The sequence below is a fragment of the Solwaraspora sp. WMMA2065 genome (assembly GCF_030345075.1).
Taxonomy (GTDB): domain Bacteria; phylum Actinomycetota; class Actinomycetes; order Mycobacteriales; family Micromonosporaceae; genus Micromonospora_E.
Window position 1 is genome coordinate 3,562,076 of sequence record NZ_CP128361.1, and the last position, 115,343, is coordinate 3,677,418.

General features: G+C 70.0%; 102 protein-coding genes and 5 pseudogenes (2 of these 107 running past the window's edge). 53 read left to right on the top strand and 54 right to left on the bottom strand.

The annotated features are described in order from the left end of the window. From O7610_RS16110 to O7610_RS16125, 4 genes are all read right to left on the bottom strand, one after another. Positions 1-666: the 5' portion of an SAM-dependent methyltransferase gene (locus tag O7610_RS16110; protein WP_281551557.1), read on the bottom strand. The gene continues 144 nt to the left of window position 1, outside the view; 666 of the gene's 810 nt are visible here — the first part of the coding sequence; the start codon lies at positions 664-666; the stop codon falls past the left edge of the window. Positions 667-759: 93 nt separating this feature from the next. After that, positions 760-2,985 carry a putative bifunctional diguanylate cyclase/phosphodiesterase gene (locus O7610_RS16115; protein ID WP_281551558.1) on the bottom strand — a complete coding sequence of 742 codons (2,226 nt, stop codon included), beginning with the start codon at positions 2,983-2,985 and terminating at the stop codon, positions 760-762. A 156-nt stretch (positions 2,986-3,141) separates the two neighbouring features. Beyond that, on the bottom strand, positions 3,142-3,429 hold the full coding sequence (locus O7610_RS16120; RefSeq protein WP_123603598.1) for a HesB/IscA family protein: 288 nt from the start codon (positions 3,427-3,429) through the stop codon (positions 3,142-3,144). 200 nt (positions 3,430-3,629) lie between these two features. After that, positions 3,630-4,115: a winged helix-turn-helix domain-containing protein gene (locus tag O7610_RS16125; protein ID WP_289211285.1), complete on the bottom strand. Its 486-nt coding sequence runs from the start codon at positions 4,113-4,115 to the stop codon at positions 3,630-3,632. A 45-nt stretch (positions 4,116-4,160) separates the two neighbouring features. Between O7610_RS16125 and O7610_RS16130 the strand changes: the two genes are divergently transcribed. After that, complete coding sequence (locus O7610_RS16130) at positions 4,161-5,417, top strand: CobW family GTP-binding protein (protein ID WP_289211286.1); 1,257 nt, start codon at positions 4,161-4,163, stop codon at positions 5,415-5,417. 80 nt (positions 5,418-5,497) lie between these two features. On the opposite strand, the gene O7610_RS16135 is transcribed toward O7610_RS16130, so the two are convergent. Beyond that, a complete protein-coding gene (locus tag O7610_RS16135) occupies positions 5,498-6,082 on the bottom strand; it encodes a hypothetical protein (RefSeq protein ID WP_289213633.1) in 585 nt (194 codons plus the stop codon). 384 nt (positions 6,083-6,466) lie between these two features. On the opposite strand from O7610_RS16135, the gene O7610_RS16140 reads away from it, so the two are divergent. Together O7610_RS16140 and O7610_RS16145 are read left to right on the top strand one after the other, a co-directional pair. After that, positions 6,467-7,378: a ParA family protein gene (locus tag O7610_RS16140; RefSeq protein WP_289211287.1), complete on the top strand. Its 912-nt coding sequence runs from the start codon at positions 6,467-6,469 to the stop codon at positions 7,376-7,378. A 9-nt stretch (positions 7,379-7,387) separates the two neighbouring features. Beyond that, the gene (locus O7610_RS16145) at positions 7,388-7,843 is read left to right on the top strand and encodes a hypothetical protein (protein ID WP_281551562.1); all 456 of its coding nucleotides are present in this window, start codon (positions 7,388-7,390) and stop codon (positions 7,841-7,843) included. A 59-nt stretch (positions 7,844-7,902) separates the two neighbouring features. Here O7610_RS16145 and O7610_RS16150 read toward each other — a convergent pair whose 3' ends face one another. From O7610_RS16150 to O7610_RS16170, 5 genes are all read right to left on the bottom strand, one after another. Further along, positions 7,903-10,089 (bottom strand): HelD family protein, encoded by a 2,187-nt coding sequence (locus O7610_RS16150; RefSeq protein ID WP_289211288.1) that lies wholly within the window; start codon positions 10,087-10,089, stop codon positions 7,903-7,905. Between the two features lie 149 nt (positions 10,090-10,238). Further along, positions 10,239-10,919, bottom strand: coding sequence for a lytic polysaccharide monooxygenase auxiliary activity family 9 protein (locus O7610_RS16155; RefSeq protein WP_281551564.1), 681 nt, complete (start codon positions 10,917-10,919; stop codon positions 10,239-10,241). Between the two features lie 199 nt (positions 10,920-11,118). Further along, a complete protein-coding gene (locus O7610_RS16160) occupies positions 11,119-12,003 on the bottom strand; it encodes an ABC transporter permease (protein ID WP_289211289.1) in 885 nt (294 codons plus the stop codon). Positions 12,004-12,191: 188 nt separating this feature from the next. Next, a complete protein-coding gene (locus O7610_RS16165) occupies positions 12,192-13,373 on the bottom strand; it encodes an FAD-dependent oxidoreductase (protein WP_289211290.1) in 1,182 nt (393 codons plus the stop codon). 37 nt (positions 13,374-13,410) lie between these two features. Beyond that, positions 13,411-13,995, bottom strand: a complete 585-nt coding sequence (locus O7610_RS16170; protein ID WP_289211291.1) for a TetR/AcrR family transcriptional regulator — start codon at positions 13,993-13,995, stop codon at positions 13,411-13,413. 189 nt (positions 13,996-14,184) lie between these two features. Here O7610_RS16170 and O7610_RS16175 point away from each other — a divergent pair, with 189 nt between their 5' ends. Beyond that, positions 14,185-15,015 (top strand): DUF8757 domain-containing protein, encoded by an 831-nt coding sequence (locus O7610_RS16175; protein WP_281551568.1) that lies wholly within the window; start codon positions 14,185-14,187, stop codon positions 15,013-15,015. Between the two features lie 20 nt (positions 15,016-15,035). Here the strand turns inward: O7610_RS16175 and O7610_RS16180 are convergent, their stop codons facing one another. Continuing rightward, entirely contained in the window at positions 15,036-15,545 is a 510-nt protein-coding gene (locus O7610_RS16180; RefSeq protein ID WP_281567273.1) for a tetratricopeptide repeat protein, read from the bottom strand. A gap of 194 nt (positions 15,546-15,739) precedes the next feature. Between O7610_RS16180 and O7610_RS16185 the strand changes: the two genes are divergently transcribed. Together O7610_RS16185 and O7610_RS16190 are read left to right on the top strand one after the other, a co-directional pair. Continuing rightward, the gene (locus tag O7610_RS16185; RefSeq protein WP_289211292.1) at positions 15,740-16,429 is read left to right on the top strand and encodes a YcaO-like family protein; all 690 of its coding nucleotides are present in this window, start codon (positions 15,740-15,742) and stop codon (positions 16,427-16,429) included. A gap of 153 nt (positions 16,430-16,582) precedes the next feature. Next, positions 16,583-17,218, top strand: a complete 636-nt coding sequence (locus tag O7610_RS16190; RefSeq protein ID WP_289211293.1) for a hypothetical protein — start codon at positions 16,583-16,585, stop codon at positions 17,216-17,218. A gap of 14 nt (positions 17,219-17,232) precedes the next feature. On the opposite strand, the pseudogene O7610_RS16195 reads toward O7610_RS16190, so the two are convergent. The 3 genes and pseudogenes from O7610_RS16195 to O7610_RS16205 form a co-directional block, all read right to left on the bottom strand. Next, positions 17,233-18,852, bottom strand: a pseudogene (locus tag O7610_RS16195) (serine/threonine-protein kinase). A gap of 6 nt (positions 18,853-18,858) precedes the next feature. Then, positions 18,859-19,266, bottom strand: coding sequence for a restriction endonuclease subunit S domain-containing protein (locus tag O7610_RS16200; protein WP_281551572.1), 408 nt, complete (start codon positions 19,264-19,266; stop codon positions 18,859-18,861). Between the two features lie 76 nt (positions 19,267-19,342). Beyond that, a complete protein-coding gene (locus O7610_RS16205) occupies positions 19,343-19,921 on the bottom strand; it encodes a hypothetical protein (protein WP_281551573.1) in 579 nt (192 codons plus the stop codon). A gap of 103 nt (positions 19,922-20,024) precedes the next feature. Between O7610_RS16205 and O7610_RS16210 the strand changes: the two genes are divergently transcribed. The 4 genes from O7610_RS16210 to O7610_RS16225 all read left to right on the top strand — a co-directional run bounded on the left by O7610_RS16210 (position 20,025) and on the right by O7610_RS16225 (position 23,265). Next, positions 20,025-21,212 (top strand): NHL domain-containing protein, encoded by a 1,188-nt coding sequence (locus tag O7610_RS16210; RefSeq protein ID WP_289211294.1) that lies wholly within the window; start codon positions 20,025-20,027, stop codon positions 21,210-21,212. A gap of 63 nt (positions 21,213-21,275) precedes the next feature. Next, a complete protein-coding gene (locus O7610_RS16215) occupies positions 21,276-21,680 on the top strand; it encodes a hypothetical protein (protein ID WP_289211295.1) in 405 nt (134 codons plus the stop codon). An 11-nt stretch (positions 21,681-21,691) separates the two neighbouring features. Continuing rightward, positions 21,692-22,768 carry a hypothetical protein gene (locus O7610_RS16220; RefSeq protein ID WP_289211296.1) on the top strand — a complete coding sequence of 359 codons (1,077 nt, stop codon included), beginning with the start codon at positions 21,692-21,694 and terminating at the stop codon, positions 22,766-22,768. 80 nt (positions 22,769-22,848) lie between these two features. Beyond that, a complete protein-coding gene (locus tag O7610_RS16225) occupies positions 22,849-23,265 on the top strand; it encodes a helix-turn-helix transcriptional regulator (protein WP_281551577.1) in 417 nt (138 codons plus the stop codon). A gap of 21 nt (positions 23,266-23,286) precedes the next feature. Here O7610_RS16225 and O7610_RS16230 read toward each other — a convergent pair whose 3' ends face one another. Both O7610_RS16230 and O7610_RS16235 read right to left on the bottom strand, forming a co-directional pair. Then, complete coding sequence (locus O7610_RS16230; protein ID WP_289211297.1) at positions 23,287-23,814, bottom strand: DUF6036 family nucleotidyltransferase; 528 nt, start codon at positions 23,812-23,814, stop codon at positions 23,287-23,289. Further along, positions 23,811-24,176, bottom strand: coding sequence for a hypothetical protein (locus O7610_RS16235; protein WP_148083555.1), 366 nt, complete (start codon positions 24,174-24,176; stop codon positions 23,811-23,813). The genes O7610_RS16230 and O7610_RS16235 overlap by 4 nt, the downstream gene beginning before the upstream one ends. A gap of 165 nt (positions 24,177-24,341) precedes the next feature. Between O7610_RS16235 and O7610_RS16240 the strand changes: the two genes are divergently transcribed. Continuing rightward, positions 24,342-24,749, top strand: coding sequence for a VOC family protein (locus tag O7610_RS16240; protein WP_123603619.1), 408 nt, complete (start codon positions 24,342-24,344; stop codon positions 24,747-24,749). 94 nt (positions 24,750-24,843) lie between these two features. On the opposite strand, the gene O7610_RS16245 is transcribed toward O7610_RS16240, so the two are convergent. Both O7610_RS16245 and O7610_RS16250 read right to left on the bottom strand, forming a co-directional pair. Beyond that, a complete protein-coding gene (locus O7610_RS16245) occupies positions 24,844-25,101 on the bottom strand; it encodes a hypothetical protein (protein ID WP_148083556.1) in 258 nt (85 codons plus the stop codon). Then, on the bottom strand, positions 25,091-25,366 hold the full coding sequence (locus O7610_RS16250) for a hypothetical protein (RefSeq protein ID WP_289211298.1): 276 nt from the start codon (positions 25,364-25,366) through the stop codon (positions 25,091-25,093). Before O7610_RS16250 ends, O7610_RS16245 begins: the two co-directional genes overlap by 11 nt. Before the next feature lie 125 nt (positions 25,367-25,491). Here O7610_RS16250 and O7610_RS16255 point away from each other — a divergent pair, with 125 nt between their 5' ends. The 9 genes from O7610_RS16255 to O7610_RS16295 all read left to right on the top strand — a co-directional run bounded on the left by O7610_RS16255 (position 25,492) and on the right by O7610_RS16295 (position 32,523). Continuing rightward, positions 25,492-26,271, top strand: coding sequence for a helix-turn-helix domain-containing protein (locus O7610_RS16255; protein ID WP_289213634.1), 780 nt, complete (start codon positions 25,492-25,494; stop codon positions 26,269-26,271). After that, positions 26,268-26,519, top strand: a complete 252-nt coding sequence (locus O7610_RS16260) for a DUF397 domain-containing protein (protein WP_289211299.1) — start codon at positions 26,268-26,270, stop codon at positions 26,517-26,519. Before O7610_RS16255 ends, O7610_RS16260 begins: the two co-directional genes overlap by 4 nt. Positions 26,520-27,132: 613 nt before the next feature. Continuing rightward, complete coding sequence (locus O7610_RS16265; protein ID WP_289211300.1) at positions 27,133-28,017, top strand: hypothetical protein; 885 nt, start codon at positions 27,133-27,135, stop codon at positions 28,015-28,017. Further along, complete coding sequence (locus O7610_RS16270) at positions 28,014-29,042, top strand: hypothetical protein (protein WP_289211301.1); 1,029 nt, start codon at positions 28,014-28,016, stop codon at positions 29,040-29,042. The genes O7610_RS16265 and O7610_RS16270 overlap by 4 nt, the downstream gene beginning before the upstream one ends. Positions 29,043-29,204: 162 nt before the next feature. Then, a complete protein-coding gene (locus O7610_RS16275; RefSeq protein WP_289211302.1) occupies positions 29,205-30,071 on the top strand; it encodes a hypothetical protein in 867 nt (288 codons plus the stop codon). 55 nt (positions 30,072-30,126) lie between these two features. Further along, positions 30,127-30,513 carry a hypothetical protein gene (locus O7610_RS16280; protein WP_289211303.1) on the top strand — a complete coding sequence of 129 codons (387 nt, stop codon included), beginning with the start codon at positions 30,127-30,129 and terminating at the stop codon, positions 30,511-30,513. Further along, complete coding sequence (locus tag O7610_RS16285; RefSeq protein ID WP_289211304.1) at positions 30,510-31,463, top strand: hypothetical protein; 954 nt, start codon at positions 30,510-30,512, stop codon at positions 31,461-31,463. The genes O7610_RS16280 and O7610_RS16285 overlap by 4 nt, the downstream gene beginning before the upstream one ends. Positions 31,464-31,569: 106 nt before the next feature. Further along, entirely contained in the window at positions 31,570-32,082 is a 513-nt protein-coding gene (locus O7610_RS16290; protein ID WP_289211305.1) for a hypothetical protein, read from the top strand. 102 nt (positions 32,083-32,184) lie between these two features. Further along, positions 32,185-32,523 (top strand): hypothetical protein, encoded by a 339-nt coding sequence (locus O7610_RS16295; RefSeq protein WP_281551597.1) that lies wholly within the window; start codon positions 32,185-32,187, stop codon positions 32,521-32,523. A gap of 62 nt (positions 32,524-32,585) precedes the next feature. On the opposite strand, the gene O7610_RS16300 is transcribed toward O7610_RS16295, so the two are convergent. Then, positions 32,586-33,287 (bottom strand): helix-turn-helix transcriptional regulator, encoded by a 702-nt coding sequence (locus O7610_RS16300; protein ID WP_123603638.1) that lies wholly within the window; start codon positions 33,285-33,287, stop codon positions 32,586-32,588. 345 nt (positions 33,288-33,632) lie between these two features. Here O7610_RS16300 and O7610_RS16305 point away from each other — a divergent pair, with 345 nt between their 5' ends. Continuing rightward, entirely contained in the window at positions 33,633-34,316 is a 684-nt protein-coding gene (locus O7610_RS16305; protein WP_289211306.1) for a DsbA family oxidoreductase, read from the top strand. 12 nt (positions 34,317-34,328) lie between these two features. Here O7610_RS16305 and O7610_RS16310 read toward each other — a convergent pair whose 3' ends face one another. From O7610_RS16310 to O7610_RS16320, 3 genes are all read right to left on the bottom strand, one after another. Continuing rightward, the gene (locus tag O7610_RS16310) at positions 34,329-34,697 is read right to left on the bottom strand and encodes a hypothetical protein (RefSeq protein WP_289211307.1); all 369 of its coding nucleotides are present in this window, start codon (positions 34,695-34,697) and stop codon (positions 34,329-34,331) included. 36 nt (positions 34,698-34,733) lie between these two features. After that, positions 34,734-35,993: an extracellular solute-binding protein gene (locus O7610_RS16315; RefSeq protein ID WP_281551600.1), complete on the bottom strand. Its 1,260-nt coding sequence runs from the start codon at positions 35,991-35,993 to the stop codon at positions 34,734-34,736. Between the two features lie 154 nt (positions 35,994-36,147). Beyond that, entirely contained in the window at positions 36,148-36,993 is an 846-nt protein-coding gene (locus tag O7610_RS16320; RefSeq protein WP_281551601.1) for a maleylpyruvate isomerase mycothiol-dependent enzyme family protein, read from the bottom strand. 181 nt (positions 36,994-37,174) lie between these two features. On the opposite strand from O7610_RS16320, the gene O7610_RS16325 reads away from it, so the two are divergent. Further along, complete coding sequence (locus O7610_RS16325) at positions 37,175-38,080, top strand: hypothetical protein (protein WP_281551602.1); 906 nt, start codon at positions 37,175-37,177, stop codon at positions 38,078-38,080. Positions 38,081-38,121: 41 nt separating this feature from the next. Here the strand turns inward: O7610_RS16325 and O7610_RS16330 are convergent, their stop codons facing one another. Then, positions 38,122-38,667, bottom strand: a complete 546-nt coding sequence (locus O7610_RS16330) for a carboxymuconolactone decarboxylase family protein (RefSeq protein ID WP_281551603.1) — start codon at positions 38,665-38,667, stop codon at positions 38,122-38,124. Between the two features lie 193 nt (positions 38,668-38,860). Here O7610_RS16330 and O7610_RS16335 point away from each other — a divergent pair, with 193 nt between their 5' ends. The 3 genes and pseudogenes from O7610_RS16335 (at position 38,861) to O7610_RS16350 (ending at position 41,858) form a co-directional block, all read left to right on the top strand. Then, on the top strand, positions 38,861-40,027 hold the full coding sequence (locus O7610_RS16335) for a M20/M25/M40 family metallo-hydrolase (protein WP_281551604.1): 1,167 nt from the start codon (positions 38,861-38,863) through the stop codon (positions 40,025-40,027). Positions 40,028-40,084: 57 nt separating this feature from the next. Continuing rightward, positions 40,085-41,109 (top strand): annotated as a pseudogene (locus tag O7610_RS16340) (carboxylate-amine ligase). 149 nt (positions 41,110-41,258) lie between these two features. After that, positions 41,259-41,858, top strand: coding sequence for a nitroreductase family protein (locus O7610_RS16350; protein WP_281555703.1), 600 nt, complete (start codon positions 41,259-41,261; stop codon positions 41,856-41,858). Between the two features lie 29 nt (positions 41,859-41,887). Here O7610_RS16350 and O7610_RS16355 read toward each other — a convergent pair whose 3' ends face one another. Together O7610_RS16355 and O7610_RS16360 are read right to left on the bottom strand one after the other, a co-directional pair. Beyond that, positions 41,888-43,441: an NAD(P)-binding domain-containing protein gene (locus tag O7610_RS16355; RefSeq protein WP_281551607.1), complete on the bottom strand. Its 1,554-nt coding sequence runs from the start codon at positions 43,439-43,441 to the stop codon at positions 41,888-41,890. Between the two features lie 209 nt (positions 43,442-43,650). Beyond that, positions 43,651-43,965, bottom strand: coding sequence for a hypothetical protein (locus tag O7610_RS16360; RefSeq protein WP_281551608.1), 315 nt, complete (start codon positions 43,963-43,965; stop codon positions 43,651-43,653). A gap of 520 nt (positions 43,966-44,485) precedes the next feature. On the opposite strand from O7610_RS16360, the gene O7610_RS16365 reads away from it, so the two are divergent. From O7610_RS16365 to O7610_RS16385, 5 genes are all read left to right on the top strand, one after another. Beyond that, positions 44,486-46,393, top strand: coding sequence for a CRTAC1 family protein (locus tag O7610_RS16365; RefSeq protein WP_475050155.1), 1,908 nt, complete (start codon positions 44,486-44,488; stop codon positions 46,391-46,393). Then, positions 46,390-47,385, top strand: a complete 996-nt coding sequence (locus O7610_RS16370) for an enediyne biosynthesis protein (protein WP_281551610.1) — start codon at positions 46,390-46,392, stop codon at positions 47,383-47,385. Before O7610_RS16365 ends, O7610_RS16370 begins: the two co-directional genes overlap by 4 nt. A 13-nt stretch (positions 47,386-47,398) precedes the next feature. After that, positions 47,399-53,245 (top strand): type I polyketide synthase, encoded by a 5,847-nt coding sequence (locus O7610_RS16375; RefSeq protein ID WP_289211308.1) that lies wholly within the window; start codon positions 47,399-47,401, stop codon positions 53,243-53,245. Between the two features lie 3 nt (positions 53,246-53,248). After that, positions 53,249-53,734, top strand: coding sequence for an acyl-CoA thioesterase (locus tag O7610_RS16380; RefSeq protein WP_281551612.1), 486 nt, complete (start codon positions 53,249-53,251; stop codon positions 53,732-53,734). Between the two features lie 128 nt (positions 53,735-53,862). Continuing rightward, positions 53,863-54,324, top strand: a complete 462-nt coding sequence (locus O7610_RS16385; protein WP_475050152.1) for a flavin reductase family protein — start codon at positions 53,863-53,865, stop codon at positions 54,322-54,324. A 186-nt stretch (positions 54,325-54,510) separates the two neighbouring features. Here O7610_RS16385 and O7610_RS16390 read toward each other — a convergent pair whose 3' ends face one another. Further along, complete coding sequence (locus tag O7610_RS16390; protein ID WP_289211309.1) at positions 54,511-55,881, bottom strand: cytochrome P450; 1,371 nt, start codon at positions 55,879-55,881, stop codon at positions 54,511-54,513. Next, on the bottom strand, positions 55,878-56,864 hold the full coding sequence (locus O7610_RS16395) for a DUF1702 family protein (RefSeq protein ID WP_281551615.1): 987 nt from the start codon (positions 56,862-56,864) through the stop codon (positions 55,878-55,880). The genes O7610_RS16390 and O7610_RS16395 overlap by 4 nt, the downstream gene beginning before the upstream one ends. A 328-nt stretch (positions 56,865-57,192) precedes the next feature. On the opposite strand from O7610_RS16395, the gene O7610_RS16400 reads away from it, so the two are divergent. After that, entirely contained in the window at positions 57,193-58,281 is a 1,089-nt protein-coding gene (locus tag O7610_RS16400) for an NAD-dependent epimerase/dehydratase family protein (protein WP_281551616.1), read from the top strand. 37 nt (positions 58,282-58,318) lie between these two features. Beyond that, positions 58,319-59,113 (top strand): maleylpyruvate isomerase family mycothiol-dependent enzyme, encoded by a 795-nt coding sequence (locus tag O7610_RS16405; protein WP_281551617.1) that lies wholly within the window; start codon positions 58,319-58,321, stop codon positions 59,111-59,113. Between the two features lie 279 nt (positions 59,114-59,392). Here the strand turns inward: O7610_RS16405 and O7610_RS16410 are convergent, their stop codons facing one another. Next, the gene (locus O7610_RS16410) at positions 59,393-60,205 is read right to left on the bottom strand and encodes a helix-turn-helix transcriptional regulator (RefSeq protein ID WP_289211310.1); all 813 of its coding nucleotides are present in this window, start codon (positions 60,203-60,205) and stop codon (positions 59,393-59,395) included. A 418-nt stretch (positions 60,206-60,623) separates the two neighbouring features. Further along, positions 60,624-61,550 (bottom strand): carboxymuconolactone decarboxylase family protein, encoded by a 927-nt coding sequence (locus tag O7610_RS16415; RefSeq protein WP_281551618.1) that lies wholly within the window; start codon positions 61,548-61,550, stop codon positions 60,624-60,626. 443 nt (positions 61,551-61,993) lie between these two features. Between O7610_RS16415 and O7610_RS16420 the strand changes: the two genes are divergently transcribed. Both O7610_RS16420 and O7610_RS16425 read left to right on the top strand, forming a co-directional pair. After that, the gene (locus O7610_RS16420; RefSeq protein ID WP_281551619.1) at positions 61,994-62,593 is read left to right on the top strand and encodes a carboxymuconolactone decarboxylase family protein; all 600 of its coding nucleotides are present in this window, start codon (positions 61,994-61,996) and stop codon (positions 62,591-62,593) included. A gap of 25 nt (positions 62,594-62,618) precedes the next feature. Next, positions 62,619-63,494: an SDR family NAD(P)-dependent oxidoreductase gene (locus O7610_RS16425; RefSeq protein WP_281551620.1), complete on the top strand. Its 876-nt coding sequence runs from the start codon at positions 62,619-62,621 to the stop codon at positions 63,492-63,494. A 123-nt stretch (positions 63,495-63,617) separates the two neighbouring features. Here the strand turns inward: O7610_RS16425 and O7610_RS16430 are convergent, their stop codons facing one another. The 3 genes from O7610_RS16430 to O7610_RS16440 all read right to left on the bottom strand — a co-directional run bounded on the left by O7610_RS16430 (position 63,618) and on the right by O7610_RS16440 (position 66,297). Then, complete coding sequence (locus tag O7610_RS16430; RefSeq protein WP_281551621.1) at positions 63,618-64,247, bottom strand: copper resistance CopC family protein; 630 nt, start codon at positions 64,245-64,247, stop codon at positions 63,618-63,620. Beyond that, a complete protein-coding gene (locus O7610_RS16435) occupies positions 64,237-64,848 on the bottom strand; it encodes a hypothetical protein (protein ID WP_281551622.1) in 612 nt (203 codons plus the stop codon). Before O7610_RS16435 ends, O7610_RS16430 begins: the two co-directional genes overlap by 11 nt. A gap of 96 nt (positions 64,849-64,944) precedes the next feature. Continuing rightward, on the bottom strand, positions 64,945-66,297 hold the full coding sequence (locus O7610_RS16440) for a carotenoid oxygenase family protein (protein WP_281551623.1): 1,353 nt from the start codon (positions 66,295-66,297) through the stop codon (positions 64,945-64,947). A 119-nt stretch (positions 66,298-66,416) separates the two neighbouring features. Here O7610_RS16440 and O7610_RS16445 point away from each other — a divergent pair, with 119 nt between their 5' ends. Continuing rightward, complete coding sequence (locus O7610_RS16445; protein WP_281551624.1) at positions 66,417-67,151, top strand: TetR-like C-terminal domain-containing protein; 735 nt, start codon at positions 66,417-66,419, stop codon at positions 67,149-67,151. A gap of 136 nt (positions 67,152-67,287) precedes the next feature. Next, positions 67,288-68,829: a GMC family oxidoreductase gene (locus O7610_RS16450; protein ID WP_281551625.1), complete on the top strand. Its 1,542-nt coding sequence runs from the start codon at positions 67,288-67,290 to the stop codon at positions 68,827-68,829. Positions 68,830-68,907: 78 nt separating this feature from the next. Here the strand turns inward: O7610_RS16450 and O7610_RS16455 are convergent, their stop codons facing one another. The 12 genes from O7610_RS16455 to O7610_RS16510 form a co-directional block, all read right to left on the bottom strand. After that, entirely contained in the window at positions 68,908-69,654 is a 747-nt protein-coding gene (locus tag O7610_RS16455) for an SDR family NAD(P)-dependent oxidoreductase (protein ID WP_281551626.1), read from the bottom strand. 176 nt (positions 69,655-69,830) lie between these two features. Beyond that, positions 69,831-70,529: a DUF899 domain-containing protein gene (locus O7610_RS16460; protein ID WP_281551627.1), complete on the bottom strand. Its 699-nt coding sequence runs from the start codon at positions 70,527-70,529 to the stop codon at positions 69,831-69,833. 91 nt (positions 70,530-70,620) lie between these two features. After that, positions 70,621-72,171 (bottom strand): AMP-binding protein, encoded by a 1,551-nt coding sequence (locus O7610_RS16465; RefSeq protein WP_281551628.1) that lies wholly within the window; start codon positions 72,169-72,171, stop codon positions 70,621-70,623. After that, positions 72,168-72,992, bottom strand: a complete 825-nt coding sequence (locus O7610_RS16470; RefSeq protein WP_281551629.1) for a p-hydroxycinnamoyl CoA hydratase/lyase — start codon at positions 72,990-72,992, stop codon at positions 72,168-72,170. Before O7610_RS16470 ends, O7610_RS16465 begins: the two co-directional genes overlap by 4 nt. A 407-nt stretch (positions 72,993-73,399) precedes the next feature. Beyond that, positions 73,400-73,852, bottom strand: coding sequence for a ChaB family protein (locus tag O7610_RS16475; RefSeq protein WP_281551630.1), 453 nt, complete (start codon positions 73,850-73,852; stop codon positions 73,400-73,402). A gap of 82 nt (positions 73,853-73,934) precedes the next feature. Next, positions 73,935-74,318: a DUF1622 domain-containing protein gene (locus tag O7610_RS16480; protein WP_289211311.1), complete on the bottom strand. Its 384-nt coding sequence runs from the start codon at positions 74,316-74,318 to the stop codon at positions 73,935-73,937. Between the two features lie 94 nt (positions 74,319-74,412). Continuing rightward, positions 74,413-76,140 (bottom strand): peptidase M16 family protein, encoded by a 1,728-nt coding sequence (locus O7610_RS16485; RefSeq protein WP_289211312.1) that lies wholly within the window; start codon positions 76,138-76,140, stop codon positions 74,413-74,415. Beyond that, positions 76,137-77,111 (bottom strand): hypothetical protein, encoded by a 975-nt coding sequence (locus tag O7610_RS16490; RefSeq protein ID WP_281551633.1) that lies wholly within the window; start codon positions 77,109-77,111, stop codon positions 76,137-76,139. Before O7610_RS16490 ends, O7610_RS16485 begins: the two co-directional genes overlap by 4 nt. Positions 77,112-77,294: 183 nt before the next feature. After that, on the bottom strand, positions 77,295-78,794 hold the full coding sequence (locus tag O7610_RS16495) for a hypothetical protein (RefSeq protein ID WP_281551634.1): 1,500 nt from the start codon (positions 78,792-78,794) through the stop codon (positions 77,295-77,297). 153 nt (positions 78,795-78,947) lie between these two features. After that, on the bottom strand, positions 78,948-79,388 hold the full coding sequence (locus O7610_RS16500) for a hypothetical protein (protein WP_289211313.1): 441 nt from the start codon (positions 79,386-79,388) through the stop codon (positions 78,948-78,950). 211 nt (positions 79,389-79,599) lie between these two features. Beyond that, the gene (locus O7610_RS16505; RefSeq protein WP_289211314.1) at positions 79,600-80,115 is read right to left on the bottom strand and encodes an SRPBCC family protein; all 516 of its coding nucleotides are present in this window, start codon (positions 80,113-80,115) and stop codon (positions 79,600-79,602) included. 3 nt (positions 80,116-80,118) lie between these two features. Then, entirely contained in the window at positions 80,119-80,460 is a 342-nt protein-coding gene (locus O7610_RS16510; RefSeq protein WP_289211315.1) for an ArsR/SmtB family transcription factor, read from the bottom strand. Positions 80,461-80,562: 102 nt separating this feature from the next. Between O7610_RS16510 and O7610_RS16515 the strand changes: the two genes are divergently transcribed. From O7610_RS16515 to O7610_RS16525, 3 genes are all read left to right on the top strand, one after another. Continuing rightward, positions 80,563-80,916, top strand: a complete 354-nt coding sequence (locus O7610_RS16515) for a type II toxin-antitoxin system RelE/ParE family toxin (protein ID WP_289211316.1) — start codon at positions 80,563-80,565, stop codon at positions 80,914-80,916. A gap of 2 nt (positions 80,917-80,918) precedes the next feature. Further along, positions 80,919-81,218, top strand: coding sequence for a helix-turn-helix domain-containing protein (locus O7610_RS16520; RefSeq protein WP_289211317.1), 300 nt, complete (start codon positions 80,919-80,921; stop codon positions 81,216-81,218). A gap of 82 nt (positions 81,219-81,300) precedes the next feature. Further along, positions 81,301-81,618, top strand: coding sequence for a helix-turn-helix domain-containing protein (locus tag O7610_RS16525; RefSeq protein WP_281551638.1), 318 nt, complete (start codon positions 81,301-81,303; stop codon positions 81,616-81,618). Between the two features lie 11 nt (positions 81,619-81,629). Here O7610_RS16525 and O7610_RS16530 read toward each other — a convergent pair whose 3' ends face one another. From O7610_RS16530 to O7610_RS16540, 3 genes are all read right to left on the bottom strand, one after another. After that, positions 81,630-82,928 carry an ATP-binding protein gene (locus O7610_RS16530; protein ID WP_289211318.1) on the bottom strand — a complete coding sequence of 433 codons (1,299 nt, stop codon included), beginning with the start codon at positions 82,926-82,928 and terminating at the stop codon, positions 81,630-81,632. A 144-nt stretch (positions 82,929-83,072) separates the two neighbouring features. Further along, positions 83,073-84,302 (bottom strand): helix-turn-helix domain-containing protein, encoded by a 1,230-nt coding sequence (locus O7610_RS16535; protein ID WP_289211319.1) that lies wholly within the window; start codon positions 84,300-84,302, stop codon positions 83,073-83,075. Then, positions 84,299-84,442, bottom strand: coding sequence for a hypothetical protein (locus O7610_RS16540; RefSeq protein ID WP_289211320.1), 144 nt, complete (start codon positions 84,440-84,442; stop codon positions 84,299-84,301). The genes O7610_RS16535 and O7610_RS16540 overlap by 4 nt, the downstream gene beginning before the upstream one ends. A 230-nt stretch (positions 84,443-84,672) precedes the next feature. Between O7610_RS16540 and O7610_RS16545 the strand changes: the two genes are divergently transcribed. The 3 genes from O7610_RS16545 to O7610_RS16555 all read left to right on the top strand — a co-directional run bounded on the left by O7610_RS16545 (position 84,673) and on the right by O7610_RS16555 (position 86,312). Beyond that, the gene (locus O7610_RS16545; RefSeq protein WP_282233727.1) at positions 84,673-85,521 is read left to right on the top strand and encodes a helix-turn-helix domain-containing protein; all 849 of its coding nucleotides are present in this window, start codon (positions 84,673-84,675) and stop codon (positions 85,519-85,521) included. Next, positions 85,511-85,690: a DUF397 domain-containing protein gene (locus O7610_RS16550; RefSeq protein ID WP_282233726.1), complete on the top strand. Its 180-nt coding sequence runs from the start codon at positions 85,511-85,513 to the stop codon at positions 85,688-85,690. Before O7610_RS16545 ends, O7610_RS16550 begins: the two co-directional genes overlap by 11 nt. 250 nt (positions 85,691-85,940) lie before the next feature. Continuing rightward, positions 85,941-86,312 (top strand): helix-turn-helix domain-containing protein, encoded by a 372-nt coding sequence (locus O7610_RS16555; RefSeq protein WP_282233725.1) that lies wholly within the window; start codon positions 85,941-85,943, stop codon positions 86,310-86,312. Between the two features lie 69 nt (positions 86,313-86,381). Here O7610_RS16555 and O7610_RS16560 read toward each other — a convergent pair whose 3' ends face one another. After that, positions 86,382-94,211 carry a ricin-type beta-trefoil lectin domain protein gene (locus O7610_RS16560; protein ID WP_289211321.1) on the bottom strand — a complete coding sequence of 2,610 codons (7,830 nt, stop codon included), beginning with the start codon at positions 94,209-94,211 and terminating at the stop codon, positions 86,382-86,384. 436 nt (positions 94,212-94,647) lie between these two features. Here O7610_RS16560 and O7610_RS16565 point away from each other — a divergent pair, with 436 nt between their 5' ends. The 3 genes and pseudogenes from O7610_RS16565 to O7610_RS30685 all read left to right on the top strand — a co-directional run bounded on the left by O7610_RS16565 (position 94,648) and on the right by O7610_RS30685 (position 100,700). Beyond that, on the top strand, positions 94,648-97,833 hold the full coding sequence (locus O7610_RS16565) for an FG-GAP-like repeat-containing protein (RefSeq protein ID WP_289211322.1): 3,186 nt from the start codon (positions 94,648-94,650) through the stop codon (positions 97,831-97,833). Between the two features lie 99 nt (positions 97,834-97,932). After that, positions 97,933-100,250, top strand: a pseudogene (locus O7610_RS16570) (RHS repeat-associated core domain-containing protein); the annotation flags it as partial. Positions 100,251-100,253: 3 nt separating this feature from the next. Beyond that, complete coding sequence (locus tag O7610_RS30685) at positions 100,254-100,700, top strand: SMI1/KNR4 family protein (protein WP_282233722.1); 447 nt, start codon at positions 100,254-100,256, stop codon at positions 100,698-100,700. A 183-nt stretch (positions 100,701-100,883) separates the two neighbouring features. Here O7610_RS30685 and O7610_RS30895 read toward each other — a convergent pair. The 3 genes and pseudogenes from O7610_RS30895 to O7610_RS30900 all read right to left on the bottom strand — a co-directional run. Next, positions 100,884-101,420: pseudogene (locus tag O7610_RS30895) on the bottom strand (NsdA family TPR-like regulatory protein); the annotation flags it as partial. 104 nt (positions 101,421-101,524) lie between these two features. Then, positions 101,525-101,713: a DUF397 domain-containing protein gene (locus tag O7610_RS16580; protein WP_289211324.1), complete on the bottom strand. Its 189-nt coding sequence runs from the start codon at positions 101,711-101,713 to the stop codon at positions 101,525-101,527. 33 nt (positions 101,714-101,746) lie between these two features. Then, positions 101,747-102,235: an NsdA family TPR-like regulatory protein gene (locus O7610_RS30900; RefSeq protein WP_502959110.1), complete on the bottom strand. Its 489-nt coding sequence runs from the start codon at positions 102,233-102,235 to the stop codon at positions 101,747-101,749. A 319-nt stretch (positions 102,236-102,554) separates the two neighbouring features. On the opposite strand from O7610_RS30900, the gene O7610_RS16590 reads away from it, so the two are divergent. Together O7610_RS16590 and O7610_RS30905 are read left to right on the top strand one after the other, a co-directional pair. Then, the gene (locus O7610_RS16590) at positions 102,555-102,698 is read left to right on the top strand and encodes a hypothetical protein (protein WP_289211326.1); all 144 of its coding nucleotides are present in this window, start codon (positions 102,555-102,557) and stop codon (positions 102,696-102,698) included. 20 nt (positions 102,699-102,718) lie between these two features. After that, a pseudogene (locus O7610_RS30905) lies at positions 102,719-102,847 on the top strand (helix-turn-helix domain-containing protein); the annotation flags it as partial. A gap of 134 nt (positions 102,848-102,981) precedes the next feature. Here O7610_RS30905 and O7610_RS16600 read toward each other — a convergent pair. Then, positions 102,982-103,683 (bottom strand): class I SAM-dependent methyltransferase, encoded by a 702-nt coding sequence (locus O7610_RS16600; protein WP_281551655.1) that lies wholly within the window; start codon positions 103,681-103,683, stop codon positions 102,982-102,984. Between the two features lie 1,034 nt (positions 103,684-104,717). Here O7610_RS16600 and O7610_RS16605 point away from each other — a divergent pair. The 6 genes from O7610_RS16605 (at position 104,718) to O7610_RS16630 (ending at position 112,546) form a co-directional block, all read left to right on the top strand. Continuing rightward, on the top strand, positions 104,718-106,052 hold the full coding sequence (locus O7610_RS16605; RefSeq protein WP_281551656.1) for a quaternary amine ABC transporter ATP-binding protein: 1,335 nt from the start codon (positions 104,718-104,720) through the stop codon (positions 106,050-106,052). Continuing rightward, positions 106,049-106,936, top strand: coding sequence for an ABC transporter permease (locus tag O7610_RS16610; RefSeq protein WP_281551657.1), 888 nt, complete (start codon positions 106,049-106,051; stop codon positions 106,934-106,936). The genes O7610_RS16605 and O7610_RS16610 overlap by 4 nt, the downstream gene beginning before the upstream one ends. A gap of 157 nt (positions 106,937-107,093) precedes the next feature. Continuing rightward, positions 107,094-108,005, top strand: a complete 912-nt coding sequence (locus O7610_RS16615) for a glycine betaine ABC transporter substrate-binding protein (protein WP_289211328.1) — start codon at positions 107,094-107,096, stop codon at positions 108,003-108,005. A 250-nt stretch (positions 108,006-108,255) separates the two neighbouring features. Continuing rightward, complete coding sequence (locus O7610_RS16620; protein WP_289211329.1) at positions 108,256-109,821, top strand: aldehyde dehydrogenase family protein; 1,566 nt, start codon at positions 108,256-108,258, stop codon at positions 109,819-109,821. Further along, a complete protein-coding gene (locus O7610_RS16625) occupies positions 109,821-111,215 on the top strand; it encodes an aminotransferase class III-fold pyridoxal phosphate-dependent enzyme (protein WP_289211330.1) in 1,395 nt (464 codons plus the stop codon). Before O7610_RS16620 ends, O7610_RS16625 begins: the two co-directional genes overlap by 1 nt. Then, entirely contained in the window at positions 111,212-112,546 is a 1,335-nt protein-coding gene (locus O7610_RS16630) for an aminotransferase family protein (RefSeq protein WP_289211331.1), read from the top strand. The genes O7610_RS16625 and O7610_RS16630 overlap by 4 nt, the downstream gene beginning before the upstream one ends. Before the next feature lie 31 nt (positions 112,547-112,577). Here O7610_RS16630 and O7610_RS16635 read toward each other — a convergent pair whose 3' ends face one another. Continuing rightward, positions 112,578-113,660: a ribonucleotide-diphosphate reductase subunit beta gene (locus O7610_RS16635; protein WP_289211332.1), complete on the bottom strand. Its 1,083-nt coding sequence runs from the start codon at positions 113,658-113,660 to the stop codon at positions 112,578-112,580. Next, positions 113,657-115,343 carry the 3' portion of a ribonucleoside-diphosphate reductase subunit alpha gene (locus O7610_RS16640; RefSeq protein WP_289211333.1) on the bottom strand. 689 nt of this gene lie beyond the right edge of the window, so 1,687 of the gene's 2,376 nt are visible here — the last part of the coding sequence; its start codon lies beyond the right edge, outside the window — the gene reads right to left on this strand; its stop codon occupies positions 113,657-113,659. Before O7610_RS16640 ends, O7610_RS16635 begins: the two co-directional genes overlap by 4 nt.

A 115,343-nucleotide genomic window follows, 5' to 3' on the forward strand; every position in this document is an offset into this window, starting at 1 on the left:
GCGCAGATGGTACTGCGGGTTCGCGGACTGGTTCCAGATCCGGGCGGCCTCGACCACCCCGGGGCTGGTGTCGCCACCGTCGTAGAGCGCGAGGTGGCTGCCGGACGGCAGGACATCGAGCAGGCTGCGCACGATGTCGCGGGCCTCGTCGTCGGAGGCGATGTGCCCGAGGATGCCCATCAGCATCAGACCGATCGGCTGGCTGAAATCGAGGGTACGGCCGGCTTCGCGCAGGATCGACGCGGGGTCGCGCAGGTCGGCGTCGACGTAGTCGGTCACGCCTTGCGGCGTGCTGGTCAGCAACGCCCGGGCGTGCGCCAGGACCAGCGGGTCGTTGTCGACGTAGACGATCCGGGTCTCCGGAGCCACCGCCTGGGCCACCTCGTGGGTGTTGTCGGCGGTCGGCAGGCCGGTGCCGATGTCCAGGAACTGCCGGATCCCGACCTGCCCGGTCAGGTAGCGCACCGACCGGACCAAGAAGCCCCGGGAGAGCCGGGCATTTTCCACGATCTGCGGGAACGCCGCCCTGATCTGGTCAGCGACCTCGCGGTCGACGGCGTAGTTGTCCTTGCCGCCCAGCCAGTGATTCCAGATCCGGGCCGTCTGCGGCACCGAGGTGTCCAACTTGGGCACCGGGCGCGAGCCGCCATTGGATTCATCGACCATCTGTAGTATCCCTCACGGATCGGGCGTATTCGACGGCTTGCCAGCATAACCACGGCAGATCAACATGACCATGCTCGCATGTGGAAGTTCCAGTCACCGTGCGATGATCAGCTCACGGAGCTGGGCCACCGGCTGCGGCCGGCCATACCGGTAGCCCTGCGCCCGCTGGCAGCCGATCGCCGCGACCGCACCGTGCTGCATCTCGGTCTCCACCCCTTCGGCGACCACCACCAGCCCGAACGCGTCGGCCAGCCGGGTGACCATCTCGACCGTGGCGTAGGCCTTCGGGTCGGGCGAGTCGAGCCGGTCCACGAAAGACCGGTCGATCTTCAGGTCGGTGGCCGGCAGGCGGTGCAGGTAACTCAGCGACGAATAGCCGGTGCCGAAGTCGTCGATCGAGATCCGTACGTCGAGTTCACGCAGCTGGGCGAGTCGGGACAGCACCTCGTCGGTGCTGTCGATCAGTGCCGTCTCGGTCAGCTCCAGGGTCAGCCGGGGGGCGGCCAGCCCGGCCACCGACACTGCCCCGGCCACCATGGCGATCAGATCCGGGCGGCGCAGCTGGGCCGGCGCCAGGTTGACCGCCACCGTGGTGCCGGGCGCCAGCTGCTGCCAGGCGGCCGCGTCGTGGCAGGCAGTGGCGAGCACCCACCGGTCCAGCGGCAGCACCAGACCGGTCTCCTCGGCCAGCGGCAGGAACCGGGCGGGGCTGAGCAGCCCGAGCCGGGGGTGCCGCCACCGCACCAGCGCTTCCGCGCCGCCGATCCGACCGGTGCCGACATCGACGATCGGCTGGTACGCCAGCTCGAACTGGCCGCCGTCGTCGACCGCCCGACGCAGGTCGGCGATCAGTTCGGCCCGGTCGACCGCCGCCCTGCGCAGCTGCGGCGTACAGAACCGGTACGCGGACTTGCCGGCTGCCTTCGCCGCGTACATTGCGATGTCGGCGTCGCGCAGCAGATCGGCATCGCCGTTGTGGTGCGGCCCGTACTCGGCGATGCCGATGCTCGCCGAGGTGACTGTGCCGTCGGCGAGCACCGCGAGCAGCCGGTCGGCCAGCCCGGCCGGGTCCCGGGCCGGGTCGAGCAGGACGGCGAACTCGTCGCCGCCGAGCCGGGCGAGCAGCCCCGCGTCGCCAACGGCGGACCGCATCCGGGCCGCCACCTCGCTGAGCATCGCGTCCCCGGTGGCGTGACCGAACCGGTCGTTGACCTGTTTGAACCCGTCGAGGTCGAGCAGCAGGACGGCGACGCGGCCCGGCTCGGTCAGTGCCGCGATCGACTGCCGCAGCTGGCGGGTGAACAGCAGCCGGTTCGGCAGCCTGGTCAACTGGTCGGTATAGGCGAGCCGGCGCAGCCGGGCGGCGAGCCGGCGGTTCTCGTTCGCGGCCAGGGCCTGCCGGACGGCCAGCGCGGCGAGCAGCGCGACACCGCTGGCATAGATCACCGACGACGGTTCGCCGGCGGTGAGGACCGCTGCGATCGCCGCGCCGACAGTCAGGTACGGCAGCGCGACCCGCCACCACGGCAGCGGCGGCGGCTCGGCGGTCTCGTCGGTTTGATCGAGGTCGGCTGGGGGCGGGTGCCGGCTGGCCAGCGCGACCAGCAGGTAGCTGAGCGGCCAGCAGACGTCCACCGGGTGACCGGGCTGGTAGGTGCCCTGGGCGATCATCGAAACGTAGACGGCGTCCGCCCCGGCCCGCACCGCGAGGCTGACTCCGAGCAGGGTCAGCGCCGGCCACAGCGGTCGAGCCGGTCCGGCGACCGAGATCAGGACGACAAGCTGGATCAGGTCCAGCATCGGGTAGAACATGCCGAGCGCCGTCGCCGTACCGTCCAGTTCTGCGCTGGCCATGTCCCGGTACACGACCACCCAGGCGACCGGGAGCAGCGCCAGCCCGACGATCACCCCGTCCAGCAGCACCCGGGCCCGGCCGACCGCGCTACGCGGTGCGGAGACCGCGCTGAGCAGCGCGGCGGTTCCGGTGACGAGGCCGGCGAAGAAGATCAGGCCGATCAGTGGGGTGTGTGGCAGTGCGTTGGCGGTGAGCCGGCCGACGGTCCAGACGACCCGGCCGATGGCAGCAAGGGTCATGGTCGTCGCCAGCAGCACCCAGAATCGGCGAAGCTGCGGTGGGTGGCGGCGGGCAGCGATCCCACAGGCGGTGGCGGCGCAACTGGCGACGGTGATTGCGCCGAGGTCGCTGACCAGTGCAGCGGCTGGGCCGCCGGCCAGCAGCCACCCCGCCTCGACGGTGATTGTCAGGACCCCGGCGACGACGGCCCAACGACGCGCCCCGCCAGGTCTGTCTGCTGCCACCGGCGGAATCTATCGTCCGTGACGGATACCGCAAGGCAGGCTGTCGGCGAGTTTACAAGGGACCTGACCGGGTGGACCTTCCATCGCGGCCGGTCAGCCGCTGGCGGACACCCGTCGGTACGGTGCCCGCCAACGGCTCTGCGACGTCCTGTTCGCTCAGCCGGCTGGCTGCTCGGCGATCCCGAAGCGCACGCCGCCGTCGTCGTCCACTGCGGCGTCGAGTGACTTGTCCTGCAGCAGGTTGGCCGCCTCGGCGTCGAGGAAGACACGGGCACCGGACGAATCCACCACCTGGTCGCCCGCGATCGGCTGCTCGGCGACGGTCAGGGTGAGCGACCCGGCGGTCGGGTCGGCCGAGATCCGCAGGCCGGCGCTCTCCGGTGCCTGCTGCTGAGTGGTGATCTCGCGAATCACGAAGACCGCGTTGTCGGTCATGGTCAGCATGACAACTCCTTGATCGGATTTCGGAACTACCGGAAACAGGTGATGGCTCACGCGGCGAGGCGGCTCAGCGGCAATGTCGGGTTTGGGGCTGACGGCGCGGCGGACAGTGCGCGGCGGGCGGTCAGGGCGGGCGGCGGAAGCTCCAGGGACTGGGTCGGTCAGCGGCCGTCTACCCGCCCACCGTGCCGGACATCCACCAATCAGTCAAATCTCCACGTTACCCGACTGTCGCCGATGTGGCCGCCGATTGCGTCGTCGGCGCCGGCCAGCCGGGCGACGGTGACCGGTAAAGCGCCGTCCAGGCGGTATCCCACTCCGTGGACGGTTCGCACCACCGGGAGGTCGTCGCCGAGCTTGGCTCGCAACCGGCGGATGTGCACATCGATACTGCGCGGCCCGGACCGGCGGTGCCCGCAGACCCGGTCGAGCAGCTGGGCCCGGGTGAACACCTGCCGAGGGTGGCTGGCGAAGCAGTGCAGCAGGTCGAACTCGCGACGGGTCAGTTGGATCTCGTCGGCTCCGAGCAGCACCATCCTGGCCTCCGGGTAGATCCGTAATGCGGGGTGCCCGACGGGATGGCCGGCCGGCGGTCCCGCGACCGGGCGGCGGTCGGCACCGGTCAGCACCTGCTCGCCGGCCAGGTGCTCCAGCAGATCCATGAGGTGGGCTCGAAGGGTGGCGTCCATTCGGTTATAATGACAACGGTTTTCATTTCAGTCGAGGGGGCGTGCATGCCGCCACCGTCAGCTCCGGTCGGCCGTACCACCCACCGGTCCGCCACCACCCGCCCGGCGGTCACCGTACTGTCCGGTTTCTGGCCCGCCGCCACGATGGCCGTCGCCCGGACCCTGCTCGCCGCCGACCCGGCCCTGCTCGTCGTCCGCTACGACGTCGGCCCGGCACACGACGGTGCCCCGCACCGGGTGCTCCGCGACGGCACCGGCCCGGTCGAAGACGTCCGCCTCGACCTCGTCGACGGCTGCGTCTGCTGCACCCTGCGGGCGGACGCGCCGACCACGTTGGCCCGGCTCGCCGCCGCCCGACCCGGCCGGGACATCGTGCTGGTCCTGCCCGAAGTGGTCGAACCGGAGACGCTCGCCGCCGCCTGCGCGCACGGCCGGGTGGCCGGGCGAACGGTCTGCGACCTGGTCCGGTTCGACTCGTACGTCACGGTCGTCGCCGCCGACCACCTGCTCGACGGCCTGGCCAGCACCGACGACCTCGGTCAACTCGGCATCGCCGCCGCCCCCGGCGACCGCCGTCGGCTTGCCGACGTGATCGCCCGGCAGATTGAGTACGCCGACACGGTCGTGCTGTGGGGCGGGTCGATTGACCAGGCCTTCGAGACGCACCGGCTTGGTGTGCTGCTGTCCCGGATGGCCCCGTGGGCGGTGCACCTACGGGCCGGCGACCAGCCGACGATCGACGCCACCCGGCTCGCCGGCCAACTGCGGCACACCGACCGGCACCGGCCGGAAACGCCGGCGGTCCTGGACCGTGGCGTCGAGGGTCACCTGATCGGGGTGCACGAGCCGGTCGCCGACTGCGGCGTCGTCTCCGCGGTGTTCCGGGCCCGCCGCCCGCTGCACCCCGCCCGGCTGTACGCCGCGTTGGCCGACGTCACGGCGGGTCCGCTGCGGTCCCGTGGGCACCTCTGGCTGGCCAACCGGCCGGAGGCGGTGATCGGCTGGGAGTGCGCCGGCGGCGGACTCACCCTGCGCACCCTCGGCCGGTGGCTGGTCGACCTGCCGGACGAGCAGTGGGAGCAGGCCAGCCCGCAGCGCCGGCTGGCCGCCGCGCTGGACTGGGACCCGTACTACGGCGACCGGCACAGCAACCTGGTCTTCGTAGGCGTCGACTTCGATCCGGTCGACCTGCACCGCCGGCTGGCGGCCTGCCTGCTCACCGACGCCGAACTCGCTGACGGCGAGGCCGGCTGGCGGAACCTGCCGGACCCGTTCACCGGTGGTGGGGTCGGCCCCGGCTGACCCGGCCGGGGCATACGTCAAAGGGCCGGACCCCGGGGTACGGGGTCCGGCCCTTCGCGCTGAGCTTGGGGTGTTTCGGGTCAGCTGTTCCAGTGCTGGGCGACGAGTTCGGCGGCCTGGGTCTCCCACTGGGCGTAGTGGTCCGGGTACGCTGACACCTGCACGGTCTGCGCGGCCTGGGTCAGCGGCATGTCCTGCCAGCCGTCGACGGCCCTGAGCCCGTTCAGGAACGCGGTGGTGGAGTACTCCACGTCGGTGATCTGCTCGACGGTGCCCCAGCCCGACGACGGGCGCTGCTGGAACAGGCCCTGCGAGTCGTGGTCGTTGCGGTCACCGAGGTGGCCCAGGTTCTCCAGCTTTGACTCCTGCAGGGCGGTGGCGATGGCGACCACGGCGGCCCGCTCGTGCATGCCGGCCTTCTTCGTGGCGGCGATGATGCCCTTGACGTTGTCGGTCTGCTCGCCGGACAGGGTGATGCGGGACTGTTCGCCCTGCACGCCGTGCGGGGTGAGCTTGCCGGCGTCCACGCCGCTGGCGGCGGCGGCCACGGGTGCGGCCAGGGCGGTGGGGGCGTGCTCGGCGGCCAGGGCGGGGGCGGCGACCGCGCCGCCGGCCAGGGTCAGCCCGGCGATGCCGAGGGCGGTGGTGCGCAGGCTGGTACGCAGGGTACGGGTGATGATCGTGGTCATGGGGGTCCACCTTCCGTTTGCCGAGGGGGCACACCCGTCACAGCGGGCGGGTGCGCGGTAAACGGTCATCCGGGTGGTACGGGGGTCAGACGCGGTGGCGCGGGTGCGCTGCTGCGCGCCGTGACCATGTACAACCACGCCGGCCCGTCGACGATTCCCGACCGGGCCCACCCGCCGGGCCGCCCGGCCGGGGCCTGACGGCTACGGGCCTGTGCCTGGTGACCGGCGGCCTGAGCCGCGGGCCGGATTGCGTGGCGCGACCATGCACAACGACGCCGCCCGCCGGATCATTCCGGCCGGCGGGGTCGGGCGATGGCGTCCGCGTGGCATGCTGCTGACCATGCGTGTGCGGAGCGGCCGATGACCGTGGTGTCCGTCATCAACTACAAAGGTGGCGTCGGGAAGACCACCCTCACTGCCAACATCGGGGCTGAACTCGCGTACCGCGGGCACCGGGTGCTGCTGATCGACCTGGACCCGCAGGCCAGCCTGACCTTCTCCTTCGTCGAACCGACAATGTGGGAACGGGAGCTGGCCGACGAACGGACCATCCTGCAGTGGTTCGGTGACGTGCTGGACCGGGGCGGGGCCGCACCACTGGACCCCTACGTGCTCACCCCGCCCACCGTCAACGAGGTGATCGGTCAGCACAGCGAAGGTCGGCTCGACCTGGTGCCGTCCCATCTGATGCTCACCGACGCCGACCTCGACTTCGCCGCCAGCCTGGGCGGATCTCGCTTCCAGCACGGCAGCCCGCGCTTCCTGTCCCTGCACCGGGCGCTCGCCGATGCGCTCGCCGCACCAGCGTTCACCGACTACCACGTCGTCCTGGTCGACTGCCCGCCGAACTTCACCATGGTCACCCGCACCGGGGTGGTCGCCAGCGACCACATCCTGATACCAGCCCGGCCGGACTACCTGTCCACGCTCGGCATCGACTACCTGCGCAAGAAGGTCTCCGAGCTGGTGACCGACTACAACCGGGTCGCGGCGGGCCGGGCCGACCAGATCAGCCCGGAGATCCTCGGCATCGTCTTCACGATGGTCCAGTACACCGGGCACGGGCCGCTGCTGGCGCTGCGCAACTTCATCGGCCATCCTGCGACCATCGAGATCCCGCGCTTCCAGCAGATGATCCGCGACAACAAGACGGTGTTCGCCTCCGCCGGTGAGCACGGCCTGCCCGCGGTCCTGATGCCGGACGCGAACGTCAACGTCCAGTACGAGTTGCAACAGCTCGCCAGCGAGTTCCTCGCCAAGATCCGCCCGTAGGAGAGTCACGTGACCAGCGCCGCCGACCTGTCCCACGCCGTCCTGATCCGGGTCGCGGACTTCCTCCGTACCCTGCCGCCGGAGCAACTGGCCGCACTCGCCGACGGCACCGCGCAGCTGACGGTCGCCACCGCCACCGCCACCGCCGGGCCACAGCAGCCTGCGGCACCGGCACCGGCACCGACCCGCCGGAGCCGGGCCGTCAAGGCGGCGAAGCCGGCGGTCGTCGTCGACAGCGACCGGATCCGCGCCGACCTGGCGGCGATCGACGACCGGGTGGCCGCCGGACGCTACCTCGACGATCTCGGGCTGAAGGTCGCCGAGCTACGGGCCCTGGCCACCGAACTCGGGGTGGCGTTGCCGAGCCGGGCCGCCAAGTCCGTCATCCAGCAGAACATCGTCCAGGCGACCGTCGGCCGGCGGCTCACCTCGGCGGTGCTCAGCCGCCCCGCCAGCAGCTCCTGACGACAGCGCAGCACCGCCCGGTCACTAGCTCCGCACTGTGGCAAGTCGGTTGCGGATGGTCAGTCGCCGAGCTGGCGGCGTACCTCGTCGATGACTTCCGCCCAGTGTGCGGCCGGCGCGCCGGCGCGCAACTGACCGGCCAGGTGCTCGGCGAGCAGCCGGGTGGACCGTTCGGTGAATTCGGACTGGTCGTCGGCCGAACCCGGATCCGGGCGGTACGGCGTGTTCAGCGGCAGGGGGTCGCCGACGCAGACCACGTCCAGGTGGCCGGTGGTGCGGGTCAACGCGACGTACAGCATCCGGTGGCCGCGTTCGTCGTCGGCGACAATCTGCTCCGGCTCGACGACCACCACGGCGTCGAACTCCAGGCCTTTCGCCTCGGCCGGGCTGACCAGGTTGATCGCCGCGCCGAGGTCGCCCTGCTGGGCGCTGCTCCAGGCGATCTCGTTGTCGGCGAGCGCCGCCTCGACCTCGCGGCGGCAGCGCGGCGGGCAGACGACGCCGACGAACGCGCCCCGCGCGGCGTGCTCGCCGGCCACCGCGACGACCCGACCGGCCCGATCGGTGAGCCCGACCCGATGCACGCCGGGTTCAGCCGGACCGTCCCGGACCACCTCCGGTGGTGTCACGCCGGGCGCGGCGACCGGCAGCAGCCGGGCGGCGAACTGGTACGCCTGGCGGGGCACCCGGTAGCCGTACCGCAGCGGCGCGACCCGCACCGGGCAGGTCGACGGCAGATGCCGGGTCACCTCGTCCCAACTGTCCCGGGCCCAACCGCCGGTCGACTGGGCCAGGTCGCCGACGACCGTGCACGAGCCGGTGCGGCTGCGCCGGGCCACCGCCCGCAACTGCATCGGTGACAGGTCCTGCGCCTCGTCGACCACCACGTGCCCGTACCGGCGCGACGGCCCGCCGTCGATCAGCTGGTCCAGCTCGTCGAGCAGCGGCAGGTCGGCGGCGGACCAGATCTCCTCGGAGATCCGGTCGGCGCCGCGCCGGTGCAGCAGCGCCAACTCGTCGGCGGTCAGCCCGTCGGCGGCCGAGCCAGTGGCGGCAGCCGCCGGGCCGGCGGCGGCGCGCAGCCGGGGCCGGGACGCCAGCAGGCCGCGCAGGAACGCCGCCGGGCTCTGCTGCGGCCAGAGCCGCTCGACCAGGTTGGCCAGCGCCGGTTCGCCGCGCGGGTCGACGCCTGACCGGTCCTGGACCAGGTCGGCGAGCCGGTCACGGAACAGCTGACGGCGACCGTTGTACGGCAGGTCGGCCGCGGCGGCGGCGTCGAGTGCCTGCTGCACCTGCTCGCCGGGCAGGGTGACGAACCGGCTGCCGAGCAGCAGTCGCTCCGCCGGGTCCGGGGTGCCGATCCGGTTGCGGAGCGCCCGGTCGAGCAGGCCGGCCATCCGGGCGTCGCCCTTGATCCGGGCCACCGCCGCCGGCTCGGCCCGGCCACGCCGTACCGTCGGGGCGAGCCGGCTGATGTCGCGCAGCTCGACCTCGGCGTCGCCGAGCCCGGGCAGCACCTGGCCGATGTAGCGCATGAACGTCGGGTGCGGGCCGACCACGAGTACGTCGTCGGCGGTCAGCTCGGAGTGCTGGAACAACAGCCAGGAGACCCGGTGCAGGGCGATGGCGGTCTTGCCGGTGCCCGGGCCGCCCTCGATCACCAGGACCTGCTGCAGCGGGGCACGGATCAGTTCGTACTGGGCGGCCTGGATGGTGGCGACGATGTCGCGCAGGGTGCCGGTGCGGCCCCGGGCCAGCTCGGTGAGCAGCTGCGCGTCGACGCCGGCCCGACCCGACCCACCGGTCGACCCGCCCGCGATCCCGGCGGCGATCTCGGCGAACAGGACGTCGTCGAGGTGGTCGATGACGTTGCCGGTGCACTGGAATCCGCGTTTGCGCGCCAGGCCCTGGGGCTCGTCGGGGCTGGCGGTGAAGTAGCGCGCCGCGGCCGGCGACTGCCAGTTGATCACCAGCGGGTCGCCGCCGTCGGGCGAGCCGATCAGGTGCCGCCCGAGGTAGTACGCCTCGCCGGACTCGTCGTCGATGCGGCCGAACGCGACCGCGTCGGCGGCGCCGCCGAGAGCCCGGGTGACGGCTTCGGCGTGGTGGCGCAGTCGGGCGGCGGTGGCCCGGTCGGCCCCGCTGCGGGCCAGCGAGCCGAGTGCGGCCACCCGCCGGTCGCGTTCCCGGGCGGCGGCGTCGAAGTACGCCTGTTCGGCGGCGATCTCCGCTGACATGTCGGCCATGTGCACGCTCCCCGGGTCGGCAGACCCGGCACACCGTACCGGTGCGGGCGGGAGCCGGACAGCCCCCGAGTGTGCAGGACCGCCGACCCGGGGACGCGGAGGTCCCGGGTCGGTGGGCGAGCCGTGCCGTCGTTCGTCGGCTCTGCCGATCAGACGAAGTTCACGTCACTGCACCACATGTAGGCCTGGTCGAGGTGGGACGCCTGCCAGATCACGAAGACAATGTGGTGTCCGGTGTAACCGGAGGTCGAAACGTTGAAGCTGATGTTCTGTGCCGGCGCGTACCGGCCGGTCTGGGTGATGAAGTCGAGGTTTCCCCACCCGAGCCGCTGGGTAGCGGGGTTGAACCCGTTCTTGCTCACGTAGACCCGGAAGAAGTCGGCGCCATGGCTGGCCTGGTCGTACAACTGGATCGTGAAGTTGCGACCGACGTTGGTCTTCTTCCACTGTCCGGGCTGGTTCAGGCTGTTGTTCCGGGAGAGGGCGTTGCTGCACAGCTGACCATCGGGGGTGCGGCCCTGGAAGCTGCCGCCGAGCCCGTCGCGCAGCGCGCTCATCCAGTTCCACATGGTGTCCGGGTTGGCCTGGAAGGCCTGCCAGCACATCGGGTCCTGCTGCTGCATGGCCGGGTTCATGTGCTGGTGTCCCCAGTCCTGCCAGCACTGGTAGGCGCGGCTCGCCGGGTTGACGATGGTGCCGTGAGCCTGCGCCGCGCCGGTGAACGGCAGCATGCCGGCCATCAGGGCGAGCAGCAGAAAAAGCGCTCGAACAGGCTGGCGGGCGGCCGGTCGGGATCGCCGACCGCGTTGATCGAGGTTGCGTGAACGCACGGTACATCCTCCGTTCCTGGGCGCTCATACGGGTGCGGGCGCTTCCACCCGACTATCGCACCCATTGGTCTAGATATCAATGATTGTCTATAGATATCTGTTATTGTCGGACTGCCCGGAGGCGCCCCCGCAACGACTCCGGGCAGTTCCCGATCCAGGAAAGCGTTGATCTGGCAATCAGCGATCAACAGTTGCCGACCTAGTCGGCCGCCAGCGACTCGACGACCGGTTGACGCAGCGCCCGGCGGGCCGGCAGCAGCGCGGCGACCGCCGCCACCGCGACGACGACCCCGAGCTGCGTCCAGGGCAGGTCCAGCCGGAAGATGTCGTCCTCGGCGCTGTTGAGCACGGCGAGCGCGCTCGCCGCCCCGGCCACCCCGATAGCGATGCCGCACGCCGTACCGCTGACCGCCGTCAGCACCGCCTCGGTGGCGAGCATCCGGCGCAGCTGGCCCCGGGTCAGACCGACGGCCCGCAGTAAGGCGTTCTCCCGGCTCCGTTCGACCACCGACAGGGTCAGGGTGTTGGCCAGACCGAGCAGCGAGATGAGGATCGCCAGGGCCAGCAGCGCCAGCACGAACCGCAGCACCGTGTCGACGGTACTGGTCCGCGCCTCGGCGTACGCCGCCCGATCGACGAACGCCACGAACGGATAGCTGACGACGATCGACTCCACCGCCTCGCGGGCGGCCTCGGCACCGACGCCGGCTGCCGGGTCGAGCTGCACCAGCCAGGTGTCGATGTCGGGGTAGGCGGCGGTGACGTCGATCACCCGGCCCGGCCCGAAGTCCCGCACGTCCCCGTCGGCCACCGCCAGCTCCGCCTTGGTCAGCAGGTCGGGGTGGCCGGCGGCCACGTCGAAACCGCCCGGAGCGCCGTACACCTCGGCGCCGTCGAGCACCACGCCGAGTTCCGGTAGGTCACGAAGCCGGTCGATCAGCTCGGGCGGCACCGGGTCCAGGTCGGACTGCACCAGGAAGGCGGCTCCGATCCGGACGTCAACCTCCCGCTCCACCGCTCGTTTGACGCTGTGCCCGCCGACCGAGAACGCTGTCACCAGCCCGATGCCGATCACCAGCGCCATCGCGGTGGCAGCTGCCGGTCAGGCCGTACGGGCCGTTGGCGAGCACCCACGCGGAACCGACGACGGCGACGATGGCCAGGTCGAACAGCAGCTCGCGGCCGCGGATCATCCAGCTCGGCGGGGTCGGGGTCGGCATGCTGCGAGCGTACCCAGGTCAGGCACTGGACCCGGCCGACCGTTGGCCCGGGTCAGGCGTTGGACTTGCCGACCATGGCTCCGGCGATCACCCGGTCCATGCCGGGCAGCCCGGCGGCGGCCAACGCGGCCCGCCGTAGGTGCAGCCACCACCGGTGCTCCGGCACGAACCAGCGGACCCCGCGCCGGGCCACCTGCTGTTTGTCGGTGACGACCGGCCGCATCGCGGTCTCGTAGCGGCGCAGCGCTATCGCCAGCACGCCGGGGTCGGCGCCGGCGGCGGGGTCGAGTGCCCGGGTCAGCTCGGCGGCGAGGGTCTGCGCCCCGGCGACGGCCAGCGAGGCGCCCTGCCCGGCGAGCAGGGACACCGCCTGGCAGGCGTCGCCGACCAGGACCACCCGGCCCTGGCTCCAGGCCGGCATCTCGATCTGGGCGACCTGGTCGTAGTAGATGTCCTCGGCGGGTGGACAGGCGGCGAGCGCCCGCGGGGCGATCCAGCCGAGGCCGGCGTACTCCTGCCGCAGGGCCGACCGGGGATCGGCCGGCAGCTGCGGGTCGGTGGTCCGGTGCACGGCGAAGACGGCGATCCGCCCGTCGCGCAGCACGTAGCAGCCGAGCTGGCGCCGGGTGCTGTCGGTGAGGGCGAACTCGTCGCCGATGGCGTCGCGGGCCGCCGGGTCGTCGAACACCCAGGCGGCGGTGTGGAAGCCGAGGTGGCGCAGGTAGTGCCGTTCGTCGCCGAAGGTCAGCCGACGGACGGTGGAGTGGATGCCGTCGGCACCGACCAGCAGGTCGGCCCGGTGGACGGTGCCGTCGACGGCGGTGGCGTCGACCCGGTCGGCGCGGTGGTCGATGCGGGCCAGCCGGCTGCCGTAGCGCAGCGCGACCCGGCCTGGCAGCGCCTCGCGCAGGATCCGTTCCAGGTCGGGACGCATGATGCTGACCAGCCGACCGTCGACGATGTCGGCGAACCGGGAGTAGCTGAGGCTGGCCCGGCGGCGGCCCTGATCGTCCCGGTAGGTCAGCGCGGTGACCTGGTAGCCGTACTCGTGCAGTTGCGGCAGCAGCCGCATCCGTTCGATCGCGTCGTAGCCCGGCCCGAAGAAGTCGATCATGTAGCCCTCGGTACGCGGCGCCGGCGCCTGTTCGAGGACGGTCACCGCCCAGCCGGCGGCGTCCAGCCGGTGGGCCAGGGCCAGCCCGGCGATCCCGGCGCCGCAGATGACCGCCTTCACTGTCGGTCCCCTTCCGTCGTGGCGTTGTCGGTGGTGCTCATGCTGAGCTGTCGGTGATGTCGTTGGTGACCAGGCGGATCAGCGGTCCGGCGACCGCGTCCGAGGTGAGGCCGGATGACAGTGGACGGTGCAGCATGAGGCCGTCGAGGGCGGCGGCCAGCACTGCGGCGCTGCCCGGCGGGTCGGCAACGCCGTGGCCGGCCAGCCACTCGGCGATCCGGCCGCGCAGCCCGTCGAGGATGCCGGTCAGCACCTGGCGCAGCTCGGCGTCACGGGCGGCGGCCAGGTACACCTCGGCGAACAGCAGGGAGGTCGGGTCGGTGCCGGAGTATCCGTCGAGGGCGGCGAGCAGAGCCCGTACTCCGGCCTCGGGGCTCACGGCCCCGGTGAGCAGGGTGTCCAGCTCGCCGGCGAGGTCGGTCATCGTGCCGGTGGCCGCCTCGATCAGCAGCGCCCGCACCGAGGCGTAGTGGTAGTGGACCAGCCCGGGGGCGACCCCGGCCCGGTCGGCAACGAGCCGGGTGCTGACGGCGGCCCAGCCGCGCTCGGCGATCAACGCGACGGCGGCGGCGCGCAGCCGGGCCCGTACCTGCCGGCCGCGTTCGGCGGCGGTCTGCGTCACGTCTCACCTCCGGAACGGCGACTGTTGGGCGATTGCCCTGGACGCTCGTATTGGGCGACCGCCCAACAATCTACCACGCCAACCCGGTCCGCGAAATCGGCTCTGGATTCCGGGGTGCCACCCGTGCGACCCTGTTTGCAATAAGTAGTCGCCCGATCACCAATGGCTACCCCTCGGCCGGAGGCGTGCGTGAGCGAGCTGTACCGGACGCCGCACCACCAACCACCACCAGGCAAAAACAGCGACACGACCCCGATGCAGGTGCTGGTCACCGGCATCACCCCGCCGGTGCCGTCCGCGACACACGGCGCGATGACCACCCTCGTCGGCCTACGCCTCGACGGCCCCCAGCGCTGGATCCGGTTCGACGAGATCCCCGCCCACCCGCTCAGCCAGACCGCGCCGGTACGGCGGTACGACATCGTCTCAGCCATCGCCAAGCCGGACCCGGCCGATCCCCGCCCGGAGAGTTGGCGAGTCCACGACGCAACCCTGCGGGTCCGTCACGAAGCCCGGCGGTGGCCCGGACGCGCCGCGGTCCTGCACCGGCACGCCGAATGGTCCATGTGCGACCTGGAAGACTCGGCGGCACGGCACCCCGACGCCCAGTCACTGGCGCTGATCCGGGTCGCCGAACTGCGCTACGTACGGGTCAACCGGACCCCGGTGGCACCGCCGGCCGAACGCTGGTCCGCCGCCACCTGGCGCCGCACCGAGCCCGACCTGTTCCGTCCGGTGGTGCACGACCTGCTGCGCCGACCGCCGTTCACCGTCGCCTACCGCTACCACTGCCACCATCCGGTCTGCCGCAGTCACGTACAGGACTTACGCGACTGGGACGTGGTGGCATACCAACGCGCGCGGCAGAAATACTGCGGGCTGCCGCTGCGGCGCGCGCTGGCACGTGAGTTCTGGTGGCCGTTGTGCCAGCCCGGCCGCGAGGTGGCGTTCCTGGTCGGCAGCCGCCGCGACGCCCCGGCCACCTTCGACATCCTGGACACTGTCATCCTCCGCCGCTAGCCCCGTCCCCTTCGGACTGGTCAGGGACTCCGGGCGAGTTGCCGTCCGGTCTCGGCAGCCTCCGGCAGGCCGAGCACGGTGAACAGGTCGTGGGCCAGGATCAGCTGTTCGCGGGACTCCTGGTCGGCGCCGAGCGCGTGCAGCACCCGCGAGAGCACCGCATAAGCGTAGGCCTGATCTCGCTGGTCACTGAGCCGCTCGCAGTGCCCGGCCGCCTGCCGGGCATGCCGGAGAGCGAGCTCCAGCTCGCCGGTCTCCCGTAAGGCATCCGCCAGCCGGTAGCGCGCCCTCGCCTCCCGCACGTGCAGACCGGCTGACACACACAGATCGAGGCACCGGCCGAACCATGACACGGCGTCCTCGTACCGCTGCTGGTCGACCGCCGCAAACCCGAAGACATACCACGCGTACGCGGTCGCGCCGTCGTCCAGCAGGTCGTCGAACGAGTCCAGGGCCTCCCGGCAAGCGCCCTCGGCCTCGGCAGACCGTCCACGGTAGGGCTCAGCGCGATCTTCGAGGCGCTGGAGCACCACCTTGGTGGACTGCGCGGCCTCGCTGGCGGCGGGACGACGCTACGCCGCGCGGGTGAGATCTCCCGCGACGTGACGCTCAGCCAGGACGTGGCGCTCGGCCTGCTCGGGGAATTGCCCGACGGGCCGATGGGGTGCCTACCCTTCCGGGTGGTGACCAGCGGCGCCGAGATTGACGTGCCGCTGTTCCTTCCGTGCCGGACTACCTCGACGAGGAAGCCGACCCGCTGCGGGACAGTCTGGGTGACCACTACGACTACACCGGGGTGAGCCGTTACTCCTGCAACAACGGCTGGGCGGCGGAGACCATCACCGGTCAGCGGCTGTACCTGATCGACATGACCACCGATCTGGGCGTGCCGGCGATCTTCGCCTACCTTCCCACGCAGGATGGCGAACCGGCCCGGATCCGCGGCTGCGGCGCCTCACTCTCCCGCCACTATGCGATCGCCCGTGCGGTGAGCGAGCTGGTCCAAATCCACCTGGCGTCCTCGCTCGGGAACATCCACTCCGCGTTCGCGGCCATGGCGCCCGTCCGGCACGACTGGACGACGCCCTACCCCGCGCTCCATGCCTGTTACCGAAGCGACTTCAGCACCCGGCTCGGCGACGCCATCCTGGTGCCGTACCGGGACACGGAAGCGCCGGACACCGCGGTTGGCCATTTCGACGCGCTCATCGATGCCCTCGTCAGACGCGGCTTCACGCCGCTGCAGCGAGACCACTACGTCACCGGCAACCTGGCCGTGGTCAACATCTTCGTCCCCGGCCTGGAGCGGTTCATGCTCGTCACCGACGGACAGGTGGTGGTGCCGGGGAAGCGCGGCATGGCGGTCAAGAACAACGGAACACCACCTGGCGGCTTCTTGAACAACGCCGAATAGCCCACGTTGATCATGGCACTGGGTCGGTTGCCGCTGGCCGGCCGAACACCAGACACGTCAAAACAACGGTGACAGGTATCTGGTGTTCGGCTCGTGCACCCGACAACCGGCCGGCCCTGGCGCGGCGGCCCGGCCGGCCGGACAATCGGCAGCATGGCGATGCTGTGGCTCGGCGGAGCGGTGCTGCTGACCCTCCTCAGCGGCTTCCTGTTGGGCCAGGAACCGGGACTCACCTTCGTCACGGCCGTCCTGGTGCTGTGGGCAGCTGCAGCCGCCTACGTGGTCGCCGCCATCTGGCCCGCTCGCGCAGCTTCCGGTAACCGGGCCAGCCGGTTGACGACGGTCGTCATCACCGGACGCACACTGCTGGGGATCGCGGTCGGAGCGCTCAGTCTCGCCTTCGCCGGCGCGTACGGCGAAGGCAACCTTTCGCCGTACGGCGAACAGGTCACCGCCGAGGTCACCGATGTCCGTGACGGGTGCGTGCCGGGCACCGAACTGTGCCACCCCAGCTACCAGCTCTCCGTCGGCGGCGACGATCTCGGCTGGGTTCCGTTCTGCGGGCCGGCCGAGCCGGTCGGCTCGATGGTCGAGGTCGACATCGACCCACTCGGTCAGCGAGAGCCGCTGATCGTCTCCTGTATCCCCGGGCGGGACGCGGGACGAACGATCACCACAGCGTGGCTCGGTGGCGTCGGCGCCATCGGCCTGGTGGCTGTCGTCGGCCCAGCCTGGCGTGCCGCCCGCTCCCGGGGCCTTCGTCGACCCGACGTCACCGAGCCGGGCTGACCCCGGAGCCGGAGTCAGCCGACCAGCTCGTCCGGCAGGTCGGCCAGGAGCTTTCTGGCCTCGGCGACATCCGGGGGGTCGGGGCCGTACGCGCGTACCAGGACGGCCAGCGACTCGCGCAACGTCGCGGCGGCCGCCGCCACCTGCCCGGAGCCCAGCTGCAGCAGCCCGATCTGCCGGCGCAGGTCGAACGTACCCGGATGGTCTGCGCCGTGCTGCCGTACCTCGTCGGTGAGCAGGGCGTCGAGCAGCTGCAACGCCTCGGTCGACTGCCCGATCAACGCATGACAGGTGGCCTCCTTGAGCCGGCAGGCCACCGCCAACTCAGCAGCCGAGCCGCCGGACGCCGGGCCGGCGACGGAGCCCGCAGCGCCCGCAGACGCGGCGGAGCCGGCTGCGGCGGCCAGATCAGTGGCCAGCTCCCGGTACACGGGGATCGCGCCCCGGTAGTCGCCGCCTTCGAACAGCACGCTCGCCAGCTCGAACCGCAGGCTCGCCACATCACCGTCGGTGGGGCCGAACACCTGCGACGCCGGACCGGCGACATCGGCGAGCACCTCGGCCGCCTGGTGGAACCGGGACTGCCGGACCAGGCGGCCGGCTTCGCTGCGGGCCCGGTCCAGCGCCGTACGACTGAGCGTCGGCTCAGCCTCAGCCGACGGAGCGGGCAGTTCTGACGCGGCCGGCGCAGCTGGGGCCGCCGGGTCCGGGCGGGCAGCCAGCACCCGGCCGAGAACCTCCGCGTACATCCGCACCGGGCTGGGCTGTGTCGGCGGCGCCAGCGCCCCGGGCAGCGGGCCGAGATCCGTCGCGTACGGCAACAGCCGGCGGTACACCTCGTCGGCGCTGCCCGGCCGCTCGTCGGGGCGCTTGGCCAGCAGCGCCGCCAGCAGCTGCGCCAGCTCGTCCGGCGCGTCCGGAGGAAGCCGCCGCAACGATGTCGGCACCCCACTGACCTGCTGGTTCATCAGTACGTACGGGCTGGATCCGGTGAACACCTGTGCGCCGGTGAGCATCTCGTGCAGGGTGCAGCCGAGCGCGTACAGGTCGGTCTGCGGGCTGCTCAACTCGGCGCGGATCTGCTCCGGCGCCATGTACGCCGGGGTGCCCAGGCTCTACCCGGTACGGGTGATCCGGGACAGGTCGGTACGGTCCAACGCCACCGCCAGCCCGAAGTCGAGCACCTTCACCCCGCCGTCCGGCTCGACCATGAGGTTGTTCGGTTTCAGGTCGCGGTGCACCAGCGACGCCCGGTGCGCCACCGACAGCACCGCGCAGGTCTGCGCGGCGATCGCCGCCGCCCAGCCGACCGGCAGTTGGCCCTGCTCGGCGACCAGGTCGGCGACGCTGATCCCGCCGACCCGCTGCATCACCAGGAACGGCCGGCCGTCGTGGCTGCCGACGTCGAACACGGCCGGCACCCCGGGATGCTGCAGCCGGGCGGTGATCCGAGCCTCCCGGAAGAACCGTTTCACCAGCTCCGGGTCGGGTTCGAGGTCGGGGAACCGGATGAACTTGACGGCGACTTCCCGCTCCAGCTTCACGTCCCGGCCGAGCCACACCTCGCCCATCCCGCCCCGCGCGATCATCTGCTCCAGCTCGTAACGGCCTTCGCTCAACGCCGGCAGGCTCACCTCTCGCTACCTCTCCGCAGCAGTCGACGGTGGTCGCAGGGTGCCGTCGGCAAGCCCGGCGAACCCTTGCCGGATCAACGCCTCCCCCAGCGACACCGTGCGCCGGAGACTGTCCTCGAAGGTGACCAGCCGCCGGAACGCCTCACCGTAGCCGCGTTGCTCGGCAAACGGTAGTCGGGGGATCACCACCCGTCGGGCGTCGGTGCGGGCCAACGCCGACGAGCTGCGCACCGCACCACTGGTCCGGCTCTGCGCCGCGCGCAGAAACCCGGCCAGGAAGTACGGGTCGACCCGCGCCGGGTCGACCCGGAACAGCAGCAGCTGCGGGCCGAGCACCGCGCCGCCGCTGTCCAGCACCCGGGCGGCGGGTTCCCGACCGACGACCTGGTCAGCGCGTTCCTGCGCGACTGGCACGCCACCACCGTCTGGCAGACCCCCACCTCATCCCGTTGACCCCGCCGGGCTCGTCTGACAGACGTGCAAGCCGTCGTCAACGCTCGGCGCGGTTCTGCTCGCGGAGCTGGTGCAGCAGGGCGGTCCAGCGCTTCGGCACCCCCAGGTCGAGGAACTCGGCCTTCAACGCGGCGATCTTCCGCTCCCGGTCGGCCAGCATCGCCTGCACGGCCGCGGTCAGCTGCGAGACGAACGCGCTCTCGCCCAGCCGGGTGACCGTGCCCTCGGCGAGCTGCACGGTCCAGGAGAGGGCGCCGGTGGTGCGTACCGTGATCGAACCGTCCGGTGAGCCGCCGGACGCGACCACCTCGTTGAGCGCCCGCGCGTACGCGGCCTGCCCTGGTGTCTGCTCGGGTCGGGCCGGCGGGTCGACGACGACCCGGAACGACGCCGACCGTCGCTCGTGGAGATCGTCCTGGGACCGCTGGAACGCGACCCACATCGCCTGCCCGAGCCGGCTCAGCTGGTGGGCGAGGGTGTCGTCGGTGTAGCGACCGTACGCCGCGTAGCTGAAGCTGATCCGCAAGTCCGTACCGTCGGTGGTGTCCGCCCAGATCGCACCGTCCGGGGACGACGCGGAGATCGGCGGGCGGCGGTCAAGGTCGGGCTCGCTCATCTCTCCCCCGCTCCGCAGGTCACCTGGCCACCGTCGAAATCCGCCCCGGACAGCGACGGCAACGAGACGACAGTCGATTGCCACACTGTGTTAGGACTAGGCGGTGAAACGAACTGCGCGTGGGCTCGCTGCGGCACTCGTCGCAACGGCGACAGTCGGAATCCCGCTGCCGGCACTGGCGGCCGACGCGGTCTCTCCGGTCGAGCCGCTGGCGGCCGAGGCGGCTCCGGCCGACGGATCGACGGCGACGCTGTACGCCGGAACCGGTGAGGCCGGGTACTCCGGCGACGATGGTCCTGCCACGGCGGCGGCGCTGAACCAGCCCGGTGGGGTCGCCGTCACGCCGGACGGGGTCGTGTACGTCGCCGACACCGGCAACGGGGCCGTCCGGGCGATATCCACCGACGGCGTGATCCGCACCGTCCCCGTCGGCGAGTTCACCCTGAGCTATCCGAGCAGTCTGGCGGTCGACGCAGCTGGGACCGTCTACATCGGGGACAGTGGCAACGCCCGGATTCTCTCTTTGTCGCCCGACGGCGACGTGACCCTGGTGGCAGGCGGCAACGGGGCCGGGTTCGCCGGTGATGGCGGGCCGGCCGTCGAGGCGCAGCTGCGCGACGTCAGCGGGCTGACCGTCGACGCCGACGGCGGGTTGGTCTTCGGCGACCTGCGCAACTACCGGGTCCGGCGGATCAACGCCGACGGCGTCATCGACACCCTGATCGGCAGCGGCGACGTCGGGCTGGTGGCGGGCGGCGACGCGGTGAGGTTCACCTTCCCGTACGCGCCGATCTCGACGGCGGACGACCCCGACGGCGGCCGCTGGGTGGCGAGCACCCTGCTGTACGGCCTGTCCGACAACGTGATGCGCGCGGTGGTCCGCGACGGCGACAGCCGGTGGACGTACTCCGAATCGCAGTCAGCGGAGATCCCCGCCGGTGCTTGGCAGGGCAACCTCTACCTGGCCGTCACCGCGAACGCCCGGTACCTGTCGACCGACGACGGCCTCTACCGCTTCCACCCGGACAGCCGGGTGGAGACCCTGCTGGCGAATCCGTCGTTCGCCGGCCCGCTGGCCATGGTGGACGACCAGCTCGGCTACCTGGTGGACCCGCTCCAGCACAAGGTGTACCGGTTGGAGCTGCCGGCGATCTCCGCCGCCGGTCCGGGCAACGGCGGCGACGCGGATCCCGACGGCGCGGTACGGCCGTGGTGGGTGCTGGCCGCCGGGGTCGCGGTCGCGGTGACGCTGCTGGTGGCGGTCGTCGCGGTACGCCGCCGCAAAGCATGAACGCACGACCGCTCGGCACATCGCCGGAGCGGCTCCATCGACCATCGACCGGGGGTGATGGTGATGCCGGAGGATGTCACCGGTGGTGACCTGTACGCGCTGTGGCGGGTGTCTGAGGCGCTGCTGCCGCGCGTGGCGGACGTCTACTACGACGCGAACCGGCTGGTCGCGGCGGCGGACGGCGCATCCGGGCTGACCTTCGCCCTGACCATGTGGAACACGCTGCGCTACGAACTGCAGGACATGTACGCCGAGATCGGCGGTGTGGTGCTGGACGGCGCGACCGCCGTACGGGACGCCCGCCTCGCGTACGAGGCGACCGACGCGCAGGCCGCGAGCGAGCTTCAGTCGCTTCTCGCCGACCCGTGGCGCAACTCCACCGACCCGGCGATCGCGCCGCCGGCACCGGGGTCCGAGGACGACCCCGGTACGCCGATCCCCGCCCCACGCCGGCCCGACGCTTCCTGAAGGGGGCGACCATGGGCAACGCCGACACCCCGGCCGAGTACGCGAATCCGAGCTTCGTGCCGGAGCTGACCGAGAAGGCTGAGCAGCTGCGGCAGGAGTTCGTCCGGCAGACCCTGCAGGACCTGAACTCCTACCTCGATGCGCTGCTGGAGGAATACAACAAGGCCAACCCGGACCGGCGGGCGTACACCATCACCTCCGGGGCGTTCTCCGTCGTCATCAACAAAGGCCCCGGGCTGCCGAACGAGGAGGTGGTCCTCGCCGAGGCGGAGATCAGGCAGTGGGAGTATGCGATCGAGAACGAACACTACGCCTGGGTTGTCCCCACCTTCAATAGCTACCTGATGCCGGACCCGGACGAGGCCAACCTGGCCATCGACAATCTCGGCAAGATCGCCGCGATGTTCGGCGGATCGGTTGCCGAAGCCGGCGAGCTCGGCAACCGCGACATGGGGCTCACCGGCCTGCAGACCGTCCGCGACCAGATGGAGAACCACTGGGAGGGTTCGTTCCAGCAAACCTTCATCGGCAACTTCGTCGCCCCGCTGGAGAACGGGCTGGCCTGTCGGGCCGCCGCCGCCCGCATCGCCAAGGAGCTGTTGGAAGCCAACAAGATCAGCAAGATCGCCCAGCGGAAGGCCGTCCTCGACCTGCTAGACAAGGCGATCGCGGCCCTTGGTGACCTCGGCGCGGGCGGCAAGTCAGCCAAGAGCTACACCTGGAGCACCCTGGTCGGCATCGCCGCCGGCACCCTGATCGCCACCACCGGCGGCATGGCAGCCTGGGTCGGCGCGGTGATCATCTCGACCAGCACCCTGGCGCAAGGGCTGGAGGTGGGCAGCGACGCCGAGCCCGTCGAGATCGGCGGCACCACCGCGCAGGACATCGCAGTCGCGGTGCAGCGGGCGCTGACCAAGCAGAACGAGAAGTACGTCGACGACGAAACCAAGGTCGCGGACGCCCTCACCCGACTGCACCAGGACGTGGCCGCCGCCCGCAACGTGGTCGGGCAGCTGGGCGTCAACCGGCCCGACCTGCACGGAGCCTCATCCGCCGACATCCGGCGCGGCCTGACCCCGTCAGACTGACCTGACCCCGGCAGACTGACCTGACTCCGTCGGGCTGAACGACGAAGCCGGATGTCGGTGGGGCGTGGCACCCTGACCGGGTGAACGTCGAGGAAGCCGTCCGACTGCGCCGGGCCCGGGACCTGCTGGACCGGGAGTACGCCCGCCCGTTGGACGTGCCGGCGATGGCGCGGGCCGCGTACATGTCGCCGTCGCATTTCACCCGGTTGTTCCGGGCCGCCTACGGCGAGAGCCCGTACGGCTATCTGTCGACCCGGCGGGTCGAGCGGGCCAAGGCGCTGCTGCGCCGTGGCGACCTGAGCGTCACCGACGTCTGCATGGCGGTCGGGTTCACCTCGCTCGGCTCGTTCAGCTCCCGCTTCACCGAGCTGGTCGGCGAGTCGCCCAGCGCGTACCGGGCCAGGTCACACGCCGCTAGCGCGGCCATCCCGGCCTGCTACGTCAAGGCCGTCACCCGCCCGACCCGCCCGGCCGCGCTGCGCCTTACTGTTCATTGACGGCTGAAACGAGGCTTGGAGCTAACCGAACAGCTCACGGATCACGCCCATGGCTCGTGGCGAGATCGCCTCGTCCGGATAGAAGTCACGGCACAACCGCACGGCATCGTCCACCGTCGCGACCTCGGCCAGTGCAGCGAGGGTACGAAGGTCGTCCACGTCGCGTGCCCGTGCCGCGAGAGCCTTCATCGCGAAGATGTGCTCGGGCGAAGCCGCCATGACGCGAATGCCGGGATGGTCGAAGACCCGCCGTCGCCCCGGGTCCTCTTTGCCAGACACGTACACACTGGCCTGCTCGTTGAGCCACCACGGGGGCAGTCCTAGTTCGTCGGCCACCGCACGCGCCTCGTCGAGAACGACGCCGTGCGGCACGAACATCGCATCGACGTCCCTGGTCACCCGTTTTGCGTCATAGGCCAGCGCCATCGCGGCACCACCGACGACGAAGATGTCAGCAACGACCCCTCGACGGACGAGCCGATCACCCAGGCTACTGAACGCTCGCTCAAGTTCCGCGCGCCCCATCAGGACGCCGTCTGAGCCGGTCACGCCGCTGCCAGGTCGTGGACGGACAGGTACACCCCATGCTTGCGAAGGGCGGCTGGCGCCCACGCCAACGCATCTGCCCGGTGGACTGCCAATTCGGCAGGAAACCATGGTCGGCGCAGCACCCGCGCCTCAGCCCATTGCGGCGGGGCGACGTCCGCCTGAGCGAGCAGATGCTCTGCGAGTGCCGCGAGTAGCGCGTCCCACCGCTCGTCCCCGGTCTGCTCCGGTTCGTCCAGCAGCAGCGTCACCCTGGTGTCCGCCGGCTCCCAGCGGAACTCCTCCAGGAACTCCCACACCAACTTCCACCGGGTCTGGTCGACGTCTGTGGATGCCAGATGGCTGGCCAGCACTGCCAGACTCATCGGTTCGTAGCCGGTACCCACAACGCGAACCTCACTTTCCGAACCTCGGCATCACTTCGGCACCATCAGCTTCAGGCTACCGGGCGACGGCCTGTCCAGGACCGGCCGGAGTATCAAGTCGGTTTGGAGAAGCCCAGGTCAGCCGGCCGGCGTAGCGTCGCTGGCATGACAATCAAGCTTTCCCACACGTTCCTGCTCGTCCGCGATCAGGACGAGGCACTGAAGTTCTACCGCGACGTGCTCGGCCTGGAGGTCCGCACCGACGTGCCGTTCGAGGGCGTCCGCTGGCTGACCGTCGGCCCGCCCGGACAGCCGGACGTCGAGATCGTGCTCGAAGTCGCCGCGATGGGTCGCGCCGCCGACCAGGAGACCCTGGAGCTGCTGCTCGCCAAGGGCTCGCTCAGCGGGCTGATCTTCCTGGTCGACGACGTGGACGCGACGTTCGAGCGGGTCCGGGCCGCCGGGGCGGAGGTCATGCAGGAGCCCATCGACCAGCCGTACGGGGTACGCGACTGCGGTGTCCGCGACCCGTCCGGCAACAACATCCGCTTCTCGCAGCGACTGCCGCAGTAGTCGCACCGCCGCTGCGCCACCCGCGCGTCGAGTGGAGGGCTGGGGTACGCAATTCGGCGGAGGTTACGTACCTCAGCCCTCCACTCGACGAGTTTCACGGGCGGCGACGGGCCGGCCGGGTCACCGCGCCGGGGCGGCGCAGCGCGTCCGCCCGTACGACGATCGAGCGGAAGCGTTGGTCCTCGCCGCCGACGACCTCGACCCCGACCAGATGGACCCATTCGATCCCCGGATGCTGCGCCCCGTCGTCGACCCGGGTGACCCGCAGCACGAGCCGACCGAGGCCGTAGCAGTAGTCGCCGGTATTCAGCGAAACCGTGTCGCCGACTTTGACCAGCGGGTCATTTCTCATTGTTGATCATTTCCACCGGCTTGCCGCCGCGCAGCAGCTCGGCGAACCGCTCGTACGCCCTGAAGTCTTCCACGCGTAGAAATTGCAGTGCGGTGTCCATCGGGCGGCATCCGTCGGTCAGGCAGACCGGGCAGCCGGCCCACTCTAGTGAAGGCCAGTGGTCGGTGACGACGCTTGTCGCGTACCGGATGGCGACGTCACGGGTCTGCTCCTCGCTCAACTCGGGGATGGCCGACGGTTGGGAGCCTGGCACCAGGACGCTCATTTCTGCCCTCCGCTGATCCTCGGAAACTTCTCCTGCGAACACTCTGGACTCCACCGGCACTCCCCCGTAAGGATGGGTCGGCATACCCGTGAAATCACTCACGTACGGAGGGGTAAGCGGTGGACATGATCATGTGGATACGCGCGCTCAAAGCAGCGCGGGTCGCCGCCGGAGTAAGCCAGGACGGGCTCGCCGAAAAGATCAATTGGAGTGCGTCGACGATTGCCGCGATCGAGACGGGCCGACGCAAGCCGACCTTCAAGTTTGCCGAAGAAGCCGACGTAGCCCTGGACACCGGCGGCTTGCTGACCGAACTGCTGGACCGCGCCGAACGCCAACGCACCCCCGCCTGGTTCATCGCTTGGCGCAAGATCGAGTCCGAAGTCAGGCGTCTCCGCACCTTTCAACCGACGGTCATCCCGGGCCTGTTACAAACCGAGGAGTACGCCCGAGCCGTCATCTCCGCTGGCGGGCTGCATACGCCAGCCAAGGTGGAGGAACTGGTCCGGGTCCGGATGGAACGGCAGGAGCTACTGACCCGCGACGACCCGCCGGAGTGCGTCTTCATCCTAGACGAATCGATGTTGGCCAGGCCGATCGGTGACCACGCGATCCTCGACCGGCAACTCCAGCACCTGCAGGAGGTAGCCAAGTTACCGAACGTGCGGATCCACATCCTTCCGACCGAGGTCGGCGCGCACGTGGGCCTCGGCGGTGGCTTCGTCCTCGCCCAACTGCCCGACGTCGATCCAGCCGCCTACCTGGAGAATGTTGCCCGTGGCCAGGTCGCCGACGACGAGGAGACGATCGAGCTACTCAACCGGAAGTGGGACTGCCTGCTCGGCGACGCCGCCTCCACCAGCGCGTCGCTTCGCATCATCGCAAAATATAGGCTGACGCCATGACGACTCCTGACGGTCTGCAGTGGCGCAAATCCAGCCGGTCGACCGACACCGGCGGCAACTGTGTCGAAGTGGCCGCTGTGTGGCGCACGTCCAGCCGCTCCACCGACAGCGGAGGCGACTGTGTCGAGGTGGCCGGCAACCTGCCCGGCCGGGTCCTGGTCCGCGACTCGAAGGACCGGGACGGCGGCACCCTCACCTTCTCCCCCACCGCCTGGACCACCTTCCTCACCCACACCCCCGCCCGCTGACCCCACCCGTACGTGCACAGCCAGGCGCCCCGCCAGCCCACCGCTGGCGAGGCGACCGGCGCTCGCGGCTTGATCCCTTCTGACTTGATTGGCCCAGGAACCGGATTCCGCTGTCCATGGGTGCGCGTCGGCCGACACCAACAGCAGCCGCCCCGCACCCCAAATGGGGCCGACTTCTCGAGTCGGTGAAGGGCGAGGTCGTACACGGAGAGCTCCACGCCATGTTGGCGCTCGCAGCCGAGACCGGCTCGTGGGTGGTGGCGTGCGGAGTCAGCTGACCGACGGACCACCCCGGCCGCCCGAAGTTGTACGCAGCGATACCGACCGGCGGGCTGGTATGCCTTCGGGGTTGATGCCACAGGCGCATCTTGATGCACCTGTGGCATCGAGACTGTGGCAACACTCTGCCCCGGGAGCCGTGACGAGCGGCACGCCGCCCACCGAACCCGCGCCGGACGGCGAGCAGCCGGACGCGCTGCGGTCGGCATCGACGGTTGCCAGGCTGTACCGTGGCAGAGCCGCCTTCAGTCCGCATTGGAAAGTGGGAGTACGCTTCATGGCCACACCGACCGTGGATGCCCCTGATCCCAGCCGACTAAGGCGAAAGATCCTCATGCCTCTGTCCGTAGTGGTGCTCGTCGCGGTGGTGACCGCCGGCGCGGCGGTCGCCCTGCAGATGCGGGGTCAGCCGGACGCGACCGCAACCCCCACCGCGCCGTGCGTCGGACCGCCGGATCGAGCGACACCATCGGCGGCAGAGGAAGCGACAGCGACTGTTCCGCCGGACGGCAACGGGCTCGACGTGGTCGAGTCCGGCTTCACCCAGCTCGGCAGCAGCTCGGCACCGATCACCCGCAACTCCATGGTCAGCATCGGCGCCGTCGTCGCCAACACGAGCACGCACACCGCGCATCGTGCCCTGGTGACCTTCAACGTCCTCGACAGTGCGGGTGAGTCCGCAGTCCTCACCACGATCCTCGACCAGCCCCGGGAGATCCCGGTCATCCTCCCCGGCGAACGTATCGGCGTGGGCGGCCAGTTCTGGATCCGGTCCGAGGACGGCCAGCGGGTCGAGGTCGCCCGGGTGAACGCCACCGTCTCCGGCGCGACCTGGACGGCGACGGCGACGGCAAACACGCCAGATGCGACCCGGGACGCGGCCGTAGACGCTGCTGCGGCAACCACGGCCGGCGGAATCACCACCCGGCATCTGGAGACCCGGCGGCACGGTACGGACCAGATTGACGCTACGGTCACCTACGAGGCCCACTCACCGTACTGCCAAAAGTGGACCTCAGTCGGCACCAGCGCGGTGTTCCGCGACGAGGCCGGCACGGTGGTCGGCGGGGGCTTCGACCCCACCGTCTCGCCGTCCGCCTGCCTGCCCGGCCGGCACCCCGGGTCGACGCTGCTGCCGAGCAGTCTGCCGCCGGCCGCAGCCGACACTCGGACCGAGGTTTACCAGCACTGCGCGCCCCCTGACGACCCGCAACAATGATCAACGGAGACGGTCTGAACATGCTGCACCACGAACGCCTCGGCAAGCTGCTGCCCACCGCCGCGATGGTCGGCGTACTGGCGATGCTGGCGGCCTGCTCACCGGAGCCGTCGACATCCGACGAGGCAGCCGAGTCGCCGGCCGGTTCGGGCGGGCAGCCCGCCGGATCCGATCCGGTGTCGGGCCAGCATCCGCTGCTCGCCGCCACGCTGGAGATGGACCCGCAGGTACGTGCCGTCGTCGGCCGGCTCACCGAAGCATGCCTGCGCGACGCCGGCATCGACCGGTTTCCCGCCCAGCTCCCGGCCGGGCTTCCCGGGCCGGCGGTCGTGCCACCGCAGCAGTCACCGACGCTGGACGAGGCAGAAGCGAACGGGTACGGCATCCGAGCTGCCGAGACCGCCGGCGAGGCCGATGCCAATGCCGGTGCGGGCGCCACCACCGAACGGTTCACCTGGCCGTCACCGGCCGAGGAGCGCCGCTACCAGGAGGCGCTGACCGGTGCCGCAGACGGCGAGACGCTCACCGACGACGCTGGCAACCCGACGCTCGGCGGCTGCGTCGGCGAGGCCCGGTCCGCTGTGTACGGCAAGGTCGCCGCGCCGCCGAGCCCGGTGACCGTGATCGACGAGGCGGCACGCGCCGGTTACGCCGCCGATCCGACCGTGACCTCGGCGACGGCCGCCTGGTCGGACTGCCTCCAGCAGGCCGGCCAACCGCAGCTGCTCGACCCGGCGGACGCCCGGCGCTTCGCCCAGTACTTCCACTACCCGGTCGGTGAGCGGCCGGGCGGTCCGGTGCCGGAGGGCGGCCCGTGGCCGGCCGAGGTGGCCCGGGAGAAGGAGATCGGGCTCGCCGTCGCAGACGCCGGATGTGCCGACCGGACCGGCCTGCGTGCGGCGCAGCGGCTGGCGTGGGAGAAGGCGCTGGACGCTGCGGTCGACCGGCACGGTGCCGAACTGTCCGGATACCGGGATGCGATGGCCGCCGCGCTGCGGCAGGGCCAGCAGGCGATCGCCGACTGAGCCGTACCGGAAAGTGACGGATTGACGACAGGAGCTCAGCAGACTGATCATCCTCACCTAGAGTCACCGCAACCTCCCTGCACCACCTACGGAATGTGTCCATGTAGTACGTTGGGGTAACCGCGGCAGTCCATCGGCTCAAGAGTGGGGAACAGGCGCGCCATGCCCGCATCGATCCGGCTCCGGCCAACCGTGCCGGCGGCGCTCGCCGTCGTCCTGATCGCGGCCGCCGCCGTCACCGCCGCCTGCTCACCCGACTCGGAGCCCGACCCGGCAGCGTCCTGTATCGAGGCACCCGACGGCCCACTCACCGGCACCGCCGGCCCGTCCGCCGAGGCACCAGACGGCGGCGGGCTGCGGGTCGTCGAATCCGGCGTGACGATCGTCCCGCCGGTGCGTCGACCCGGCTCGGCGACCGCGAGCATCGGGGTGATCGTCGAGAACACCAGCGGGTACGTCGCCTACCGCACCCGGGTCTCTTTCGACGTGCGCGACGGCGCCGGCGACACCGTCGTGGTCGGAGACGGCGGCGGGACGGTGCTGCTGGAGGTGCCGTTGCTGCTGCCCGGTGCCCGGTCCGGCGTCGGCACCGCCGTGTACGTCGACGAGGCGGCCGACGCCGCCGACCAGGTCGAGGTGGACACCACCGTCGGCGCCACCACCTGGGTCGAGCACCGACCGGACGAGGTCGCCGACGTCACCACCACGCACGACCGCACCACCATTGTCGACGCGGAGTCGCATAGTGGGATCGTGTACTACCGGATGGCGTCGCCGTACTGCACCGGGCTGTTCACCCGGGGCGTCGGCACCATCTTCCGGGACACCACCGGCCAGATCGTCGGCGGCAGCATCGACGGCGACAAAGGACCCGGCCGGTGCGACCCGGACCAGGCAGAGCAGCTGACGTTCATCACCGACAGCATTCCGTCGAACATCGACGACTCCCGGACCGAGAGCTACCCCTACTGCGACTTCGGTCCCGCGCCCAGTTCGCCGGGGTGGTCGACGGCAGCTCCCTTCAACTAACCGGCTGACAGGGTCGGCCATTCGACGGGCACTCGACGGGCAGAGGGAGGATCACGTGACGAACAGTGAGCCCAACAGCGGCACCAGGTTAGGCGCAGACCTGTACGGGCTCTGGCGTGCCGGCCGGGACAATCTCCCCACCGTGGCGGCGGTCTACTCGACGGCTGGCGACGTCCTCGAGGCTGCCGCCGTCGGCGTCGCCGGGGCGTTCGTCCGCTCGGGCAATCTGCCCGGGGTGCCGTACGGTCCGGCGTACCAACCATGGGTCGAGCTGCACGACCTCCTGGCGAAGATCTGCCACGACACGGCGGACAACATCGAGGCGACGGCGGACGCACTCTGCGTCGCCACCGTCGAGTACGCCCGTGCCGACTACGAAGCGGCCAGTGAGTTCGCCCGGTTGTTGGAGGTCAACGGTGAGCCGAGGGCCGACATCGGATGAGCTTCGACAACCTGATGCAGCACGCGTACGAGATCCAACAGCAGGCGACGTTGAAGGCGCTGACCGAGTCCGGGGCGCGCCCGGCAGCCCCGGCCGGTGAACCGCAACTGGCACCGCGGCACGGTGAACAGGAGTCCCGCCAACGGGTCGAGCAGATGTTCGGCGACATTCCGGAGCTGTTCCAGGCGTTCGCCGAGATGCCCGACCCAGCAGCGTTCGACAGTCACCGGAGCAAGCTCGACAAGTCCTTGGCGGAACTATCGTCTGGCTGGGTGTCGGATGATCCGGTCAGTGGGCGCACCTACCGCGCCAACCACGATCTCGACGAGATGCTCGACGCGGAGAGCCACATCGAGAGCTGGACGGGTCGGGCCGCGATGGAGTTCAAGAGCAACTTCATCTCCCCGTTCCCGTCGATCGTCTACAACCAGTTCATGGGGATCGCGGTCCTCAGGGCGGCGCTGGACGCGGAGCGGGAGATCTGGGTCCGGGCGCGCGACGACATCGACAAGATCGCCCACGACACGATCACCGCGCTGGACCGGATGGACGACTGCGGCAAGAACGAGTGGGTGATGACCTTCACCGTGGTGTCGTCAGTGGCGGCGGTGGCCGGTGTGGCGCTCGCCCCGGTCAGCTTCGGGCTCTCGCTGGGGTTGACCGCTGTCGGGGCCTCGTCACAGGTGGCGGCTGCCGGGGTGCCCGACGACCCGCCGGCGGTCCGGTTCCAGGGTGAGACGGCGCCGGCGGTCGTCGACTCGATGCGCGATGCGATCCGGCTGCTGCACGGCTACATCGGCGAGCAGGAGCAGAAGATCGCCCACGCGCTAACCAGCTGCTGCCAGGCCGTGGCGCAGCAGCGGGACAGCTTCGTCGCGAAACGGCCGGCGCTGGCCGACGCGACCCAGTCAGACGTGACCGGGCCGCTGTTCATGGGCTACTCGACCTGACGGCGACCGCCCACCTCGACCGCCCCACCTCGACCGTTTAGCTCGACCATCCACAACGCCTCTCCACACACCCACTTCGACGACACAGACTGGGGGAACGGATCTCGTGGGACTGCTGGCAGACCGGCTCGACAACATGCACGTGACGGCAGTCGCGCCGGGCGGCGCGATCTCCGGTGAGCTGCGCGGCCGCGACTGCGTACGGGTCGCCTTCGCCGCCGGCCGCTACCAGTGGCTTGACGAACGCTACGTCGAGCAGCAGTTGGCCGGGCTGGGCCGGCTGTTGTGGGCAGGCAGGATGAAGGCGTACTGGGCGGCGGTCAGCGAGGCGCTCGGCACCCCGGTGTCCGGCGAGGACCCGCCCGTCGGGCCGCGCGATGTCGACTACCAGTCGGCCCGGGGCGGTATCGTCGCCGAAGGCCGGTCCGACGACGGTTCGGTGCAGATCGAGGTTCGCGGGATGCGGGACTGGACGGTGCGGATCGTGCCGGGCAGCCTGCGCCGGTTCCGGGAGGACGAATTCTCGGTACGCGTGCAGCAGGCCGCCACCGCACTGATCCGCGACCAGTTTGCCCAGGTCCGCTCCTTGAAGGACACCATCTACGGTACGGCCGGATAGTCCGGCCGGCAGGGGTGTGACCGCCGTCAAGTTGCCGACATGGTTTCCGCTTGGCCTGCACGGGAACGCCAAGGATCGATACCGTGGTCAGGGGAGGCAGTCATGCCGGTTGCAGCGGGCACCAGTCCGGTGGCGGAGTCGACGGTCGGCGCGTGGATCGCCCGGTGGATCGTCGGCGCGTCACTCGGGCAGATCGTCTTCGGCGGCACGGTGCGGCTGGTGCTGGCGGTCCTGATGGGGGCCTTGCTCGGCGGTCTCGGTGTCTGGTTGCTGATGCGGCACCGGGCCGCCCGCCACCCGGACCAGGCCCGTGCGGCCCAGGCACACTCGGAGCAGGCACACTCGGAACGGATCAGACCGAAGCGGACCCCAGTGAAGCAGGCTGCGGGGCCGCGGATCCGCTATTCACCGCTGGCGCCGCCGGGCCGGGGCCGCCGCTGAGCCAGGCCGGCACCTGAGCCAGGCCGGCACCTGAGCCAGGCCGGACCGTCGGCGCTGCCGGCCTACGCGTGCTGGGCGGCGGCTGAGGTCCGGGCGCGCGGGCGGACCTGCTCCCGGGCCTCGGGTGCCAGCCGGGGCGGCCAGCTGCCGGGCACCAGGACCCCGCAGTGGTACGCCCAGGCGACCAACGCGGTCCGGTTGGTCACTCGCGCCTGGCGCAGCAGCGCGGTCACGTGGTACTCGACGCCCTTGCGGCTCAAATGCAGGCTGGCGGCCAGCTCGGCGGTCGAGGCGCCACCGGCGAGCCCTTCCAGCACCCGGGCGCCGACCTCGGTCAGCTGCGGGCGGCGTACCCGGTTCTCCGGGGTGAGCAGCACCAGCACCGAGTCGGCCGGCGGCTCCGTCCCGCGGACCGCCACGGCGGTGATGTGGCTGGAGGCGAGGCGGCCGTCGGTGGTGGTCACCTCGGCCAGGCCGACGAAGTGCGGGTACGCGTCGGTCAGCAGGATGCTGAACCGGTGGCGGAACCAGGCCCGCCGGTCCGGGTGCAGCACCAGCTCGAACGGGCGTCCGGCGAGCTGCGCGCCCGACCAGCCGATCCACCGGGTCAGGCCGGCCGAGACGCGCACCACCCGGCCGTACCGGTCGAGCTGCAGGGCCCGGGCGTCGGGCCGGAGCCGGAGCCCACCGATCAGGTCGGGGTCGGCGCCGGCTGCCAGGCCGGGTTCCGTACGGGCAACGCTGGTGATGCTGGCAGTCTCCACAAAAGGTACGTTGCCCGGCTCGACTGCTCATTCGGCAGTCCATTTTCTGCTTGCTTCGACCCGGTTGTTGCTTGCTTGGGCCCGGTTGTTCCCACTTCAGGCCCGGTTATCGCGCACTGTAGTTGAAAAACAACTCGCTGCGCATGGCCCAGTTGGTCGGTGCGTACCCACCTGATGCGCCGTCATCGTGTCAGCCGAGCGCCGGCCGCTCCACCTGTTACTGGGCAGTACCCCGGAAATGTGTCCCGAAGGGTGTCACCGACGAGGGTGTCTCGCACGTTGCCCCGGCGGCGACGCGGCACCCGGTTACCCTCGGCGGGACCAACCCGGGCCTGGAAGGTGACGATGACGACCTCAACGACCGGCGACCGGGCCGACGCCGCCGCCACCCCCCTGGTCCGGATCGACGTGTGGTCCGACGTGATCTGCCCCTGGTGCTACATCGGGAAGCGACGGCTGCACACCGCGTTGGAGCAGTTCCCGTACGCCGACCGGGTGCAGGTGCGTTGGCGCAGCTTCCAGCTGGACCCCACGCACGGTGAGCCGCTGCCGGTGCCCGAGATGCTGGCCCGCCGGACCGGCGGGTCACCGGCCCAGGTCCGGGCGATGACTCAGCGGGTCAGCGAGTTGGCCGTCGCCGAGGGCCTGACCTACGCACTGGACCGCGCGGTCTCGGTGAACACCTTCGACGCGCACCGGTTGAACCAGTTCGCCTCGGCGAACGGGCTGGGCGGGCCGCTGCACGAGCGGCTGATGCGGGCGCACCTGGCCGAAGCCGCAGTGCTGGACGACCCGCAGACCCTGGTCCGGCTCGCCGTCGAGGTCGGCCTGGACCGGACCGGCGCCGAGCAGGTGGTCCACGGCGACGGGTACGCCGCCGAGGTCGAAGCCGACGCCCGGGCCGCCCGCCGGCTGGGCGCCACCGGGGTGCCCTTCTTCGTGCTGAACGACCGGTGGGGGATCTCCGGGGCGCAGCCGGTCGAGACGTTCGCGTCCGCGCTGCGCACCGCCCACAGCGCGGCGGTGTAGCCCACGGGCGGATCAGCCCGCCTGTTGGCGGTCGCGGCCGTCCTCCCCGGCGGATCGTTGGCCGCCGCCGGGCTCCGCCGTGCGGGCCTGCTCGGCCACCGTCGGCGGCGCGGCCGACGGCCGGTGTGACCGGTAGGTCAGCCACAGCGCGGCGATACCGGCGATCGCGGCGGCGACGCTGGCCAGCTGGTCGGCCAGCGACGGGCCGATGCTGACCACGACGACGACCAGCAGCACCAGGGCGAGCGTGCCGAGGCCGGCGGTGCGCAGGAACTGCCGTACCGCCGGTCCGGCGTCGCGGAGCACCAGGACGGCGAGAAGTTCGAGCACGATGATGCCCGCCATCACCAGCAGCGGGACGTGCCATGGTTCTATCTGCACGACGTACCTCTCCGGACCGTGCCGCCGGCCCCGGGGTCAGGCCAGCGCACTGGCCATCTCCGTGGTGAACTGTGGCGACAGGTCCTGGTCCTCGTAGAGAAACCGTTCGACATGCTCCTTGACCACGTCGGAGAACCGTCGGTAACCCGGGTGCACCGGCCGGGGCAGCGAGTTCTCCACCGCCTCGCGCACTCTGACCAGGTGCGGGATCGAGGCCCGCAGATTCGGGTCGTTGTACGCGCCGATCGCGGTCGGCGCGATGCCGTGCGAGGCGAGGATCTTCTGCGCACCTTCGCTGGTGGCGAACGAGATGAACGCCAGGGCACGGTCGACGTACCGCGAACCGGCGACGACGGCCAGGCTCTGGCCGCCGAGGATGCCCTGGCTGAGCGGGTCGACCCGGATCCGCCCGGTTGCCACGTCCCGGTTGCCGGCAAGTTGCAGCTTGCGGTACTCGACCGGCCAGCTGCGCAGGTACCGGATAGTGGAGTCGGCCGCGCCGAACGCCTCGAGTGACTCGGGCTCGCCGCCGGATGTCAGCACCTTTCCAGCGTCGATCGCGTCCTTCAACGGCTTCAGCGCGGCCTTCCACAGTTCAAGGTCGGTGGAGATCCGGTCGGCGGGCCGTTCGACACCGGGCGTTCCCGGTGGTTTCAGTACGGCGGGTCGCTCGGCAACGGCGTGTTCCAGGACGTTGACCACGAACGCCTCGTAGAACGCCGATACGTTGGGGCGCAGCTGGCCGACGAACTGCTGCGACCCGTCCGGGATCGTGGCGAGCAGGTCGGGCAGCCGGCGGGGCGGCGCCTCGGTGGAGTCGCCGTCGAGCCGGGTGAACAGCATGCCGACGTCGGTGTTGAACGGCGCGGCCCAGTACACGCCGGGTTCGTCGGGCACCCGGCTGACCTGGTCGAGGGGGGTGATGAGTTGCCGCCCGCCGGTCGGCGGGATCTTCTCGATCAGACCGTTGGTGGCGAACTCGGGCACGTCGACGATGTCGAGGTTGAGCAGGTCGGCCTCACCGGCGGCGGCCTTCTCCAGCATGATCCGGCGTTCGTCGCCGGAGCCGCTGTCGATCGGGTCGACCCGTACGATGGTCTGCGGGTTTGTCTCGTTCCACATGCTCACCAGCAGGTCTCGGGCGCCGGTCGGGTCTCCGCCTGTGGACAGTCGCAGCTCGACCCGCGATTGCAGTCGGCCGCCGGGGGCGGCGTAGGTGGCGACCGCGGCCAGGGTCCCGGTGGCGATCACTCCGCTGAGGAATGAGCGCCGGTTGTACGGCGCCGGGTCGGACATGGGCGTACGCTCCCTCCGCCGCCGATCACGGTGACTCCCACCACGATCGACGAACAGCGATGGTTGTGTACGTCACACTACGCTTCTGCGTCAAGGCTGTTACCCAGCGCGGTCAGGGTGACCACGACGGATACGCGTCGAGACGGGATGCACGTCAGGACGGCAGTCGCATCGTCGACATGAATGTGGGCAGCAGCCACGGCCGCCGACCGCCGACCGCCACCTTGCGGGCGAGCGCCGCCCGCAGCCGGCCCACCCGGCCGAACAGCATCAGGTTGAACGTCGCCGGGTCGTAGCGCAGTCGTACGTCCGGCCTCGGGTCGACCGGCTCCAGCAGCACCCGGCCGTCGACCAGCGCCAGGGTGGTCGGGCCACCGGTACGCGGGTGGAAGGTCACCGAGATCCGCCCGGTGCGGACCGGCCGGTCGTGGTCGAGCAGCCGGCCGTAGCCGCAGCGCGTGACGCCAGCCAGGAAGACGTCGACGAACAGCGCCGCCTGGTGCGGGTCGGTGTGCCAGCGTCCGCCGACCGACCGGGCGATGTCCCAGGCGTGGATGTTCATCTCGTTGAGCAGATGGGAGTAGAGACCGGCGACCGGCAGCTGGGCGGCGCCGAGCCAGCTCACCTCGTGATCCGGGTCGGCCGCGTCGGCCAGCCGGGTCAGCTCCGCGACGTCGGCGCGCAACCGGGCCGACAACGCCGGCACGTCGCGCTCGGTGAACTGTGCCAGCACCCGCCGGTTCATCTCGGCGACGGTGTCGACCGTCGTCGTCGCCCGCAGCTCGTTGATCTCCGGCACCGGCAGGTTCGGGACACCGCCGGTGACCAGCGCGATGTCCATCGCGGTGATGGTGGCCAGATGGGCCATGGTGTCGGCGAGGCTCCAGTGGGCCGTCACCGGGTGGGCGGCGGGCACGCCGTCCACCAGGGTGAGCAGCCGTCGTAGCACGTCTGGAGCGGAGGTGGCGGCGGACCGCCACTGGTCCGAGGTGACCGGCATAGCTCAATCCTGGCCGTTGCCGGTGTCGCGGAGTTGTCGCGGATTGCCGTCTTGGGCGTCATCCGCGTCGAACGGCACCGAGCGGGGCAAGATCTGAGAGGACAGCAGCTCCCGCCGCACAAATGATCGGCGCATGACCATCTCCAGGAGTGGGTCTCCACAGCCCCAGATCATCCCACCGGTGTCCGGCTATCCGGCCCCGGTCTCCCGGACCCGGATCGTGCTGCTCGGCGCCGCAGCCGGAGTGCTGCTCGCGGTGCTCTGGTCGTACGACTTCGTCGACCACGTGATCGGTGACAATGTCGCGAACGCACTGCTCGGCCACGACGCCAAGGCGACCGCGATCGGCGGCACCGGCGCCGGCCTGGTGTTCGCGTTCGTGACCGGGCTAGCCGGCACCTTCACCGCCTGTAACGTGGCGATGGCCGCGTCGATCGGTCCGATGAGCCAGGCCAGCGGCGGCGCGGCGACCCGCGCCGGGCTGCGCAGCCTGCTGCGGCCGATCGGCTGGCTCACCCTCGGCATGGTCGCCGTCGCCGGGGCGTACGGCTTCATCGGGGTGCTGCTCGGCGACCGGCTGCCGCAGCTGTCGACCGGCTCGGTCGGCGGGCTGCCGGTACGCCTGATTCAGTCCATGGTGGTGTTCGGGCTGATCGGGCTGGCCTTCGCCTACCTCGGGCTCGCCGCGATCGGCGTACTGCCGGATCCGTTCGCCCGCCGCCCGGTGGCCCGGGTGGTCACCCTCGGTGCGCTTGTCGGCGGCTTCCTGATCGGCCGGCCGTACCCGCTGTTCAACAAGCTGTTCGTCTGGGCGGTGGACAGCGGCAACCCGCTGTACGGCGCCGGCGCGTTCATCCTGCAGTCGCTGGGCAACATCGTCATTGTCTCGGCGGTGTTCGCGCTGCTCGTCATGGTCACCCGGGGCGGGCTGATCCGCTGGCTGGCCGCCGACCCGGCCCGGACCGCCGCAGTCACCGGCGGGCTGCTGATCGCGCTCGGTGTCTTCATGGTCGTCTACTGGGACGTGCGGCTGCCGGCGATGTTCGACTACGGCTGGTTCCCCACCATGCCGTACAACAGCCGCTGACCTGCCGGCGGCCGCAGTGACCGGGTGACGTGTGCGCAGGGTCAACCGCCGTATCCGTTGGCGGCCACCTGCTGCGCCCGCTCGGCGTAGACGCCCGGGTCGGCCGGCAGCACCGTACCGAGTCCGTCCACGTAGCGGTTGAACATGCAGAACGCTGCCGCGATCAGCACCGTGTCGTGGACTTCCAGGTCGGTGGCGCCGGCCACTCGGGCGGCGTCGACCAGCGCGGCGTCGACCTGCCGGCCGGACCGGGCGACGGCGCCGGCGATCTTCAGCAGGGCGCGCAGCTTCGGCGTGATCGCGGCGCCGTCGACGTCCACCTGGACCGCCTGCACCATCGGCATTCCACCGTCGAGTTGCTCGGCGGCGAACGCCGAATGCGACGCGGAGCAGAACGAGCACTCGTTGCGCTCGGACACGTACGCGGCGATCAGCTCGCGCTCCCCCGGACTCAGCGTCGGGTGCGGCGCGTGCAGCAGCACATCGGCGAGCGCGCCGAGCGGCGCGGCGGTCTCCGGCCGGTACCGGAACAGGCCGGTGATCCCCGGGTGCTCCGTCTCGTCCAGACCAAGATCGATGTATGCCATCCGGCGCCCTCCTGCGGCGGTCGGCCGCCGCCGGTCGGCGGCCCGGTCCCACAGGGATGATGCCGGGCCGCCGGCCGGCGCGGTTCTTCTAAAGTGCCCGGTCGGTCGCACCACCCAGGATCAACACGCACAGCGATGAGGTGGGCACGCTAGCGGATTGCTGCTGGCTCAGAGCCGGTGCCACGATCGCCGCATGGCTGACTTGGACAAGCTCCGGCGCGCTGCGGGGGGCCAGGCGACGGAGATGGTACGGCGACTCGGCACACTGGTGGCCGCCGAGTCCCCGCCGGGCGCGGTCCGGCTGCTGAACGACTGCGCCGACCTGCTCGATGCCTGGGGCAGGGAGGTCTTTGGCCGACCGGCCCGGCGGATCGTCCGCGACGGGCTGCCACACCTGCTCTGGCCGGCGGCCGATCAGCAGGTGTTGCTGCTCGGCCACTACGACACGGTCTGGCCGGCGGGCACCGTCACCGACTGGCCGTTCACCGTGTCCGGCCCGATCGCCACCGGGCCGGGGGTGTGCGACATGAAGGGCGGGATCGTGCAGCTGCTCGGCGCGCTGGCGCTGCTGCCCGACCCGTCCCGGGTCGGCCTGCTGCTGACCTGCGACGAGGAGAGCGGGTCGCCGACCTCCCGGCCGCTGATCGAGCAGCAGGCCGGCCGGTCCGGGGTGGTGCTGGTCGGCGAACCGAGCAGTGAGGACGGTGGGCTGAAGGTGGCCCGCAAGGGCGGCTCGGTCTACCGGATCACCGTCCATGGCCGGTCGGCGCACGCCGGCGTGGAGCCGCACCGCGGGGTGAACGCGGCGGTCGAGCTGGCCCATCAGGTGCTGGCGGTACGGTCGTTGGCCGCCGACGGCACCACGGTCACACCTACCGTGCTGCACGGCGGCGTCATGACCAACCAGGTGCCGGAGACGGCCGAGTTCAGTGTCGACGTACGGGCCTGGACCCGCGATGAACTGCACCGGGTGGACCGGATGATCCGGACGTTGCCGACGCGGCTGGCCGACGCCACGCTCGACGTCGACGGCGGGGTGAACCGGTACCCGCTGCCCGAGTCGGTGGCGGTGCCGCTGCTGGAGGTGGCCCAGCGGGTCGGGCAGCGGATGGGGCTGCCACCGTTGGTCGGGGTACGCGCACCGGGCGCGTCCGACGCGAACTTCACCGGGTCGATGGGCATACCCACCTTGGACGGCCTGGGGGTGGTCGGCGGCGGGTCGCACGCCCGTAGCGAATGGGCGGACCTGTCACAGATGTCGGACAGGACGGCATTGCTGGCTGCGATGATCATTGACATTATGGACGATCGTCGGCTTAGTGCACTATCGACGTCACGGGACCACGCGCCCACCGGTTAGGCTCCGGACGGCCGGACCGCGGCCGACGTCGAGCCAGCCGTGGAGGTCGCTGCCGCAATGAGTCCGACCAGCCGACAGCCGGACATCGCCTCCCGGTACAACGCCCCCCGGTTCGGGGTGGAAGAGGAGTTCCTCGTCGTTGACGCGGGCAGCCGGGCCCCGGTGCCGCGCGCCGCCGAGGTCGTCGCCGGCGCCACGTCCCGGCTGCCCGGTCGGGTGGCCGGGGAGATCACCCCGCTGCAGGTGGAGACCCGCACTGAACCGTGCGTCGGGCCCACCGAGCTGGCGGCTCAGCTGGCCGAGGCCCGCAAGGTCGCCGGCGGGTGCGCCCGGGAGCGCGGACTGCGGCTGGTGGCCACCGGTTCGGCCGCCGTCGCCGGGCCGGTGCCGCCGCCGATCACCACCGGTCCACGGCAGGACCGGGGCGTCGAGACGTTCCGCGGCCTGCACGACGACCTGGCCATCTGCGCGTTGCATGTGCACGTGGAGATGCCTGACCGGGAGCGGGCGGTGCAGGTCGGCAACCATCTGCGGCCGTACCTGCCGGTCCTGCTGACCCTCACGGCGAACTCGCCGTTCTGGGACAACCGGGACTCCGGCTACGCCAGTTGGCGGACGATGACCTGGCCGCGCTGGCCGGTGGCCGGTCCGCCGCCGAAGTTCGACTCGGCGGCCCAGTCGCCGACGCCGCGCTCACCGTCGAGGAGACCGCGCTGTACGCGGCCGTGGTCCGCGCCCTGGTGACCCGACTGTCGGCGCTGGTCGAGCAGGGGGTGCCCGCGCCCGACGTACCGGACGAGCTGCTGCGGGTGGCGTACTGGCGGGCGGCGCGCGACGGGTTGGACGGCGCCGGCCTGGACCCGGGCACCGGTCGGCTCCGGCCGGCCGCCGACCTGATCGGTGACCTGGTCGCGGCGGTGGAGCCGCAGCTGCACGCCCAGCACGCCCACCGGATGGTGGTCGACGGGGTGGACCGGCTGCTCGCCGACGGCACCGGCGCCCGCCGGCAGCGGCTCGCCGCGCGGCGGCCGGGCGGGCTGGCCGCCGTCGTCGACTACCTGGCCGAGTGCACCTCCAGCTGAGCCGACAGGTACGGGACAACGGCAATCCAGGGCAACCACCGTGGCCTGCGGTGGGTGATCCTGGAAGCACAGCCCGACCGGTCCAGGAGGTCCCCGTGCAGAACGTCGCGACGGTCCCGTTCCATCTCGACCGGCTCGACCCGGCCGCGATGGGTGTCACCGCCCGCCGGTTCGCCGACCAGATGGCCAGCCGCCGCTCGGTGCGGCACTTCGCGCCCGACCCGGTGCCGTTGGAGGTCATCGAGGACGCGGTACGGGCGGCGGCCTGCTCGCCCAGCGGCGCGAACCTGCAGCCGTGGCGGTTTGTCGTGCTCACCGACCCGCAGCGCAAGCGCCGGCTGCGGCAGGCCGCCGAGGCGGAGGAGTTGGAGTTCTACACCCGGCGGGCGTCCGCCGAGTGGCTGCGGGCGGTGGCGCCGATGGGCACCGACTGGCAGAAGCCGTTCCTGGAGACCGCCCCGGTGGTCATCGTGGTGTTCGAGGTGCACCGGGGGCCCAACTCGCCCAAACCGTACTACGTCAAGGAGTCGGTCGGCATCGCCACCGGGGTGCTGATCACCGCGCTGCACCTGGCCGGGCTGGCCACCCTCACCCACACGCCCAGCCCGATGAAGTTCCTCAACGAGATCTGCGAACGCCCCGCTGAGGAACGGGCCTGCGTGGTGATGCCGGTCGGCTACCCGGCGGCCGGGGTGACCGTGCCGCAGCTGACCCGCAAGCCGCTGTCTGAGGTCCTGGTCCGCCGGTAGGCGGCAGTGGTACCAGGTTTCCCGGAGGGTCAGCGGTGCAGGTCGGCGGTGAAGAACCGGGTCAGCGGCTGGATGTGCCGGTCCGGTCGACGCCACTCGGCCAGCAGGTCCTCCAGCAGGTGCAGCTCCTCGACGAGTTCGCCGCCCCGGTAGCGGCGCACCACCGGGTGGATGAAGGCGCTCTCGGACGCCCGGTCGGGCTGCGGGTGACGTTCGATCGAGAAGACGTCCGGGTAGTCGTCCCGCCCCCAGCGCAGCCCGAACGTGTAGTAGTGGCTCTCGCTGCCGAATCGGCGTACCGCGTAGTCCTCCGGCAGGTCGTGGTAGTGCCGGACGTGACCGGTTGCCTGGTCGACGACCAGGGCGTCGACCAGGAACTCGAACTGGGTCCACAGCGCCGAGCTCCAGTTGACCCGGTCCAGCACCGCCCGGGTCAACGAGTCCGGGTCGGCGGAGACCTTGTCGAAGCCCAGCGGCGCAGCCTCGTACCGCTCGCGCAGCAGCGCGGTCAGGGTCCGCAGGTTGTACCGGAACCCGTCGATGAATGCCGAGGACGCCTTCTTGAAGTCGCGGTCCTGGGCCACGGTGCCGGCGAAGTAGAGGCCGTCGACGTCGACCGACTGCCAGTCCGGGTCGGTGGCCGGCATCCGGCCGCTGGGGACCAGCTTCGGACTGGCGCTGGCACCGAAGATCGAGGTGTCCATGGCGAAGCCGGTGCAGCGCAGCACCGACTCGTACTCCATCACCGCGGTCTCGCCGTCGGCGTGGGTGTAGGTGAGGTGCACCTCGTAGCGGTCGCCGACCGGGCGGATCTCGTCGACCACGCAGTCCAGTACCGAGTGCAGCGTCTTGAACTGGTAGCTGTCCAGCACCGCGCCGTGATGGCCGCGTACGTCCCCGGGGTGTTTGGTGTTCCAGGCCAGCCGCATCGGCCGAGGGCTGGCCAGGTGCACCATGGATGCGTGGCCGAGGATCGCCGAGGCCGTTTCGAACGCCGAGTTGCCCTTGCCGAGGATCAGCACCCGGTGGCCGGCGTAGTCCGCCGGGTCGGTGCTCATCGCCTCGTAGCCGACCGCGTGTTCGATACCGGTTACGTCGGGGATGTTCGGCCGGCCCCAGCCGGTGGCCACGACCAGGCACTCGCAGCTGTAGGTCTGGTCACCGGCGGACACCACGAAGCCGTCCTCGGTCTTCTCGACCCGCTCGACGCCGACGCCGTACCGGATCGCCAGCCGGTGGTGCCGGGCGAAGTCGGCCAGGTAGCGGACCAGGTCGTCGGCGCTCGGGTAGTACTCCCGGCTGTAGTCGGAGAAGGGCAGTTCGAACGGCTCGTGCAGCAGCGAGTTCCAGTCCCAGCGGAGTCGGATCTCCGGGTCGGCGCTGACGGTGTGCACCTTGTTCAGCGAGATCAGGCCGCGGTGTCTAGGGAACCGCCGGAAGAACTCCCCGGGACCATCGGATCGCTCCAGTGTGAGGTAGTCGCTGCCGGCCTGCTGCAGGTAGTAGCTGAGCTGTAGCCCGGCCGGGCCGGCGCCGACGATCAGATACCGGTGGTGGGTGGTCGCGGGCGGCACGTCGGTCATGGATCTCTCCCCGGTCGGAATATCCATGACTTTTTATGATAAATGCGCATAGGTCAATCGGTCATACGGATCATCGACGACCGACCGAGGGGCGGTTGCGCGACCCGGTCGGCAATCCGATCTCCGTGCCGTGGTGGACGTCCCGGGGCACCCGGAAACCCGGCCGTGGTGGACAGGCCGGGCACCCGGGATCGCCGCAGCGGCCGAGGTCAGGCCGCCTGGGTCGCCGGCTCGCGCCGGCCGCTGACCTTCGCCGGCGGCATCGGGCCGCCCTTCGCGGTGCCGGACATCTCGTCACCGTCGACCACGACGTCGAACACCAGATTCATCCGGATCGGCTTGGTGATCGACTGGAACCAGGACAGCCGGTCGTCGGCCACCTGCAGGTCCTGCAGTACCAGTTCCTCCTTCTCCCCACGGGAGATCCCCTGCAGCACACCGTCCTTGGTGAACAGTTCGAGCACGGTGTGCCGGGTACCAAGCGGGGTGGCCACGGCAACCTTCCAGAATCCCTCGACAGACACGACGGCTCCTTCTCTGCGCGGTGAGCCGGACAGCCGACCGAAATACGACGGTGCACGGTGTCCGGATGACGCGTCATGCGACACCTCACTCAGGCTAGCCAGCTCCTGTCGCCGAGGGTTTCGCAATATTGCCGTCTTTCCAGCCGATCGGATCGGCGACGGATTGTGACAGATCCCAGAATGCAGCGAATCACCGGAGGCAATGTGAAAGAAGCGCTGCACCGTACGGCCGTCGGACGATGATCCCGGTGGCCGACCGTGCCGCGCGGCCTCCCCATCTCCACCCACCCTCGGCTTCAGGAGGATCCCCCGGCGAGCCGGGAGCTGCGAGAGCTCCCGTTCACCGCACGCCATTCCCGGAAATTCATCGGATCGGCGTTGCGGCAACGATGTCCGCCCTGTCAACTCCGTCGGCCTGGACAACAGCCGATGGTTCCCGCAGTAAGGAGACCAGACCGTGCTGGGTCAACGCCTGCGCTCGATCAGCCCCGGGATAACGGCGATCTTACTTCTCGTCGTGATGTTCTTCATCATCGATGCTCGCGTGTCGGTGGCCGGCGCTGACGAGGTTGCCCAAAAGTACCGGTTCACCGAGCTTGAGATCGACTATCCGGAAGGTTACGACCAACTACCTAAACGGAACATCCGTGAGGTCAACGAGTCGTACCACAAGATCCGGTCCTGGATCTCCTCGGTGGGCGCGAGCATCGCCGTCAACGACCTGACCGGCCACGGGGTGGCCAACAGCTTGTGCTTCGTCGACGTGCGGACCAACGAGGTGGTGGTCACCTACGCGCCGACCGCACCGGCCGCCGACCGGTTCGAGCCGTTCCTGCTCGACCCGGCGCCGCTGCCGATCGACCACACGATGGCGCCGATGGGCTGCGTGCCGGGTGACTACAACCTGGACGGCCGGATGGACATCATGGTGACCTACTGGGGCCGGGTGCCGATCCTGTTCCTGCGCAAGGCCGGAACCGAGCTGCCCGCCAACGACGCGTACCACCGGCAGGAGATCCTGCCGCAGGACTCGCCGGACGGCCGCTACCACGGGCCGAAGTGGCACACCAACGCGGCCACGGTCAACGACTTCGACGGTGACGGCAAGCCGGACGTGGTGATTGGCAACTACTTCCCCGAGTCCGATGTGCTCGCCCCGGACGGCCAGGACAACGTCGAGATGAACGACTCGCTCTCCACCGCGACCAACGGCGGCGGGCTGCAGGTGCTGCGCTGGCACGCGGCGACCGCCGGCGAGACGCCGTCGGTGACCTTCGTGCCGGAGCGCGGTGCGGTCCCGTTCGCCAAGAGCACCGGCTGGACCCTGGCGCTGAGCTCCGCTGACCTGACCGGTCGCGGCCTGCCGGACATGTACGTCGCGAACGACTTCACCTTCGACGCCCTGCTGCACAACGTCTCCCGGCCCGGTCAGATCAAGTTCGAGGCGGTGTACGGCGAGCGCAGCCACGGTACGCCGAAGTCGTTCCAGCTGGGCAAGGACTCGTTCAAGGGGATGGGCGTCGACTTCGGCGACCTGGACGCGAACGGCAGCTTCGACATGGTGGTCTCCAACATCACCACCGCCTGGGGGTTGGAGGAGAGCAACTTCGTCTGGGTGAACCAGGCCGGCTCCGAGGAGGAGGCCCTGCAGAGTCTCTCCGCCGGTACTGCGCCGTTCATCCAGCAGGCCCGGCCGCTCGGCCTGGCCTGGAGCGGCTGGGGCTGGGACGTGAAGTTCGCCGACTTCCGCAACGACGGTGACCTGGAGGTCGTGCAGACGCTCGGCTTCGTCAAGGGCGACATCGACCGGTGGCCGTGGCTGCAGGAGATGGCGATGTCCAACGACAACCTGCTCTCCAACCCGGCGATGTGGCCGAACATGCAGCCCGGCGACGACATCGCCGGTGACCAGCCGCTCGCCTTCTTCGCCCGGACCGACAGCGGCGAGTTCACCAACATCACCGAGCAGCTCGGCCTGGACGTGCCGATCCCGACCCGCGGCATCGCCACCGCCGACACCCGGGCGACCGGCGCGCTCGACCTGGCCGTAGCCCGGCAGTGGGCCGCCCCGGCGTTCTACACCAACGAGGCACCGGACCTCGGCGACTACCTCAACCTGCGGCTGTACCGGCCGACGCTGGACGGCACCGACGCCGACCTGCCCGGTACGCCGGCCTACGGCGCCACCGTCACGGTCACCACCGCAGACGGACGCCGGCAGGTCTCCCAGCTCGACGGCGGCAGTGGCCACGGCGGCAAACGCAGCTTCGATGTCCACCTCGGACTCGGAGACGCCACCGGCCCGGTCACCGTCGACCTGCGCTGGCGTGACCTCGACGGCGATCTGCACAGCACCACTCAGCAGCTGTCGGCCGGCACGCACACCCTCGTGCTGACCGACCGTGTCCAGGAGGTTCCGAACCGATGACCACGACCGCCGAACGCCAACAGACCGTCGGCACGACGACGGCCCCCGCCGGTCCACCCGCGCCGGCGGCGAAGGAGCCGGACCGCCGCTACCTGGCGCTGCGCAACTTCGCCATCTCGATGACCGTGTTCAACATCCTCGGGTACACCGTCCTGGGCTTCGAGCAGCCGTGGCTGTGGCCGATCCTGGCGGTGCTGGTGGGCTACGCCACCGAGCTGGTCTTCGAGACCTTCAGCGCCCGGATGCAGCAGCGGGCACCCCGGTACACCGGGCGCGGCGGACGCGGCATGTACGAGTTCCTGCTGCCCGCCCACATCACCGCGCTGGCCTGCAACATGCTGCTGTACGCCAACGACATGTTCCTGCCGATCGCGTTCGCGGTGATCGTCGGGGTCACCGGCAAGTACGTCTTCCAGGCCCCGGTGTACGGCCGGATGCGGCACTACATGAACCCGTCCAACCTGGGCATCACCGTGGCCCTGGTCTGCTTCGGCTCGTGGATCTCGATCGCCCCGCCGTACCAGTTCACCGAGGGTGCCAACACCTTCTTCCGGATCATGATCCCGATCATCATCGTCACCGCCGGTACGGTGATCAACGCCATGCTGACCCGCAAGGTGGCGTTGATCGTCGGCTGGCTGGGCGGCTTCGCCATCCAGGCGCTGCTGCGGCACTGGATCTGGGACGTGGCACTGTTCTCGGCGCTCGGCGTGATGGCCGGGGTGGCGTTCGTGCTGTTCACCAACTACATGATCACCGACCCGGGGACCACCCCGGTCAAGCCGATCCACCAGTTCATGTTCGGGTCGTCGGTGGCCATGGTCTACGGCGTACTGATGCTGTTCAACGTCGTCTACACGCTGTTCTTCGCCGTCGTCGTGGTCTGCGGCGCCCGCGGCATCTACTGGTGGATGGTTCACCTGCGTAAGCGCGCCCAGCAGCAGGCGGCGGTGGCACCCGCCCCCGCGCCGGTGGCCGGCGCGACGGCGTGAGGAAAGGTATCTGATGAGTGACCGTATCGCGGTGGTCGGGATCGCCTGCCGGTATCCCGACGCCGACTCCCCCAACCAACTGTGGGAGAACGTGCTCACCGGCCGCCGGGCCTTCCGCCGGCTGCCGGACGAGCGGATGAACCACGAGGACTACTACTCCCCCGACCCGGCCGCGCCGGACCGGTTCTACTCGGCCAAGGCGGCGGTGCTGGAGGGGTTCGAATTCGACCGGGTCAAGTACCGGATCGCCGGCAGCACCTTCCGGTCCACCGACATGACCCACTGGCTGGCCCTGGACACCGTCGCCCGGGCCCTGGCCGACGCCGGCTTCGCCGACGGTGAAGGGCTGCCGGCGGCCAGCACCGGCGTGGTCATCGGCAATACCCTGACCGGTGAGTTCAGCCGGGCGAACCTGCTGCGGCTGCGCTGGCCGTACGTCCGGCGCACGGTCGGCGCGGCCCTGCGCGAGCAGGGCTGGGACGACACCGCGGTGACCGCCTTCCTGGACGATCTGGAGCCGCGCTACAAGGCGCCGTTCCCGCCGATCGACGAGGACACCCTCGCCGGTGGGCTGGCCAACACCATCGCCGGGCGGATTTGCAACCACTTCGACTTCAAGGGCGGCGGGTACACCGTCGACGGTGCCTGCTCGTCGTCGCTGCTGTCGGTCGCCACCGCCTGCAACGCGCTGAGCAACGGCGAGCTGGACGCGGCGGTCGCCGGCGGGGTGGACCTGAGCATCGACCCGTTCGAGGTGATCGGCTTCGCTAAGACCGGCGCGCTGGCCACCGCCGAGATGCGGGTGTACGACCGCAACTCCAACGGCTTCTGGCCCGGTGAGGGCTGCGGCATGCTGGTGCTGATGCGCGACGAGGACGCCGTCGCCCGGGGTCTGCGTCGGCACGCGGTCATCGCCGGCTGGGGCTACTCCTCCGACGGCAAGGGCGGCATCACCCGGCCGGAGGCCAGCGGCCACCGACTGGCGATCCGTCGGGCGTACCAGCGGGCCGGCTTCGGCATCGACTCGGTCGCCTACCTGGAGGGACACGGCACCGGGACGGCCGTCGGTGACGCCACCGAGCTGCGCGCGTTCACCGAGGCCCGCCGAGAGGCGGCCCCGGACGGCGAGCCGGCCGCGATCAGTACGGTCAAGGGCAACTTCGGCCACACCAAGGCCGCCGCCGGGGTGGCCGGCCTGCTCAAGGCGATCCTGGCGGTCCGCCAACAGGTGATCCCGCCGGCCACCGGGCACGTCGAGACCCACCCGGAGCTGGACGTCGAGCAGCCCGCGCTGCGGGTGCCGGCCGCCGCCGAGCTGTGGCCGGCGGACAAGCCGATCCGGGCCGCGGTCTCGTCGATGGGCTTCGGTGGGATCAACGCCCACGTGGTGGTGGAGACCGCCGAGACCAGCCGGCGGACCCGGGTCGGGACCGCGACCACGGCGCTGGTGCGGTCCCGGCAGGACACCGAGCTGCTGCTGTTCGACGCCCGGACCCCGCAGGAGCTCGGCGAACGACTCGCCGGGCTGGCCCCGTGGGTGGCCCGGCTGTCCTACGCCGAACTCGGCGACCTGGCCGCCGCGCTGGCCGGGCAGTTGGCCGGCCAGCCGGTCCGGGCCGCGGTGGTCGCCGGCTCCCCGGAACAGGCCGCCGGCCGGCTCAGCCGGCTGGCGGAGGCGGTCGCCGCCGGTGAGCGTACGGTCATCGACGCCGCCGACGGCGTGTTCCTCGGCGCCGCTGGCGGCAACCCGCGCATCGGGTACCTGTTCCCCGGGCAGGGTGCCGGGCGGCGGGCCGACGGTGGCGCACTGCGTCGCCGGTTCGCCGACGTCGACACGCTGTACCGGACGTACCAGCCACCGGCCGGTGCCGACCTGGTGGCCACGGCGGTCGCCCAGCCACGGATCGTCACCGGATCTGTCGCCGGTCTGCGGGTGCTGTCCATGGTGGGCATCGAGGCCACCGGTGCCGCCGGGCACAGCCTCGGTGAACTGACCGCGCTGCACTGGGCCGGGGCGATGGATGAGCCGACGCTACTGGCCACGGCCGCCGCCCGAGGCCGGATCATGGCCGACGCCAGCGCCGGTGACGGCACCATGGCCAGCATCTCCGCCGCGCCCGAGGTGGTGCAGCCGCTGCTCGCCGGTACGGCGGTGGTGATCGCCGGCTACAACAGCCCGCAGCAGACCGTGGTCTCCGGCCCAGTCGCCGCAGTCGAGCAGGTCGGTGCCCGAGCCGAACGGCAGGGCCTGTTCTGGACCCGGATCGCCGTGTCGCACGCCTTCCACTCCGAGGCGGTCGCCCCGGCCGCGGTGGCGTTCGGTGAACACCTGGCCGGTCAGTCGTTCACCCCGCTGGCCAGGTCGATGGTCTCCACCGTCACCGGTGAGCCGCTGCCGGCCGACACCGACGTCGTCGACCTGCTGCGCCGGCAGGTGCTCGACCCGGTGCGGTTCACCCAGGCGGTGAGCCGGCTCGCCGAGACCAGTGACCTGCTGCTGGAGATCGGTCCGGGTCGGATCCTGCGCGGCCTGGCCGGCGAGATCGCCCCGGACGTGCCGACGATCTCGCTGGAGACCGACAGCTTGTCGCTGTCCGGGCTGCTCAACGCCGTCGGGGCCGCGTACGCGCTGGGCGCGGTGATCGACCACGATGCGTTGTTTCAGGGCCGGTTCACCCGACCGCTGGAACCCGGTCGGCCGCTGCGCTTCCTCGCCAGCCCGGCCGAGTCGGCCCCGGCCGGCGACTTCGCCGTCGCCCGGCAGGCCGGAGCCCAGCCGGCCGATCACGCCGCGGGATCCGCGAACAGCTCCCGGGACCAGGCGGCGGGGCGCTCCGGTGCGGACAGTCTCGAGGTGCTCCGTCGGCTCGCCGCCGAACGGGCCGAGCTGCCGCTGGATGCGGTACGCCCGGACAGCCGGCCCCTCGACGAGCTGCATCTGAGCTCGATCACCGTCGGGCAGATCGTCAACCAGGCGGCCCGCGAACTCGACGTACCGGCGCCGACGCTGACCTCCAGCTACGCCACCGCTACGGTCGCCGAGATCGCGCAGATCCTCGACGACGCCGCCGGTGCCGCACCGGCCGGCGACGACGCGGAGCCGGTCGTCGCCGGTGTGGCTCCCTGGGTCCGGGCGTTCGCCGTGGACCTGGTGCCCACCGGGGTCGCCCCGTTCGCCGGGTCGGGTGTCGACGGCGACTGGCAGGTCTTCACCGCCGGTCACAACCCGCTCGCCGAGCCACTGGCGGCAGCGCTGGGCACGGCCGGGGTGGGCGACGGAGTGCTGCTCTGTCTGCCCCGCGACGGCCAGCCGGAGCATGTCCCGGTGCTGCTGCGGGCCGCCCGCGCGGCGCTGTCCGCCGGCGGGCCGGTCCGGTTCGTCGCGGTCGGTGACCGGCGGTCCGCCGCCGGTCTGGCCAAGACGCTGCACCAGGAGCATCCGGATATCGACACCACGGTGGTGCTGCTGCCGTTGCCGGAGTACCCGACGGTCGACGACGATCCGGCGGACCGCGCCGAGGGGCGCGACGAGTTGGTGCGCCGGCTCGTCGCCGACGTCGGTGCGACGACCGGGTTCAGCGAGGTGCACTACGACGCCGCCGGTGAGCGGTATGAACCGGTGCTGCGGCCGATCCAGCTGCCACCCAACGGCGGTGCCGGGATCGGCCCGGACGACGTGCTGCTGGTCACCGGCGGCGGCAAGGGCATCACCGCCGAGTGCGCCTTGGCGCTGGGCCGGGACACCGGCACCGCCGTCGGCCTGCTCGGCCGCTCCGACCCGGCCGACGACGCCGAACTGGCCGCCAACCTTGACCGGTTGCGGGCCGCCGGTGTCCGGTTCCACTACGCCCGGGCCGACATCACCGCAGTGGACCAGGTGAAGGCGGCGGTGAACGCCGTCGAGCAGGCGCTCGGCCAGGTCACCGGGGTGCTGCACGGAGCCGGACGCAACGAGCCGACACCGGTGGCCGCGCTCGACGAGGCCGCTTTCCGCCGTACCCTGGCTCCGAAGATCGACGGCCTGGACGCGGTGCTCGCCGCGACCGACCCGCAGGCGCTGCGGCTGCTGATCACCTTCGGCAGCATCATCGGCCGGGCCGGGCTGCGCGGCGAGGCGCACTACGCCACCGCCAACGACTGGATGACCGACCTGACCCGCAAGGTCGGCGAGGACCACCCGCACATCCGCTGCCTCGCCCTGGAATGGTCGGTGTGGTCGGGTGCCGGGATGGGTGAACGGCTCGGGGTGCTGGAGTCGCTGACCCGCGACGGCATCTCCCCGATCCCGGTCGAGGACGGCATCGCGATCCTCAAGGAGGTGCTGGCCAGCCCGTCCGCGCCGCAGGCGATGGTGGTGATGAGCCGCTCCGACGGGCTGCCGACGGTCACCATGGAGCGGCGGGAGCTGCCGCTGCTGCGCTTCGTCGACCGGCCCCAGGTTCACTACCCGGGCGTCGAGCTCATCGTCGACGCCGACCTGACCGCCGACGACGACCTCTACCTGCCGGACCACCTGCTCGACGGGGACCTGCTGCTGCCGGCGGTGCTCGGCATGGAGGCGATGGCCCAGGCGGCGCGGGCGCTGACCGGGCGGATCGAGACGCCGGTGCTGGAGAACGTCGAACTGCTCCGGCCGATCGTGGTCCCGCCGGACGGCAGCAACACCATCCGGATCGCGGTGCTCGCCGCGCCGGACGGTGCCGTCGACGCAGTGGTCCGCAGCAGCGACACCGGGTTCGCGGCCGATCATTTCCGGGCCAGGCTGCGCTACGACCTGCCGGCCCGGCCCGAGGTACGGCCGGCGACCGCGGCCACCGAGCTGCTGCCCATCGACCCGGCCAGTGAGCTGTACGGGCCGGTGCTGTTCCAGGGGTCGCGGTTCCAGCGGCTGCAGGGCTATCTGGATCTGGCCGCCACCAGCTGCGTGGCGCGGGTGTCGAACCGGTCGGTGGCGCCATGGTTCGCCCGGTTCCGGCCGGGCGAGCTGGTGCTCGGCGACCCCGGCACCCGGGACACGGTGATGCACGCCCTGCAGTGCTGCGTCCCGGACGCCACGCTGCTGCCGGGGGCGATCGAACGGCTGCACCTGGCCGACGCGAAGGTCGCCGCCACCCTGGACAGCGTCACCATCCACGCGCTGGAACGGTCCCGGGAGGGCGACACATACCTGTACGACGTGGACGTCTGTGACCCGGACGGCAACCTCGTCGAACGGTGGGTGGGGCTGCGGCTGCACGCCGTACGCAAGCTGGACGGTTCCGGTCCGTGGCTCCCGGCGCTGGTCGGGCCCTACTTGGAGCGACGGGTCGGCGCGTTCCTGCCGACCGACCTGCGGGTGGTGGTCCGCCCGGACGACCCGCAAGCTACCGAGGTGGCCGACCGGCGGGAGCAGACCCGCAAGGCGGTCAGCTGGGCGCTGGGCGGCGACGCGCAGGTGCGCTACCGGCCGGACGGCAAACCGGAGGTCACCGGCGGGCCGCAGATCTCGGCGTCGCACGGCGCCGGGGTGACCGTGGCGGTCACCGGACCGGCGGCGGTCGGCTGCGACGTCGAGGTGGCCGCCGGCCGCTCCGACGAGGAGTGGGCCGATCTGCTCGGCGCGGAGAACCTGGCGCTGGCCAGGCTGGTCGCCCGGGAACACGGCGAGGAGTTGTCGGTGTCGGCGACCCGGGTGTGGGGCGCCGTCGAGTGTCTGCGCAAGAACGGCCACGCGCGGGTCGACCTGGCCGCCGAGCCGAACGCACCGGCCGGCTGGGTGGCGTTGCGATCCGGAACCACCCGGATCGCCACCTTCACCACCGCGCTGCAGGGCGTCGACGACCCGGTGGTCTTCGCGATGTCCGCCGACGGAGGCAGGTGAGTCATGGAGTCCTACTACGAGTACCGGCACCTGGTGGGTTTCGAGGAGACCAACCTGGTGGGCAACGTCTACTACGTCAACTATCTGCGCTGGCAGGGCCGGTGCCGGGAGATGTTCCTGCGGGACCGCGCGCCGGAGGTGCTGGCCGACATCCGGGACGATCTCAAGCTGTTCACCCTCAAGTGCGAGTGTGAGTTCTTTGCCGAGATCAGCGCCTTCGACGAGCTGTCGATCCGGATGCGGTTGGAGGACCTGACCCAGACCCAGATCGGCTTCGCGTTCGACTACGTCCGGCTGCGCGACGGCTTCGAGGAGCTGGTCGCCCGCGGCCGGCAGCGGATCGCGTGCATGCGCGGGCCGAACACCGACACCCGCCCGGCCCGGGTGCCGGATCCGCTGCGGATCGCGCTGTCGCACTACGCCGTCACCGGCGGCAACGGTAACGGCAACGGGCAGCGCCGGGTGCTCGAAGACGTCAGGGAGGGCTGACCGTGGCTACCGACAAGCAGACCGTGCCGGGCGTCGCAACGGCCGGATCCGCCGGATCCAACGGTACGGTCGGGGCGGCCGGATCCAACGGTACGGGCAAGGGTGACCACGCCGAGCTGCGCACCGTGATGGGGATGTTCGCCACCGGCGTCACCCTGGTGACGTCCGGGACCGACCTGCCGCACGGGATGACCGCGAACGCGTTCTCCTCGGTATCGCTGGAGCCGGCGTTGGTGCTGGTGTGCGTCAAGCGCACCGCGGTGCTGCACGCGACGGTCCTGGCCCAGGGCACCTTCGCGGTGTCGATCCTGGGTGCCGACCAGGAAGGGCTGGCCCGCTACTTCGCCAGCTCGTCGCGGCCGCGCGACGAGCGGGAGTTCGAGACGGTCGACCACTGGGCGGGGCGGCACACCGGCGCACCGATCATCTCCGGCAGCCTGGCCTGGGTGGAGTGCAAGCTGGCCGCCGTCTACGACGGCGGCGACCACTCCATCTTCCTCGGCTCGGTGCTGGGCACCGGCCGCGGTGACGGCCACGACGCGTTGCTGTTCCACGGTGGCCGGTTCGTCGAGGTCGCCGGCCGAGGCTGACCCGACCCGCCACCCGACCGGGCGGTCCCGCTGTGCGCGGGACCGCCCGGTCCTTCGTGGTGGAGTCGCAGTCGCCTCGGACTCGTCGCAGTTCGCCTCGGACGCCCGGTGGACCGTCGCGGGCCGGACACGACGCAGCCGGCGCTCGCAGATGCGAGCGCCGGCTGTGTCAGGTGGGTGGGCCGGTCAGGCCTCGTGGACCCGCATCGGCAGGCCGCCCCGGACCCGCAGGGTCAGCATCGGTTCCGGAACCAGGCGGTAGCCGGGCTGCACCGACATCCGCAGCCGACGCGCCACGCAGGCGATAACGAACACCGCCTCCATCAGCCCCAGGTTGTTGCCGACGCAGAAGCGCGGGCCGGCGCCGAACGGGATGTACGCGTACCGGGGCCGGTCGGTGCTGCGGTCGGGGTCGAACCGGTCCGGGTCGAACCGGTCCGGATGCGCCCAGAAATCCGGATGCCGGTGCAGGGTGTACGGGCAGAGCACCAGGTCAGCGCCGGCCGGCACATGGTAGCCACCGACCACGTCGTCGCCCTGGGCGATCCGGGGCAGCAGCCAGACCGGCGGGTAGAGCCGCATCACCTCGTCGACGACCATCGCGGTGTACCGCAGCCGGTGCAGGTCCTCGTAGACCGGTGTCCGGTCGCCGAGCACCTCGACCGCTTCGGCGTGCACCCGCTCCCAGACGTCGTGATGCCGGTCGAGCAGATGGAACGCCCAGGTCAAGGTGCTGGCGGTGGTCTCGTGACCGGCCAGCAGCAGGGTCACCAGCTCGTCGCGCATCCGCTGCCGGGCGACCTGCGGATCGGCTTCCTCGTTGGTCGATCCGATCAGCCGGGACACCACATCGTCGCGTTCGGCGATGCCGCCGGCCGCCCGCCGCCGGGCAACCAGCTGGTCGACGACGTCCTGCAGCTCGGCGCGGGCCCGGCGGAACCGCCGCTGCCGGGGCAACGGCACCCAGGTCGGCACCGCGCCCAGCGACATCATCTCGAAGATGGCCTGGTCCTGGACGGCTTCGAACGCGTCGCCGATGCCGCCGAACTCACCCAGGTCGGTGTCGAGCAGGGTCCGGCCCAGCACCCCGAGGGTCAGGTCGGTCATCTCGTGACGGATGTCGACCGGTTCGTCGCGGCCGACCATGGTGTGCAGCCGGTCGGCCAGCCCGACCGCCTCCTCGGCGATCGCGCCGGCCTGCCGGGCGATGCGCCGGGCCTGGAACACCGGCTGGATCGTCTTGCGCTGCTTGCGCCACAGCTCACCCTCGCTGGTCAGCAGGCCGTCACCGAGGGTACGGCGGGCGTGGACCAGCCCGATCCCCTTGTGGTAGTTGCCCGGGTTCTCAGCGAGCACGTGCTTGGCGTGGTCGGGGTGGTTGAAGAAGTACAGGGTCTTCGGCCCCAGCGGCAGCCGGACGGCGTCGCCGTAGCGGGCCGACACCGACCGCATCACATCCAACCGGTTACGGGCCATCCGGGCCAGCAGGGCCGGTGCCGACCAGGGTGACGGCCCGGGGGGACGCAGCCGGCTGGGCTGGTCGGCGAGCGCCGTCACGGCTGCGCCCCGACGTCGGCGCGGAACCGTGCGGCAATCGCACACCGCCAGATCTCGTACGCCGGCAGGTCGGACTCCGCCGTGACGGGCGGGATCTCCTCGTCGGTGATCCGGGCCGCTTCGACCGCACCGGTGCGGCAGAACACCTCGGTGGCCAGCTCGGTGTGCGGCATCAGCAGCCCGGCGCGGACCCGGGCCTGGGCTGCGAACGCGCTGGCCTGGGCGACGAACGGGGCATGGTCGCCGGAGCGGCGCAGGAACAGGGCAAGCTCCTCCTCGGTGGCGCCGCCGGCGTACGTCGCGGCCAGGCCGGCGCCGCTGTACAGGTCCTGGTGCCGGGCGACGGGGAACGCGTCGATCAGGTCCGCGGCGCGCGTCGGGTCGGAGCCGGCGACGAACCAGATGGCCCGGCCGATGCCCTGGTCCACGACGCGGTCGGCGTACCACGTCGGGCCTTCCGACGGCCAGGGGAAGCCGCGCACCGTCCGCCGGTTGACGACGTACTCGGCGGTGTGGAAGTACGCCTGGTGGAAGCCGTACCCGTCGAGCACCAGCCAGCGCAGCAACGGGTCGGTCGCGGCGGCGCTGGCCCGGCCCCAGAGGAACCGGGGCAGTCGGGCCATCGCCCAGCCGATGCCGACGTACGCCATGTAGACGTGCCGGTCGCCGGTCCCGGCGAGGAACTCGGCGCTGCGCCGGGGTTTCCCCGGGGTGATCGCGTCGACCAGGGCGAAGCCCATCGCCGCGCCCTCGTAGGCGAACCCCTGGAAGCGGGTCGGCAGCGGAGCGAGGTCGGTGTCGACGTCGGTGACCCGCCGAGCACCGGCGGCTGAGGAGAGCCCGGCGAGGAACGAGGCACCGACGGATTCCAGAACCTCAACTGCTTCCGGCCCTTTGTCGTGGAAGCCACGAACGGATACCCGGGTCTGCGAAATGTCAGGGGTCAGGACCCGTTGCCGGAGCCCTCGGATGATTCCGGTCACCTATCGCTCCCATTCATCCAGATCAGACAAGCATCATCATTGATCGTGCCGGTGCGACAGTGCGGACGCCACTTCCCGATTGCCCTGTGACCTGCAGCTAAGTAGCGTCAACAACGGCACTATGAGAGAAGACCACCGTCGCTCGCCGGGGCACGATCAGACCGGACCGACACCAACGAAATTGTCGTACGACACATCGAGCGACAACCTGTACGGGCACTCCACGCCGGTACGGGAGATTTGTTTTGCTCAGGCGCCGTTATCGGCCCGGTCGGCGGACGATATCCGACCATGGCGCATGGGTGGATTCCAGAAATGGAGGAGACCGATGTTGGTCCTGGTCACCGGCGGCACCGGATTCGTCGGCGCGCACACGGTCGCGGCCACCCTCGCCGCCGGCCATCGGGTCCGGGTGCTGGCCCGCGACCCCGCCGGGGTGTCCCGGGCCATGGCGCCGTTGGGAGTGCCCGAGACAGCGGTCGACGTGGTGCTCGGCGACGTCACCGACGCGGTCGCAGTCGACCGGGCGGTCCGGGACACGGACGCGGTGGTGCACGCCGCATCGGTCTACTCGTTCGACAGCCGGCGGCACGCCGCGACCCGGCGGACCAACGTACGCGGAACCGAGCTGGTGCTGGCGGCGGCGCGTAACCATGGGGTGGCCCGTACGGTGTACGTGTCCACGGTGGGCGCGTTGCTGCCGGCGGCCGGCTCGCCGCTCGATCCGAGCGCTGCGCACGGCCCGAGTTCGCTGCTCGGCCCGCGCTCGCCGGTCGGCACCGCCAGCGAGCCCTACCTGGCCAGCAAGGCGGCGGCGGAACGGGTCGCCCGCCGACACCAGGAGCAGGGCGCGCCGGTGGTGATCAGTTACCCGCCGGCGCTGCTCGGTCCGGACGACCCGAAGGTCGGCGACCAGACCGCCCGGCTGCGGTACGTGCTGCGCGGCATGATGCCGGTCTGGCCAACCGGCGGTTTCCCGGCCGGCGACGTCCGCGACACCGCCGCCCTGCACGCGGCGCTGCTCACCGCGCCGAGCGACGGCCTGGACCGGCACTTCGGGCCGGGACGGTACGTCAGCACCCGCGACTACGTGGCCACCGTCCGCGCGGTGACCGGGCGACGGCTGCCGACGGTGTTCCTGCCGGCCCGGGCGATGTTGCCGTTCGCCCGGCTCACCGACCTGGTGCAGCGGGTCTGGCCGTGGCACATCCCGGCTGAGTACGGCGCCTGCTACGTCTGCGCCTGCGCGGCGCACCCGCCGCAGGAGGAGCCGTTGGTCGGGCCGCCCGCCCGTCCGTTCAGCCGAACGGTCGCCGACACGGTGCGCTGGCTGCACCGGACCGGGCGGCTCTCCGCCGGGCAGGCCGGACGGGCGTCGACCGACCCGGCCGGACGGCCATTGCCCGACCGACAGTGATCCGCCGTGGCGACACGGCCGTACCAGGGAGGCAAGCATGTCCGAAAGCGACTCCGTCCGCGCCGAGTCGGGTGTCTCGGGCGCCGGGCCGGATCCCGCCGGGCCGATTCCGACCGGACCGGCTGCGGCCGGGTACCGGCAGGTCCGCCGGAACGTGACCGAGCTGCTCACCGCGGGTCCGCCGGACCTGGCTGCGGCCGTACCCGGCTGCCCGGACTGGAGCATCGCGGACCTGGCCAGCCACCTGGTCCAGGTCTGTGCCCGGGTGTATGAGCGGATCGCCGCGGGTGAGACGGCGACGGAAGGCACCGGCGGCGGACCGACGCCGGCCGGCATCCAGTTCTCACTGCTGCCGTCGGACCGCGCGACCGCACCGCTGCCGGCCGGTGGGATCGGCGAGCTCCTCGACGACTGGACGCGGTTGAGCGGGCCGGTCGAGCAGTTCCTCGGCGAACCGTTCACCGTCCGACGGGGCATTCTCGTAATGGACGCGTTCACCCACGAGTTGGATCTACGCCGGGCGCTCGGGGTGGATCCGCCGGCACCGCAGCACCCGGCGCTGCCGATAGCGATGGGCATCTTGGCGAAAGGACTATCGCTGTCGACCCGCAACCGCGGCCTGCCGGCGCTGCGGGTGGAGACCGACCTCGGCCAGTGGCCGATCGGCGAGGGTGCGCCCGCGGCCACCGTCGCCGGCTCCTGGCACGACGTCTACCAGGCGATGTCCGGCCGGTTGACCGAGGAACGGATCCGCGCGCTGCGCTGGAGCGCGGACCCGGCACCGTGGCTCGCGGCGTTCACCTGGGGACCGTTCGTCGTCCCCGTCCGCTGACGTCACCGCCCGACGTCGCTGGCCGAGGTCGCTGGCCGCTGACACCACCGCCAGGGGCCGTTGCCTCGCCGGCGAACGCAGTGTCACCGCACCGGGTCGGGGGTACTCGTTGAGCTTGATGCCGCAGGTGCATTCTGATGCGCCTGCGGCATCACGTCTTCAGAAGCACCGACGGAAGACGTCGCTGCGGATCCCTCGACCCCGCAGTCGGAAGCACATGTATCGACGTCGCCCGGCCGGCAGCGTGCGCCACCGGCCGGGTGAGGGCAGACCTTCGGGTCACGATCGGATCGCGCCGACCACCCGGGTCCGCCCGGCGACGCGCCGTTCGTCACGGCCGCGGGACCGACGGCTCCGGGAACCGGTCACGTGCCCGTCGAGTTCGGGCAGTGCGATCAGGATGGGCAGGTCGAAGACGCCGGTGGCGTGCAGTTCCAGGTCGACGGTGAGATCGGTGCCGACCGTCACCGACAACGGCTCGTGCGCGCCGACCGCGAGCGGACGTCGGGTCGATGGGCGGGCGGTGATGTCGTCCAGCGCGATCGCGGCTGCCCTCAGGTACCATTCGCCTTCCGGAACATCGGTGAGCAGGTAGTCGCCGGACGCCTCGAGGATGTCGCAGGCGGCGGGCAGCCCTTGCACGATCGGGCTGTCGAACACTCCGACGTAGACCTTGACCGGAACGTCGATCGGCGGCAGCACGACCTTTCCGCTGATCGTGGCAGCTCGCCGGCTGCCGGCCGACCGGGGCTGGGACAACTGTGGGATGCCGTGCTCGGCGAGCCACCGGTAGCGTGCCGGCGAGATGCCGACGCTGCGGGTGAACCGACTGATGAAGGTGCCCAGACTGTTGTAGCCGACGGCGTAGGCGATGTCGGTGACGCTCATGTCGGTCTCCAGCAGCAGGTGTTTCGCCTTGTACAGCCGGATCGCTGTCAGGAAGCGGCCGGGCGACGTGCCCGTCTTGGACCGAAACAATCTGGAAAAGTAAAAACGACTCAGAAAGGCAGAATCGGCCATAGCGTCGAGTGAGAGTGGCTCGTGGTAGCGGTCCCACATGATGGCAATAGCCCGTTCGACGGCGTTAGGCACTGCGGATCAACTCCATTCGGCTGTAGACGACGAGGTCGCCTCTCGAACAGTGCGCTCGCGCGCTGGTCACCCACTGCAGATTCCGGGAGCATCGACACAAACCCATTGCCCCAGCTCAGAGGCACCACCACGCCGCCACCACCCTGGCGGGGTGCGGCGGGAGCGGTACACCGAGGGTAATCGCCAACACGCCGCTTGGCTGCGCGGCGGCTCACGGGAGGCAGGAAAGTGTCGAACATCGCTCCACCATCTAGGCCCTGACCGGTCCGGATGACTTAAGACCCTACCATAAATCGAGAACAATAAGTGCAGCCAAATTTCGACTTTCTTGCTCTATCAATGGCCGGGCGCCGATCACCATCCGTAGCGGATACCCGCATTACTCGGCGATACCCTTTCTGTCCGAACGGAATGTCGCCTACCCCCGCATCGGGAGCAAATTGCCCACCCGCCGGGCCGCCGCCATCGCCGCCCAGGAGGAGAGCTCGACCAGCGTACGGTCGTCGGCGCCGACCTGCCGGCAGCGCTCGATGACGGCGGGATCCACCTGGTAGGAGGCGAAGGCGACCAGCAGCGCCAGCCGCGCCACCGGCCGCTGGTCGGCGGGCAACGGCGCGATCAGTTCCTCGACCCAGACCCGACTGATCCCACGTGGCCCGCCACCCCACCGGGCGAGATTGTCCGACACCAGGGCGCGGATGTTCGCCGGCAGCGCGCGGGCGCCGGCGTCGTCGATCGCGGCGCAGGCCCGCGCGTACGCCTGGGCGACGGTGTCGTTGTCAGCCGCCCAGGACAGGTCGGCGGGCAGGTCGGCGGCGGGCAGCAGGCCGAGGGCGGCCCCGGGTACGTGCGCCTGACGGGCGGCACCGGCCATCTGACGACCGAGCACCCACAGCACCGGCGGCAGCGTGAACTCCGGCACCTTGGGCGGTAGCGGTACGTCACGGAGGAACACGTTCACCATCCGGTTGAGGTAGTGCAACAACACCGCCACACCGACCAGGTCGGCGAGCTGCTCGGCCGGAAACTGAGGATCGACCGGCCTGCCCGGATGGTCCACCGACATCACCCATTCGACGAAGACGTCCAGTTCCGGGGCGTTCGTCGCGGGCTGGTCGCGCCGGCCCGGACCGAGCACGGTGAGCGCGCTGTTGTGGATCATGGCGCAGTACGGGCAGGCGTTGCCGGCCGAGACGGCGGTGGCCACCGCCTCCTTGGCCGCCCGGGACGCCAGCCCGGGCACGATCAACGTCTCGCGCAGCACCAGCCACGCCGCGGCGAGCATCTCAGGTGCCGCAGCATGCAGGGCCACCGGCGGCGCGAGCACCCCGAAGTCGCCTTCCATCTGTCGGTACACCTGAGACACGAGACCACTCGCCCTTCCTCGCCGCACTGCGGAGACGTAGCGAATCTGAGTCAGCCCCAGGCCGCTCAGCACCGGACGCATCAGACTTCCCGGCATCATGACCTCATCCGTTCCAATTGATTGGTGACAGGCTATCGGTTGATACTGCCACGTAGCCAGAGCTATCGGAGATCCCGCCCTCCTTTCGCCGGTCTTCAAAATGGTGCGCCGACTAGGCAATCTGGGAGAGCACGACCCCCTGCGGTACATGCCATCATGAGGCGACCAAAATGCCTGTCGACCGTTGCCACAGGTGCTGCCCGCTGCGCCGTGTGCCACTGTCGGGGCTGGCACGGCAGGTCTCGCCCCCGGTTCGGGTCTGGTGTGGAGGGTTGACGCACGGGCAGGCCCGGCACCCGCTCACCCACTGAGGAGAACACTCAATGGAAACGACGACAAAGCAGCCGGGAATCCGGGTCCCGCTGATTGACGAGGAGCACGCCGAAGGCCGCACCGCCGAACTCTACGAGCAGATCAAGGCAGTCACCGGGCTGCCGTTCGTGCCGGACATGTTCCGGCTCACCTCGACCAATCCTCGGCTGCTCGAGGTGGTCGTCGCCGGCTACGGGGGCATCTTCAAGGGCGACACCCTGCCCCGCGATCTCAAAGAGCTGATCTCGGCCTGGACGTCCAAGCTGAACGGCTGCCCGTACTGCGTGGGCACGCACAGCTGGTTCCTCAGCGAGTTCGGTGGCAGCGAGGAGCTGGTCGAGGCCGTCTCGACCGCCTCGACCGCCGAGGAGCTGCCGGTCGACGAGCGGACCCGGCCGCTGATGAAGCTGGTCGAGAAGGTCAGCACCGGCGCGTACAAGATCACCGACGCCGACTGGGAACAGGCCGCCGCCGCCGGCTGGAGCGACGCCGAGATGCTCGAGGCGGTCTTCTGCGCCAGCCTGTTCGCCTTCATCAACCGGCTGGTCGACGCGACCGGGTTGGGTACGTCAACCGACCGCAGCCGGATCGCCCGACAGGGCGACGAGTGACCTCCGGTCGGAGAGGAGTCCGGTCGTGACACGATCCCGCGCGATCCTGCTGACCGGTGCGTCGTCGGGCACCGGCATGTCGTCCGGCTCGGGCAAGGCGGCCGCGCTGCGCCTGCACCGAGCCGGCTGGCCGGTCTACGCCACCGGCCGCAACGTCGACGCGCTGGCCGATCTGGCCGCCGAGGGCATCACCGTGATGCATCTCGACGTCACCGACGAGGAGTCGATGGCCGCTGCGGTCAAGCGGATCACCGACGAACACGGCGCGGTCGGCACGTTGATCAACAACGCCGCGTACAGCCTCAACGGCACCATCGGGGAGACCCCGATGGACGAGGTACGGGCCCAGTTCGAGACGAACGTCTTCGGTCTGTGCCGGCTCACCCAGATGGTCCTGCCCGGGATGCGGGAGCAGGGCGGTGGCCGGGTGGTGCTGATGTCGTCGATCTTCGGACTGTTCGCGACGCCAGGTCGGGGCTACTACCAGGCCACCAAGCACGCGTTGGAGGCGATCGGCGACTCGCTGCGACACGAGGTGGCCCGGTTCGACATCAAGGTGGTGCTGATCGAGCCGTCGCCGATCCTCGGCGGTTTCGTCCCGGACAGCGTCGCCGACCTCGGCATGCAGTCGCACGGCAACCCGGCGCTGTACAAGGACTTCTGGGACTACTTCGTACAGTGGCACCAGGCGTACCGGCTCAGCGACAACCCGCCGCTGCGCGGCAAGATGGCGGTCCGCGCCGAGCATGTAGCCAAGGTCATCGAGACCGCGGTCACCCACCCCAACCCGCGCGTCCGGTACCGACTCGGGATACCCGCCCGGCTGCTGACCCGGATGCGGGCGACGATCGGTGACCGCAACTGGGACCGGTTCGTCCGCGCGTTCTTCCCCATCCCCTGACCGTGGCCGTGGGCCGTGGCCATGGCCCACGAACTGATCGGCGCCGGCGGTCGAAACCGCCGGCGCCGATCAGTCGGTCCGGCACGTCGACCGCCGGCGTACCCCGTCCCGCTGTCTGATTCGTCAGTCAGGATCGCGGTAGCGCAGTGACGTCGGCCGGCCGTCGCGGGGCCGCAGCCACAGCAGCGCGATCACCACGAACAGCACCAGCCCGTCGATGACCAGCAGGGTCGCGCTGAATCCGTCGATCTGGTGGGCGTGTTCGGACACCGCGTCGGTACGGGCCTCCCGGGTCGCGGCGTCCAGCGCGGCCGGCGGCACGCCGGTGCCCACGCTGAACCGGTAGACGTCAGTCACGTCCGAACCGTCGGGAAACGTCACGTGGTACGCAACGGTGTAGTCACCGTCGGCACCGATCTGCACCGGCTGGTGCACCCGGTCCGGGGCGACCTGCCGGTAGTCGCCGTCGGTGACCTCGTCGCCGGCGCCGTCGAACACCTCGACGTGAGACAGTTCCGGCTGCACGGTGTCGGTGAAGGACAGCGTCACGCCGGTCGGCGCGACGCTGAGCGCCGCGCCGACCGGCGGGTCCGCCAGGAGCAGCCTGCCGTCGTCGGCACGGGCGCTGCCGGGAGTGGCCAGCAGCACCGCGGCGACCACGGCGACGACGCCGGCCACTGCGGCGGCCGCCGCGACGACGCCGGTCAGCCCGAGAGCAGCGGCTGGTACGCCTGGGCGGGGGTCAGGCCGCATGGGGGGCGAGCGGTCGGACTTCCGACCGGTGGCCGGCACAGCTGCAGCTCATCTGCTCCCGATCCCGCTCGTTCGGGCGCAGGTGCAGGTACATCGCGATCACCATCGGGATGAAGACCACCGAGTTGTAGAACAGGTGCAGCTCGACGCGGGGCACGATCAACTGCACCACGCTGGTCACCACCGGCTGGCCGAAGAAGATGGTGCCGGTCTGCGCCTGGATCAGCAGCAGCAGATGTTCGATGTGGTGCCAGAACTGGATGGCCAGTGCGATGGTCCACCAGGTCCGGGCCCGTCCGGCGAACCCGGGGCGGAGCAGGAACAGGAAGACGAGCATCACGATGGCGTACCCGTAGTGCAGCCACTCGGAGCTGACCAGCCAGGGGAACCACTGGCCGAGCACGCCCCGGGCCTGCGGCCGGGGGCTGCCGAGCACCCAGATCTGGTACGCCTGGACCAGGTGTTCGGCCCAGTGCGCGAGGACGACGACGAGGAAACCGTTCAGGGCCAGCTTGTGGTGTGCGCCGTTGAGCCGGGCCACCAGGCCGGGGGAACTGGAGGAAGCGGGATGGGGGGCGGGATGGGCAGCGGAATGGGCCATTTGACATACCTTCCGTGAGCCAGGCATGACATCCTGTCGCGAAGCTAGCTGGCAACATGACGTCGTGGATATTGGAGATTGCCTAGTTGGGCATGTTCAGCCGGCGATCCAGTTGGCGTGGAAGCCGCTGGGCACCCGTACCGGCAGGTGCACCACGGCCACCGGCTCACCGGTGAAGTCGGCGGCGTCGAGCACCACCAGGCTGCTGCGGTCGACCCGGGCGTCGTACACATAGGTGAGCAGCCAGCCGTCATCCTCTGCGCCGACCGGGCCACGCGGCACGAAGACGGCCTCCCCCGCCTCCCGGTACGGCCCGAAGTCGTGCACCGCCACGTCCCTGCCGTCCAGATCGTGCCGCAGCAGCGCCGAGCCGCCCAGCGTGCCGGTACCGTCCTGCATCGCCACCGTGTACGCGTACCGGTAGGGGGTCGTCTTGCGCCGGTCGTCGATGCGCGGGAACTCCTGCGGAATGTCGTCGAGCTGTTCGGCCGCGACGGACCCGCTGGTCAGGTCGAGGGTCCAGCGCCACAGCGTCGGGGCGCACTCACCGGGTGTCCGGCGGTCCCGGTCGAAGACCCGCTCGTGCCGTACGACGTCGATTACGCACCGGTCGGCGGTCTCGTAGGCGTTCACCGGGTGGAAGACGTAACACGGATCGACCTCGAACCAGCGCACGGCCGGCCCGGCGGCGGCCCGGGGCAGCAGGCCGATCCGGGCCGGCCGACCAGCGGACCAGGCGTACGGGAACCGGGATCCGGCGTGGGCCAGAGCCGGGTCGAAGGCGACCGGCAGGTCGAACAGCACGGTGTGCCGGTCGGTCAGGGCCACCGAGTGCATCAGCGGAGTGCCGGCCACCTCGATCCGGGTGCTGTGCCGCACCCGGCCGTCCACGCCGACGACCAGGTGTTCGACGTAGGGCAGGTCGTGGTAGTAGGCGACGGCGAACAGCTCCCCGGTGACCGGGTCGGTCTCGGCGTGCGCGGTGAAGCCGTGCGGCAGGGTCGCGTCGAAGTCCATCCGGGCCACCGAGTCGAGCTCGCCGTCGAGCTCGATCGGCAGGACGCCGGCTTCGCCGAGCGCGAGGGTACGGCCGGCGTGCCGGATCACGTTGGCGTTGGCGTTGTCGCTCAGCCCGTGCCGGGGGCCGGGGATGGGGAGTTCACCGCGGGTACGGGCGACGCTGTCGCTGCGTACCCACCGGTTGCGGTACCACAGCGCCCGACCGTGCCGCAGTCGCACACCGTGCACCATGCCGTCGCCGACCAGCGGGTGGGCCCGCGGGTCGGATCGGGTCGGGTTGGGGCCGATCCGGACCAGGCAGCCGTCGAGCTCGGCGGGCAACCGACCGCTGACGACCAGGTCGGTGCCGGTCGTCTCGTGAGCGACGGGACGCCGGTTGTCCCGGCGGACGGTCGCGGGAGTCAGGGGTGAGTGGGTGACGACGCTCATCGGGGGCCTCCACCGGCCGTACGCGACCTGGACGGCATCGTTACGCACCAGCGTTACGTTTCGCAGTTACGTAACAACGTTATGTCTCGACGGTACGCCGGGCGTGAGATCATGTCAATGTGAGTCCGCGCCGGGTCGATCCGCAGCTGGCCGCCGCCCTGCTCGAAGCAGCCGCGCGGCTGCTGGCCGAAGGGGGCACGGCCGCGCTGACCACCCGCCGGCTGGCCGCCGAGGTCGGCACGTCGACCACCGTCGTCTACACCTACTACGGCGGGATGGACAACCTGGTCCGGGCGATGGTGCACGAGGGCTTCGCCCGGCTGCACCGGCGGATGGCGACCGTCCGGGCCACCAACGACGCCGTGGCCGACGTGATGGCGCTCGGGTACGCGTACCGCGCCAACGCCCTCGACCACCCGCAGCTCTACCTGGTCATGTTCGGCAGTTCGGCACTCGGCGGGTTCGCCCTCGGCGAGGGTGACCGCCAGCACGGCCGGTACACCCTGGAGCCGCTGGTCGACGCCGTGTCCCGGGCCATTGAGCAGGGCCGGTTCCGACCGGCCGATCCGCTGCTCGTCGGGCAGACCATGTGGATCGCGTTGCACGGTCTGGTCGCCCTCGAACTCGGCGGCTACCTGATCGACCCGTACGACGCCGACCTGTGCTTCGAGACCCAGTTGCGCTCGCTGATGGTGGGCGCCGGCGACAAACACGAAGCCACCATGATCTCGCTGGCTCGGGCCCGCCGCCGCCGACCGCCACGGCCGGCGTCGGCGTCGGCACCTGCGTCGGCGTCTGCGTCGGCGAGCCAGAAAGACAGCGCCCTGAGCAATACCGGAGAAGTAACACCCTGAGCAACGGCGGAGAAGCACCACGAATTGGCAAATGTGATGCTCATCGGGGGACGTGAAGGTCCCTGCGATGGATGCGCATCCAGCCCTGCGAAAACGCCCAGGATCGCCAACTCGACACTGCCGAAGGACGCCGCTGATGAACGAATTCGATTATCTGGTGGTCGGAGCCGGGTCCGCCGGAGCCGCACTCGCCGCCCGCCTGAGCGAGGACCCGCAGCGCAGGGTACTGCTGCTGGAGGCGGGTCCGGACTACGCCACCGTCGCCGAGACACCGGACGAGATCCTCGACGGCAGTGCCATGTCGATGTCCACGTACGACTGGCGCTTCAAGGCCGAAATCACCGACCGCCGGCGCATCATCTTCCCGCGCGGGAAACTGACCGGTGGATCGTCTGCGGTCGGCGCGACCATCGCCCTGCGTGGCACGCCGAACAACTTCGACGAATGGGCGTCGATGGGCAATCCGGCGTGGGCCTGGAACGAGGTCCTGCCGTACTACAAGCGACTCGAGAACGACCTGGACTTCGACAATGAGTACCACGGTCAGGGCGGTCCGATCCCGATCCGCCGGTGGCGGCCCGACGAGCTGGCCCCGGTGCAGCACGTCTTCCACGAGGCCGCTCTCAAGGCCGGCTTCCCCGACGTGGAGGACCACAACCACCCCGAGGCCACCGGGGTCGGTCCCATCCCGTCGAACCGCAACGACACCCGTACCCGGTTCTCCACCGCGATGGGCTACCTGGGCATGGCCCGCGGCCGGGCGAACCTGACCATCTACTCCGGCGCGCAGGTCAACCGGGTGCTGTTCACCGGGACCCGGGCGCACGGCGTGGAGGTCACCAACCCGGCCGGCGGCACCGAGGAGATCCACGCCCGCAACGTCGTGCTGGCCGCCGGAGCGGTCAACTCGCCGACGATCCTGATGCGCTCGGGCATCGGTCCGGCCAGCGATCTGCGCCGGCTCGGCATCGACGTGCTCCTCGACCGCCCCGGGGTCGGCGGCACCCTGATCGACCACCCGCGCACCGGCGCGTTCATGGTGCCGAAGGAGGGCACGTTCGACCCGCAGGACGCATTCCTGCAGACCATGGTGCGCACCACCGCACCGGGCTCGGACGAGTTCAACGACCTGCAGTACTACATGATCAATCACTTCGATCTGACGCTCTTCCCCGAGCTGCAGATGCTCGCCGCGGCGAAGACGATCTTCGGGGTGATGGTGGTGCACCAGCGGCCGCAGTCGAGGGGACGCCTGGTGCTCGCCTCGGCCGACCCGACGTCACCGCCGGACATCGACCTGAACTTCCTTGCCACCGAGCAGGACATCAAGATCCTGGTCGACGCGGTCCGCACCTGCTGGCAGCTGATGCAGACCCCGGGCATCGTCGACCGCGGCGACCGGTTCGTCGTCCTCGGCGAGGAGATGGTCTCCGACGACGACATCCTCGGCCACTACGTCCGGCTCAGCCTGGACAGCGGCTACCACCCGGTCGGCACCACCCGGATGGGCACCGCCGACGACGCCGACGCCGTCGTCGACGAAGGGCTGCGGGTGCACGGCACGGACAATCTGTACGTGGGCGACGCCTCGGTCATGCCGTCGATCGTCAACTGCAACACCAACCTGACCTCGATCATGATCGGTGAGCGGCTCGCCGACTGGCTGACGGCCTCCTGACCGCCGGCACCGACCGGGGTGACACGACATGCCCCGCGGGTAGCACGCTACCCGCGGGGCATCACCGTCGGTACGGGATCAGGACAGCTTCTGCAGCCCGGCCCCGGTGAGCTCGTAGCCCGGCGCGACCGTCGCGGCGTCCGCCCGGACCAGGTCCACCATCGCGGCACCGGCGATCTGCGGGGTCAGCGGCGGCCCGATCCGGTTGACGAACTCCTCGGTCGACTTGCCGGCGCGGGCCGCGTACGCCCGTACGGCGGGCAGGCCCACGCCGGTCATCGGCGCGAACCTCGGCAGCACCGTGGTGAAGGTGATGTCCAGGCCGGCCCGCTTCGCCTCGTCCTGGGCGTAGCCGGTGATGTAGCGCTGAGTCGCCTTGGCACCGGCGTAGCCGCCGCTGAGCGGCGATCCGCCGAGCACGGCACCGCTGCTGACCACGATCACCCGGCTGCCGGGACGCAGCGGCTTGAGCAGCACCTCGCGCAGCCAGTGGAAGGTGATCCGCACGTCGGTCTCCCAGTTGACCGAGAACGTCTCCCAGGTCTGCTCCTGCAGCGCACGCATGTGCGGAGTGGCCCCGGCGACCAGGACCACGGCCTCGGGCTCGTACTGGTCGATCAGGGTGGCCGGGACGGTGGCCTCGCCGGCGTCGGCGATCTCGGGTTGGATCGACCCGGCGCCGTTGGCCGGCACCGGGAAGTCCATCGCGGTACGGGCCACCGCGATCACCGGCGCACCGGCGTCGGCGAAGGCGGTGGCGACCCCGTGGCCCAGGCCGCGGCTCGCCCCGACCACGATCGTGGTCCGGCCCGACATGTCACTCATGGTTCCTCCACTGTGTTGATGATGGGTGGATGCTGGATGGTTGCTCCGGCCCGACGCCCCACCGGCCGGTGGGTGGTGGCCGGTCCGACGCGGGACGGCCGGACAGGCCTACGGCTCCGGCTTCTGGCGAATCCACAGATTCGCCAGAAGCCGGAGCCGTCCCGCCCGGATCAGGGCTACTTTTGGAACCTGGTGCCGTTCCACCAGTTGGCGCCCGGCACCGCCGCGTTCTCCGCGTCGTACCGGTCCTTGTGACGCCACCAGTCCCACGGGTGCTCGAGCTCGTCCTCGCGCCGGCCGAGGTGGGTGATGTCCAGGTAGTTGTAGAAGTTTTTGAAGATCTCACCACCCCGGTCGAAGATCGAGTAGGTGAAGTAGACGTCGTCGCCGTCGCGGTAGAATGCGCTGACGCCGGGCGACTCGCCCTGCTCGGTGGAGACCTCGTAGTCGTAGTTGAAGTCGCTGCCGAACGACGAGTACCAGGGAATCTCCCAGCCCATCCGGGCCTTGAACGCCTGGAAGTCGGCCAGCGGAGCCCGCGAGATCATCACGAAGGTGGTGTCCCGGGCCCACATGTGCGACAGCTCGCCGACGCTGTCAGCCTGCATCGAGCAGCCGATGCATCCCTCCTTGTCGCCCGGGGCGTACATGAAGTGCCGCACGACGAGCTGGCGGCGCCCCTCGAACAGGTCGAGCAGCGTCAGCGTACCGTTCGGCCCCTCGAAGAGGTACTCCTTCTCCACCTTGACCATCGGGAGATCGCGGCGCTCTTGGGCAATCATGTCCCGCGCCTTGGTGACTTCCTTCTCTTTCTCCAGCAGCGCTGTGCGTGCCGCCAGCCATTCTTCTCTGGAGACAACTTGCGGAGGGTTCATCAGATCTCCTCAGAACTTCGGCCGGAACCATCCATGGCCAGAATGACAGGGAACTGGTCGCCGGTACTTCTCCCCGCTTGCCCGGCGCGGACTACGAGCTGAACGTCCGCTCCTTCAGCCGACGCCGCTCGATCTTGCCCACCGGGGTCCGGGGAATCTGCTCGATGAACTCGATCTGCCGGATCTTCTTGTACGGCGCCACCTGTTCGGCGACGAACGCCATGAGCTCCTGCTCGGTGGTCGGCTCCTTGGCGACCACGAAGGCCTTCGGGATCTCGCTGGCCTCCTCGTCCGGCACGCCGATGACCGCCGCGTCCGCCACCTTCGGGTGGGTCATCAGGACCGCTTCGAGCTCGACCGGGGAGACCTGCTGGCCCTTGTACTTGATGAGCTCCTTGATCCGGTCGACCAGGAACAACTCGCCGTCGTCGTCGAGGTAGCCGAGGTCACCGGTGTGCATGAACCCGTCCGGCCGGAGCACCTTGCTGGTCACCTCGGCGGCGTTGAGGTACCCCTTCATCACGTGCGGACCCCGGATCAGGATCTCGCCCCGCTGGTGCGCACCGAGCTGCGCCCCAGTGGTCACGTCGACGATCCGGCACTCGACATTGGGCGCCGTGCGGCCCACCGACGCGGGCACCAACGGCTCCTCGAGCTGCATGAACGACGTCATCGCCTCGGTGAGGCCGTACCCCTGGGCGATGTGACAACCGAGACGTTCCCGGCAGAGCCGGGCGATCTCGGGGTCGAGCGCGGCGCCGCCGGAGACGATCGACCGGACCGACGACAGGTCGTACCGGTCCGGCAGCGGGCTCCGGGCCAGCAGCACGGCGAGCGTGGGGACAATGTAGAGGCGGGTGATCCGGTGGTCGTGGATCGCCTTGACGTACCCTTCCGGGTCGAACCGCGGCATCGTCACGATCGTCGCGCCCTGCAACAGGCTGGCGCTCATCACCATGATCAGACCGAACGCGTGGTGGAACGGCGGCATGGCGAGCACCTTCTCGTCCGCGCCGAGCGGCGTGACCGTCCTGGTCTGCAGCACGGTCGCGACGATGTTGCGGTGCGTCAGCATCACCCCCTTGGGGCGTCCGGTGCTGCCGCTGGAGTGCAGCAGCGCCGCGACGTCACTCGCCGGGTCGATGGCCACCTCCGGCGCCGGGTCGTCACTGAGCAGCTCCGACAGCGACGTCGCGCCGTCCGCCGCGCCCATGACCACGATCTCCTCGACCTTGGTACGGGCGGCCAGCGCCGCCGCCTTGGGCACCTCGGACGGTACGGTCACCAACAGCTTCGCGCCGGCGTCGGTGAGGTGGCCGGCCAGATCGTCGGGCGTGTCGATCGGGTTGAGCACGACGACCGTGCCGCCGGCCAGCGACGCGGCGAGCACCACGATCGGATACTCCGGCACGTTCGGCGCGAGCATCGCCAGCACGTCGCCCCGGCGGAAGCCACGGGCGTGCAGCCCGGCGGCCAGCCGACGCACCATCGAGGCCAGCTGGCGGTACGTGTAGCCGTCGCCACCGGCCACGTCGACCAGTGCCGTACGGTCGCCGTACTGCTCGGCGCGCTGCAGCACGAACGCCGGCAGCGACAGGTCCGGGATGTCGACGGTCGTCGGCGTCGGAGTGGTGGTGGTCACGACTTCGCCTCCGCGCGGCTGTAGGTGCTCAGCCCCGGCTGGTAGGCGCGCTTCTCGAACTGCTTCAGCGCGACGTTGACCCATTCGTTGCCGCTGAGCCGGGACAGCTCCCAGAGCTTGGCCTGGTCGTAGTCGATGGCAGTCGGCAGGTCCATGGTGGTGGTGCGCTCGTAGACCTGCTTGGCCAGTTCCAGGGTGATCGGGTTCTTCTTGGCGATCTTCCGCACGATCCGGTCGGTCTCGGCGTCCAGCTGGTCGGCCGGAACCGCCTTGTTGACCAGGCCGTACTCCTGTGCCTGCTGGCCGGTCATGGTGTCGCCGGTCAGGATGTAGTAGAGCGCCTGCTTGCGGGGCAGGTTGTGGGTGGCCGCCCAGGTGGCGCCGCCGGCCGGGAAGATCCCGAAGTTGATTTCCGACAGGCCGAACAGTGCGGTCTCCGACGTCACCGCCAGGTCGCAAAGGCCGGTGACCAGCAGGCCGCCGCCGAACGCGAACCCGTTGACCTTGGCGATGGTCACCGCCGGGAACGCCTTGAGCCGCTTGAACCAGGTCAACGCGATCAGGTTGGTCCGGTAGAACAGCTGCGGGTCGTCGAACGGCTGCAGGAAGCACTCCTCGAGGTCCATCCCGGCGCTGAAGCTGTCGCCGACGCCGGTCACCACGACCGCCTTGACGTTGCCGGCCGCCTCGATCGTGTCGAGGGCCTGGTTCATGTCCCGGTGCATCTGCGGGTTCATCGCGTTCTTCTTGGCCGGGCGGTTCATGTAGATGGTGGCCACCGGGCCGTCCATCTCGAGGTTCACGGTTTCCAGCACCATCATCTCAGTTCCCTCTTTCCGGTCGGGCAACGAAAAATGCGCGCAGTTGACCTTGGCCGCTCGGCCGTACAATCCGGATTTCGACAGTGCAGCCTCCGGTAGGCCCGCCGCGCTACGAGCATCACAAGTACCGATCCGGCACGCTTCTTTGGTGTTGCCTTGCCCCGATGGTCAGCGAAATCCGATACGGCAAGATTCACCGCACCGCTTGCCGAATATTGCCCACAATCGCCGACCGAACTGCAGGGAACGGCATTCTGGGAGAGGACACGCTGGAGCCTGGTCCGCAAGAATTCCGGGATGGTGGTCCGCAGCCCCCGGACCACCCGCAAGGTCGCGTGACCCGGTCCCGGCTACAGCCGGGACCGGGTCACGCGGTCAGTCGCTGACGTTTCAGGTGAGTCAGGCAGTCACTTCCTACGGGCCTTCGCGGTCGCCCGGGCGTTCGCCTTCTCAATTTCCTTGACCAGTTCGTCCTTGTTCATGTCCTGCGGGTGGTCGATGCCGACCTGGCGCGCCACGTCGTCGAGGTGGCCTTTGCCGGCGTTGGCGTCGACCCCCTGGGCGGTCTCCCGGGGCCGGCGCAACGACTGGGGCGTGCCCTGGGCCGCCTGCGGATCGGACGGGCCCAGGCTGTCCTTTGGCTGCCAGTGGTCGCCGACCTTCTCGTGGCTGTGTTTCAACGAGGCGTACGCCGCGCGGTGCGCCCGCGCCGGGTCGCCGTAACTCTCCTCGGCCGATTCCAGGGTCTTCTTGTAGGTCCGTACGGCCTTGTCGTCGGAGCGGGCGATCGTGCTGGGCACGTCGTCACGCATCTGCTCGGCCTGCTGGTGCTTGTCGGCCTTCTCCCGCTTGGCGGCCATCGTTCCTCCTCACGGACGTCGTCTGCGCCGGGGGCGGCACCGAATTTCGCCGTACCACATCCCGTACCCACGACGCCGCAGGTCATGCCTGTCGTCCCGTCGCCGCGGCGTCGTCGCCGGTGCGACGTCGCCGGCCCCACGGCCACCGGCCATCCAGCTCGACCTCCAGGGAGAAGCTGAGGAACGTACGCACCGCGACGATCATTGCCAGCACGCCGACGCTCTGGAAGGTCGGCGAGATCGCCACGGTACGGATGATGTCCCCGGCGACGAGAAACTCCAGCCCGAGCAGGATCGCCCGGCCGATGTCCTGCCGGTACCGGCGGTAGGTCGCCCGCATGTTCCGCTCACGAAACGCGCCTCGCAGGTAGAGCACCGTGCCGACGACCAGGCCGGTGAGGATGATCAGCACACCGAGGGCGTCAACCGTCGTACCGATGATCAGGACAGCTGTCTCGAAGTTCATCTCTGACCACGAAGTCCATCTCGGTCGACGCCCGGTGCATGGTCAGGATAAATCGTGCTATACGCGCACGAAGCGATATTTCAGACTTGGTCTCTCATCTGCCCTCGTTCCAGGCCTTCAGAAACGCCCGGCCCAGGTAGCCGGCGATCATCCAACTGCCGAGCGCGCTCAGCACCCGGAAGTCGACCGCTCCGACGATCATGGCGATGGTCAGGCTGAGCACGGCGACCCCGACGACGAGCGTAATCAGCCCCAGTGCGCCGACCTTCAACTGCTGGTCGCTGCCCAGGTTTCGGAACCGGGCAACCACCCCGCTGCCGGCGACGCCCGACCGGGGATGCCGCCCGGCCGGACCGGCGACGGTCTCCGGCTGCGGGATCTCCGCCGGGTCCCGGGCCGGCAGGTCGATCCGGGACTGCACCGGGACTGCTGCATCGGCGAGCTCGGCGGTGGCACCCTCGTAGACCGTCGGTTCCAACTGCAGACTGACGCCGTCGTCACCGATGAGCTGACGGCCACCGTCCGGCCAGGCCAGCATCGCCGCGCAACGGTCGTAGCGCACCGATACCACCTGCCCGGACTGCCCGGACCCGGTGACGAGGCTGACCCCCTCCGCCCCGACGATCAGCCGTTGGCCGTCCAGCCCGCCCAGCCCTCGGTGGCTGGTGCCGGGAAGCAACCCCACCAGGCCCGGCTCGGCCCGGGTGAAACCGGCCCAGTCGGCACCCCGGCCACGGGGCGTCATCAGCAGCGACGACGCGTGCGCGGTGGTCGCCACCGCATGCACCGACTCGACGGTGACCTCCTTCAACTGCCGGGTCAGGTCGTCACTGGACCGCACCGGCCGGCCGGTGAGCAGGTTGAACGCGATCGACGGCAGCCGCGCGCCGTCCGCTTCCACGCTGGACAGCGCCTCGGTGGCCTTACCGACGACAGCGGCGACGTCCGCTTCGTCGATCCGACCCACCCGGATCTTGGCCAGTACATCGACGAAGCCACCGAGTACCGCGTCCTCCTTGCCGTTGGGAGCGTCCGCGAGGGCGGTGACCACCGCGTTGCCGTCGCCTCGTGGCTCGTAGTCGGTGGCGGTCGTGTATGACAGGCCGTCCCGCTGCCGCAGCGCCCGAAACAGCTCCCGCTCGACGACACCGCTGAGCACCCGGGCGGCCGCCCCGGCGGGCACCACCGCGTCCATCGCGGTCGCCCGACCCGGCCCGTAGAAGAACGCCGGCGTACCCGCCAGCGCCGACGAGGCGGCAGGGGCCGGCATCCGGGTCCCGGACGGCAACTCCAGCCGCAGATCCGGCGGCAACTCGGCACCCGCCAGCCAGAGGACCGCGTTCTCCCGGGTGAAGTACCGGGCCGCCCACTCCTGCAGGTCCTCGGCGGTGATCGCGGGCAATCCGAGCTCGGCATACGCACCCAGCCCGTAGTCACGCGCGCCGTAGCGCCACAGCGGCAACTGGTCGGTGGCGGCAGCCGGCCGGCCGGCCCACTCGGTGTCCAGGATCGCCTTCTCGGTGTCCAGGCGGTGCACCGGCAGTTCCCGCAACGACCTGCACACCCCGGTCAGAAAGGTGGTGATGTCGTCGACGGAGCCCGACAGGTGAAAGTGGGTCACCACGCTGCCGGTGGTGCCGTTGTAGTGGTAGTCGGCGGCGCCGAGCGGATGCAGCACGAGGTGTTCGAGCAGATGGGTGAGGCCACGCCGGGCCAGCGTCTCGTCGGCCTGGCCGACCCGGAACATCAGCCCGGCGTGCGTGGGCCCTCCGGTCGGGGCCAGCAGCGCCGGGATCCCGTCGACGTCGAGTTGCCGGATCATCGGGCCTCACCTGCCGCCTTCGTCGCGAGTGTACGGAACCGTCCGAACGCCGCCACCGGGTCCTTGAGGTACGCCCAGGCATCGGCCGCGACCAGGTTGCCGACCGCAGCGAAGTGCGGTGCGGCGGCGGCGTGATCGCCGATAACGCTGAAGATCATGGCGAAGGCGTTGTGCGCCTCCACCCACCCGTACGACTGCTCCGCGTCTGGATGCAGCACCGACCTGGCGGCGGCGTCGCGCAGCTCCTGACGCACCTGCGGGTCGGCGCAGTAGTCGCGCTGCGCCCGGCCTTCCAGCTCCAACCAGTGCTCGGTGTGGGCCTCGGCGACCAGCCTGCCGTTGAGCGCACCCGCTGGCGCGGCGGCAGCCGCCTCCCGAGCGAAGGCGTGCATCTGCTCGAACGAACCGCCCCACTTCGGACACAACTGCTGCAGTAGTTGCCGCTGCCCGGGGAGGTGGTGCGGGTCGGTCTCGGCGAGCCGGTCGTAGCGCCGACGCGCCTCGGACCGGCCCAGCTCCAGACCCCGGGCGGTGACGAGGCGGTACGTCCAGGCCGCGCAGTTGTCCGGGTGGTACGCGGTCGCGTCGATGAGCACCCGTTCGGCGTCGCGCAGGATCCGGTGGAACTCGCGGAACTGGTCGCGGCTGACATGCTCGGCGCGCAAACTGGTGCGGACCGCCCAGGCATGCTTGATCAGACAGGCGCCGAGCAGCGCGGCGGCGGGACCGTCGGTCGGGTCGGCGTCGTGTCGGCGTCGGGCCACGTCGTGGGCGGCGTCGACCGAGCTGGCGTACCAGATCAGTTCGGTGCCGACGCCGGACGGCCTGGTCGGTCCGGCGGGCGGCTGACCGGTGAACAGCCGCGACGCGGCGGCCCAGTCCGCCTGGTCGAGCGCGGCACGCAGCTCGACGAGCTCCGGGTATCCGGTGGTGAGATCGGTGGTGAGGGTGAGCGGTGGTGCGGCAGGCATGCGGCGCATAGTAGAGGGCTGCCGTCAACGGCGGGGACCCGGTTTTCCGCCGTGGACGCTGCTCGCGGGGGCGCGTCGCTCAGCGACAGGCAGCATCCGGACCCCGCCGGGCGATCCCGGCGGGGTCCGGATGGACGGCGTACGGTCGGCTGGACGGCGTACGGTCGGCTGCTCCTCTGAATGTCAGTCGACGACGGTGACGATCCGACGGCGACGGAACATCACTACGGCCACCGCACCTGCGACGACGAGGACCGCGCCGACGCCGGCCAGCAGCCCGGCGTTGGCTCCGGTCACCGGCAGCCCGCCGCCGGCACCTTCGCCGCCGCTGCCGAGGGTGATCTCGGCGGTGTTGTTGTCGGTGTCCGGGTCCTGCACGCCGCCGTCGATGACGATCGAGCCGGCGGCACCGGCCGCGCCGACGATCTCCACCTGGAACGGGTAGTGGAACGACTCCCCCGCCACCGGACTGTGCGTGGGCCGGCAGAAGTAGACCAGGCCGTTCGGCTGACCGCGGTCGTCCCAGACCGGGCTGCCGTCAACGACCGGGGCGCAGCGGTCACCGACGGCGACCGCTTCGACTCCGACGGGCAGCGTCACCACCGCGGACGGGGCCCAGGCCTGGCCCGGCAGGATCAGGTCGGCCGGGCCGTCGTTGCGCATGCCGACCTCGATGTCGACCACGTCGCCGACCGCCCCCTGCACCGTCGCGCCGATCGCCACCGAGTCGGCCGGCTGGTTCGGAATATTGACCAGGAATTCGGTCCAGTTGTCGGTGTCGTTGAGGTCCGGCAGCGGCTCCAGGGTGGCCAGGCGGAGCTCGTTGCCGGCGGATCGGGCGGACATCGTGCCGAGGGCCGCGACCTCGTCGTCACCCAACGGCAGCACCGACACCACGACGATCCGTTCGGACGGGCCGGGTGCGGTCTCGCCGACCCTGACCCGCAGCGGGGTCTCCTCGTGCAGGGTGAACACCTCACCCGGGCCGACCTCGCCGAGAATCTGGCAGGTCAGCTCGAGGAAGTCGGCGTTGTACTCGCAGTTGTCGTACCGGTCCGGCAGCTCGAGGTCCAGGCCGGTGCTCAGCACCACCTGTACGCCGGCGGCCGCCACCGTGCCGACGTTCGCGGCCCGGACCGGCACGTTCGTGCTCTCCCCCGGCTGCAGCGTCACGTCGTCGATCTCACCGACCACGAGATCGACCCCGGGCCCGGTGAGCTGGACCCTGCCGGTGGTCTGCTGCTCCTCGGGCATGTTCGCGGCGGAGGTGGTGACCTCGATGACGCCCGAGTACTCCAGGACGTCCAGGTCACCCGGCAGGGCGTCGACCCGGTAGACGTGCGTCGAGTCGCCGGCGAGTTCGTCGAGCGTGCAGGTGGCCACCTTGCCGGCGACCGTGCAACCCTGGCTGGCACCGGGCAGATCGATCCGGAACGCGTCCGACACCGTGGACGCGTCGATCGTCACCGACACGTCGACGGCGGCGGTCGGCACACTGTTGCTGATGGTGATCTCGATCGGCTTCGGCGTGGTCGCGTCCATCGCGATGTTGGTCACGTACTCGATGAACGGCGAGACCCAGGCGATGTCGTCTGACTCCACGGCCTGCGCCGGGGCGGCGATCGAAAGGGCGGCCAGGCTGGTGGCCGCGCAGCCGGCGGCGAACCGGCCGAGGACTGTCATTCTGGGCATGCTGCGGTTTCCCCCATGGAATGTCGAAGCAGCGGATGAGCGCGATGGCTTACAGAGGACAGCGCACATTAGTCACAACCGATGACGCACCGCAACCCCGTGACGTTCCGGCCGATAGCCGCCGGGCGTGCCCCGGGGTAGCGCCTAGCGGCGGCGGTGATCCGGCCTTGTGGCCCGGTGGGCGAAGATCAGCTCGGTGGTGTCGCGGACCATGGTGAGCCGGTTGCTGCGGCAGGCGTCAGGGATCGCGTCGGACTCCACGAACGACGCACGGCAGTATGCGAGCCGGATCCGCACCCCGTGGTCCCTGACTCCTTTGCGGAGCACGTCGAGCAGGCCGCCGCCAGCAGTCGCCCTGTCGAGCCGCAACGCGAAGCCACGCTGGGCCTCGTTGTGGTCGCCGCCGGAGTAGGTGACGAGTTCTTCCCACTCGTCAGGCTGGGGCGCCCCGATGAACGTGGACAACTGTCGGGTGTCGAGCCCCAGTTCGGGCCGGTAGTCGGCCGGGTCGCCTTCGATCCAGCCGTCGGCGCACATCGCCGCGACGATCGCGTCGCCGAAGACCTTCTCGTGGTGGATCGCCATGCCGCCTCCCGCGCCGGGCCCGGTTTCCCGGCCGGATCCACCGCCGGAGCGTACCGGCGTACGCGGTTACCGCACAGTCACCAAACGGGTCGCGCTGCCGTCGCCTCCGTGCAGGCTCGGCACGTAGCAACACCGTGAGCAGGACGTTCCGCCAGCAGCCAAATGTAACTCTCGGCCAGTTACATTTCCACGACTCTGGTTGCATTTCGAGTTACATTTGACCGGTGCTGCCCTGCCGCTGGGTGAGTTCGGCGACGTAGGCCGCCAGGTTGCTCAGCGTCTGCTCGCCGCCCTCGATCGCGTGGTACCTCTCCACGGCCTGGTCGCGTAGCTCCCTGGTGGGGAAGACGGTACGCATCACGATCCGCGTCGCCGCACCGTCCGGCGCGAAGGCCAGGGTCGACTCGAAGGCGTTCGGGTCGTCGCGGGACTCGCCGTGCAGCAGGGCGATCTGCTGCGGTGGGACGATCTCGGTCCAGGTGATCCATTCGGAGTAGTTGGTGCCGTCCGGGCCGTGCATCACGAAGTCCCACTCGCCGCCGACCCGGAACTCGAAGGACCGCGTGGTGGTGCTGAACCCCTCCGGACCCCACCACCGTGACAGGTGCCGGACCTCGGTGAACGCCTCGAACACCAGCTCCGGTGGGGCGTCGATGACCCGGGAGATCACGATCTCCCGGTCGGCCGTCGCCGGCTCCGCCGATGTTTCCCGCTCTGCTCCTGCCATCGGTCACTGCTCCTGTCGTGTCTGCTTGAGGTCCTGCACGTAGCTGTCCAGCCGGTCGAAACTGCCGTTCCAGAACTCCTCGAACCCGCCGACCCACTCGCGGATCGGCCGCAGGCCGCCGGCGTCCAGGCCGTAGAGGCGCTGCTTGCCCGACTCGCGGACCCGCACCAGCCCCACCTCCCGGAGCACCCGCAGGTGCTTGGACGCCCGTGGCTGGCTCATCCCCAGCTCCCGGGCCAGGTCGGTCACCGGCCACTCACCCGCCCGCAGCAGCGCCAGGATGTCCCGGCGCTGCGGCTCGGCGATCGCGTTGAAGACGTCCGACGTCGTCGCTGCTCGTGCCACGGCAGCCATCATATTCCCATAACGGTATGCGTCAAGTGGGTCGCGCAGTCAAGCTGACGTCGGGCCAAGCTGTGGCCGCTGTGCTGCTATAGCATCCATGCTATGCCCCGGGGTGTCGTTTGGCTGGAACCGGAAGTAGAGAAGTGGTTGGAGAGTCTGCCGAGTGCCCTGTTCGCCCGAGCCGCGTTCTACGTCGACCTGCTGGCCGAGCAGGGGCCGCTACTGGGTGAGCCTTACACGAAGCAGCTTGATCGGAAGCTCCGTGAGTTGCGGTTCCACCTTGAGCAGCACGCGGTAAGGGTCACCTACTGGATCGGGCCTGGAAGGCGGATCATCTTGCTGACGGTCTTCTTCAAGACCCGGATGCGCGAGGAGCGGGAGATCGACCGAGCGCGGCAGGCGCTGGCGCGGTGTATCGACGAGGCACACCAGGTTGAGGGCGAGGAGGAGGTCTAGTCATGGGTGAGGGTGGCGGTTGGGCTGCGATGCGGGAGCGGCGGTTGGCTGAGCCGGGTGCCGCTGAGGCGTACGAGGCGGCGCGGTTGGCGTTCGAGCTCGGTCGTTCGGTGCGTGAGCTGCGCGAGCGTCGCGGTTGGAGTCAGACGCAGCTGGCCACGGCGTCGGGGATGACGCAGTCTGCGGTGGCCCGGTTCGAGGCTGGCGGGACCGTGCCGACACTCGTGGTGCTGGAGCGACTGGCAGCGGCGCTGGGAGTGAGCCTGAAGGTCGGTTTCGAGCCCCGCGACGCCGCTGCCTGACGAAGCTGACAGCAGATCAGTGGTGGAGTCTGCCCAGCTGCGAGATCGATCGAGGAGAAGGTGCCATGCAGGAGGTGAGGCCGTGACGAGCTACACGCGCTGGAGCGACGTCCGGAGTGCCTATGTCGAACGGGCCGGCGGCGAGGAGGCGGTCGAAGCCGGCAAGCGGGAACTGCTGGCCACCGTCGTCGGGCACCGCCTCGCCGAGGTACGCAAGGCCCGAGGCCTGACCCAGCAACAGGTCGCCGACCGGATGGGCGTCACCAAGGGCCGAGTTTCCCAGATCGAACAGGGCAAGATCTCCGGACAGGATGTCGTCGCCCGCTACGCCGCCGCGCTCGGTGGCCGGCTTCACCAGGCCATCTACTTCGACGACGGCGCCATCGCCGCGATCGCCTGACCCGCACCCCATCACCGCGTCAGCGTGAGGTAGCCGCTGATAGGTGTCCAGAGTCGGTCGACGGGCATGATGTGAATGCGGTCTTCGTAGGTGAACGAGCGTTGTCCGGTGCTGAACGCCACGCCGGCGATGAACCTGTCGCCGAGTGCGTCTCGTAGCGCTCGGAGGCCTTTGAGGTCGGCGCCCGCGACGCGTTCGTTCGCCTTGACTTCGAACGCGAGGACCCTGCCGTCGTCGAACTCAATGACGTAGTCGACCTCGTCGCCGTCGTAGGTGCGCCAGTGCCCCGTAGTTGCGTTTTCGTCAAGCCAGGAGGCCTGCTTGCGGAGCTCGCCGACGACGAAGCTCTCGAGAAGGTGCCCGAACTCCGTCAAGGCGGTCGGGTCGAGTGTGGCGAGTTTGGCGGGAGAGACTCGCATCAGCCGGGCGGCCACGCCGGTGTCGACGACATGCACCTTCGGTGATGCTGCGGCTCGCGCGCGTAGCGTCGTACCCCAAGCAGGAAGTCGGTCGACGAGGAAGAGGTCTTCGAGGAGGCGGACGTAGCCTTCGATGGTCTTGCGCTCACCTGCGAGGCCCTGGGACGCGCTGGTGAGGTTGAGTACCTGCCCGGTTCTTCCAGCCAGTCGACCCAGCAGCTCGCGCAGCATGCTGCGCTGACGTACCCGGACAAGCTCGATGGCATCGCGCTCCAGCGACTGGCGGACGTAGTCGTCGAACCAACGGTCGCGCGCGGGGCCTGTGCGGCGCAGAGCCAGGGGGAACCCTCCAGCGCAGAGTCGATCAACGTACTCCGTCCGGGTGGTCGTCGACGCTGGCCTGGCTGCGACGGTCGCGTCGGGCGCTGCGCGAAGCGCCGGCAGGAAATCTTCATGGACGCCGCTGATCTCTCCTTGTGACATGGGCCAGATCGTCATGGTGTGCAGGCGGCCGGTGAGTGCCTGCGCGGTGCGGGGCAGCGCGTCCTGGCGGGTCGACCCGGTCAACGCGGCGGTACCCGGAAGGCTGCCTTCGCGGTTGAGTCGAGCCTTCAACGCGTCGAGGATCTGCGGGGCATGCTGATACTCGTCCACGCAGAGCAGGCCCGGCGTCGTGACGGCTGTCTGCGGGTTGGCCACCACCGCGTCGCGAATGCCCACCTCGTCCAGGTCCAGAACGGGGACCCCGTGCCGGTCGGCGAGCGCGCGCAGGACCGTGGACTTGCCAACGGACCGAGGGCCGTGCAGGGCGATGACCGGCTCCACCCGGAGCAGGTCATCGAGCAGCGCAGAGACTCGCCGCTGCGCGATTCCGGCGAGTGGTTCCAGCACCCTGGCCCCCTCCGTAGCAATGAAGTACCGAATCCCAGGAGGTGAAACTACCACTATTCGAGAAGTGCGGATACCAAAATTTGAGCAACCGAGCTGCCAAATTTCGAGCACTTCACAGGGAGTCGCGGTCCAGCAGCCGGCTGGTCAGGGTCGTGGGGTGAGGCCGATGGTGGTGGCGAGGCGGGTCAGGTCGGGGGTGGGACCGGCCCGTAGGAGCGTGGCGACGACGGTGTGGGCGGTGGGTCGGGTGCGGGTTTCGGCGGGGGCGATCTGGTCGGCGGCGATGATGGCGCGGGCGGCGGCGGTGGGGTTGCCGGTGTCGAGGTAGGCGCGGGTGACGTCGATCAGGTGCGCGGCACGGTGCTCGGCGGGTAGCTCCCGCCAGCCGTGACCGGCGGTGCCGCGCTGGTGGTGGGTGATGGCCTGGTGCGGGTCGCCGAGGGCGGCGGCGAGGTGGGCGCGGGCGAGCGTGACCGTGGTCGGCCCGAAGGCGGTGGTTGTGTCGCCGTGGTCGGGGCGCCGCTGGTGGTGGCTCATGGTGGCTGCGTGTCTGTCGGCGCGGTCGGTGAGCTGGTGTGCGGTGGCGGGGTCGTTGCCGGTGGCGGCGGCGAGGGCGGCTTCGATCAGCAGGGTGCCGGCGAGGGCGTGGTCGTCGGGTGCCGGGTGGTCGGTCGTGGCCGGCGTGATGAGTGGTACGGCGGTGAGCGCGGCTCGCGTGGCGAGGGTGCTGCGGTGCAGGGCGCGGAGTGCCTGGGTGAGGGCGATGGCGGCTGCGGCGGTGTGCCGGGGGTGGCCGTTGGCGGTGGCGATGGCGCGGTCGGCGGCGAGCCAGGCGAGGTGGGGTTCGTTGAGTTTGGTCAGCAGGTGGGCGGTGAGCCGGTAGACCCGGGTGAGCAGGTACCCGGCGTCGGGGGCGTCGCTGGTGGTGGTGTAGCGGGTGTGGGTGAGCAGGTCGGGCAGCATGCGGAGTAGTTGCGGGTAGTGGGCGTGTTGGTAGGCGGTGTGGGCGTACTGGATGCGGCGGTGCAGGTCGTCGGCGGACGGTGACGGTTGGTCGGGGGTGGGGGTGTCGTAGCGGGCGAGGGCGGCGCGGAGGTGTTCGACGGCGGCCGCGACGTCGGTGGCCGGTTCGGGTTGGCTGGTGGTGGGGCCGAGGATGACCTCGGGGGTGACGCCGAGGACGGCGGCGACGGTGTGGACGACGGAGATCCGGTCGAGGGCGCGGATGCCGCGTTCGACCTTGTCGACCCAGGAGTGGGATTTGCCGATGCGGTCGGCGAAGACCTGTTGGGTCAGGCCGCGTCGGGCGCGGAGTTGGGCGATCCGCCGGCCGATGGGCTGGTCGGCGATGCGGTGGCGGCCGGGCGCGGTCATCGGTGCATGCTCCGGTGGATGGCCTCGGTGGTCGCCCCGCAGCGCGGGCACCACCGGGACTTGACCCGGAACGCGAACAGGCCGAGGAGGAAGCCGGGCATCAGGCCGGCGAACACTATCGGTAGCAGTCTGGCGATCACAAGCACTCTCACCTTCTGGCGGGGGCCGGCGGGTCGGAGCGTTGCCACGCCCCGACCCCCGACGGGTCGCCGCGTTGCCGCAGCGACACACCCTGCGGGGCTGATTCGTGGCGTATCGACTACAGATTGCAGCATCACTTGATGCATGGCAAGACTACGTTCATGATCAATGAATAGAAGCATGTCCTTAGGGGCAGACAGATGAGCAACGGTCGTGCAGAATCATGGCCATGCCTCGATTTGCCCCTGCCACTCCACGCTCCCGGCGACTCGGCCGCGATCTACGCAAGCTCCGCGAAGCCAAGGGACTGACCGGCGAGGAAGTCGCGAAGTCGGTCCGCTGCTCGTCGTCGCGGATCAGCCGGATCGAGTCCGGCGAGATCAAGCCACGTGCCGGTGATGTCATGGAGCTGCTCGTCGCCTACGGCGTCCCGCTCGACGCCGAGCCCGGCTCGTCGCTGCTGGCCCAGGCCCGCGACCTGCGCGAGGACGGCTGGTGGCAGCGCGTCGGCGGCAAGTACGCGACGTACATCGCCTACGAGACCGAAGCCGTCGAGCTGAAGAACTACGAGCCGACGCTGGTGCCTGGTCTACTCCAGACCGAGCGCTACGCCCGTGCGGTCAACATCATCGGCCGGGAGGTCGACCCGGACACGGTCAACCAGCGCGTCGCCACCCGGATGACCCGACAGGAGGTGCTGCACCGGCAACCGACCCCGCTGCGGCTGCACGCCGTCCTGTCCGAGGCGGCACTGCGCACCGAGGTCGGCGGCCCGGATGTACTCCGTGACCAACTCTCCCACCTGGTCACGCTCAGCGAGTTGCCCAACGTCACGATCCAGGTGTTGCGCTTCGAAGCCGGCGCACACCTGGCCGACAGCAGCGGCTTCGCGCTGCTCAGCTTCGAGCGGGACGATCCACCACTCGGCTACATCGAGACCCTGGCCGGTGAGCTGTTCCTTGAGTCGACCCGCGACCTGGCGCGGATCTCGGCGGCGTACGACAATCTGAGGATGCTGGCGATGTCGCCCGCCGAGTCGGTCAAGCTGATCAAGGAGCTGAGCGAGGATGGAACGTAACGCCTGGCGCACGTCGAGCCGATCCGGCAGCAACGGCCAGTGCGTCGAGGTCCGCGACCGGGGCACCCAAATCGATGTACGCGACTCCAAAGCCCCCGCCGCCGGCACGCTGACCTTCGCCCCCGCCGCCTGGACCACCTTCACCACCACCCTAAAAACCAATCCGTAAGAAACCCGCCAGCGTTCGTGCCGGCTCGCCACCCCTTCGGGGCCGGCACGAGCACGGCTTGCCCTACCTCGCGCCGCCGCCCGACCCACGATCACGAATCGCGACCAGGAACATGGACACCGAAGGCCTTGGGCCCACGACGTCGGGCTGGGTCGACGGCCGACTCGCCACAACACTCGGACGCTGGCTTCTCTTCAACAGCGCGCCTGCAGTCGATGTGTGGACTCGGCTGGGACCGTAAGATCATGGCATGACCCCCGAGTTCCCCCGCATACTGCAGGGCCTGATGGAGAACCGTCGTCTTTCGCCGAAGGCTCTCAGCTACGCATCGGGATGCGCCCGGTCCACAATCCATCAGTTGCTCTCCGGCAGAACGGTCCCTAACTTGGATTTTCTCCGGAGGGTTTCCCTCGCCCTGCAGATTCCCCTAGCTGACCTCATCGTCATTTCTGGCGTGCCGGTGGAGTCGAAATCTGATCTACCAGCACCGCACCCCGCAGCCGACGAGATCGGTCGCCTTATCGCTGCCGTAAGCCACCTGAGTCCCGCACAGGTAGAACAACTCATTGAGATCACCGGCAAAATGAGCGCACATACCCCACAGACTACCGAGGAGGAGTGAAATCATTCGAGTGATGCCCCGATGCCCCGGCCTCTTCAGATCAACTCGAACATACCGTCCACGCAGATGCTACCGCGGCGGCTTGTACTGCACCCACTTTGCACCACTCACATCAAAACCACTTGAAGTCAAAGCCCTTTGTGCGATACTTTTAAGGATCGATCCACCTGGCCAATAGTGGCCGGAGAAGTTGCCATATTTGACAATATTCCCGTCTCGCCCTACGGTAAATTCGCCCGCCATAATAACCGGCTTCCGCTGGGATGCACTTGTGTGACCAACCTCGTCGTGAGCGCTATACCCGATTGCTCGAACCGACCAATCCGGCATAACTACAAACACGTACTCTTCTCCAGGCGTAAGATTCCCGCCAGACGTCGTCCAGGAACTCTCCGGAATCCGGGCCTGCTGGTCACTGTCGGCTCCACCTTCACCTACATGCCACAGCCTAGCTGGACCTTCGCCCTCCTCGCTGCCGCAGTTGTGCACGAGGACCGGTGTGTTGCCGGCTACTACATGGTACGTGTGGACGCGGCTGATGGTGAGGTTGTGGACGGTGGCTCGCGGGGTGGTCCAGCGGTGGATTGCGGTGATTTGTACCCAGGTGCCGGAGCTGGTGTGGAGCCATTGACCGGGTTGGAGGTGGGTGGCGTCGATCCACTCGTCGAGTTCGGGGACCCAGAAGGGGTGTCCGTCGGTGGCGGTGATCTGGGCGACACCGGGGTCGCTGTGGCCGTTGGTGGTGTCTGGGTCTCTGCCCTCGTCGTCGTGCTGGCCGTCGGTGTCGATGGTGATAGTGACGAGGTGTTTGACGCCGTCGCCGGTGATGGTGGCGGTGACGGTCTCGATGCTGGTGGTGCCGGTTTCGGGGTCGGTGGCGATGACCTTGTCACCGGGCTTGACCTGCTCGATCGGCGTGGTGGTGCCGTCGGCCATCAGGACCTTGGTGCCGGGGGTGAAGCTGTTGTTCAGCGGGCAACTGTCGGCGGGTTTGTCTCCTCCGCCGCTGGATCCGCCGTTGGAGCGTGAGCTGGCGCCGGTGTTGCCGCCGGGTTTGGAGCTCGCCTTGCCGCTCCCGCCTCCTGCGCTGGCCCGGCCGCCGCCTCCGCTGCTGCCGGCGGTGGAGGCTTTGGGGTTGGTTTTGGCCTGGGCCTGTTTCTGGACGGGGTTGCCGGTCTTCTTCGACGCGTTGACAGCTTTGTTGCTGGTGGTGTTGGCCTTGTCTGCGGCTTTCTTCGCGGCGGCCTGCGCGGCGCGTTTCGCCCGCTCAGCGGCCGCCTTCTTCGCGTTCAACGCGACGGTCTCGGCGGCGCGGGCCGCCCGCAGCACCGCCTGGGCGGCCGTTTTCGCTTTCTGCCAGGCCCTGATCGCGGAGAAGGTACGTTCGACGGCCTTGACGATCCTGCCGAACGCTTTGAACAGTTTGAAGGCGGGCACGAACTCGGTGATCAGGTCGACGCAGGACCACACGTCGCCGCCGAAGCAGCCCAGCGCGGCGTTGAGGCCGATGAACTCCTTGAGCACGTCCCAGGCCACCGACAGGATGACCGACGTCATGGACCGGCCCGCGGCCGACCGGGCCTGGGCGACCTGCGCGGTGGACAGACCCGCACCGGCCAACGCCGCCGCCCGCTCCGACGCGGTCAGGCTGATCGACAGACCCGACGGGTCGGCGTGGGTGACCGGGTTGTTGTGCGCGTACGCGTACCCGTTGGACTGCAACGGGTCCGCCACATCGAGGACCGGGTCGGCGGACAGGAACCGGCCCACCACCGGGTCGTACAGGCGGGCCCCCAACGGGGTGTAGCCGGACGCCTCGTCCGGGGTCGCGCCCAGGAACCCGGCCCGGGTCTTCAGATTCGTGGCCAGCACGTCGACCGCGCGGGGGTTACCGAACGGATCCCGCTTCAGGATCCGTACCGGCATCCCCGACAGGGTCGAACCGACCTCCGCGTACGGGCTGCCCTGATGATCGGCCGCGACCGCCGCCAACTGGACCGACGCCGACCCGTAGGCGTACCGCAGCATGCCGCCACCCGGCACCGCGTAGCTGCGCTGACTGTTGACGTTCACCCCACCAGCGGCCACCGTGACCACCGCGTCGGCCAGGTGCAGCGTCGCCCGCCGGTCCTGCACGGTCAGCAACCGCGCCCCGTCCGGACCGTAGACGTGCCGGGTCTCGTCCTGCGCCGACCACACCTGACCGGTCGCGGCAGCATCACACACGGCCAACACGACCGGCGTCGAGTTCACGGTCGCACCACCATCGACCGCCAGACACAGACCGGACCCGGTGTGCCGCAACTGCCCGGCCACCGTACGGGTCAACCGCTGCGCCGCGGTGCCGTCACACACACGCAACTGGACAGCCGACCCGGCCGTGTCCCCGTCCGGCTGGACACACCAGTCGTCGTACACCCGCAACGTGCCCAGATCGGAATCCGGCTGCCCGTCCACCACCGTGAACGACCACCGCTGCGCCGTCGTGCCGTTGCACTCGTACAACTGCACCTGCTGACCGGCAACCGCGAACCCCGCCTGCAGGTCCAGGCACTTACCCACCACACCCACATAGGCGGTCCCGCCGCCACCGCCCTGACCGGCGATCCGCTCCACCTGACCGTCGTAGGTCCAGGTCAGCTCCTGCACATCACCGGAAGACACCGACCGCACCGACCGCGTCTCACCGGTTGCCTCGTACAACCGCTCGGCCTCGGCCGTCACCTGCGCACCCGCCGGCGTCACATAATCCTTACGGACCGACGTCAACGTGCGCGGCTGCGACCCGTCCGCGCCGCCGTAGCCGTACGTCGTCGTCGCGTCCTTCCCGGTGTCACCACCGAGGTCCTTCTCCACCAGCTCCGACCGGTTACCGAGCAGGTCATAGGAGTACTCCTGCCAGTAGCCGGCCCCGTCCGGACCCGCCGCCACCGACGCGGCAGCCGGCGCCACCGCGCACGAGGTCTGGTCGGCAGCCGTCCACGCCTCGGTCAGCTGGCCCAGCGGGTCGTAGCCGAAACACTGCCGTTCCTGAATGCCGGCCGCGTGCTCCCGGATCGCGGTGACGTTACCGGCCGCGTCGTAGCCGTACGACCGGTGCGACACCAGGTTCCCGCCGACGATCGCCTGATCACCGGTCTGCTCCCGGAACACCCGCTGATCGGTCAACGCGCCACTGGCGTCGTCGTACGACGCCGTCGTCCACACCCGGTGCGGCTGCGCGCCCAACGTCGACCGGAGCACCTGCCCGTACGGCGAGTAGACCGTCTCCGCGCCGTACCAGTCCTGCCCGGACACCGACAGCGGCAACCCGTCGGCCGTGTACCGGACCAGCACCTGCTCGGCCGGCATCCGACCGACCGCCGGCAGGTCGACCGACGCCGGCAGCCCGGTGTCGGTGTACGCGTAGCCGTACGTGTAGGACTCCGCCAGACCCCACATGTCGGCGACCGACTGCGGCAACGTCAACGTCGTCGACGTCGGCTGGTAGTCGTCGGTGTAACCACCGACCTGCTGCGTGTACGCCAACCCGTCGGTGTAGCGGGTCGCGGCCGCCGGCAGCCCGATGCCACCCGGCGCGGTGTCGTAGCCGTACTCGGCCAGCAACGTCCCGCCCGGCCCGTCGAGCCGCTGCTGCGTCGGCCGGGACAGTTCGTCGTAACCGTTCCACACCGTCACGCCACGCGCGTTCGTCGAGGTCAGCGGCCGGTCCCGGTGGTCGTACGTCAGCGTCGTGCTGCCGGAGTCCGGGTCGTTGGCGGTGACGAGCCGGCCGCGCTGGTCGTAGCTCCAGGTCCACGGGCGGTCCGGGTCGGCGGAGTGGGTGGCCGACGCCAGCTGGCCGCGCGGGTGGTAGCCGTACCGCATGGTGGTGAACTCGGTGCGCGCGGCGTCGGTGAACGTGTCGACCCGGACGGTGCGGCCGATGGCGTCCGAGTAGGTCCGGTACGACGGCGAGCCAGCCGGGTTGATCACGGTGGAGTGGTCGGTGCCGTACTCGTAGCGGGTTGCCCGCTCCGGTGCTTCCGTGCCGCGCAGCACCGGCATCTCGGTGACGACCCGGCCGAGACCGTCGTAGGTGTAGCGGGTGGCGTTCGGCACGGCGGTGTCGGCGAGCGGGGTGAACAGCCCGCCGCTCGGTGCACCCTCGGCGTAGTAGGCGTTGTTGGTCTGCCACACCTCACCGGAGGTGTTGTAGAGCGTGTCGCTGATCAGCCGGCCGCCGCCGACGGCTTCCTGCTGGCTCTGCCGTTCCCGGCCGAGCCCGTCGTAGAGGGTGACGGCGGTTTCGACCCGGTTCTCGTGGCCGCGGCTGCGGGTGACCACGTACGGCGGTTTGCCGGCCGGCAGGTGGTATTCGGCGCTGAAGTCCGGGACCGCGCCGGCGGTCGGGGTCCGTCCGGGCGCCCAGACTTCGACGAGCCGGCCGAGCGGGTCGTAGGTCGACTGGCTGACGTGCCCGTTCGGGTCGGTGCTGCGTACGGCGACACCGCGACCCGGGTCGACCTCGACGGTCTGTTCGTGGCCGAGCGAGTTGCGTTCGACGACCTCGTAGGCCTGCCCGGTGGCCGGTTCAAAGGTGGTCGTCGAGGTCCTACCGTCCGGATCGGTGCGGGACACCACCCGGCCGATCGCGTCGAAGGCGACGGTGCCGTCGCTCTGGAAACCGGACCCGTCGGCCTTCAACGACCAGGAGCCGGTGACCAGGGCCCGGGTCGACGCGGCGAGGGCGGTGCCGTACGGCTGGCCGTCGTAGCCGACCCGGCTGGCCGAGCTGAGTGTGGTCAGGTCGTCGAAGTCGGCGTCCGCGCACAGCGTCGGGCTGGTCCGCAGCTGGCGGGTCATCCCGATGACGTGCTGGTCGGCCCGGTGCAGGTAGTCGACGTACGTGCAGGACTCGTCGCCGGGTCGGCCGGTGTCGCCTCGGGACTCGACGTGCGTGGGCAGCCCGTACATCGTCTCGTAGGTGGTGCGGGCTTCGACGACCCGTTGGGTGCGGGTGTCGTCGCCGGTCCCAGAGGATCGGGTGTACGTGATCTGCCGGGGTTCGGTGACCCGCCAGGCGCGTAGCGGGCTGAGCCCGTCGTCGCGGTCCCGCCGGGCGAGTTCGGTGGCGGCCGGCACGGTAATGCTGCGGGTCAGCCACGCCGCGTCGGCGTCGTCGGCGCTGGTGTAGGTGAGTTCCTCGGCGATCCGGCCGGCGAACGGCTCGGCGTCGGAGGCGATCAACACGCCGTCGATGTCGTGGACGTCGACGGTGTCGCCCAGGCCGCGGAAGTACCGGGTGACGGACTTGCTCCGGCGGCTGCCGACGGCCGGGTCGTCGTCGCCGGTGATCACGGTGACCTGGCCGAAGCCGGCGAACCGCGAGTAGGTGCGGGTGGACTTCTTGGTGAACTCCTGCTCCGCGAGTTTCCAGCCGGCGTCGGCGTAGGAGTACCGGGTGACGGTGGGGTAGGCGCCGTCGACGGCGGGCAGTTCCTCGACGGTGTCGACGACGTACTTGTGGAACCAGTCGATGTCCTCGACTGCCGGGTCGGGGTGCCAGTAGGACGGGTAGCAGAGCCGGGTGTTGGCCTTCAACGCGGCGGTGTCGTTCTTGCCGGGCAGGCCGGTGCCGGTGTCGCAGGCCCCGGTCGGCTGCTTGTACGTGACGATCGTTTCGCCGCCGTACTCGTTGATGACCCGGCCGATGCGCAGCCGGGAGAAGTTGGGCCGGTCGTCGCGGCGTACCCGGTTGGGCATGTCGTCGGGGTTGGCTTCGAACCGCACCGCGTTGAGGGCGATCTTGTCGTCGGGGTTCCCGCTGCGGCCGTAGCCGGTGCGGGTGACCGACTCCAGCCACAGTGCCGTGTTGAGCCCGGTCCGCAGGATCGGGAAGGACTGCTTGAGCCGGTATTCGTCGACGGTCTGCAGTGCGGTGGAGCCGGGCTGCCGCTGCGCTGAGGTGGTGATCCGGTCGAGGCGTTTGCGGGTGAAGAACGCCGGGGAGGCGTTCCAGCACTTCTGCCCAGCGGTGCAGTGCAGGTCGGCCGGGGTGTCGTACCAGATCCGGTAGTTGCTCGGGTCGGTGCTGGTGAAGTTGGCTTCGGTGCAGGTCAGCGAGCCTTCAGCGAAGCAGCGTTCGGCGACGGTGAAGGAGACCCGGGCCAGCGGCGCGGCCGAGTAGACGCTGTCGGCGCGCTGGCCGTAGTCGATCCGGGTCAGGTAGCCGCCCCGGTCGTAGCGGACCGGGTCCTTGAAGTTGAAGTTGCGGGCGTAGTAGTTGGTCTCCTTCGCCCACCACAGGCTCATCGCGTTGCCGTGGACGTCCTCGACGTAGTCGAGGGACCAGCGCCACGCCTGGGTGCAGGCCGACCCGGCCCAGTTGCCGACCTGGTAGCAGGGTTCACCCGGGTGGTTGCCGTAGACGGGGGCGGTGAGCACCGAGTTGGTCACCGGGTCGCCGGACGACCAGCCGGGCAGCCGGTGCCGACCGAACCAGTGCCGGGTGCCGTCGCGGGTGGTGACCACCCAGTACTCGCCGTCGGCGTCGCCGTTGGCCAGCCCGGAGTCCTTGAGTAGCTGCACCTTGGAGCCGTCGCCGTTGGCGGTGATCCAGGTTTGCTCGTCGTCGTCGAGGACAAGTTCGGTGGTCATCCCGCCCAGCGACAGGGTGGCGTTGTTCGACCCCCAGCACAGGTCACCGGTGCGGTGGCTGGCGTTGTTGGAGCCGGCCTTCTTCGAGTCCTGCCGGCAGTTGGCGTAGCTGCGGGTGATTGACCCGGCGGCGTAGTCCCAGCCGTCGCCGATCCAGGAGGCCTGGTTGTTGGTGGCCGAGGTCCGCCCGTCCACCGACTGCGACGAGTACGACAGGTTGACCTGCGGCATCAGCCCGCCGGAGGTCTCCGGCACCTGCACCTGGTAGCCGTAGGTGAACGCGCCGGAGGAGGAACCGGCCGCCCAGGAGCCGGAGGAGAGCAGCGGGGTGGCGGTGTAGTCGCCGGCCGCTGACGCGCCGGTGTCCAGTACGCCGACCACACTCGACGACGTGGCGGACGTGGTGGCCCGGCCTGCTGCGGGCTCGCCCGCCAGCAGCGCGCTGACCGGGACGGTGCCGCGGACCACGCGCCGGGTCGACGCCACCGAGACCTGGCTCGGTGCCGGGGTGAACTCGCCGGTCCCGGTGATGCCGGCACCGCCGGCCTGTGGTCCGGCGCTGCGGCCGGTGCTGCCGTCGGCGGTGGCGCAGTCGCCACTGTCCGGGGCGTCGTAGACGCATTCGGGCAGCAGCAGGAAGCCGAACCGGTCGGCGGCCTGCGGCCCGTACAGGTCGGCGAAGGTGGTGTAGTCGACGGTCAGCGCGACCTCGGCGGCCGGGTCGGCGGTGGCCGGCGGGGTGATCTTCATGATCAGGCCGGCGACACCGGCGGCCTGGGACGCCTCGGGGGCGGCGAGGCCGACAGCCCAGCTGCCGGCGAGATCGGCCGGGTCGCCATCGGACGGTACGCCGAGCGCGACCGGCAGGTCGTCGACGGGCAGCGTCTCACCAGCGGCCAGACCGGTGAGGTCCACGGTGCCGTCGCCGGACTCCCACGGGGTCACGGCCTGCGGTTCGTACGGCACCACCGGTACCTCGTCGGCGGTGGTCAGGTCGGATTCGGCTGACTCGTCCTGGCCGACCAGTTCGGCGTCCGGGATGTCCGGCAGGTCGACCTCGATCGCTTCGCGGCTCATTCCCGGGCCGGGTATCGCCCACGCCTGCGCGGGCAGGACCGTCACCACCATGACCGCCGTCAGCAGGAGCGTGCCGCCCCGGCTGGCAAGCCGTCGGCCGAGCCGGCGTGCTCTGGTACGGGTGGCTCGGTCACCGGCGGCTCGGCGGTCCAGCTGCCAGGACTGTGGACCGGTTCCACGCATGCGCGTCGACTCCCAGGCGCGAAGAGAAGGTGCGGACGGACCGCGAGAGCACACGCCGGGTGTGGGGCACGGTCGTGAGCACTCTGCGTCAAGTTGATCTGACACTCAAGTGAGCGGCAGGTTGACGGCAGGGATCTGAGTGAACTGCGTCACTGGTCAATCACGACCTGTGGTGGCAATCTGCACACAAGGCGTAGAGATCTTGAAATCGCAATACATGGATGAGTTGCCACTAGCAAAAGCTGACAAAGACTCGTATTCCGGCGCGGGTGGCGATGCGCACCAGTGGGATATAACAGGTTAGTAACGTTAAAGAGGGGCGCGTCGACAGTGGTGTCCGTGCGATCGTGTGCGGACTTCTGCCCCGTGGCCGCCGAGCGGGCGCAGTGGTGTCCACATCGTCCCTGCCCACCGGGTCCCACGGGAGTAGACCGCAGTGACCGCGCCTCGCCTGCTCAGCCCATTCACGCGTACGCGCACCAGGCTCACCCTGACCGTCGGTCTGCTGGTGGTCGCGCTCGTCGCCGCGACGCTGCCCTGGCTGCGGTCCACCATCGACCGGCTCGTCGCCCCGGACCCGGCACCGTCGGCTGGCCCGCTCGACGACTCAGCGGCCCTGGCCCAGGCCCGCCGCACCGGTGAGGAGGTGCTGATCGACACCGCGACGACCGCCACCTCACTCACCTGGGCCAGACCGGACGGGCAACTGCGTACCACCAGCCACGCCATCGCACAGCGGGCCCGCGACACCACCGGGCAGTGGGCGGAACTCGACACCACCCTCACCCGCACCGGTGCGGCCGACCAGGGCCGGGCCGACGGAGCCGGCCGCAGCCGGGTCACCGACGACGCCGACGGTCTCGGCGTACGGCCGGTCAACGCCCCGGCGCCGGTCCGCTTCTCCAGCGGCGGACCGGCCGCCGACCGGTACGCGGCAGCGGACGACCAACCCGCCGACACCACCGACACCACTGACCGGGTGCTGGCCGAGCTGGACCTCGACGGTCACACCATCACGTACACCTGGCCCGGTCCGCTACCCGAGCCGGTGCTCGACGGCCCCCGGGCGCTCTACCCCGACGTGCTGCCCGGCGTCGACCTGCTGATGGTGGTACGCGACGACGGCGGCGTCGCCCAACTTCTGATCGTCAAGACGCCCGACGCGGCCACGGTGGACTCGGTCCGCCAAATCAACTACGGCCTGCGGTCGGCGACCGCTGTCTTCCAGCACGATCCGGTCACCGGCGGGGTCCGGATCCTCGACCCGGCCGACGACGAGGAGATCAGCTCCATCCCCACCCCGTTCGGCTGGGACTCCTCCGGACGCAACACGGACGACCCCGACTCGCCCCCGCGTACCTCGGTGGCCACCACGACCGACGTGCTGAGCCTGTCCGGCCTCAGCGGTGCCGAGCCGGGCTCCAAGGTCGGCCAACTGCCCAGCACACTCGACGGTGACGGCACCGGTGAGGCGCGGCTGCGGCTGGACGCGGCGGCCAGCGGACTGCTGGACGACCCCGATGCCCGGTTCCCGATCTTCCTCGATCCGACGATGCGCAGCACCACCCAAGCGTGGGCGACCATCTACAGCCAGCACCCGAATACCAACACCTGGAACGGCACCAACTTCAACAACGGCAGCACCGTCGCTCGGGTCGGCTACGAGGAGGAGACGCCGCTGCGCGCCCGCACCTTCTGGCGGATGGGATTCAACAGCAGCATCGAGGGCGCCACGGTCAGTTCGGCGAGTCTGCGGCTGCTGAACAACCATTCGTGGAGCTGCCAGGCCCGGGAGATGCGGCTGTGGCTCACCGGTGCGATCTCCTCCGGCACCACCTGGAAGAAGCAGCCGGACTGGATCTCCGAGCAGCAGCGTCGGTCGTTCGCGCATGGCTACAGCAACCAGTGCGCCGACGCGTACGTCAGCTTCGACGTGCAGCAGGGGGCCCAGGCCGGCGCGACCAACGGCTGGTCCCAGATCACCTTCGTCATGCGGGCCACCGATGAGGACGACACCCACACCTGGCGCAAGTTCCAGGTCAGTGCGACCGAGCTGACCGTGGTCTACAACCGCAGCCCCAACGAGCCGACCGCCGGCACCATCACACCCGGCGGAAACTGCGCCCCCGGGCCCGGCGGCGGCACCCTCGTCGCCCGGACCAACCTGGTGCTGGCCGCCACTGGTTCAGACCCGGACGGAAACCTGCGCGGGCTGCGCTTCCGCTTCTGGCCCACCGGCGGCACGGTGCCCGCCGGGACCCTCGTCACCAGCCTGAGCAGCGGCCGGGGCAGCGTGACGATCCCCGCCACCAGCCTGGTGGACGGCGTCACCTACTCCTGGGACGTCCGGTCTGAGGACACCGACGGTGCGACATCGTGGTACTTCCCGCCAGGTGATCAACCCTGTCGGATCACGATCGACGCCAGCGCGCCACCGGCTCCGGCCGTCACCAGCGACGTGTTCCTGGCCGCCACCCCGGACGGAGCGACCTGGGCAACGGTGAAGTTCGGCCAGACCGGTCCGGTCACCTTCACCGCCGCCGACGCCGCCCAGTTCAGCTACGCGCTCGGCGGGCGTGAGCTGACATACGTGACCGCCAACTCCGGCACGGCGACCGTGCCCGACCTGCGACCCCGACACTCCGGCCCGACCACCCTGCAGGTGTACGCGTACGACGCGGCCGGCAACCGGAGCGCCCGTACCGACCACACCTTCTACGTACCGCCTCGCGACACCGCCGACGGGCCGGGTGACACCGGCGGTGACGGACGACCCGATCTGACGATCATCGACGCCGACGGCAATCTGCGGACCTATCCCAGCGACACCGACGGAGCCCTGTACGGATCCCTGGCGGCGTCGTACAGCGTCGATGGCCAGCTCGACCCGGCTGGTCACTGGTACGACCCGGCGACCTCCCAGGTCGCGCTGCTCACCAAGTACGGCGACGCCTTCCCCGGCGACGGCGTGACCGATCTGTTCGTCCGCACCCCCGACGGCGGCTTCTGGATCTACCCCGGCGACGGGTACGGCAGCTTCGACGTCGACGACCGGATCCGGGTGCGGTTGCCGGCCGACGCACCGGACCCGGCCATCTGGACCCAGCTCAAGGCCGTCGGGGACATCACCGGGGACGGTCACCCCGACCTGGTCCTGCGGGCCGGCCCCGCATTCTGGACGTTGAGCGGCTACACCGGAGCCAGCTTCCAGCAGGCGACCCTGATGGAGGGCACCGCCTGGGCCCGGCGGGAAATCGTCAACGTGGCCGACATCGACCAGGACGGCACCCCGGACCTACTGTGGCGCGACTTGGACAACGGCAGAATGTCTGTGCGGCACGGCCTACCTGGCACCGTCGCTGGTAGCGTCGACCTGCACTCGTTGAAGTTGGCCATAAACTCCCGCGACGGTGACGTCTCCTTCGGCACCGGCTGGTCGGCCGCGAGCGTCGACCTGGTGATCGGCGTCCCCGACGTCAACGGCGACGGCATACCCGACATGTGGGCCCGGTGGACGTCGGACGGACAACTGCGGGTCTACCATCCCTCCACCTCCGCCGCAGGCACCGCCGTACAGGTTCTTTCAGATGCGGCCTATCCGGGCGTCAAGGGCCTCGGCTGACCGCCGCATCGTCGACGTCCGTTGCCGATCTGCAAGTCGAGCCGTTGATAGGGATCCGGGCGCAGCAGTAGTCGCAGCCGTTCGAGCACGGCGCATGGCGTAGCCGGCGGCGCGGGCACCGGCCCGGGCACGTTGCGGGTGTACGACGACTGGTGTGTCCAGCCGGACGGGGACACGGCCGGGTCGGCTGTCCAGTTGCGTGTGTGTGACGGCACCGCGGCGCAGCGGTTGGCCCGTACGGCGGTCGGGCAGTTGCGGCACACCGGGTCCGGTCTGTGTCTGGCGGTCGATGGTGGTGCGACCGTGAACTCGACGCCGGTCGTGTTGGCCGTGTGTGATGCTGCCGCGACCGGTCAGGTGTGGTCGGCGCAGGACGAGACCCGGCACGTCTACGGTCCGGACGGGGCGCGGTTGCTGACCGTGCAGGACCGGCGGGCGACGCTGCACCTGGCCGACGCGGTGGTCACGGTGGCCGCTGGTGGGGTGAACGTCAACAGTCAGCGTAGCTACGCGGTGCCGGGTGGCGGCATGCTGCGGTACGCCTACGGGTCGGCGTCGGTCCAGTTGGCGGCGGTCGCGGCCGATCATCAGGGCAGCCCGTACGCGGAGGTCGGTTCGACCCTGTCGGGGATGCCGGTACGGGTCCTGAAGCGGGATCCGTTCGGTAACCCCCGCGCGGTCGACGTGCTGGCCACGAATCTGAAGACCCGGGCCGGGTTCCTGGGCGCGGTCCCGGACGAGGCGTCCGGCTACACCCCGTTGGGGGCCCGCCTGTACGACCCGGTGGTGGGCCGGTTCCTGTCCGCCGACCCGGTCCTCGATGTGGCGGACCCGTTGCAGTCCAACGGGTACGCGTACGCGCACAACAACCCGGTCACCCACGCCGACCCGTCGGGTCTGTCGATCAGCCTGACCGCGTCGGAGCGGGCGGCGGCGTTGGCCGGTGCGGGTCTGTCCACCGCGCAGGTCGCCCAGGCCCGGTCGGCCGCGGGCCGGTCCATGACGTCGGTCATCCTGTCGGTGGCCTGGGACGTGCTCAAGGAGTTCATCGGCCTCAACGCCGCGCTGGGCTGCTTCGGCGGCGACGTGTGGTCCTGCGTCGACCTGATCACCGAGTTCGTGCCCGCCTTCAAACTGTTCAAAGCGTTCGGCAGGATCGTCAAGGCCGTCGAACGTACCTTCTCCGCGATCAGGGCCTGGCAGAAAGCGAAAGCCGCCGCCCAGGCGGTGCTGCGGGCGGCCCGCGCCGCCGAGACCGTCGCGTTGAACGCGAAGAAGGCGGCCGCTGAGCGGGCGAAACGCGCCGCGCAGGCCGCCGCGAAGAAAGCCGCAGACAAGGCCAACACCACCAGCAACAAAGCTGTCAACGCGTCGAAGAAGACCGGCAACCCCGTCCAGAAACAGGCCCAGGCCAAAACCAACCCCAAAGCCTCCACCGCCGGCAGCAGCGGAGGCGGCGGCCGGGCCAGCGCAGGAGGCGGGAGCGGCAAGGCCACCTCCAAACCCGGCGGCAACACCGGCGCCAGCTCACGCTCCAACGGCGGATCCAGTGGCGGCGGAGACAAACCCGCCGACAGCTGTCTCAACAACAGCTTCACCCCCGGCACCAAGGTCCTGATGGCCGACGGCACCACCACGCCGATCGAGGACGTCAAGCCCGGTGACACCGTGATCGCTGCCGACCCCGAAACCGGCACCACCAGCATCGAGACCGTCACCGCCACCATCACCGCGACGGCATCAAACACCTCGTCACCATCACCATCGACACCGACGGCCAGCACGGCTCGGAGACCGCCGAGATCACCGCCACCGACGGACACCCCTTCTGGGTCCCCGAACTCGACGAGTGGATCGACGCCACCGCCCTGCAACCCGGCCAGTGGCTCCAGACGAGCTCCGGCACCTGGGTCCAGGTCGCAGCCATCCAACGCTGGACCGTCCCGCACGCCACCGTCCACAACCTCACCATCAGCCGCGTCCACACCTACCATGTAGTAGCCGACGCAACCCCCGTACTCGTACACAACTGCGGTCTGGCAAAAATTGCGGCAGACCATCGGGTCAACGGGAATGGGGGACTGGGTGTTCGGGAAAGTAAGAACATTGCCGTTATGCGGTCTCAGATCGATGGGCAAGCGTCGACAGTCGGTATCGCGACTAGCGGTCGACACGTCAACCCTGGGGAGGTGTCCATGCCTAGCGCAAGGCAGTTCACGCCGCCCAACCCGTCTAGAGCATATGACTCCGAAGTGTTTCTTCTTGAGGATCTCGCGATCGGTCTCAGCCCAACATCTACCGGAACTGTCCAGCTCTACTCGGAACGGATAGTTTGCCCTAGTTGCGAAGATGTGATTGGTCAGTTTAAAATGAGATTTCCTGGAATTAGCATCCGTATCTCGACGGGGCAGGACTGAATGATGTACGAAGTTGGAAGGTTGGCGGAGTTAATTCGCATCGAGGAGCCTGGCGGCGTACTTGGAATAACGGCAGAGCAAATATCAAAAATTCGGGAGGCATGGAACCTTTCGGAGCTTCCGTCAGCGTATGTAGAGTTTCTTTCCCACATGGGGGTGCGGGCGGGTCGGATACTCAGAGGAACGGACGCATTCTTTCCGACCATCCTCCGAATGAAGGAGTGGGCGGACGAGTTCTTCGATGAGAATTCCGGGACCAATTCTCTTCCCGATGGGGCGATCGTATTCGGGATGCATCAGGGCTATCTCGTGTACTGGATGTCGGACACGCTTACGCCTGACCCCGAAGTCGTACTTTGCGCGGAGGGTGATCCAAATCCATTGCGCACCTGGTCCTCCTTTACCGCATTCCTCAACTCGCACTACGCAGACGAGCCTGGGGTAAAATGAGCGTAGCCAATCAGGTTTGCCGGTTCGGGCTGGTTTGATCTGGCGGGGTTGTTGGGCAGGATGTCCGGGCGCCCGACGTCCCTTCCATCGTGGAGCGGCTCGTGGCGTTGGAGAAGGCTGTCGCGCAGTGGGATGCCCGGATTGTAGTGCTAGAGGCGGAGAACGTTGAGTTGCGGCGTGGGTCAGACACCGAAAATTCGAATCTACCGCCGTCGGCGCAGGGGTTGGACAAGGTTCGACGAGGGTGATCGACTGCCAGAATTGGCCGAGGTCCGCTGCTTGGTAGGACATGAAGCCGAGGATGTTCGCGCCGAGGCCACGGTCACCGGCGGCGTGGGCCTGGTAGAGGCCCGCGATCCAGAACTGTTGCGCCTGGCTGTGGTTTCCGTCGTCGAACGACAGCCAACCCGCGAGGCGCATCAACTCACCGGCAGTGCCGTGTAGCCGCCGCCCCACCGAGTCGGTGTACCGGCGCTCGCGTAGCACCTCGACCACGGTCGCCAGGTGCTGACAGACCAGGCCGAGCGTCTGGCCGCTGCCGAGGTGGTCGTCCATCCGCCGCAGGCTCGCGGTAATGGTGTCCAAGTGGTCGACGACCTCACCGGACAGTGGCCGGCCGGTGGCGAAGGTGACGTCCGACGGCTGATAGGCGATGTTCCACTCGTCCGCCGACGACGTCAGCGCGAAACCAAGCAGAGTCAGGCAAATCCGTCGGCCCATCCCGCATCCCCGATTCGGTAACCATCATCGGCCGTGACTGACACAGTTGGTGCGCTCGTGGCGGCCCGTGTGGAGAGCCGCCACGAGCAGGGGGGAGCCAGGGGTTACGGGCGGGCGCCGTGGGTCTTGATGGTGGTGGTGAAGGTGGTCCAGGCGGCGGGGGCGAAGGTCAGCGTCCCGGCGGCGAGGGCTTTGGAGTCGCGTACGTCGATCTGGGTGCCCCGGTCGCGGACCTCGACGCACTGGCCGTTGCTGCCGGACCGGCTCGACGTGCGCCAGGTGTTACGTTCCATGCTCGCTCCCTCGTCTGATGGCTGCTGGCCTACTCACGTGGCGATGAGGTCTTTGGCGTCGTTGCAGAATCGGCGGACGGAGGGGGTGCGTCGGTAGGGGCCGAGTGCGCTGACGAGGTTGCGGACGTGCTTGATGCATCTGGCGGAGGTGACCTGGCCGGTGAGGGTCTGGACGGCCTGGTCTCCGAGGGCGAGTGCCTTGTCCAGTTCGGGTTGGTCCTGCCGGACGTAGGTGGTGGCGAGCAGGGCGTTGCGTAGTGCTCCTTCGCGGCTGTACTCGTTGTCCTGGAGTCGTAGCGCGGCTCGGAGGTGTTCGCGGGCGCGGGTCCAGTCTTCGAGTTTGACGTAGCAGTAGCCGGCCTGGGCGTGGGCCTGGGCTTCGTTGATCCAGTACGCCCAGTCGGGGTCGCCGTGTTCCGGACGTTCGTCGGTGAGCCGGTCGAAGGCGCTGTCGAGCGCACGGCGGGTGTCGGTGACGGCGTGGTTGTTGGCGTACGCCTCGGCGGCGCGCAGGTCCAGGATCGTGCCGACTGCTCAGGCTGCCAGCCGCCTCGGTCAACAAGCGCGTGATCCCGTCCCCGCTGACTGCCACCGCATCGACCCTTCATCCGTAGTGGTCGCTCTCACGCACGGTAGCGGACCTGGTGTCCGGCAGGCTGCCCTGACACTGATCCGCACCGATACGCACCACGCGCACCCCCTCCTGTCACCACCCGACTGGGGTCAACTGGGCACATCGGATTTTGGCGGTGACCCGAATCCGATTCCGGTGAAACGGGCCAGCGGGTCGGAGCGTTGCCGCGCTCCGACCCGCCGGCCTCGCCAGAGGGTAAGAGTGCTCGTGATCGCCAGACTGCTACCGATCGTCTTCGCCGGCCTGATGCCCGGCTTCCTCCTCGGCCTGTTCGCGATCCGCGTCAAGTCCCGGTGGTGCCCCCGCTGCGGCGCGACCACCGAGGAGATCCACCGGAGCATGCACCGATGACCGCGCCCGGCCGCCACCGCATCGCCGACCAGCCCATCGGCCGGCGGATCGCCCAACTCCGCGCCCGACGGGGACTCACCCAACAGGTCTTCGCGAACCGGATCGGCAAACCCCGCTCGTGGGTTGACAAGGTCGAACGCGGCATCCGCTGCGGGTGTACCACCCCTCTACCTCCGTTGCAGGCACCGCCGTACAGGTTCTTTCGGACACGGCTTATCCGGGCGTCAAGGGACTCGGCTGACCGCCGCCGCGTCGTCGATGTCCACTGCAGCTCCGCCGGTGGTCAGCCGTGCTGGACGAAGGCGATCTTTTCGTAGACGTGGACGGCCCGTACGGGTAGGGCGGGCCGTCCGTGCCACCCCGCCCAGTGCCGTCGGTTCACATCGTCGCAGAGGCTCTGGACGAGTCCGACGGATGTGCCTTGGTCTCCGGGCGGGCCGCCGCCGTACTCGTCGAGGTAGGCCGTCGACATGTCCTCGATGATGTAGAAGCCCGACGGTCGCACGTGGTCGACGAAGAGTGCGTCGAACGATGCCCGGATGTGCGCGTTGACGTGGCTACCGTCGTCGATGACGACGTCGAATGGCCCGTACCGGCGCCCGAGCTCCCGCAGGTAGGTCTGGTCGGACTGGTCGCCGCGGTGAACGTGGATTCGCGGCTCGTCGATCTGCTTCTCGGCGATGTCGAGGCCGTGGATCTGGCCACGCTGGAAGTAGTCCCGCCAGGTGCGCAGCGACGAACCTCCCCAGGTGGTTGAGTCGTAGCCGCCGATGCCGATTTCGAGCAGGTTGATCGGGCGGTCGCGGAGGTCGCCGAGATGCCGCTCGTACAGCGCGGCGTAGCCGTGCCCGCGACCCTTGTCGGTGTCGTAGACCCTGGCCAGCAGGGTCAGGTTGCGGCGCACGACAGGTGCCACGAGCCGTTGGACGCGGATGATCCGCTGGTCACCGATGGCGTGCCGGATTCTCGCCCGAGTACTGAGCATAGACAGGACTATAGGCGGTTTTGCCCAATTATGCGGGGCAGTCAGGCAAGAGACCGGATCGACCGCAGTGATCCACTCAGTGGTCGGGTCGACAGTTCCACCCGCAAGGGCTCGCGTCGGGCGCCACGAATGTCGCTGCCCGACCGACACTGAACATGCAACTTTCTCGACCGTCAGGTCAGGGTGCCCATCTCCAGAACCGCCTTCGGGCTGCGAAGTCCGGGTGAGCCAGCACGGCTTGTGGGTGGGAAGTAGTCGGAGGCAGCGGCCCAGCGGGGGGAGGTGGCTCATCGGGCGAGGTGCCAGGGCGACAGAGGCAGGGAGCAGAGGCAGGGAGCAGAGCCACAGAGGCTAAGGGCAGGACGGCAGGGCGGTGCAGAGAGGTTAGCGCGCTCATCGCCACGCAAACCCTTGCCCGCTCATTTGCACCAACCATTCACGACGATCGAGCGGCACTTCGGGCACCGCACTCCCCCACACCCTGCCAGCACATTTTACGAAACTCGATTAATGATTCACCGTCGAGAGATCACGTTCAACCCGAACCGTCGCCCCGGCCGCCCATTTCCGCAGATCAGCAGTGGCCCACCCAGTTGCCGATGAATTGTTATCCAGGTAGCTACGGCGACCTGCGGCACAGACCTCCGCCGGGCGCCCTTGGGCGTCGCCGCCGCAGGTCAGGGGCCCTACCCCCGGGATAACCGGAGGTTCCTCGTCATACCTCGCATCTCGGGCTGGCGAGCGCGGTGTGCGCTTTGCCGTACCGCCAGCACACATACCTGATTCGGTGGCGATACCGTCGACAATGGAACAGCTGGAATGGCAGCACCGCCCCCAGACACCCCGCGCGAGATGTCCGAAATATCCCGTACGGGGATGTTTTTCGTTCGTGGCAGACCGTCGGGTATGGTCGGGTGCAAACCCCCACCACAGACCTGGTTTGACTTGCCCACCGACCGTCCGACGACTCGATTTCGGTCGATGAACACCTGCCGTGTGCGTCGATTGGGACCAGCGTCACGACATTCGTTGGAATGGAGATCGTGTCCGCAATCGTCGTGAAATCGTTGTACAAAATTTTCGGCAAACGTGCTGACAAGGCGCTCGAGCGCCTCAAGACCAGCCAACCCGATGCTCCGGCGAACCTGGGCGGCGCCACCGCAGCCGTCGTCGACGCCAACTTCGAGGTCCGGCCCGGCGAGATCTTCGTCGTGATGGGGCTCTCCGGGTCCGGGAAGTCCACCCTGATCCGGATGCTGAACGGCCTGCTCACCCCGACCGGCGGCTCGGTCGAGGTCGACGGCGTCGACCTGACCAAGCTCAAGCCGGCCGCGCTGCGCAAGCTGCGCCGCGAGAAGATCAGCATGGTCTTCCAGCACTTCGCGCTGCTGCCGCACCGCTCGGTGCTGGAGAACGCCGGCTACGCGCTGGAGGCGGCCGGGCTGCCCCGCGCCGAACGGCGGGAGCGGGCGATGGAGGCACTGCGCCTGGTCGGTCTGGACCGCTGGGCGGACAAACTGCCCCAGGAGCTGTCCGGCGGGATGCGCCAGCGGGTCGGCCTGGCCCGGGCGTTGGCGGCCGGCACCGACATCATGCTGATGGACGAGGCGTTCTCCGCCCTCGACCCGCTGATCCGCCGCGAGGTGCAGGACCAGTTGCTGGACCTGCAGGCTCAGCTCGGCAAGACGATCGTCTTCATCACCCACGACCTCAATGAGGCGATGCGCCTCGGTGACCGGATCGCCGTGATGCGCTCCGGCCGGATCGTCCAGCTCGGCACCGCCGAGGAGATCCTCACCGACCCGTCGAACGACTACGTCGCACAGTTCGTGGCGGACGTCGACCGTACCCGCATCCTCACCGCCTCATCGGTGATGGAGCGACCGCTCGGCGTCGTCGACGTCAACTCCGGTCCCCGGGTCGCCGCCCGGATCCTCCGGGAGACCCAGACCTCCGCGATCTATGTCACAGGCAAGAACAAGCAGTTCCTCGGTACGGTCTCCGACGACGTCATCGACCAGGCGGTCCGCGACGGCCGGCGGAACCTGCAGGACGTGGTGACCACCGACCACGTCCGGGTCGCCGGGGAAGACACCCCGGTCGCCGAGTTGTTCACCCCCTGTGCGGAAAGTTCGCACCCGCTCGCCGTGACCGACGCCACTGGCCGGCTCGCCGGCGTGATCCCCCGGATCACCCTGCTCACCGCGCTCGGCAGCATCGGCAGCGACGCCGGCAACGGGACCAGCGACGGGACCAGCGACGACGCCGAGCCGACCAGTTCCAGCGAGGTGGGCACCATCACCGCGACAGTCCCCGATCAGGCAACCCCGGCTGATGCAGTGCTGAGCCCGGAGGGAGACCGTTCATGAACGCCGCTGACGGCATTGACAGCATCCTCCCGTACGTCCGGATCGGCGCGGCGTTCGAGTTCGTCGTCGACTGGACGACCGAGTACCTGGGTGCGCTCTTCGACGGGATCTCGACGTTCGTCGAGTCGCTGGTGGATCCCCTGGTCGACGTGCTGCTCGCACCGCCGGCGATCGTCGTGGTGCTGATCTTCGCGGCGCTCGGCTGGTGGCTGCGCGGGTGGAAGTTCGGCATCGGCACCGCCGTCGGGCTCGGCATCGTCGCCGGCATGCCCTACTGGGAAGAGACCATGAGTACGCTGGCGTTGGTGCTGGTGGCGAGTGCTCTGTCGCTGGCGATAGCGGTCCCGCTCGGGATCCTGATCGCGGAGAACCAGCGGGCCGCGGCGGTGACCCGTCCGGTGCTCGACCTGATGCAGACGTTGCCGGCGTTCGTCTACCTGATCCCGGCGATCTTCTACTTCGGCATTGGCGCCGTCCCCGGGGTGATCGCTACGGTGGTGTTCAGTATGCCGCCGGGGGTCCGGCTGACCCAGTTGGGCCTGCGACAGATCGACCGCGAGGTGATCGAGGCCGGCGAGGCGTTCGGCGCGTCGCCCTGGGCGGTCCTGCTCCGTACCAAGCTGCCGCTCGCCCTGCCGACCATCATGCAGGGGGTCAACCAGGTGATCATGCTGGCGTTGTCGATGGTCGTCATCGCCGGGATGGTCGGGGCCGGCGGCCTCGGCGAAGTGATCAACACCGCACTCGCCCGGCTCCAGGTCGGCCAGGGCTTCGAAGGCGGCATGGCCGTGGTGATCCTGGCGGTGGTGCTCGACCGGCTGACCGACTCGATCGGGGCCCGTACCCGGTCGGCGAAGGCCCAGCGGGCGCTGCAGGAAGCCTGACCCGCAAGTCCGACCGGACCGGCCCGACCCGAAGACCGAACCAGAGCTGAACCGTATCCGAACCGAGATCCCGCAGGGAGGGTCACCGGTGCCGGCGCCCTGCCTCGCTGCCGCGAGTACGCCGGTGTAGGGCAACACGATGGAAGGACGACAACGAATGTTCCGCAACAACCCGCTACGCCGGGCCGCAGTGGCGGCCACCGCCGCCCTGGCCCTGGGGCTCGCCGCCTGCGGCAGCGACGCCGACAGCGACACCGGCAGCGACAACGGCTCCGACGCCGTCGACAAGAGCATCACCATCGGCTACATGGCCTGGGACGAGGCAATCGCCGCCTCCTACCTGTGGCAGAACATCCTCGAGGCCGAGGGGTACGAGGTCGAGCTGACCAACGTCGAAGCCGGCGTGGTCTACTCCGGTCTGGCCTCCGGTGACATCGACCTGTTCCTGGACGGCTGGCTGCCGCAGACGCACGCCTCCTACATGGAGGAGTACAGCGACGACCTGGAGACGATCGGGGTCTGGTACGACAACGCCAGCCTGAGCATCGCCGTCCCCGCCTACGTGGACGGGGTCGACTCGCTGGCGGATCTGGCTGACAACGCCGAGCTGTTCAACAACGAGATCATCGGCATCGAGCCGGGTGCCGGCCTGACCGCCGCCACCCAGGACAACGTCATGCCGACCTACGGGCTGGACGACTACGAGCTGCGGACCTCGTCCACCCCGGCGATGCTCGCCGCGCTGCAGAGCGCGATCGGCGACGAGGAGCCGATCGTGGTGACCCTGTGGCACCCGCACTGGGCCTACTCGAACTACGAGCTGAAGGACCTGGCCGACCCGGAAGGCACTCTGGGTACCGCTGAGGAGATCACCACGCTGGCCCGGACCGGGTTCAGCGCGGACTTCCCCGAGGTGACCGCGATGCTGGAGAAGTTCCAGATGGACGACCAGCAGCTCGGTTCGCTGGAGGACCTGATGTTCAACGTGCACGAGGGTGACGAGCCGGCCGCCGTCGAGGCGTGGCTGTCTGAGAACCCGGACTACCTGTCCACCCTGGGTGTCTCCTGACGCCGGACTGACTGACCGAAACACCACGGACCGGGGTGTCCGGGCTGGCCTGACGGCCGGTCCGGGCACCCCGGTCCCCGTCTGTCGTGAGCCCTGCAGCAGCCTCCGGCGGCCCGGCAGCGGCCCTGCTCGGCGGAGAAGTTCTTGCTTCTGATACGCGTTGCGCAGTAGATTTTCCTGCATGACGCGATGATGTCTGGAATTTTGCCACACCTTCACTGGGTGCCGTCCCGCCGAAAGGAGTTCTTCCGTGGCCACACGCTTCCGGGTCACCTACGCGACCCTGTCCGCTGACAACGAGGACCTGCACACGGCGTACGAGGACGGCGCGGACCGGGCGCGGGCCTGGTTGGGTCAGCGCCTCACCCCGGTGGTCGACGGCACCGCCCGGCCCGGGGTCGACCCGGCCGAGCTGGTCAGCCCCGGCGACGTGACGCTCAAGCTGGCCACCGTCACCGCCGCCACCGACCAGGACGTCGACGCGGCCGTCACCGCCGCTCACGCCGCAGCGCCCGGCTGGGCCGCGACACCGTGGCCGGACCGGGTCGCGGTGCTGCGCCGGGCGGCCGACCTGATCAGCGACCGCTCCAACGAGTACGCCGCGCTGATGAGCATGGAGGTCGGCAAGAACCGGCTGGAGGCGCTCGGCGACGTCGAGGAGTCGGCGGACCTGATCCGCTACTACTGCGACATGTATGACAAGCACCACGGTTTCGACCAGCCCATGGCGACCATCGCCGCGAACGAGTCCACCCGCAGTGTGCTCAAGCCGTACGGGGTCTGGGCGGTGATCAGCCCGTTCAACTTCCCGATGGCGTTGACCGCCGGGCCGGCCGGCGCGGCACTGGTCGCCGGCAACACCCTCGTCCTCAAGCCCAGCCTGCAGGGCACCTTCTCGGCCTGGAAGTTCTTCGAGTGCCTGGTCGACGCCGGGCTGCCGACCGGGGTCGCGCACTTCCTCCCCGGCGGCGACGACCCGGGCCGGACGCTGGTGGCGCACCCCGGCGTCGGCGGCCTCACCTTCACCGGATCGTACAAGACCGGCATGTCGATCATCCGGGCGTTCACCGGCGCCTACCCGAGGCCCGTCGTCTGCGAGATGGGCGGCAAGAACGCCGCGATCGTCTCGGCCCGGGCCGACCTGGACCGGGCGGTCTCCGGCGTCGCCCGCTCCGCGTTCGGCTTCTCCGGCCAGAAATGTTCGGCCTGCTCCCGGGTGTACGTGGCGCGCGAACTCCACGACGAGTTCGTCACCCGGCTCGCCGAACGGGCCGAGTCGCTGGTCGTCGGCGACCCGCTGGCCCGCGACACGTACCTCGGTCCGGTCATCGACGCCGCCGCCGTACGCCGCTACGGCGAGGCCGTCGCGCACGCCGCGACCATCGGCCGGGTGGTCACCGGCGGCCAGGTGCTCGCCGGGGTCGACGGCCGCCCCGACGGCTACTACCTGGCGCCGGCCGTCGTCGCCGACGTACCGCCCGACGACGACCTGTTCCAGCGCGAGCTGTTCGTGCCGTTCGTGGCGGTCAGCCCGGTCGACTCGGTCGACGAGGGCCTGGACCGGGCCAACAGCGTGCCGCTGGGCCTGACCGCCGGGTTCTTCTCCACCGACCAGGGCGAGATCGACCACTTCCTCGACCGGATCGAAGCCGGCGTCGTCTACGTCAACCGGCCGGCCGGCGCCACCACCGGTGCCTGGCCCGGGGTGCAGCCGTTCGGCGGCTGGAAGGGCTCCGGCAGCACCGGCAAGGCCGGTGGCGGACCGTACTACCTCCAGCAGTTCCTCCGCGAGCAGTCGCAGACGGTGGTGGCCTGATGACGACGATCCCCGACTGGTTCGACCCGGACCGCCCGCAACCGCACCTGGTCACCGAACTGCCCGGACCGCAGGCCCGCGAAGTGCTGGCCCGCGACCAAGCGGTGACCAGCCCGTCGCTGCCCCGCGCCTACGCGATCGCACCCCGGCGCGGCCACGGTACCGTCGTCGAGGACGTCGACGGCAACCTGTTCCTCGACTTCAACGCCGGGATCGCGGTCACCTCCACCGGCCACTGCCACCCCACGGTCGTCGAGGCGGTGCAGCAGCAGGCCGCGACCCTGCTGCACTACTCGGCCAGCGACTTCTACCTGCCGCTGTACGGCCAGATGTGCCAGGCGCTGGCCGCGACCGCGCCGATGGACGGGCCGGTACGGGTCTTCCTGACCAACTCCGGGGCCGAGGCCGTCGAGGGCGCGCTGAAGCTGTCCCGGTACGCCACCGGCCGGCAGTACGTGATCAGCTTCTACGGATCGTTCCACGGCCGCACCTACGGGGCGATGACGCTGACCGGGTCGAAGTCCAAGTACCACAAGGGGTTCGGCCCGCTGCTGCCCGGCGTGCTGCACGCGCCCTACGCACCAGCCTCGCTGGACTTCATCGAGGAGGTGCTGTTCGAGCACCAGGTGGATCCGAGCGAGGTCGCGGCGATCTTCGTCGAACCGATCCAGGGTGAGGGTGGCTTCATCGTGCCGCCGGCCGGCTGGCTCGCCCGGCTGCGGCGGATCTGCGACCGGCACGGGATCCTGCTCGTCGCCGACGAAGTGCAGTGCGGCATGGGCCGCACCGGCCGGATGTGGGCGATCGAGCACACCGGCGTACAGCCGGACATCCTGATCAGCGCGAAAGGCATCGCCTCCGGCCTGCCACTGGGCGCGTTCCTGGCCCGGTCCGAGCTGATGGAGGCCTGGGGTCCGGGCGCGCACGGCTCCACCTACGGCGGCAGCCCGGTGCCGTGCGCCGCCGGCCTCGCCACCCTGCGGGTCATCCAGGAGGAGTGCCTGCTCGACAACGCCACCGAGCAGGGTGAGTTCCTGCTCGCCGGGCTGCGCGAACTGCAGCAGGCGTACCCGCAGCTACTCGTCGACGTGCGCGGGGTCGGCTTGATGATCGGCGTCGAGTTCCCCACCGGCGAGATCGCCGGCCAGGTACAGCAGGCGGCGTTCAGTCGCGGCCTGCTGGTGCTGGAGGCCGGCGTCAACGCGGTACGGATGTCGCCGCCCCTGGTGATCACCCGGGCCCAGGCGCAGACCGGTCTGCGGCTGTTCGGCGCCGCCGTCGCCGAGGTCGCCGCCGACATGCAGGCCGCCGGCAACGGAAAGGTCGCCGGCAACGGAAAGGCCCCAGCCGGCGGGGAGATCGCAGCCGGCGGGGCCGTCGCCGTACCGGGATGAGCCATGTCTTCGGCCGGGTGTCCGACGACGCGCCACGGATCGCCTCGGCGTTCGGCGCGCAGCTGTGGGACACCACCGGCAAGCGCTACCTCGACGCGGCCGCCGGGGCGATCGTCGTCGGCATCGGCCACGGCGTCACCGAGGTGGTCCGGGCGCAGGCCGAGCAGGCCGGCGCGGTCGCGTACGCGCACGGCTCGATGTTCCGCGCCGACGTGCTGGAGGAGTACGCCGCCGAGCTCGCGGCCGTACTGCCGATGGACGATCCGTTGGTCTTCCCGGTCTCCGGCGGCAGCGAGGCGGTGGAGACCGCGCTGAAGATGGCCCGCGCCTACCATCTGGCCCGGGGCGAGGACCGGCACCTGATCGTCGGCCGGGTCGGCTCCTACCACGGCAACTCCCGGGGCGCGTTGGACGTCTCCGGTCGGGCCGGGCTGCGTGCGCCGTACCTGCCGTGGCTGGAGCAGGCGGTGCACACCTCGACCCCGTACGAGTACCGCTGCCCGTTCCCGGACACCCATCCGGTCGGCTGCGGGGCGCGGCACGCGGCGGCGCTGGCGCAGCTGTGCCGGTCCCGGCCGGTCGCGGCGTTCATCGCCGAGCCGATCGCCGGGGCCGGGCTGGGTGCCTGCGTCCCGCCGGACGACTACTGGCCAGCCGTCGCCGAGGTCTGCCGCCGGTACGGGGTGCTGCTCGTCGCCGACGAGGTGATGACCGGCTTCGGCCGTACCGGCACCTGGTTCGGCGTCGACCACTGGGGCGTACGCCCGGACATCCTGGTGGCGGCGAAGGGTGCCAGTTCGGGCTACTGGCCGCTGGGTCTGGCCGTCGCTTCCGGCCCGGTGCACGACACGATCGCGCCCACCGGTTTCACCCACGGCTTCACCTACTCGCACCACCTGGTGGGCGCGGCCACCGGCCGGGCGGTGCTGCGGGTGCTGCGCGAGCGGGACCTCGTCGCGGCGGGCCGGCGGGCCGGCGAGTCGCTGCGCCGGGCCCTGCGCCGGGAGCTGGCCGACTCGCCGTACGTCGGGGACGTCCGCGGTCGCGGTCTGCTGGTCGGCGTCGAACTGGTCGCCGACCAGCACACCGCGCGGCCGTACGCCCGTACCGCCCGGGTCGCCGAACGGGTCGTCGCCGCCGCCCGGCACGCCGGTCTGCTGCTCTACAGCGGAACCGGCTGCGCCGACGGCGTCGACGGTGACGTGATCCTGCTCGGCCCGCCGCTGGTCGTCTCCGCCGACGAGGTCGAGGAGATCGCGGTCGGCACGGCGGCGGCGATCCGCGCCGTCACCGAGCCGGCCTCGGCGGGACAGCCGACCGAGCCGGAGTAGCCGGTCGCGGCGGGCCGGGCGGGGACGCGGGTCAGAAGTCGTCGTCGAAGGTCACCGAGCCGGTCACCCCGACCTGGTACGCCGACACCCGCCGCTCGAAGAAGTTGGACAGCTCCTGCACGTCCTGCAGCTCCATGAAGGCGAACGGGTTCTTCGACCCGTACATCGGTTCGATGCCGAGCACCGCGAGCCGCCGGTCGGCGACGTGCTGCAGATACTCCCGCATGTCGACCAGCGACATCCCGGACACGCCCTGGTCGAGCAGGTCCGCGGCGAACTGCACCTCGCACTCCACCGCCTCGGCCAGCATCTGCCTGACCTGCTGCTCCATCTCGGAGTCGAACAGGTCCGGTTCCTCGGCGCGGACCGTGTCCACCACCTCGAAGGCGAACGCCATGTGCATCGACTCGTCGCGGAACACCCAGTTGGTGCCCGAGGCGAGACCGTGCAGCAGACCCCGGGACCGCAGGAAGTACACGTACGCGAAGGCGCCGTAGAAGAACAACCCTTCGATGCAGGCGGCGAAGCAGATCAGGTTGAGCAGGAAGGCCCGTCGGTCGGCGCGGCTGCGCAGCTCCCGCAGCTCGAAGATCGAGTCAATCCATCTGAAGCAGAACTCGGCCTTGCGGGCGATCGACGGGATGTTCTCCACCGCCGCGAACGCCGCGAACCGCTCCCGCTCGTCCGGCACGTAGGTGTCCAGCAGGTTCAGGTAGAACTGGACGTGCACCGCCTCCTCGAACAGTTGCCGGGACAGGTAGAGCCGGCCCTCCGGGGAGTTGACGTGCTGGTAGAGGTTGAGCACCAGGTTGTTCGCGACGATGGTGTCGCCGGTGGCGAAGAACGCGACCAGCCGGGACACCAGGTGCCGCTCGGCAGCCGACAGTCTGGCCAGGTCCGGCAGGTCGGAGTGCAGGTCGACCTCCTCCACCGTCCAGGTGTTCTTGATCGCGTCCCGGAACCGGTCGAAGAACTGCGGATACCGCATCGGCCGCAGGGTCAGGTCCATGCCGGGGTCGAGCAACAGCTGCCGTCGGCCCGCAGCTGCGGCGGCGGTCGCGGTGGCGGCATTAGCGGTCGCGGCGTCGGTGTTGGTTTCGGAGACGGTGGTCACTGGCAGGCCTCACAGGTTTCGGGGTTTTCCAGGGAGCAGGCCGACGCCTCGTCGTCGCCGGTCGCGACAACCGGCCCTACGACCGGCCCGACGGTCGGCCCGACGGTCGGCCCGACGGTCGGCCCGACGGTCGGCGCGATGCCGACGGTGGCCTGCTGGATCCGGGTCGCCGGACGCGACCGCAGGTAGTAGGTGGTCTTCAGCCCGGACTTCCAGGCGTACAGGTACATCGAGGACAGCTTGCCGATGGTCGGTGCGCTGAGGAACAGGTTCAGCGACTGCGACTGGTCGACGTACGGGGCGCGGGCGGCGGCCAGGTCGATCAGCGCCCGTTGCGGCAGCTCCCATGCGGTACGGAACAGCTCCCGCACGTCGGCGGGCAGGTCCGCGACACCCTGCACCGACCCCTCGGCCCGCTTGATCTGCTCCCGGACCGGTGCCGTCCACAGCCCGCGCGCCTTCAGCTCGCCGACCAGGTACGTGTTGATTTGCAGGAACTCCCCGGACATGGTTTCGCGTTTGAACAGGTTGGACACCTGCGGCTCGATGCATTCGTAGCAGCCGGCGATCGAGGCGATCGTCGCGGTCGGCGCGATCGCGACCAGCAGCGAGTTCCGCAGGCCGTGTGCGGCGATCGTCGACCGCAGCCGGGCCCACCGTTCGGGCTGGCCGACCTCGGCACCCCACAGGTCCGGGTGCAGCTCGCCCCGGGCGGCCCGGGTCTCGGCGTACGCCGGATGCGGGCCGAACCGTTCGGCGAGCCCGGCGGAGGTCTCCAGCGCGGTCAGGAAGATCTCCTCCTGGACGCGGGTGGACAGCTCCCGGGCCGGCGCCGAGTCGAACGGCAGCCGCAGCGTGAAGAACGCGTCCTGCAGGCCCATCAACCCCAGCCCGACCGGCCGCCAGCGCGGGTTCGACGCCGCCGCCTGCGCCGCCGGGTAGTAGTTGATGTCGATCACCCGGTCGAGAAACACCACGGCGGTACGGACCGTGGCGCGCAGCTTGTCCCAGTCGACGCCGTCGGCGGTGACGTGCGCGCCGAGGTTGATCGACCCGAGGTTGCACACGGCGGTCTCGGTGTCGCTGTTGACCTCGAGGATCTCGGTGCACAGATTGGACAGGTGGATCGTGTTGCCCGGCTCGCCGGTCTGGTTGGACAGCCGGTTCGCGGCGTCCTTGAACGTCATCCACCCGTTGCCGGTCTGCGCCAGGGTGCGCATCATCCGCCCGTACAGGTCGCGGGCCTTGACCGTCCGGACCGCTTTCTTCTCCGCCGCGCGGTACGCCTCGTCGAACGCCTCGCCGTACAGGTCCGGTAGCTCGGGTGCGTCGGACGGGTCGATCAGCGACCAGTCGGCGTCCGCCTCGACCCGCCGCATGAACTCGTCCGGGATCCAGTTGGCCAGGTTGAGGTTGTGGGTGCGCCGGGCGTCCTCGCCGGTGTTGTCCCGCAGCTCCAGGAACTCCTCGACGTCCGGGTGCCACGGCTCCAGGTAGACGCAGGCGGCGCCCTTGCGGCGGCCGCCCTGGTTGACCGCCGCGACCCCGGCGTCGAGGGTCTTGAGGAACGGCACGATGCCGTTCGACCTGCCGTTGGTGCCCCGGATCAGCGCGCCCCGGCCACGGATCCGCGACCAGGAGATGCCGATCCCGCCGGAGAACTTCGACAGCTTCGCCACCTGG

What these genes read in the sequence shown, in the direction of transcription:
- O7610_RS16120 (WP_123603598.1), bottom strand. Translation starts at nt 3,429, where the DNA reads ATGCTGACCATGACCGACAACGCGGTCTTCGTGATTCGCGAGATCACC.
- O7610_RS16125 (WP_289211285.1), bottom strand. Translation starts at nt 4,115, where the DNA reads ATGGACGCCACCCTTCGAGCCCACCTCATGGATCTGCTGGAGCACCTG.
- O7610_RS16130 (WP_289211286.1), top strand. Translation starts at nt 4,161, where the DNA reads ATGCCGCCACCGTCAGCTCCGGTCGGCCGTACCACCCACCGGTCCGCC.
- O7610_RS16140 (WP_289211287.1), top strand. Translation starts at nt 6,467, where the DNA reads ATGACCGTGGTGTCCGTCATCAACTACAAAGGTGGCGTCGGGAAGACC.
- O7610_RS16150 (WP_289211288.1), bottom strand. Translation starts at nt 10,089, where the DNA reads ATGGCCGACATGTCAGCGGAGATCGCCGCCGAACAGGCGTACTTCGAC.
- O7610_RS16160 (WP_289211289.1), bottom strand. Translation starts at nt 12,003, where the DNA reads ATGGCGCTGGTGATCGGCATCGGGCTGGTGACAGCGTTCTCGGTCGGC.
- O7610_RS16190 (WP_289211293.1), top strand. Translation starts at nt 16,583, where the DNA reads ATGGCGATGCTGTGGCTCGGCGGAGCGGTGCTGCTGACCCTCCTCAGC.
- O7610_RS16205 (WP_281551573.1), bottom strand. Translation starts at nt 19,921, where the DNA reads ATGAGCGAGCCCGACCTTGACCGCCGCCCGCCGATCTCCGCGTCGTCC.
- O7610_RS16215 (WP_289211295.1), top strand. Translation starts at nt 21,276, where the DNA reads ATGCCGGAGGATGTCACCGGTGGTGACCTGTACGCGCTGTGGCGGGTG.
- O7610_RS16220 (WP_289211296.1), top strand. Translation starts at nt 21,692, where the DNA reads ATGGGCAACGCCGACACCCCGGCCGAGTACGCGAATCCGAGCTTCGTG.
- O7610_RS16235 (WP_148083555.1), bottom strand. Translation starts at nt 24,176, where the DNA reads ATGAGTCTGGCAGTGCTGGCCAGCCATCTGGCATCCACAGACGTCGAC.
- O7610_RS16240 (WP_123603619.1), top strand. Translation starts at nt 24,342, where the DNA reads ATGACAATCAAGCTTTCCCACACGTTCCTGCTCGTCCGCGATCAGGAC.
- O7610_RS16245 (WP_148083556.1), bottom strand. Translation starts at nt 25,101, where the DNA reads ATGAGAAATGACCCGCTGGTCAAAGTCGGCGACACGGTTTCGCTGAAT.
- O7610_RS16250 (WP_289211298.1), bottom strand. Translation starts at nt 25,366, where the DNA reads ATGAGCGTCCTGGTGCCAGGCTCCCAACCGTCGGCCATCCCCGAGTTG.
- O7610_RS16255 (WP_289213634.1), top strand. Translation starts at nt 25,492, where the DNA reads ATGATCATGTGGATACGCGCGCTCAAAGCAGCGCGGGTCGCCGCCGGA.
- O7610_RS16260 (WP_289211299.1), top strand. Translation starts at nt 26,268, where the DNA reads ATGACGACTCCTGACGGTCTGCAGTGGCGCAAATCCAGCCGGTCGACC.
- O7610_RS16265 (WP_289211300.1), top strand. Translation starts at nt 27,133, where the DNA reads ATGCCTCTGTCCGTAGTGGTGCTCGTCGCGGTGGTGACCGCCGGCGCG.
- O7610_RS16270 (WP_289211301.1), top strand. Translation starts at nt 28,014, where the DNA reads ATGATCAACGGAGACGGTCTGAACATGCTGCACCACGAACGCCTCGGC.
- O7610_RS16275 (WP_289211302.1), top strand. Translation starts at nt 29,205, where the DNA reads ATGCCCGCATCGATCCGGCTCCGGCCAACCGTGCCGGCGGCGCTCGCC.
- O7610_RS16285 (WP_289211304.1), top strand. Translation starts at nt 30,510, where the DNA reads ATGAGCTTCGACAACCTGATGCAGCACGCGTACGAGATCCAACAGCAG.
- O7610_RS16295 (WP_281551597.1), top strand. Translation starts at nt 32,185, where the DNA reads ATGCCGGTTGCAGCGGGCACCAGTCCGGTGGCGGAGTCGACGGTCGGC.
- O7610_RS16305 (WP_289211306.1), top strand. Translation starts at nt 33,633, where the DNA reads ATGACGACCTCAACGACCGGCGACCGGGCCGACGCCGCCGCCACCCCC.
- O7610_RS16315 (WP_281551600.1), bottom strand. Translation starts at nt 35,993, where the DNA reads ATGTCCGACCCGGCGCCGTACAACCGGCGCTCATTCCTCAGCGGAGTG.
- O7610_RS16320 (WP_281551601.1), bottom strand. Translation starts at nt 36,993, where the DNA reads ATGCCGGTCACCTCGGACCAGTGGCGGTCCGCCGCCACCTCCGCTCCA.
- O7610_RS16330 (WP_281551603.1), bottom strand. Translation starts at nt 38,667, where the DNA reads ATGGCATACATCGATCTTGGTCTGGACGAGACGGAGCACCCGGGGATC.
- O7610_RS16335 (WP_281551604.1), top strand. Translation starts at nt 38,861, where the DNA reads ATGGCTGACTTGGACAAGCTCCGGCGCGCTGCGGGGGGCCAGGCGACG.
- O7610_RS16350 (WP_281555703.1), top strand. Translation starts at nt 41,259, where the DNA reads ATGGGTGTCACCGCCCGCCGGTTCGCCGACCAGATGGCCAGCCGCCGC.
- O7610_RS16355 (WP_281551607.1), bottom strand. Translation starts at nt 43,441, where the DNA reads ATGACCGACGTGCCGCCCGCGACCACCCACCACCGGTATCTGATCGTC.
- O7610_RS16365 (WP_475050155.1), top strand. Translation starts at nt 44,486, where the DNA reads ATGTTCTTCATCATCGATGCTCGCGTGTCGGTGGCCGGCGCTGACGAG.
- O7610_RS16370 (WP_281551610.1), top strand. Translation starts at nt 46,390, where the DNA reads ATGACCACGACCGCCGAACGCCAACAGACCGTCGGCACGACGACGGCC.
- O7610_RS16375 (WP_289211308.1), top strand. Translation starts at nt 47,399, where the DNA reads ATGAGTGACCGTATCGCGGTGGTCGGGATCGCCTGCCGGTATCCCGAC.
- O7610_RS16380 (WP_281551612.1), top strand. Translation starts at nt 53,249, where the DNA reads ATGGAGTCCTACTACGAGTACCGGCACCTGGTGGGTTTCGAGGAGACC.
- O7610_RS16385 (WP_475050152.1), top strand. Translation starts at nt 53,863, where the DNA reads ATGGGGATGTTCGCCACCGGCGTCACCCTGGTGACGTCCGGGACCGAC.
- O7610_RS16400 (WP_281551616.1), top strand. Translation starts at nt 57,193, where the DNA reads ATGTTGGTCCTGGTCACCGGCGGCACCGGATTCGTCGGCGCGCACACG.
- O7610_RS16405 (WP_281551617.1), top strand. Translation starts at nt 58,319, where the DNA reads ATGTCCGAAAGCGACTCCGTCCGCGCCGAGTCGGGTGTCTCGGGCGCC.
- O7610_RS16415 (WP_281551618.1), bottom strand. Translation starts at nt 61,550, where the DNA reads ATGGAAGGCGACTTCGGGGTGCTCGCGCCGCCGGTGGCCCTGCATGCT.
- O7610_RS16420 (WP_281551619.1), top strand. Translation starts at nt 61,994, where the DNA reads ATGGAAACGACGACAAAGCAGCCGGGAATCCGGGTCCCGCTGATTGAC.
- O7610_RS16430 (WP_281551621.1), bottom strand. Translation starts at nt 64,247, where the DNA reads ATGCGGCCTGACCCCCGCCCAGGCGTACCAGCCGCTGCTCTCGGGCTG.
- O7610_RS16435 (WP_281551622.1), bottom strand. Translation starts at nt 64,848, where the DNA reads ATGGCCCATTCCGCTGCCCATCCCGCCCCCCATCCCGCTTCCTCCAGT.
- O7610_RS16440 (WP_281551623.1), bottom strand. Translation starts at nt 66,297, where the DNA reads ATGAGCGTCGTCACCCACTCACCCCTGACTCCCGCGACCGTCCGCCGG.
- O7610_RS16450 (WP_281551625.1), top strand. Translation starts at nt 67,288, where the DNA reads ATGAACGAATTCGATTATCTGGTGGTCGGAGCCGGGTCCGCCGGAGCC.
- O7610_RS16455 (WP_281551626.1), bottom strand. Translation starts at nt 69,654, where the DNA reads ATGAGTGACATGTCGGGCCGGACCACGATCGTGGTCGGGGCGAGCCGC.
- O7610_RS16460 (WP_281551627.1), bottom strand. Translation starts at nt 70,529, where the DNA reads ATGAACCCTCCGCAAGTTGTCTCCAGAGAAGAATGGCTGGCGGCACGC.
- O7610_RS16470 (WP_281551629.1), bottom strand. Translation starts at nt 72,992, where the DNA reads ATGATGGTGCTGGAAACCGTGAACCTCGAGATGGACGGCCCGGTGGCC.
- O7610_RS16475 (WP_281551630.1), bottom strand. Translation starts at nt 73,852, where the DNA reads ATGGCCGCCAAGCGGGAGAAGGCCGACAAGCACCAGCAGGCCGAGCAG.
- O7610_RS16480 (WP_289211311.1), bottom strand. Translation starts at nt 74,318, where the DNA reads ATGAACTTCGAGACAGCTGTCCTGATCATCGGTACGACGGTTGACGCC.
- O7610_RS16485 (WP_289211312.1), bottom strand. Translation starts at nt 76,140, where the DNA reads ATGATCCGGCAACTCGACGTCGACGGGATCCCGGCGCTGCTGGCCCCG.
- O7610_RS16490 (WP_281551633.1), bottom strand. Translation starts at nt 77,111, where the DNA reads ATGCCTGCCGCACCACCGCTCACCCTCACCACCGATCTCACCACCGGA.
- O7610_RS16495 (WP_281551634.1), bottom strand. Translation starts at nt 78,794, where the DNA reads ATGACAGTCCTCGGCCGGTTCGCCGCCGGCTGCGCGGCCACCAGCCTG.
- O7610_RS16500 (WP_289211313.1), bottom strand. Translation starts at nt 79,388, where the DNA reads ATGGCGATCCACCACGAGAAGGTCTTCGGCGACGCGATCGTCGCGGCG.
- O7610_RS16505 (WP_289211314.1), bottom strand. Translation starts at nt 80,115, where the DNA reads ATGGCAGGAGCAGAGCGGGAAACATCGGCGGAGCCGGCGACGGCCGAC.
- O7610_RS16515 (WP_289211316.1), top strand. Translation starts at nt 80,563, where the DNA reads ATGCCCCGGGGTGTCGTTTGGCTGGAACCGGAAGTAGAGAAGTGGTTG.
- O7610_RS16520 (WP_289211317.1), top strand. Translation starts at nt 80,919, where the DNA reads ATGGGTGAGGGTGGCGGTTGGGCTGCGATGCGGGAGCGGCGGTTGGCT.
- O7610_RS16535 (WP_289211319.1), bottom strand. Translation starts at nt 84,302, where the DNA reads ATGACCGCGCCCGGCCGCCACCGCATCGCCGACCAGCCCATCGGCCGG.
- O7610_RS16545 (WP_282233727.1), top strand. Translation starts at nt 84,673, where the DNA reads ATGCCTCGATTTGCCCCTGCCACTCCACGCTCCCGGCGACTCGGCCGC.
- O7610_RS16550 (WP_282233726.1), top strand. Translation starts at nt 85,511, where the DNA reads ATGGAACGTAACGCCTGGCGCACGTCGAGCCGATCCGGCAGCAACGGC.
- O7610_RS16555 (WP_282233725.1), top strand. Translation starts at nt 85,941, where the DNA reads ATGACCCCCGAGTTCCCCCGCATACTGCAGGGCCTGATGGAGAACCGT.
- O7610_RS16560 (WP_289211321.1), bottom strand. Translation starts at nt 94,211, where the DNA reads ATGCGTGGAACCGGTCCACAGTCCTGGCAGCTGGACCGCCGAGCCGCC.
- O7610_RS30685 (WP_282233722.1), top strand. Translation starts at nt 100,254, where the DNA reads ATGTACGAAGTTGGAAGGTTGGCGGAGTTAATTCGCATCGAGGAGCCT.
- O7610_RS16580 (WP_289211324.1), bottom strand. Translation starts at nt 101,713, where the DNA reads ATGGAACGTAACACCTGGCGCACGTCGAGCCGGTCCGGCAGCAACGGC.
- O7610_RS16600 (WP_281551655.1), bottom strand. Translation starts at nt 103,683, where the DNA reads ATGCTCAGTACTCGGGCGAGAATCCGGCACGCCATCGGTGACCAGCGG.
- O7610_RS16605 (WP_281551656.1), top strand. Translation starts at nt 104,718, where the DNA reads ATGGAGATCGTGTCCGCAATCGTCGTGAAATCGTTGTACAAAATTTTC.
- O7610_RS16610 (WP_281551657.1), top strand. Translation starts at nt 106,049, where the DNA reads ATGAACGCCGCTGACGGCATTGACAGCATCCTCCCGTACGTCCGGATC.
- O7610_RS16615 (WP_289211328.1), top strand. Translation starts at nt 107,094, where the DNA reads ATGTTCCGCAACAACCCGCTACGCCGGGCCGCAGTGGCGGCCACCGCC.
- O7610_RS16625 (WP_289211330.1), top strand. Translation starts at nt 109,821, where the DNA reads ATGACGACGATCCCCGACTGGTTCGACCCGGACCGCCCGCAACCGCAC.
- O7610_RS16630 (WP_289211331.1), top strand. Translation starts at nt 111,212, where the DNA reads ATGAGCCATGTCTTCGGCCGGGTGTCCGACGACGCGCCACGGATCGCC.